This is a genomic window from Saccharopolyspora erythraea NRRL 2338 (genome assembly GCF_000062885.1).
GTDB lineage: Bacteria > Actinomycetota > Actinomycetes > Mycobacteriales > Pseudonocardiaceae > Saccharopolyspora_D > Saccharopolyspora_D erythraea.
The window spans coordinates 399,674-515,016 of sequence record NC_009142.1 but is presented as its reverse complement, the minus strand read 5'-3'; the positions used below and the strand labels follow the sequence as shown (position 1 = coordinate 515,016).

General features: G+C 71.9%; 98 protein-coding genes, 1 tRNA gene and 1 pseudogene (2 of these 100 running past the window's edge). 38 read left to right on the top strand and 62 right to left on the bottom strand.

The window, feature by feature from the left end; translation table 11 throughout:
• From otsB to SACE_RS02245, 6 genes are all read left to right on the top strand, one after another.
• Window positions 1–1,893, top strand: the 3' portion of a protein-coding gene (gene otsB / locus SACE_RS02270; RefSeq protein ID WP_009947417.1) for a trehalose-phosphatase. Its footprint begins 660 nt before the window's first position; the window shows 1,893 of its 2,553 coding nt (coding positions 661–2,553); the start codon falls outside the window, past its left edge; it ends in the stop codon at window positions 1,891–1,893.
• Window positions 1,894–2,072: 179 nt separating this feature from the next.
• Entirely contained in the window at window positions 2,073–2,702 is a 630-nt protein-coding gene (locus SACE_RS02265) for a DUF4178 domain-containing protein (RefSeq protein ID WP_011873062.1), read from the top strand.
• Entirely contained in the window at window positions 2,699–3,136 is a 438-nt protein-coding gene (locus tag SACE_RS02260) for a DUF4247 domain-containing protein (RefSeq protein WP_009947421.1), read from the top strand. The genes SACE_RS02265 and SACE_RS02260 overlap by 4 nt, the downstream gene beginning before the upstream one ends.
• The gene (locus SACE_RS02255; protein WP_009947422.1) at window positions 3,133–4,134 is read left to right on the top strand and encodes a hypothetical protein; all 1,002 of its coding nucleotides are present in this window, start codon (window positions 3,133–3,135) and stop codon (window positions 4,132–4,134) included. Before SACE_RS02260 ends, SACE_RS02255 begins: the two co-directional genes overlap by 4 nt.
• A 46-nt stretch (window positions 4,135–4,180) precedes the next feature.
• Entirely contained in the window at window positions 4,181–4,606 is a 426-nt protein-coding gene (locus tag SACE_RS02250) for a DUF350 domain-containing protein (RefSeq protein WP_009947423.1), read from the top strand.
• Between the two features lie 96 nt (window positions 4,607–4,702).
• The gene (locus tag SACE_RS02245) at window positions 4,703–6,295 is read left to right on the top strand and encodes a polyamine aminopropyltransferase (RefSeq protein WP_009947424.1); all 1,593 of its coding nucleotides are present in this window, start codon (window positions 4,703–4,705) and stop codon (window positions 6,293–6,295) included.
• Between the two features lie 84 nt (window positions 6,296–6,379).
• On the opposite strand, the gene SACE_RS02240 is transcribed toward SACE_RS02245, so the two are convergent.
• Window positions 6,380–7,480, bottom strand: a complete 1,101-nt coding sequence (locus tag SACE_RS02240; RefSeq protein WP_011873061.1) for a LacI family DNA-binding transcriptional regulator — start codon at window positions 7,478–7,480, stop codon at window positions 6,380–6,382.
• Window positions 7,481–7,666: 186 nt separating this feature from the next.
• Here SACE_RS02240 and SACE_RS02235 point away from each other — a divergent pair, with 186 nt between their 5' ends.
• The 4 genes from SACE_RS02235 (at window position 7,667) to SACE_RS02220 (ending at window position 11,860) form a co-directional block, all read left to right on the top strand.
• Entirely contained in the window at window positions 7,667–8,752 is a 1,086-nt protein-coding gene (locus tag SACE_RS02235) for an ABC transporter ATP-binding protein (RefSeq protein ID WP_009947427.1), read from the top strand.
• A gap of 177 nt (window positions 8,753–8,929) precedes the next feature.
• Window positions 8,930–10,087, top strand: coding sequence for a metal ABC transporter solute-binding protein, Zn/Mn family (locus tag SACE_RS02230; protein WP_011873060.1), 1,158 nt, complete (start codon window positions 8,930–8,932; stop codon window positions 10,085–10,087).
• A gap of 28 nt (window positions 10,088–10,115) precedes the next feature.
• A complete protein-coding gene (locus tag SACE_RS02225; protein ID WP_009947429.1) occupies window positions 10,116–10,985 on the top strand; it encodes a metal ABC transporter ATP-binding protein in 870 nt (289 codons plus the stop codon).
• A 17-nt stretch (window positions 10,986–11,002) separates the two neighbouring features.
• Window positions 11,003–11,860, top strand: coding sequence for a metal ABC transporter permease (locus SACE_RS02220; RefSeq protein ID WP_031334312.1), 858 nt, complete (start codon window positions 11,003–11,005; stop codon window positions 11,858–11,860).
• Here the strand turns inward: SACE_RS02220 and SACE_RS02215 are convergent, their stop codons facing one another.
• Both SACE_RS02215 and SACE_RS02210 read right to left on the bottom strand, forming a co-directional pair.
• Window positions 11,861–13,141, bottom strand: coding sequence for an alginate O-acetyltransferase AlgX-related protein (locus SACE_RS02215; RefSeq protein ID WP_009947431.1), 1,281 nt, complete (start codon window positions 13,139–13,141; stop codon window positions 11,861–11,863). It lies immediately after the preceding gene.
• A gap of 157 nt (window positions 13,142–13,298) precedes the next feature.
• Window positions 13,299–13,565 carry a hypothetical protein gene (locus tag SACE_RS02210; RefSeq protein ID WP_009947433.1) on the bottom strand — a complete coding sequence of 89 codons (267 nt, stop codon included), beginning with the start codon at window positions 13,563–13,565 and terminating at the stop codon, window positions 13,299–13,301.
• 289 nt (window positions 13,566–13,854) lie between these two features.
• On the opposite strand from SACE_RS02210, the gene SACE_RS02205 reads away from it, so the two are divergent.
• Complete coding sequence (locus SACE_RS02205; RefSeq protein ID WP_009947434.1) at window positions 13,855–14,148, top strand: hypothetical protein; 294 nt, start codon at window positions 13,855–13,857, stop codon at window positions 14,146–14,148.
• Between the two features lie 179 nt (window positions 14,149–14,327).
• Here the strand turns inward: SACE_RS02205 and SACE_RS02200 are convergent, their stop codons facing one another.
• Window positions 14,328–14,678, bottom strand: coding sequence for a lamin tail domain-containing protein (locus SACE_RS02200; RefSeq protein ID WP_331386503.1), 351 nt, complete (start codon window positions 14,676–14,678; stop codon window positions 14,328–14,330).
• Window positions 14,679–14,691: 13 nt separating this feature from the next.
• Entirely contained in the window at window positions 14,692–16,125 is a 1,434-nt protein-coding gene (locus tag SACE_RS02195; protein ID WP_009947436.1) for an MBOAT family O-acyltransferase, read from the bottom strand.
• Between the two features lie 181 nt (window positions 16,126–16,306).
• On the opposite strand from SACE_RS02195, the gene SACE_RS02190 reads away from it, so the two are divergent.
• Window positions 16,307–17,359, top strand: a complete 1,053-nt coding sequence (locus tag SACE_RS02190; RefSeq protein ID WP_011873059.1) for a phospholipid scramblase-related protein — start codon at window positions 16,307–16,309, stop codon at window positions 17,357–17,359.
• Window positions 17,360–17,380: 21 nt separating this feature from the next.
• Here the strand turns inward: SACE_RS02190 and rlmB are convergent, their stop codons facing one another.
• The 3 genes from rlmB to SACE_RS02175 all read right to left on the bottom strand — a co-directional run bounded on the left by rlmB (window position 17,381) and on the right by SACE_RS02175 (window position 20,562).
• Window positions 17,381–18,346 carry a 23S rRNA (guanosine(2251)-2'-O)-methyltransferase RlmB gene (gene rlmB, locus SACE_RS02185; RefSeq protein ID WP_009947438.1) on the bottom strand — a complete coding sequence of 322 codons (966 nt, stop codon included), beginning with the start codon at window positions 18,344–18,346 and terminating at the stop codon, window positions 17,381–17,383.
• Between the two features lie 5 nt (window positions 18,347–18,351).
• A complete protein-coding gene (gene cysS, locus SACE_RS02180; protein ID WP_011873058.1) occupies window positions 18,352–19,746 on the bottom strand; it encodes a cysteine--tRNA ligase in 1,395 nt (464 codons plus the stop codon).
• A gap of 132 nt (window positions 19,747–19,878) precedes the next feature.
• Window positions 19,879–20,562: an HAD family hydrolase gene (locus tag SACE_RS02175; protein WP_009947442.1), complete on the bottom strand. Its 684-nt coding sequence runs from the start codon at window positions 20,560–20,562 to the stop codon at window positions 19,879–19,881.
• Between the two features lie 18 nt (window positions 20,563–20,580).
• Here SACE_RS02175 and SACE_RS37330 point away from each other — a divergent pair, with 18 nt between their 5' ends.
• Entirely contained in the window at window positions 20,581–20,733 is a 153-nt protein-coding gene (locus SACE_RS37330; protein WP_157355942.1) for a hypothetical protein, read from the top strand.
• Between the two features lie 39 nt (window positions 20,734–20,772).
• On the opposite strand, the gene SACE_RS02170 is transcribed toward SACE_RS37330, so the two are convergent.
• The 4 genes from SACE_RS02170 to SACE_RS02155 all read right to left on the bottom strand — a co-directional run bounded on the left by SACE_RS02170 (window position 20,773) and on the right by SACE_RS02155 (window position 22,722).
• Complete coding sequence (locus tag SACE_RS02170; protein ID WP_009947443.1) at window positions 20,773–20,973, bottom strand: hypothetical protein; 201 nt, start codon at window positions 20,971–20,973, stop codon at window positions 20,773–20,775.
• Between the two features lie 85 nt (window positions 20,974–21,058).
• A complete protein-coding gene (gene ispF / locus SACE_RS02165) occupies window positions 21,059–21,535 on the bottom strand; it encodes a 2-C-methyl-D-erythritol 2,4-cyclodiphosphate synthase (protein WP_009947445.1) in 477 nt (158 codons plus the stop codon).
• The gene (gene ispD, locus SACE_RS02160) at window positions 21,532–22,206 is read right to left on the bottom strand and encodes a 2-C-methyl-D-erythritol 4-phosphate cytidylyltransferase (protein WP_009947447.1); all 675 of its coding nucleotides are present in this window, start codon (window positions 22,204–22,206) and stop codon (window positions 21,532–21,534) included. The genes ispF and ispD overlap by 4 nt, the downstream gene beginning before the upstream one ends.
• A gap of 27 nt (window positions 22,207–22,233) precedes the next feature.
• On the bottom strand, window positions 22,234–22,722 hold the full coding sequence (locus tag SACE_RS02155; RefSeq protein WP_009947449.1) for a CarD family transcriptional regulator: 489 nt from the start codon (window positions 22,720–22,722) through the stop codon (window positions 22,234–22,236).
• 300 nt (window positions 22,723–23,022) lie between these two features.
• On the opposite strand from SACE_RS02155, the gene SACE_RS02150 reads away from it, so the two are divergent.
• From SACE_RS02150 to disA, 3 genes are all read left to right on the top strand, one after another.
• The gene (locus SACE_RS02150) at window positions 23,023–23,676 is read left to right on the top strand and encodes a copper chaperone PCu(A)C domain-containing protein (protein ID WP_021341538.1); all 654 of its coding nucleotides are present in this window, start codon (window positions 23,023–23,025) and stop codon (window positions 23,674–23,676) included.
• Between the two features lie 224 nt (window positions 23,677–23,900).
• A complete protein-coding gene (radA, locus tag SACE_RS02145; protein ID WP_009947451.1) occupies window positions 23,901–25,283 on the top strand; it encodes a DNA repair protein RadA in 1,383 nt (460 codons plus the stop codon).
• Window positions 25,280–26,392, top strand: coding sequence for a DNA integrity scanning diadenylate cyclase DisA (gene disA, locus SACE_RS02140; protein ID WP_009947452.1), 1,113 nt, complete (start codon window positions 25,280–25,282; stop codon window positions 26,390–26,392). Before radA ends, disA begins: the two co-directional genes overlap by 4 nt.
• A gap of 52 nt (window positions 26,393–26,444) precedes the next feature.
• Here the strand turns inward: disA and SACE_RS02135 are convergent, their stop codons facing one another.
• Window positions 26,445–27,008: a hypothetical protein gene (locus SACE_RS02135; protein WP_231850027.1), complete on the bottom strand. Its 564-nt coding sequence runs from the start codon at window positions 27,006–27,008 to the stop codon at window positions 26,445–26,447.
• 189 nt (window positions 27,009–27,197) lie between these two features.
• Between SACE_RS02135 and SACE_RS02130 the strand changes: the two genes are divergently transcribed.
• The 6 genes from SACE_RS02130 to SACE_RS02105 all read left to right on the top strand — a co-directional run bounded on the left by SACE_RS02130 (window position 27,198) and on the right by SACE_RS02105 (window position 32,328).
• A complete protein-coding gene (locus SACE_RS02130; protein ID WP_009947454.1) occupies window positions 27,198–27,731 on the top strand; it encodes a beta-class carbonic anhydrase in 534 nt (177 codons plus the stop codon).
• 58 nt (window positions 27,732–27,789) lie between these two features.
• On the top strand, window positions 27,790–28,698 hold the full coding sequence (locus tag SACE_RS02125; protein ID WP_009947455.1) for an HhH-GPD family protein: 909 nt from the start codon (window positions 27,790–27,792) through the stop codon (window positions 28,696–28,698).
• Between the two features lie 3 nt (window positions 28,699–28,701).
• On the top strand, window positions 28,702–29,229 hold the full coding sequence (locus SACE_RS02120; RefSeq protein ID WP_009947456.1) for a 2'-5' RNA ligase family protein: 528 nt from the start codon (window positions 28,702–28,704) through the stop codon (window positions 29,227–29,229).
• A 158-nt stretch (window positions 29,230–29,387) separates the two neighbouring features.
• On the top strand, window positions 29,388–30,065 hold the full coding sequence (locus tag SACE_RS02115) for an ATP-binding cassette domain-containing protein (protein WP_009947457.1): 678 nt from the start codon (window positions 29,388–29,390) through the stop codon (window positions 30,063–30,065).
• Window positions 30,044–32,002, top strand: coding sequence for a YhgE/Pip domain-containing protein (locus SACE_RS02110; protein WP_143538049.1), 1,959 nt, complete (start codon window positions 30,044–30,046; stop codon window positions 32,000–32,002). Before SACE_RS02115 ends, SACE_RS02110 begins: the two co-directional genes overlap by 22 nt.
• Before the next feature lie 17 nt (window positions 32,003–32,019).
• Window positions 32,020–32,328 carry an antibiotic biosynthesis monooxygenase family protein gene (locus SACE_RS02105; protein ID WP_021341537.1) on the top strand — a complete coding sequence of 103 codons (309 nt, stop codon included), beginning with the start codon at window positions 32,020–32,022 and terminating at the stop codon, window positions 32,326–32,328.
• A 70-nt stretch (window positions 32,329–32,398) separates the two neighbouring features.
• Here SACE_RS02105 and SACE_RS02100 read toward each other — a convergent pair whose 3' ends face one another.
• The gene (locus SACE_RS02100; protein WP_011873054.1) at window positions 32,399–34,021 is read right to left on the bottom strand and encodes an FUSC family protein; all 1,623 of its coding nucleotides are present in this window, start codon (window positions 34,019–34,021) and stop codon (window positions 32,399–32,401) included.
• 47 nt (window positions 34,022–34,068) lie between these two features.
• On the opposite strand from SACE_RS02100, the gene SACE_RS02095 reads away from it, so the two are divergent.
• Entirely contained in the window at window positions 34,069–34,575 is a 507-nt protein-coding gene (locus SACE_RS02095; protein ID WP_009947463.1) for a MarR family winged helix-turn-helix transcriptional regulator, read from the top strand.
• 71 nt (window positions 34,576–34,646) lie between these two features.
• On the opposite strand, the gene SACE_RS02090 is transcribed toward SACE_RS02095, so the two are convergent.
• Entirely contained in the window at window positions 34,647–35,654 is a 1,008-nt protein-coding gene (locus SACE_RS02090) for an endonuclease/exonuclease/phosphatase family protein (protein WP_009947464.1), read from the bottom strand.
• Between the two features lie 129 nt (window positions 35,655–35,783).
• On the opposite strand from SACE_RS02090, the gene SACE_RS02085 reads away from it, so the two are divergent.
• A complete protein-coding gene (locus SACE_RS02085; protein WP_009947465.1) occupies window positions 35,784–36,752 on the top strand; it encodes a daunorubicin resistance protein DrrA family ABC transporter ATP-binding protein in 969 nt (322 codons plus the stop codon).
• Window positions 36,749–37,579 (top strand): ABC transporter permease, encoded by an 831-nt coding sequence (locus SACE_RS02080; RefSeq protein WP_009947466.1) that lies wholly within the window; start codon window positions 36,749–36,751, stop codon window positions 37,577–37,579. The genes SACE_RS02085 and SACE_RS02080 overlap by 4 nt, the downstream gene beginning before the upstream one ends.
• A 299-nt stretch (window positions 37,580–37,878) precedes the next feature.
• Here SACE_RS02080 and SACE_RS02075 read toward each other — a convergent pair whose 3' ends face one another.
• On the bottom strand, window positions 37,879–38,115 hold the full coding sequence (locus SACE_RS02075) for a hypothetical protein (RefSeq protein WP_011873053.1): 237 nt from the start codon (window positions 38,113–38,115) through the stop codon (window positions 37,879–37,881).
• Between the two features lie 359 nt (window positions 38,116–38,474).
• Complete coding sequence (locus SACE_RS02070) at window positions 38,475–41,600, bottom strand: AfsR/SARP family transcriptional regulator (RefSeq protein WP_011873052.1); 3,126 nt, start codon at window positions 41,598–41,600, stop codon at window positions 38,475–38,477.
• Window positions 41,601–41,774: 174 nt separating this feature from the next.
• Here SACE_RS02070 and SACE_RS02065 point away from each other — a divergent pair, with 174 nt between their 5' ends.
• Complete coding sequence (locus SACE_RS02065; protein ID WP_231849906.1) at window positions 41,775–42,548, top strand: DedA family protein; 774 nt, start codon at window positions 41,775–41,777, stop codon at window positions 42,546–42,548.
• 185 nt (window positions 42,549–42,733) lie between these two features.
• Here SACE_RS02065 and SACE_RS02060 read toward each other — a convergent pair whose 3' ends face one another.
• On the bottom strand, window positions 42,734–43,237 hold the full coding sequence (locus tag SACE_RS02060) for a MarR family winged helix-turn-helix transcriptional regulator (protein WP_009951580.1): 504 nt from the start codon (window positions 43,235–43,237) through the stop codon (window positions 42,734–42,736).
• 97 nt (window positions 43,238–43,334) lie between these two features.
• Here SACE_RS02060 and SACE_RS02055 point away from each other — a divergent pair, with 97 nt between their 5' ends.
• Window positions 43,335–44,411, top strand: a complete 1,077-nt coding sequence (locus SACE_RS02055; RefSeq protein ID WP_011873051.1) for an FAD-dependent oxidoreductase — start codon at window positions 43,335–43,337, stop codon at window positions 44,409–44,411.
• Window positions 44,412–44,743: 332 nt separating this feature from the next.
• Here the strand turns inward: SACE_RS02055 and istB are convergent, their stop codons facing one another.
• Together istB and istA are read right to left on the bottom strand one after the other, a co-directional pair.
• Complete coding sequence (gene istB / locus SACE_RS02050) at window positions 44,744–45,544, bottom strand: IS21-like element helper ATPase IstB (protein WP_044547099.1); 801 nt, start codon at window positions 45,542–45,544, stop codon at window positions 44,744–44,746.
• Window positions 45,544–46,791 (bottom strand): annotated as a pseudogene (gene istA, locus SACE_RS02045) (IS21 family transposase). The gene istB and the pseudogene istA overlap by 1 nt, the downstream one beginning before the upstream one ends.
• A 483-nt stretch (window positions 46,792–47,274) precedes the next feature.
• Between istA and SACE_RS02040 the strand changes: the two are divergent.
• Window positions 47,275–48,432, top strand: a complete 1,158-nt coding sequence (locus tag SACE_RS02040; protein ID WP_011873048.1) for an IS30 family transposase — start codon at window positions 47,275–47,277, stop codon at window positions 48,430–48,432.
• Window positions 48,433–48,496: 64 nt separating this feature from the next.
• Here the strand turns inward: SACE_RS02040 and SACE_RS02035 are convergent, their stop codons facing one another.
• From SACE_RS02035 to SACE_RS01975, 13 genes are all read right to left on the bottom strand, one after another.
• On the bottom strand, window positions 48,497–51,058 hold the full coding sequence (locus tag SACE_RS02035; protein ID WP_011873047.1) for an ATP-dependent Clp protease ATP-binding subunit: 2,562 nt from the start codon (window positions 51,056–51,058) through the stop codon (window positions 48,497–48,499).
• 278 nt (window positions 51,059–51,336) lie between these two features.
• Window positions 51,337–52,191: an ABC transporter ATP-binding protein gene (locus SACE_RS02030; protein ID WP_009946416.1), complete on the bottom strand. Its 855-nt coding sequence runs from the start codon at window positions 52,189–52,191 to the stop codon at window positions 51,337–51,339.
• Complete coding sequence (locus SACE_RS02025; RefSeq protein ID WP_011873046.1) at window positions 52,188–53,273, bottom strand: FecCD family ABC transporter permease; 1,086 nt, start codon at window positions 53,271–53,273, stop codon at window positions 52,188–52,190. The genes SACE_RS02030 and SACE_RS02025 overlap by 4 nt, the downstream gene beginning before the upstream one ends.
• Entirely contained in the window at window positions 53,270–54,340 is a 1,071-nt protein-coding gene (locus SACE_RS02020) for a FecCD family ABC transporter permease (RefSeq protein ID WP_011873045.1), read from the bottom strand. Before SACE_RS02020 ends, SACE_RS02025 begins: the two co-directional genes overlap by 4 nt.
• A gap of 481 nt (window positions 54,341–54,821) precedes the next feature.
• Window positions 54,822–55,172, bottom strand: a complete 351-nt coding sequence (locus tag SACE_RS02015) for a histone-like nucleoid-structuring protein Lsr2 (protein WP_009946420.1) — start codon at window positions 55,170–55,172, stop codon at window positions 54,822–54,824.
• 167 nt (window positions 55,173–55,339) lie between these two features.
• On the bottom strand, window positions 55,340–56,863 hold the full coding sequence (gene lysS / locus SACE_RS02010; RefSeq protein ID WP_009946421.1) for a lysine--tRNA ligase: 1,524 nt from the start codon (window positions 56,861–56,863) through the stop codon (window positions 55,340–55,342).
• Window positions 56,864–56,952: 89 nt separating this feature from the next.
• Window positions 56,953–57,750 carry a type III pantothenate kinase gene (locus tag SACE_RS02005; RefSeq protein WP_009946422.1) on the bottom strand — a complete coding sequence of 266 codons (798 nt, stop codon included), beginning with the start codon at window positions 57,748–57,750 and terminating at the stop codon, window positions 56,953–56,955.
• Window positions 57,751–57,806: 56 nt separating this feature from the next.
• Window positions 57,807–58,298 carry an aspartate 1-decarboxylase gene (gene panD, locus SACE_RS02000; RefSeq protein ID WP_009946423.1) on the bottom strand — a complete coding sequence of 164 codons (492 nt, stop codon included), beginning with the start codon at window positions 58,296–58,298 and terminating at the stop codon, window positions 57,807–57,809.
• 52 nt (window positions 58,299–58,350) lie between these two features.
• Window positions 58,351–59,259 (bottom strand): pantoate--beta-alanine ligase, encoded by a 909-nt coding sequence (gene panC / locus SACE_RS01995; RefSeq protein ID WP_009946424.1) that lies wholly within the window; start codon window positions 59,257–59,259, stop codon window positions 58,351–58,353.
• A gap of 70 nt (window positions 59,260–59,329) precedes the next feature.
• Window positions 59,330–60,241 carry a Rossmann-like and DUF2520 domain-containing protein gene (locus tag SACE_RS01990; RefSeq protein WP_044547098.1) on the bottom strand — a complete coding sequence of 304 codons (912 nt, stop codon included), beginning with the start codon at window positions 60,239–60,241 and terminating at the stop codon, window positions 59,330–59,332.
• 147 nt (window positions 60,242–60,388) lie between these two features.
• Window positions 60,389–62,095, bottom strand: coding sequence for a PrsW family intramembrane metalloprotease (locus SACE_RS01985; RefSeq protein ID WP_009946427.1), 1,707 nt, complete (start codon window positions 62,093–62,095; stop codon window positions 60,389–60,391).
• Between the two features lie 53 nt (window positions 62,096–62,148).
• A complete protein-coding gene (locus SACE_RS01980; protein ID WP_021341313.1) occupies window positions 62,149–63,384 on the bottom strand; it encodes a DUF6779 domain-containing protein in 1,236 nt (411 codons plus the stop codon).
• Window positions 63,385–63,575: 191 nt separating this feature from the next.
• The gene (locus SACE_RS01975; RefSeq protein WP_009946430.1) at window positions 63,576–64,040 is read right to left on the bottom strand and encodes a DUF3180 domain-containing protein; all 465 of its coding nucleotides are present in this window, start codon (window positions 64,038–64,040) and stop codon (window positions 63,576–63,578) included.
• A gap of 117 nt (window positions 64,041–64,157) precedes the next feature.
• Here SACE_RS01975 and SACE_RS01970 point away from each other — a divergent pair, with 117 nt between their 5' ends.
• Entirely contained in the window at window positions 64,158–65,102 is a 945-nt protein-coding gene (locus SACE_RS01970; protein ID WP_009946432.1) for a MerR family transcriptional regulator, read from the top strand.
• A 58-nt stretch (window positions 65,103–65,160) separates the two neighbouring features.
• Here the strand turns inward: SACE_RS01970 and folK are convergent, their stop codons facing one another.
• The 9 genes from folK to dacB all read right to left on the bottom strand — a co-directional run bounded on the left by folK (window position 65,161) and on the right by dacB (window position 77,145).
• Window positions 65,161–65,664 (bottom strand): 2-amino-4-hydroxy-6-hydroxymethyldihydropteridine diphosphokinase, encoded by a 504-nt coding sequence (gene folK, locus SACE_RS01965; protein ID WP_011873043.1) that lies wholly within the window; start codon window positions 65,662–65,664, stop codon window positions 65,161–65,163.
• A 21-nt stretch (window positions 65,665–65,685) separates the two neighbouring features.
• Window positions 65,686–66,075: a dihydroneopterin aldolase gene (folB, locus tag SACE_RS01960; protein ID WP_009946434.1), complete on the bottom strand. Its 390-nt coding sequence runs from the start codon at window positions 66,073–66,075 to the stop codon at window positions 65,686–65,688.
• Window positions 66,068–66,916: a dihydropteroate synthase gene (folP, locus tag SACE_RS01955; RefSeq protein ID WP_021341312.1), complete on the bottom strand. Its 849-nt coding sequence runs from the start codon at window positions 66,914–66,916 to the stop codon at window positions 66,068–66,070. The genes folB and folP overlap by 8 nt, the downstream gene beginning before the upstream one ends.
• The gene (gene folE / locus SACE_RS01950; protein ID WP_173401337.1) at window positions 66,916–67,482 is read right to left on the bottom strand and encodes a GTP cyclohydrolase I FolE; all 567 of its coding nucleotides are present in this window, start codon (window positions 67,480–67,482) and stop codon (window positions 66,916–66,918) included. The genes folP and folE overlap by 1 nt, the downstream gene beginning before the upstream one ends.
• Window positions 67,483–67,630: 148 nt before the next feature.
• Window positions 67,631–70,060: an ATP-dependent zinc metalloprotease FtsH gene (ftsH, locus tag SACE_RS01945; RefSeq protein ID WP_031334146.1), complete on the bottom strand. Its 2,430-nt coding sequence runs from the start codon at window positions 70,058–70,060 to the stop codon at window positions 67,631–67,633.
• A 207-nt stretch (window positions 70,061–70,267) separates the two neighbouring features.
• Window positions 70,268–70,825, bottom strand: coding sequence for a hypoxanthine phosphoribosyltransferase (gene hpt / locus SACE_RS01940; protein ID WP_009946440.1), 558 nt, complete (start codon window positions 70,823–70,825; stop codon window positions 70,268–70,270).
• Between the two features lie 83 nt (window positions 70,826–70,908).
• Window positions 70,909–71,901 carry a tRNA lysidine(34) synthetase TilS gene (tilS, locus tag SACE_RS01935; RefSeq protein ID WP_009946441.1) on the bottom strand — a complete coding sequence of 331 codons (993 nt, stop codon included), beginning with the start codon at window positions 71,899–71,901 and terminating at the stop codon, window positions 70,909–70,911.
• 292 nt (window positions 71,902–72,193) lie between these two features.
• Entirely contained in the window at window positions 72,194–73,306 is a 1,113-nt protein-coding gene (locus SACE_RS01930) for a zinc-dependent metalloprotease (RefSeq protein WP_009946443.1), read from the bottom strand.
• A gap of 44 nt (window positions 73,307–73,350) precedes the next feature.
• On the bottom strand, window positions 73,351–77,145 hold the full coding sequence (gene dacB, locus SACE_RS01925) for a D-alanyl-D-alanine carboxypeptidase/D-alanyl-D-alanine endopeptidase (protein WP_009946445.1): 3,795 nt from the start codon (window positions 77,143–77,145) through the stop codon (window positions 73,351–73,353).
• A gap of 237 nt (window positions 77,146–77,382) precedes the next feature.
• Here dacB and SACE_RS01920 point away from each other — a divergent pair, with 237 nt between their 5' ends.
• Window positions 77,383–77,871, top strand: coding sequence for an inorganic diphosphatase (locus SACE_RS01920; RefSeq protein WP_009946447.1), 489 nt, complete (start codon window positions 77,383–77,385; stop codon window positions 77,869–77,871).
• A gap of 158 nt (window positions 77,872–78,029) precedes the next feature.
• On the opposite strand, the gene SACE_RS01915 is transcribed toward SACE_RS01920, so the two are convergent.
• Both SACE_RS01915 and SACE_RS01910 read right to left on the bottom strand, forming a co-directional pair.
• Entirely contained in the window at window positions 78,030–79,646 is a 1,617-nt protein-coding gene (locus SACE_RS01915) for an MDR family MFS transporter (RefSeq protein WP_009946448.1), read from the bottom strand.
• Window positions 79,646–80,188: a MarR family winged helix-turn-helix transcriptional regulator gene (locus SACE_RS01910; protein ID WP_009946449.1), complete on the bottom strand. Its 543-nt coding sequence runs from the start codon at window positions 80,186–80,188 to the stop codon at window positions 79,646–79,648. Before SACE_RS01910 ends, SACE_RS01915 begins: the two co-directional genes overlap by 1 nt.
• 259 nt (window positions 80,189–80,447) lie before the next feature.
• Between SACE_RS01910 and SACE_RS01905 the strand changes: the two genes are divergently transcribed.
• Window positions 80,448–83,114 (top strand): PEP/pyruvate-binding domain-containing protein, encoded by a 2,667-nt coding sequence (locus tag SACE_RS01905; RefSeq protein WP_011873040.1) that lies wholly within the window; start codon window positions 80,448–80,450, stop codon window positions 83,112–83,114.
• Window positions 83,115–83,297: 183 nt separating this feature from the next.
• Here the strand turns inward: SACE_RS01905 and SACE_RS01900 are convergent, their stop codons facing one another.
• Together SACE_RS01900 and SACE_RS01895 are read right to left on the bottom strand one after the other, a co-directional pair.
• On the bottom strand, window positions 83,298–84,014 hold the full coding sequence (locus SACE_RS01900) for a hypothetical protein (protein WP_009946451.1): 717 nt from the start codon (window positions 84,012–84,014) through the stop codon (window positions 83,298–83,300).
• A 164-nt stretch (window positions 84,015–84,178) separates the two neighbouring features.
• Window positions 84,179–84,997, bottom strand: coding sequence for an SLATT domain-containing protein (locus SACE_RS01895; protein ID WP_009946453.1), 819 nt, complete (start codon window positions 84,995–84,997; stop codon window positions 84,179–84,181).
• Between the two features lie 238 nt (window positions 84,998–85,235).
• Between SACE_RS01895 and SACE_RS01890 the strand changes: the two genes are divergently transcribed.
• The gene (locus SACE_RS01890; protein WP_011873039.1) at window positions 85,236–87,239 is read left to right on the top strand and encodes a transglycosylase domain-containing protein; all 2,004 of its coding nucleotides are present in this window, start codon (window positions 85,236–85,238) and stop codon (window positions 87,237–87,239) included.
• 64 nt (window positions 87,240–87,303) lie between these two features.
• Here SACE_RS01890 and SACE_RS01885 read toward each other — a convergent pair whose 3' ends face one another.
• A complete protein-coding gene (locus SACE_RS01885) occupies window positions 87,304–87,915 on the bottom strand; it encodes a TetR/AcrR family transcriptional regulator (protein ID WP_009946456.1) in 612 nt (203 codons plus the stop codon).
• A 71-nt stretch (window positions 87,916–87,986) separates the two neighbouring features.
• On the opposite strand from SACE_RS01885, the gene SACE_RS01880 reads away from it, so the two are divergent.
• The gene (locus tag SACE_RS01880) at window positions 87,987–88,427 is read left to right on the top strand and encodes an SgcJ/EcaC family oxidoreductase (protein WP_011873038.1); all 441 of its coding nucleotides are present in this window, start codon (window positions 87,987–87,989) and stop codon (window positions 88,425–88,427) included.
• 5 nt (window positions 88,428–88,432) lie between these two features.
• Here SACE_RS01880 and SACE_RS01875 read toward each other — a convergent pair whose 3' ends face one another.
• Both SACE_RS01875 and SACE_RS01870 read right to left on the bottom strand, forming a co-directional pair.
• Entirely contained in the window at window positions 88,433–89,200 is a 768-nt protein-coding gene (locus SACE_RS01875; RefSeq protein ID WP_011873037.1) for a phosphodiesterase, read from the bottom strand.
• A gap of 151 nt (window positions 89,201–89,351) precedes the next feature.
• Window positions 89,352–89,425: transfer RNA gene (locus tag SACE_RS01870), tRNA-Thr, on the bottom strand.
• 177 nt (window positions 89,426–89,602) lie between these two features.
• On the opposite strand from SACE_RS01870, the gene SACE_RS01865 reads away from it, so the two are divergent.
• Together SACE_RS01865 and SACE_RS01860 are read left to right on the top strand one after the other, a co-directional pair.
• A complete protein-coding gene (locus SACE_RS01865) occupies window positions 89,603–91,021 on the top strand; it encodes a hypothetical protein (RefSeq protein WP_231849905.1) in 1,419 nt (472 codons plus the stop codon).
• Window positions 91,022–91,201: 180 nt separating this feature from the next.
• The gene (locus SACE_RS01860) at window positions 91,202–91,960 is read left to right on the top strand and encodes an SDR family oxidoreductase (RefSeq protein WP_009946463.1); all 759 of its coding nucleotides are present in this window, start codon (window positions 91,202–91,204) and stop codon (window positions 91,958–91,960) included.
• Between the two features lie 118 nt (window positions 91,961–92,078).
• Here the strand turns inward: SACE_RS01860 and SACE_RS01855 are convergent, their stop codons facing one another.
• The 5 genes from SACE_RS01855 to SACE_RS01835 all read right to left on the bottom strand — a co-directional run bounded on the left by SACE_RS01855 (window position 92,079) and on the right by SACE_RS01835 (window position 99,949).
• Window positions 92,079–93,290, bottom strand: a complete 1,212-nt coding sequence (locus SACE_RS01855) for a DNA polymerase III subunit delta' (RefSeq protein ID WP_009946464.1) — start codon at window positions 93,288–93,290, stop codon at window positions 92,079–92,081.
• A gap of 42 nt (window positions 93,291–93,332) precedes the next feature.
• The gene (locus SACE_RS01850; protein ID WP_009946466.1) at window positions 93,333–93,683 is read right to left on the bottom strand and encodes a hypothetical protein; all 351 of its coding nucleotides are present in this window, start codon (window positions 93,681–93,683) and stop codon (window positions 93,333–93,335) included.
• A gap of 69 nt (window positions 93,684–93,752) precedes the next feature.
• Window positions 93,753–96,608: a type I DNA topoisomerase gene (topA, locus tag SACE_RS01845; protein ID WP_173401299.1), complete on the bottom strand. Its 2,856-nt coding sequence runs from the start codon at window positions 96,606–96,608 to the stop codon at window positions 93,753–93,755.
• Window positions 96,609–96,888: 280 nt separating this feature from the next.
• On the bottom strand, window positions 96,889–97,473 hold the full coding sequence (locus SACE_RS01840) for a hypothetical protein (RefSeq protein ID WP_009946468.1): 585 nt from the start codon (window positions 97,471–97,473) through the stop codon (window positions 96,889–96,891).
• Window positions 97,474–97,642: 169 nt separating this feature from the next.
• The gene (locus tag SACE_RS01835; RefSeq protein WP_197537746.1) at window positions 97,643–99,949 is read right to left on the bottom strand and encodes a sodium-translocating pyrophosphatase; all 2,307 of its coding nucleotides are present in this window, start codon (window positions 99,947–99,949) and stop codon (window positions 97,643–97,645) included.
• Window positions 99,950–101,145: 1,196 nt separating this feature from the next.
• On the opposite strand from SACE_RS01835, the gene SACE_RS01830 reads away from it, so the two are divergent.
• Window positions 101,146–103,518 carry a DEAD/DEAH box helicase gene (locus tag SACE_RS01830; RefSeq protein WP_009946471.1) on the top strand — a complete coding sequence of 791 codons (2,373 nt, stop codon included), beginning with the start codon at window positions 101,146–101,148 and terminating at the stop codon, window positions 103,516–103,518.
• 116 nt (window positions 103,519–103,634) lie between these two features.
• Here the strand turns inward: SACE_RS01830 and SACE_RS01825 are convergent, their stop codons facing one another.
• From SACE_RS01825 to ssd, 8 genes are all read right to left on the bottom strand, one after another.
• Complete coding sequence (locus SACE_RS01825) at window positions 103,635–104,291, bottom strand: bifunctional DNA primase/polymerase (RefSeq protein WP_009946472.1); 657 nt, start codon at window positions 104,289–104,291, stop codon at window positions 103,635–103,637.
• Between the two features lie 997 nt (window positions 104,292–105,288).
• Window positions 105,289–105,651: an Rv3654c family TadE-like protein gene (locus SACE_RS01820; protein ID WP_011873034.1), complete on the bottom strand. Its 363-nt coding sequence runs from the start codon at window positions 105,649–105,651 to the stop codon at window positions 105,289–105,291.
• Window positions 105,648–106,343: a TadE family type IV pilus minor pilin gene (locus tag SACE_RS39885; RefSeq protein WP_231850128.1), complete on the bottom strand. Its 696-nt coding sequence runs from the start codon at window positions 106,341–106,343 to the stop codon at window positions 105,648–105,650. Before SACE_RS39885 ends, SACE_RS01820 begins: the two co-directional genes overlap by 4 nt.
• A 182-nt stretch (window positions 106,344–106,525) precedes the next feature.
• The gene (locus tag SACE_RS01810) at window positions 106,526–106,762 is read right to left on the bottom strand and encodes a DUF4244 domain-containing protein (protein WP_009946477.1); all 237 of its coding nucleotides are present in this window, start codon (window positions 106,760–106,762) and stop codon (window positions 106,526–106,528) included.
• 55 nt (window positions 106,763–106,817) lie between these two features.
• Complete coding sequence (locus tag SACE_RS01805; protein WP_231849904.1) at window positions 106,818–107,372, bottom strand: type II secretion system F family protein; 555 nt, start codon at window positions 107,370–107,372, stop codon at window positions 106,818–106,820.
• Between the two features lie 749 nt (window positions 107,373–108,121).
• On the bottom strand, window positions 108,122–108,925 hold the full coding sequence (locus SACE_RS01800; RefSeq protein WP_009946479.1) for a type II secretion system F family protein: 804 nt from the start codon (window positions 108,923–108,925) through the stop codon (window positions 108,122–108,124).
• Entirely contained in the window at window positions 108,919–110,076 is a 1,158-nt protein-coding gene (locus SACE_RS01795; RefSeq protein WP_009946481.1) for a TadA family conjugal transfer-associated ATPase, read from the bottom strand. The genes SACE_RS01800 and SACE_RS01795 overlap by 7 nt, the downstream gene beginning before the upstream one ends.
• On the bottom strand, window positions 110,073–111,233 hold the full coding sequence (gene ssd / locus SACE_RS01790) for a septum site-determining protein Ssd (RefSeq protein ID WP_009946482.1): 1,161 nt from the start codon (window positions 111,231–111,233) through the stop codon (window positions 110,073–110,075). The genes SACE_RS01795 and ssd overlap by 4 nt, the downstream gene beginning before the upstream one ends.
• Before the next feature lie 507 nt (window positions 111,234–111,740).
• Between ssd and SACE_RS01785 the strand changes: the two genes are divergently transcribed.
• Complete coding sequence (locus SACE_RS01785) at window positions 111,741–112,580, top strand: HAD-IB family hydrolase (RefSeq protein WP_009946483.1); 840 nt, start codon at window positions 111,741–111,743, stop codon at window positions 112,578–112,580.
• Between the two features lie 1,357 nt (window positions 112,581–113,937).
• A protein-coding gene (locus tag SACE_RS01780; protein ID WP_009946484.1) for a glycoside hydrolase family 3 protein crosses the window boundary here: on the top strand, window positions 113,938–115,343 show its 5' portion. The gene runs 328 nt beyond the window's last position; only the first 1,406 of its 1,734 coding nucleotides appear in the window; it begins with the start codon at window positions 113,938–113,940; its stop codon lies off the right edge, out of view.

Genomic DNA, 115,343 nt, shown 5'->3' with positions numbered 1-115,343 from the left:
CCCGACGTCGGCCTGAAGGTCGGTCCCGGCGAGAGCCTGGCCGACTACCGGGTCGAGGACACCACCGAGGTCGCCACGGTGCTGGCATTCCTGATGGAGGAGCGGCGCACCTGGCTCTACGGCGAGCAGGCCCCGCCGATCGAGCGGCTGACCATGCTGTCCAACGAGCGCACCGTCGCGCTGCTGACCCCGGACGCGCGGCTGACCTGGATGTGCCACCCCGGGCCGGACTCGGCCGCGGTGTTCGCCGACCTGCTCGGCGGGCCCGGCGCCGGGCACTTCTCGATCCGGCCGAGCACCGGCAACGGCGCCCCGCGCAACCCGCTGCCGCTGGGCCAGCGCTACGTGCCGGGCACCATGACCGTGGAGACCCGCTGGTCGCGGCTGCTGGTGACCGACTACCTCGAACACGGCGTGGACAGCCACCGCACCGACCTGATCCGGGTCATCAGCGGCAGCACCCAGGCCGCGATCGAGTTCGCGCCGCGCCCGGAGTTCGGCCAGGTCCCGGTGCGGCTGACCGCCGAGGCGGGCGGCCTGCGGGTGCAGGGCACCGCCGAGCCGATGGTGCTGCACTCGCCGGGCGTGCAGTGGGAGATCACCTCCGACGGCATGCACGAGTCGGCGCACGCGGTCGTCGAGCCCACCGACACCCGTCCGGTCGTGCTGGAGCTGCGCTGCGGCACCGAGGACCTCGCGCCCTCGCCGATGAGCGAGTCCCAGCGCAGGGCCGCCGCCGACGCCTACTGGGCGGAATGGGCGGGCAAGCTGCGGCTGCCCGAGCTGGAGCGCGACCTGGTGCAGCGCTCCGCGCTGACCCTGCGCGGGCTCTGCAACTCCGACACCGGCGGGATCATGGCCGCGGCCACCACGTCGCTGCCGGAGGAGATCGGCGGCGTGCGCAACTGGGACTACCGCTACTGCTGGCTGCGCGACGGCGCGATGACCGCCCAGGCGCTGGTCACCGTCGGCTCCACCAAGGAGGCCGAGGCCTTCCTGGACTGGCTGCACCGGGTGCTGGAGACCCTCCCCGGTCCCGAGCGGCTGCACCCGCTCTACACGCTGGCCGGCACCGGCCTCGGCCCGGAGGCCGTCATCGACAGCCTGCCCGGCTACGCCGGGTCCCGCCCGGTCCGCGTCGGCAACCTCGCCGACCAGCAGGTGCAGCTCGACGTGTTCGGGCCGGTGGTGGAGCTGGTGGCGCACCTGGCCGAGGCCACCGGCCGCATCCGCGACGCCGACTGGGACCTGGTCAAGGCGATGGCCGAGGCCGTCTCGCACCGCTGGTTCGAGCCCGACCACGGCATCTGGGAAGAGCGCGACGTCCCGCGCCACCACGTGTACTCCAAGGTCATGTGCTGGGTCACGCTGGACCGCGCGCTCAAGCTCGCCAAGACCTACGAGCGCGCCCCGGAGCCGTCCTGGGAGCCGCTGCGCGAGCAGATCGCCCAGGACGTCATCAAGAACGGCTGGCACCCCGACGTCCAGGCGTTCACCACCGCCTACGAGGGCTCCGACCTCGACGCGGCCTCGCTGCACGTGGGGCTGTCCGGGCTGATCGACCCGTCCGACGAGCGCTTCACCGCCACCGTCACCGCGATCGAGGCGGAGCTGCGCAGCGGGTCGACCGTCTACCGCTACCGGCGCGACGACGGCCTGCCCGGCGACGAGGGCGGCTTCCACCTCTGCGCCGCCTGGCTGATCGAGGCGTACCTGCTCATCGGCAAGCGCACCGAGGCGGAGGAGCTGTTCCAGCAGATCGTCGACACGGCGGGCCCGACCGGCCTGCTGGCCGAGGAGTACGACCCGATCGCCGAGCGCTCGCTCGGCAACCACCCGCAGGCGTACTCCCACCTCGGCCTGATCCGCTGCGCCCAGCTGCTGTCCGCCTGACGGCCTGATCGCATCGCGTCTCCTGGTCCCCCCGGGGCCAGGAGACGCTCTGCTTTCCGGATGGGGCTTCGGGACCCGGAACAGGACAAGGGTCACGATTTGCCGAACTCCGCCCGATGCGTCGAGATGGGCTAATACCCTCTGCGCAGATCGGCTCGACACGGGAAGGGCGGGGCGGGATGAAGGTTGTGCTGGCGATCGTCGTCGTGATCCTGGCGATCATGGCGGTGGCCGCCGTCGTCTACCTCGTCTACACGCGCCGAGGCGGTGGCGACCAGCGGGCGGCCGCCCCGCGGGACCCGTTCCACACCGGCGACGAGGACTCGCTGCGCGGTGACCCGCGGGCGCTGAAGGCCGGCGACATCGTCGAGATCCGCGGCCACTCCTATACCGTCCGCGGCAGCCTGCGGCTGTCCGAGGGCGGCTGGAAGTGGTCGGAGCACCTGCTCGACGACGCCAAGGGCGGCCAGGTCTGGCTGTCCGTCGAGGAGGACCCCGACCTGGTCCTCGCCCAGTGGCTGCCCGCCGCCGACGCGGGTGAGCCGGGCGCGAGCACGATCGAGTTCGGCGGGCGCACCTACCGCTCCGACGAGTCCGGGTCGGCGAGCTTCCGCAGCGAGGCCACCACCGGGCTGGACGAGCAGGGCACCGTCGGATACCACGACTACGAGGCGTCCGACGGCTCGCTGCTGAGCTTCGAGCGCTACGGCGACGCCGGCTGGGAGGCCAGCACCGGCGAGCAGCTGAGCCGCTACGACGTGCTGATCTACCCCACCGCTGGCGGAACCGGTCAGGAAGGCGGTCGATGAAACCCCGGTTATGGTTCCTGCTCGGCGGGATCTGCGCGGTGCTCGCCCTGGTCATCGCGCTGGTGATGATCTTCTCCACGGGCACCGGCCCGCGCGGCTACGTGGCCAACCACTACCAGCGCGCGGCGCACCTCGACCTCCGCGGTGACGACGACAACCGCGCCTACACCAGCCCGCTGACCCCGAGCGTGGTCTCGCGGGAAATCACCAGCCGCTGGCAGCCGGTCGCGCAGGCCGCCGACACCTCCGGCATCTACCTGCGCTACAAGGACGACGCGGTGATCGTCCAGCCGCGCGACCGCGGTTCGGTGATCCACGTGATGGACGTCGACCACGCCTACCACCGCTACCACAGCCACGTCGGCGGGACGTGGGGCTGGATCGGTACCCACGGCGAGTCGTTCCGCGGACGCGGTCCCGGGGCGGGCAAATGAGCGCGGGCCCGAACCAGAGCGCCGGGAAGAAGAAGACCAAGGCCGGGACCTGGATCCTGCTGGCAGCGCTGGCACTGCTGCTCGCGATCGGCGCGATCAGCTCGTGGGCCGGGGACGACGACTCCCCCGCGTTCACCGACGAGGACACAACCACCTACAGCCAGAGCACCAGCTATTCCGGCCCGCCGATCCGGCGGTTCACCCCGGCCGACTCGCAGCAGCTCGCGCAGCAGCTGGCCGTCGCGGAGAAGCAGCACGGCGTCTGCTTCGGCTGGAAGCTGACCGACGGCCGCGACGGCCGGTTCGACCAGGGTTCCAGCCGCGGACCGGGCGTCCCGGCCGACACCTGCCCCCGGTGGGCGGAGGTGCGGACGTTCGTGGCGAACCCCGCCGGAGACCTGGGCGCGGCCGGCGTGGAGGTGGCGGCGTCGCCGGACTTCGACCGCGGCGCGCTGCCCGGGACGTCGGAGTACCCGCTCGTCGGCGTCGACGCCGAGGCGCTGGTGGAGAACCCGGTGGCCACGACCGGACACGCGGCGCTGGTGCTGCCGCTGCTGCTGGCCGAACGCGGGGAGCTGCGCGCGCCACCGGTCGCCGACGGCGAACCCGGCGCGCGGCCGGCGAAACCGCTGCCCGCCGCGCGAAGCTCCGACGGCGCGTGGTCGATATGGCTGTGGATCGGAGGGCTCGGCCTCGTGGCGCTGGTGTGCGTGCTCGTGGGTGTGCGTGCCAGTGGGCGGAAGAAGGGCGAACAGGGCCCGCCGCCCGGTGGACCAGGCCCGCATCCGCCGGCACAAGGCTTCCCGCAGCAGCACGCCGGACCGCACCCGGGCGGGCAGCAGCCGCAGCAGCAACCGCCGGCGCAGGGATTCCCACCTCAGCAGCCAGGCCCCCGACCGCAGGCACCGCCCCCGCACGGCGCACCGCCCCCGCACGGCGGTCCGCAGCAGCCGCCGTGGCCGCCGCAGGCGCCACCGCCCGGCGGTCCGCGCCACTGACCCCTCCGCCCATCCCAAGCTGACGACACGAGAAGGGCCCGACACCTTGCTCCAGGAACTGCTCTCCGGCCTGCTCGCGGCGGTCGCCTACGGCGTGATCGGCGTGCTGATGATGGCGCTCGGCTACGTCCTGGTGGACCTGGCCACGCCGGGCAGGCTGCGCGACCTGATCTGGGTCCAGCGCAACCCCAACGCCGCGCTGCTGCTGGTCTCCGGCCTGACCGGCGTCGGGGTCATCCTGACCACCGCGATCGCCGCCAGCGCCGACGACCTGATCGCGGGCCTGGTCGGGACGCTGGCCTACGGCCTGCTCGGCCTGGTGCTGATGAGCCTGTCGTTCCTGCTCATCGACGCCCTGACGCCGGGCAAGCTGGGCGACGAGCTGGCGTCGCCGAACATGCACCCGGGAACCTGGGTGTCGGCGGTCGCGCACGTCGTGATCAGCGTGCTGATCGCCGCCGCGATCTGGTGAGGACGCCCGGTCCCCGCACCTGGGCCGAGCCCGGTCTCCGCAGGCGTTCCGCGCCCGGCTCCCGGCCCGGCGCCCCGGATGTGAAGACTGCTCGCCATGTCCGTCAGCACTGAACCCCGCGACGAGACCGAACCCGCCGCGGCCCCTCGCCCGCGCGGACGCCTCGCCCGCACCGCCGTGCTGGTGGCGGTGTTCGTCTGCGCGGCGTGCGGGCTCGTCTACGAGCTGGCGCTGGTCGCGCTCGGCAGCTACCTGATCGGCGACACGATCGGGCAAGCCTCCATCGTGCTGTCGCTCATGGTCTTCGCCATGGGCGTCGGCGCGCTGGCCGCCAAGCCGCTCCAGCGCTGGGCGGCGGCGGCGTTCGCGCTGGTGGAGCTGGTCCTGGCGCTGCTGGGCGGGCTGAGCGTGCTGCTGCTCTACGCGGCGTTCGCCTGGGTGGGCCTGTACCTGCCCGCGCTGATCGTGACGGCGCTGGTCCTCGGCGCGCTGATCGGCGCGGAGATCCCGCTGCTGATGGTGCTGCTCCAGCGGATCCGCAAGCAGGACGCGGGTTCGGCGGTGGCCGACCTGTTCGCCGCCGACTACGTCGGCGGGCTGGTCGGCGGCCTGGCCTTCCCGTTCCTGCTGCTGCCGCTGTTCGGCCAGATCCAGGGCGCGCTGCTGGTCGGGATGCTCAACGCCGCGGCCGGGCTCGGCCTGGTGCTGACGGTGTTCCGCCGGGAGCTGTCCAAGCGCGTGCGGTTGGTGCTGGTCGCGGCGTCGGCGCTGGTCGGGGGTGTGCTGCTGGTCGCCTACGTCTTCGCCGACGACTTCGAGGTCACCGCCCGGCAGGCGCTGTACGCCGACCCCGTCGTGCACGCCGAGCGCACGGACTACCAGGACGTCGTGCTGACCGAGCGGGTCTCGCTGTCCGGCCGCGGCGACACCCGGCTCTTCCTCAACGGCGACCTCCAGTTCAGCTCGGTCGACGAGTACCGCTACCACGAGGCGCTGGTGCACCCGGCGATGGCGGGGCCGCGCTCGCGGGTGCTGGTCCTCGGCGGCGGTGACGGGCTGGCGCTGCGCGAGGTGCTGCGCTACCCCGACGTCCAGCAGGTCACGCTGGTCGAGATGGACCCGGCGGTGCTGGACCTGGCGCGCGAGGACCCGCGGGTCGCCGGGCTCAACCGGCACGCGTTCGACGATCCGCGCGTTCGCACCGTGTCCGCCGACGCCTTCGCGTGGCTGCGCGACAACCGCGAGCGCTACGACGTCGTGCTGGTCGACATGCCCGACCCGGACTCGACGGCCACCGCGAAGCTGTACTCCACGGAGTTCTACGCGCTGGTCAGGCACGCCATGGCCGACGGGGCACGGGTCAACGTGCAGGCCGGGTCGCCGTACTTCGCGCCGCAGGCGTTCTGGTGCATCGAGGCGACCACGCGCGCGGCGGGGATCTCGACGGTTCCCTACGAGGTGTCGGTGCCGAGCTTCGGCGAGTGGGGCTTCCACCTCGGCACAGCCGGCGCCGCGCCGCCGCTGGAGCTACCCGCGGGCGCCCCGCCGCTGCGGTCGCTGGACGCCGGGACGCTGCGGGCGGCCGCGGAGTTCCCGCCCGACCGCAGGCGCATCCCAGGCATGGAACCGTCGACGCTGATGCACCCGACGATCCTCAGCTACGCCCAAGGCGAGTGGACGAACTACTGATCAGCGCTGACCGGGGCCTGTTTCTCGAGCGGCGTCAGCCGCTCGCGGTGTGGGACCCGGCTCGCAGCGCTGAGCCGCGGCGCCTTACGGGCCGAACCAGCGCTCCTCGCGCGAACGCGGCGGCGCGGCCGTCGTGCCGGTGATGAGCTGGGTCTCCAGCACCACCTCCCGCGGCCTGCCCGGTTCGCTGGTCTCCAGCAGCAGCCGTCCGGCGGCCCGGCCCTTCTCCAGCACCGGCTGGCGCACGGTGGTCAGGCCCGCGCGCTCGGCGTCGGCGATGCCGTCGAAACCGGTGACGGTGAGGTCCTCGGGCACCCGCAGCCCTCGGCTCCTGGCCTCGTTGAGCGCACCGAGCGCGAGGATGTCGGAGGTGCACACGATCGCGGTGATGTCCGGGTCGAGGTCCAGCAGCTGCCGGGCCGCCGAGGCACCGGAGGCCGCGGTGTGGTCGAAGCGCTCCACGACGGGGACCTTCGTCCAGTCCACGCCCGCCTCGCTGAAGCTCTCGGCGAGCGCGGTGAGCCGGGACTTCTGCACGTGGAAGCTGGCGTTGGCCTGCCGCTGCACCGAGGCCAGGCCGTCGTTGCGGCCCCGGGCCAGGCGCATGCAGGAGACGCCGATGCGGCGGTGGCCGAGCTTGATCAGGTGGTCGGCCATGCTCTTGATGGCACGGGCGTCGTCGGGTCCGACCCAGTCCAGGTTGTCGAGCCGAGGCTGGTCGCAGACCACCACCGGCACCGGGCGCTCCAGCACCGCGGCCAGGTGCGGGTCGTCCTCGGGCACCGAGTACACGACGAAGCCGTCCACGCCCGCGCGGTGCACGGAGGCGACGTCCTCGCGTTCCGGGCTCGCCGGGATCAGCAGCAGCCCGTGGCCTGCGTCCTCACACGCGAGTGACAGACCCTCGAGGAAGCTGATGGCGCCCGGGTCGCGGAAGGCGTAGGAGAGGTTCTCGGTCAGCAGCAGCCCGACCGCGCCCGCCTTGCGGGTCCGCAGCGACCGCGCGACCGGGTCCGGGCCCGGGTAGCCCAGCCTCCGGGCAGTGTCGAGCACCCGCTTGCGCAGCTCCGGGGAGAGCTGGTCGGGACGGTTGTACGCATTCGACACCGTAGTCCTGGAGACACCCAGCTCCGCCGCGAGCGAAGCGAGCGTCGCAGGCCGCCGGGCATTCGTTGACCGCGCCATGGAGGAACCGTAACGGTTCAGTACTGCCTGGAGAAGCACCGATCACGCATATTCCACGAAGGTCACATCCCATGTACGCAGAGAAACGTCAACGTCACTCTCCGGGGTTCTTTCCGCACGGGGGCTGACCTTTACCGATTTCGAAGCTACTTTGACCGGACCTGCGTTGTGAAAGGTGCGTCACACATGGCTGAGGTTGCATACGTCAACGCGTCGCGGGTGTACCCCGGTAGCCCGCCGGTCCGAGCAGTCGACGAGCTCGGCCTCGACGTCGCCGACGGCGAGTTCCTGGTCCTGGTAGGGCCGTCCGGTTCGGGCAAGTCGACCGCGTTGCGGATGCTGGCCGGGCTGGAGGACGTCGACGAGGGCGCGATCACCATCGGCGGCAACGACGTCACCCACACCCCGCCGAAGGCGCGCGACATCGCCATGGTGTTCCAGTCCTACGCGCTGTACCCGCACATGACGGTGGCCGAGAACATGGGCTTCGCGCTCAAGCTGCGCAAGACCCCCAAGCAGCAGATCCGCGAGAAGGTCACCGAGGCCGCCAAGATGCTCGACCTCGAGAAATACCTCGACCGCAAGCCCAAGGCGCTGTCGGGCGGGCAGCGCCAGCGGGTCGCGATGGGCCGGGCGATCGTGCGCGAGCCCAGCGTGTTCCTGATGGACGAGCCGCTGTCCAACCTCGACGCCAAGCTGCGGGTGGAGACCCGCGCCAACATCGCCGCGCTGCAGAAGCGGCTGGGCACCACGACCATCTACGTCACCCACGACCAGGTCGAGGCCATGACCATGGGCCACCGCGTGGCCGTGCTCAAGGACGGCCTGCTCCAGCAGTGCGCCTCGCCGCGCGAGCTGTACGAGAACCCGGCCAACGCCTTCGTCGCCGGCTTCATCGGCTCGCCCGCGATGAACCTCAAGACGGTGCCGCTCAGCGGCGGGGGAGCCGTTCTGGACGGGCACACCATCCCGGTCCCGCGCGGTGCGACCGACGGCCTGGACGAGGTGACCTTCGGTGTGCGCCCCGAGGCGCTGGAGCTGACCTCGTCGTCCGAGGACGGCCTGGACATGACCGTCGAGCTGGTCGAGGAACTCGGCGCGGACGCGCTGGTGCACGGCACGATCGACGTCGGCGGCAGCGCGGAGCGCTTCGTCGTGCGCACCGACGGCCGCACCCCGCCCGCGCTCGGCCAGCGGGTCCGGGTCGCGCTGCGCGACGCCGGCGAGGTCCACCTCTTCCACCCCGAGACGGGCGCCCGACTCGCCGCCTGACTCGATCGAGTTCCGCCGAACGCCCCTGTTGCGCTGCGACGGGGGCGTCGTCTTTCCCACAACACCACCCGGTCGGTGGAATCACGCGTGTCGCTGCGCGTAGGCTGCACATGACAACGGTTTCCGTTAGCGTTTCGAGCCTCACCGGGACGCGACGCCGCCTTGGAGGAGCAGCCGATGACCCCCAGCCGCCCCAAGACCAGACGCCTCCCCCGCACGTGCACCGCTCTGGTGGGCGTCACCGCGGCAGCGCTGGCGATGACCGGCTGCGGCGCGGGCCAGCAGGGATCTTCGGCCGCCGACGGCAAGGTCAAGGTGGTCGCGTCGACGAGCGTGTGGGCCAGCGTCGCGCAGGCGGTCGGCGGCGACCACGTCGAGGTCGAGCCGCTGATCAGCGACCCCAACGCCGACCCGCACTCGCACGAGAGCACCCCGCAGGACGCCGCCAAGGTCACCGATGCCGACCTGGTGATCCTCAACGGCGGCGGCTACGACGAGTTCGTCGAGCAGATCCTCGCCGGCCAGCCCAAGCCCACCGTCGAGGCGGTGTCGGTGCCGGAGGCACCGCACGGGGAACCCGGCGAGGGCGAGCAGCCGCCGGCTCCCGGTGAGCCGGCGCCCCCTGCCGACGAGCACGACCACGGCGCGCCCGGCGAGCAGCCCGCTCCGGCCGACGAGCACGGCCACGCGGCACCCGCACCGGCCGACGAGCACGAGCACGGCCACGACCAGCCCGCACCGGCACCCGCCGACGACCACGGCCACGCGGCGCCCGGCGAGGCCCACGAGCACGGCCACGACCACTCGGGCAACGAGCACGTCTGGTACGACCTGCACCTCGTGCACGGGGTCGCCGACCGCATCGCCCAGGAGCTTGGCAAGCTCCAGCCGGCCAACGCCCAGGCGTTCACCGGCTCCGCCGCCCGCTTCGCCCAGGACGTCCACGGCCTGGAGGGCCGCGTCGAGCAGATCGCCGCGGCGCACCAGGGCAAGAAGGTGATCGTCACCGAGCCCGTCGCGCACTACCTCATCGAGGACGCCAAGCTCACCGACATCACCCCGCCCGCCTTCGTCAACGCCATCGCGGCCGAGTCCGACCCGTCCGCGGCCGCCGTCGCCGAGGTCCAGAACGCGGTCCGCAGCGGCCAGGCGGGCGCCCTGGTCTACAACCCGCAGACCGAGTCGCCGGTCACCGAGTCGGTCCGCAAGGCCGCGGAGGAGAATCGGATCCCGGTCGTGGAGATGACCGAGGTGCTGCCCGAGGGCCAGACCTACGTGCAGTGGATGGACGCCCAGATCTCCGCGCTGGACGCCGCCCTGAACCGCAAACCCTGACCGCGCGAACTCCCGAGATGGCTGCGACATGACCGCCAAACCCGAAGCCGGGCACTCCGGCCACGACAGCACCGCGGTGGCCGACCGCGCACCGAGCCGCGCCCCCGCCGTCCAGTTGCGCGGTGCGCAGCTCTCCTACGGCACGCGCGTGCTCTGGGACGGCCTGGACCTCGACGTCGAGCCGGGCGAGTTCCTGGCGGTGCTGGGCCCCAACGGCTCCGGCAAGACGAGCCTGCTGCGGGTCCTGCTCGGCCTCCAGCCGCTGAGCTCCGGCTCCGTGAAGGTCGCCGGAGCGCCCGCGCACCGGGGCAGCGCCAGGATCGGCTACATCCCGCAGCAGCGGGCGGTGGACGCGACCCTCACGGTCCGCGGCCGGGACCTGGTGGGCTTCGGGCTCGACGGCCACCACTGGGGCATGGGCATCCGGCAGCGCCGCGAGCGTAGGCGGCGGGTCGACGACGCGCTGCGCGCGGTCGACGCCACCGCCTACGCCAAGATGCCGCTCGGCCTGCTCTCCGGCGGGGAGCAGCAGCGGCTGCGGGTGGCGCAGGCCCTGGTGAGCGACCCGGCGGTGCTGCTGTGCGACGAGCCGCTGCTCTCGCTCGACATCGCCCACCAGCGCAAGGTCAGCAGGCTCATCTCCCAGCAGGCCAGGGACGCCGGGGCGGCGGTCCTGTTCGTCACCCACGAGCTGAACCCGGTGCTGCCGCTGGTCGACCGGGTCCTCTACCTGGTCGGCGGGCGTTTCCGGATCGGCACCCCGGACGAGGTCATGAACTCCGAGACGCTCTCCGAGCTCTACGGAACCAGGATCGAGGTGGCCAGGGTCGGCGGCAGGCTGGTCGTCAGCGGCGTCGACGAGGAAGGCTGCCACGTGCACGAGGCGGAACAGGCGTGAACACTCTGATCGACGCGATGGGCAAGCTGTTCGACTTCGAGACCACGTCGAGCCTGCTCGGCTACCCGTTCGTGCAGCAGGCGCTGCTGGCCGCCGCCGCCCTCGGCCTGGTCTCGGGGGTTCTGGCGCCGCTGGTCGTGGCGCGCAAGATGTCGTTCGCCGTGCACGGCACCGCCGAGCTGGCGTTCACCGGTGCCGCGGCGGCGCTGCTGATCGGTGTCGGTGTCGGCGTCGGCGCGCTGGCCGGCGCGGTGGTGGCAGCGCTGCTGCTGGGCCTGCTCGGGCAGCGCGGGACCGAGCGCGACTCGGTGATCGGCGCGATCCTGTCGTTCGGGCTCGGTCTCGGCGTGCTGCTGCTGTGGATGAACCCGGAGCGCACCTCGAACAAGTTCAGCCTGCTGGTCGGCCAGATCGTGGGTGTGGACTCCTCCGACGTCGTGCTGCTGACCAGCTGCGCCGCCGCGGTGCTGCTGGTGCTCGCCTTCGTCTACCGGCCGCTGCTGTTCGCAAGCGTCGACCCCGACGTGGCGGCTGCGCGCGGTGTCCCGGCGCGGGTGCTCACCCCGCTGTTCGCCGTGCTGGTCGGTGTCGCGACCGCCCTCGGCGTCTACACCGTGGGTGCGCTGCTGGTGCTCGCGCTCATGGTGACGCCGGGCGCGGCGGCGGCCAGGGTGACCGCGAGCCCGGTCAAGGCGACGCTGCTGGCGGTCGTGTTCGCCGAGGTCGCCGTGCTCGGCGGCATCGTGCTGTCGCTGGCGCCCGGTGCCCCGGTCAGCGCGTTCGTCACGATCATCTCGTTCGTGATCTACCTGGTGTGCCGCGTGGTCGGCAACCTGCGGCTGCGCCGCCTCACCCGCACCCCCGTGCCCGCCTGATCAGCGGACGGGGTGCTGGGCGAGCACCGCTCCGACCTGGTCGGCGACCGCCGGGTCGAGCATCGGGTAGCGGCCGCCGACCACGAACCGCTCGGACAGCTCAAAGGTGACGATCTCGCCGTCGGCCAGCAGCGTGCCCATGGCCTGCGGGTTCTCCGCGACGCTGTCGGGATGGGCGATGGTGACGTCGGTGAAGGCCGCCGCGAGGTAGGGGCTGGCGAACTGGGTGAACGAGTCGCCGACCATGCGCATCGGCCGGTCGACCATCCCCGGCTTCGGCGGCGAGGACAGGTGCAGCGGCTGGTGGAAGTTGCTCGCCTGGAACCGGGTGTTGTCGGCGCCGCCGTCGGGTGCCAGCGAGTACGCCTGGATCGGCACGGTCCGGTCCTGGCCGAGCAGGTCGGGGATGTCGGCGCTGTGGTCGTACTGGCGGCTGGGCAGCACCTTCCAGGTCGCGGTCGTGCCCGGCCGGAGGCGCTCGGCGAGCTGGTAGGTCATCGCGACGCCGCCCTCGTGCGTCCAGTGCGTGTCGATGTCGTGGTAGATCGGGCGCCCGTTGCGCTCGGCGACCTGGCGCAGCTGACCGCGCATGTCGATGGCGCCGGTGGCCGCGGGCACCCGGCGCCAGAACTCCGCCTGCGCCTTCGCCGAGCAGTCCTGCCCGGGATAGGAGTCCGGCATGTTCTCGGGGTACACGGTGGACTTGTCCGGGGCGATGACGAGCTGGAACCTGCGCCCGGACGCCTCGACGACCGAGCGCCAACGCTTCAGCCCCGCGATCACCCGGTCCAGCTCCATCTTCGGCACGCATCGGTAGGACACGTCGTGGCCGAGGTAGAGCCAGCCGTGCTTGCCCTCGATGACGTTGGGGAAGACGGTCTCGTCCAGCGTCGGCTTGGCGTCGACCTGCCCGGTGCCGACCGGCGAGGTGTGCGAGCTGCCCTCCAGCCGCGCGGGCTCGCCGAACACGCCGCGGCTGAGCGCGTCGACCGACTGGACGGCGTTCTTGCGGAACGGCAGGTTCTCGGTCGCCCACGGGTTGAGCCCGGTGAGCATGCCCCAGCCGTCGGTGATGCTGGGGAAGGCGGCCAGCGGCCGGTTCTCCAGCGGCTCGGCGCGGGCGCCGAACAGCCAGGAGAGCACCGGCGCGGAGAAGAAGAGCACCGCGCACACCAGCGCCGTGAGCTGGCGGCGGCCGTGGCGCGGCCGGTGCAGCGGGTGCTCGCGCGGCAACCACGCTTCGTGGACCGCGGGCAGCTCCGTCGGGTGGTTCACCGGCACGGTTTCACGTTAGCGGGCCTGATCGGCGCCCAGCGGCGAAACCAGCCCAATTCACACCGGGCCCGCGAACACGGCGACGCCCCGGTCCGCGTGCGGCGCGGCCGGGGCGTGCGTGGGCCTGGGAGGGCGTGGGCTGAGCTCTGATCGGGGCCTGGGCTCAGATGGCGGATCCGGAGACGGTGCCGGGCTTGGTGGTGTTGCTCGTGGCGGTCGCGTTCGTGGCCTGCTTGGCCTGCGTGCTCTGCGGCGCGGGGTGGACGTGGTATTCGCGCCCCAGGTCGAGCAGGACGAGGAGGCTCCCCGGCTGGTTCGAGTTCGCCGGCCGGATCGTGAGCTCCTGGGCGAAGGCGGCGGTGCCACCACCGAGGGTCAGCGCGGCCGCGGCGGTGGCGGCGACTGTCCAGCGGAGTGCGGTTCGAGACACGGTTCCTCCTGCGGGAGTGGATTGCGAGGCTTGGCACGTGGAAGCCTCTGCCCCCGCCACGGGCCCCGCAATCCAAGATCGACGATCTCCGCCGACGGTGGTCACCGCATCCACCGAAGGGGAAACGCGGCCGCACCATCGCTGACGTCAAGTGACGACGAAGCTCTTTCGAGTTCCGCCACGGGGTTCAGGCTCACCGGATGCGAGTCATTGGGGGCAGGCGCAGCATCGGGGGCGTCCGTAGCCCGTCGGCCGCGGAGCAGCCGGCACCAACCGCAGGAGGCCAGCGATGGCAACGCACACCCAGCACACCGGCCACGACCACGTCCACGGTGAAGGCTGCGGGCACGTCGCGATACCGCACCAGGACCACATCGACTACGTGCACGACGGCCACCTGCACCGCGCGCACGGCGACCACTACGACGAGTGCGAGAACGGCGAGCACACCACGCACGAGCAGCACGACCACGTGCACGGCGAGGGCTGCGGCCACGTCTCCGTCCCCCACGGCGACCACGTGGACTACCTGCACGACGGTTGCCGCCACGCCCCCCACGGCGACCACTACGACGAGCACTGAGCGGCTAGCGGCGAGACCACGGCAGCTCGCCGCCCGGCGCCTCGAGCGAGCGTGCACGCCGGCGACCAGGTCCGGACGACATGGGCGGGCCGCGCTACGCGAGATGCGATAGCCCGGCCCGCTTGGTCGGCGTCTTCCCCGGCTGATCACGCCGAGGGAGAAGCGCACGTCAGGATCGATCAGGGCTTGCCCGCGCCAACCTTGGCCTTCTCGCCGTAGGGCAGCTTGGAGACCACGTGCCCGTTGGCGTCCTTCAGCCTGGCGGTGTCGCCCTTGTCGTTCCAGATCGGCCGCTTGATGCCGTAGGAGAAGCCGCCGTAGCCGGGGTGCATCTCATTGGTGTAGACCCGGATCCGCTGTCCCGGCTGCAACACCGTGCCGGGCGGGAAGGTGAAGTCCTGGCCGGAGTCGTCGGCGCCCAGCACCCAGCCCGACATCTCGGCGGCGACGGGGCCCCGGTTCTGGATCTCGACGTACTCGTCGGCCTGGGTCCCCTTGACCTGTCCCGAATCCACTTCGGCAGCGCGAATGTGCAGAGCAGCCTTAAAACTGGTAGTAGAGGAACGGGCTGAAGGATCCAGTGGCGACCAGCAGGCCGGAGTAGGCCAGGCCGGCCGTGAGGACGCTGACGCGCAGGACGTTGGCGGGGCGGGAGCGCACCGACTCCAGGAACGGCCCGGTACCCGAGTTCGCCGGCAGGAACACCACGACCAGGGCGACCAGCAGGAAGAACATCCGCTGGTTGGTCACCGACGCCGACACGATGTCGCCGAGCCCGCCCAGGTCCGGCACCAGCATGTGGCCCAGCATCGTGAACGCGGTGCCCAGGTCGGGCGCCCGGAAGAACACCCAGCCGACGACCACCAGCAGCATCGTCAGCGCACGCCTGCCGATGCGCGCGGCGGGCGCCGACGGTGCGCGGTCGAGGCCGGTGGCCCGCTCGACTACCAGCATCAGCCCGTGGAACAGCCCCCAGACCAGGTAGGTCCACGCCGCGCCGTGCCAGAAACCGGTCAGCACGAAGATGATCGCCAGGTTCCGGTACGTCTTCGCCACGCCGTGCCGGTTGCCGCCGAGCGGGATGTAGACGTAGTCGCGGAACCACCGCGACAGCGACATGTGCCAGCGCCGCCAGAACTCGGTCACGGTCACCGACGAGTACGGGCGCGCGAAGTTCTCCGGCAGCCGGAAACCGAGCATCCGCCCGAGCCCGATCGCCATGTCGGAGTAGCCGGAGAAGTCGAAGTAGAGCTGCATCGCGTAGCCGATGGCGCCGAGCCAGGCGATCGCGAAGGTCATGTCCTCGGCCGGGGTCGCGAACGCGGTGTCGACCATCGGGGCGAGGGTGTCGGCGATGACGACCTTCTTGGTAAGCCCCCACGCGAACCGCGGGAAGCCGGCGGCGATGTCGTCGAGCCGGTGCGTGCGCTGCTGCGGGAGCTGGTCGGCGATCTCCCGGTACCGCACGATCGGACCGGCCACCAGCTGCGGGAACATCGCGATGTAGGTGACGAAGGAAACCGGGTCGCGCAGCGCCGGGCGTTCGCCGCGGTAGATGTCCACCACGTAGGAGATGTGGTGGAACGTGTAGAAGGAGATCCCGATCGGCAGCGCCAGTTGCAGAACGGGGAACCCGCCGCCGAACCAGCTCGCCAGCACCGCGGCCTGCTCGGTGGCGAACCCGGCGTACTTCCACAGCGCGAGGATCAGCAGGTCGAAGGTGACGGTGCCGATCAGCAGCAGCTTGCGCCTGCCCTGCCCAGCACTCCACTGGTCCGGCTCCAGGAAGCGGCCCGCGACGAAGTTGACCACGATGCAGGCCAGCAGCAGCAACGTCGTCCCGCCCGCGCCGCTGGCGTAGAACAGCAGGCTCGCCGCGGCGACGACCGCGTTGCGCGCGCGGCGCGGCGCGACCAGCACGGCCACCAGCACCAACGGCAGGAAATACCAGAGGAACAGCGGACTTGCGAACGACATCGGTGGGCCTCGGGGTACGGGAAGCCCATGCCTCCCTCGTTGCACTGCGACTGAACTCTAGCCGCGCCAGACCCTATCCGAGTCCGATTCACGACAGCCGCGCGAACTCGGCTCGGCGGATCAGCGGCGAGGCGGTCGAATCCACGTACACGGGCGGCACCGATCGCTTAGCCTGACCGCCATGAGCGCTCCGCCACCGCCCGGCTGGTACCCGGACCAGGCAGATCCGCGATACGTGCGCTGGTGGGACGGCAGGCAGTGGACGCCGCACGCGCAGCCCGCCCAGCCGCAACCCGCCGCGCAGCAACAGCCGCAGCCCGCCGCACAGCCCCAGCCCATGGCCCAGCCGGGGCCCGCAGCCCAGCCGCAGCAGCCGGGCCCGCCACAGCCGATGCCGCCGCAGGCACCGGCCGCGCAGCCGCTCGCGCCCGGCCAGCCCATGCCGCCCGGCACCCCCGCGCCGGGCCAGCCGGTCCAGCAGCCGGGCCGGCCCTTCCAGCAGGGACCGCACCAGTCACCGATGCCGCAGGCCGAGGACTCCTCGTCGATCGAGCTGGCGCTCGGCGGCACCGGCGACTCGGCTTCCGTCCAGCAGCAGGTGCAGCAGCGCGCCGGCGTCGGCGGCCACGTCGGCGGTGGCGGCGGGACCCTGTTCACCGAGCCGGTCCTGGTGGTCAACCAGAAGGCCAAACTGATCGAGATGGCCAACGAGTACGCCGTCTACGACCAGACCGGCCGCCAGATCGGGTCGGTCGTGCAGACCGGGCAGAGCGGTGCGCAGAAGGCGTTGCGGCTGCTGACGAAGCTCGACTCGCTGATGACGGTCACGCTGGAGATCCGGGACGTCGCCGGACAGCCGGTGCTGCGGCTGACCCGCCCGGCCACGATGTGGAAGTCCACCGTGCACGTCCAGCGCCCGGACGGCTCCCCTGTAGGCGACATCCGGATGGAGAACGTCTGGGGCAAGGTCCGGTTCGCCTTCGAGGCCGGCGGGCAGCGCGTCGGCGGCATCCACGCCGAGAACCTGCGCGCCTGGGACCTGCGCGTGCTCGACCGCGACGAGCAGCAGGTCGGGCAGATCAGCAAGACCTGGCAGGGGCTGGCCAAGGCCGCGTTCACGACGGCCGACAACTACGTCCTGCAGATCTTCCGTCCGCTGCCCGAGCCGCTGAACAGCCTCGTCGTCGCCTCCGCGCTGACTGTCGACACCGTTCTCGGCCAGGCGCAGCGCTGACGCGCGCCGCGCCCGGACGGCTCAGCGGGCGCGGCGGCGCCTCGCGACCTCGGCGAGCACGATGCCGGCCGCGACGGAGGCGTTGAGCGACTCCACGCTGCCGGCCATCGGGATGGACACCGTCTGGTCGCAGGTCTCGCGGACCAGCCGCGACAGCCCGCGGCCCTCCGAACCGACCACGACGACCAGCGGACCGGTCGCGAGCTCCAGCTCGTCGGAGGTGATGTCGGAGTCGGCGTCCAGTCCGACGACCATCAGCCCCTCGGACTTCAGGTCCTTCAGGGTGCGGGTGAGGTTGACCGCCCTGGCGACCGGGAGCTTGGCCGCCGTGCCCGCGCTGGTGCGCCACGCGACCGCGGTCAGCCCCGCGCTGCGGCGCTGCGGCAGGATCACGCCGTGCGCGCCGAAGGCCGCCGCGGAGCGGATCACCGCGCCCAGGTTGCGCGGGTCGGTCACGCCGTCCAGCGCGACGATCAGCGGCGGCAGCCCGGAGTTGTGCGCCTCGGTCAGCACGTCCTCGGGGTGGGCGTACTCGTAGGCGGGCACCTGCAGCGCCAGGCCCTGGTGCATCGCGCCGCCGGTCATCCGGTCCAGCTCGGCGCGCTGGACCTCGACGACCGAGATGCCCCGCGAGCCCGCTCCGCGCACCGCCTCGGTGACGCGGTCGTCGGCGTCGATGCCCTGCGCGACGTAGAGACCCGACGCGGGCACTCCGGCGCGGATGCACTCGGCGACCGGGTTGCGGCCGGCGATCACCTCGGCGTTGTCGGACCTCTCCTTCTGCCGGTGCCGCGTCCGCTGCTGCTCGGCACGCGCCTTCGCCGCGTCGGCCTTGCGCTTGGCCGGGTGGCTGACCCGGTCCTTCGCCTTCGGCGTCGGACCCTTGCCCTCCAGTCCCCTGCGCCGCTGACCGCCGGAACCGACCACCATGCCCTTCTTGGAGCCCGGCTTGCGGATCGCGCCCCGGCGCCTGTCGTTGCCTGCCAACTCGCTTACCCGTCTTTCAATGTCCACAACGGACCGTCAGGGGTGTCCTCGACGGCGATTCCGCATGCCTGCAGCCGATCCCGCACCGCGTCGGCGGTGGCGAAGTCGCGCTCCGCGCGGGCCTGCTGGCGCTGCTGGAGCATGCTGCCCACCAGCTCGGACAACGCGTGGTGCGCGGCGTCGTCCGCGCCGCGGGTGTCGGCCCACTGCTCGGACAGCGGGTCCAGACCGAGGATGTCGGTCATCGTCCGGACCGAGGCCGCCGCTTCGTTGGCGGCCCGGTCGTCGCCGCGGTCGAGCGCGGCGTTGCTCTCGCGGATGGCGTTGTGCACCACGGCGATCGCCTGCGGCGTCGACAGGTCGTCGTCCATCGCCGCGGCGAACTCGGCGGGCACCGTCCCGTGGCCGACCTCGCCGGTGCGCTGCCGCACCCGGTTGACGAAGGAGTCGATGCGCCGGTAGGCCGAGATCGCCTCGGCCAGCGCGGGCTCGGAGTATTCGATCGTCGAGCGGTAGTGCGGGGCGACCAGGTAGTAGCGGATCTCCGGGGCGGCGGCCCGCTGCAGGATCGCCGGGATCGCCACGGTGTTGCCCAGCGACTTCGACATCTTCTCGCCGCTCATGGTGACCCACGCGTTGTGCATCCAGTAGCGGGCGAAGCCGTCACCGGCGGCGGTGGACTGCGCGAGCTCGTTCTCGTGGTGCGGGAACACCAGGTCCAGGCCGCCGCCGTGGATGTCGAACTCGCTGCCCAGGTAGTAGGTCGACATGGCCGAGCACTCCAGGTGCCAGCCGGGGCGGCCGTCGCCCCACGGCGTCGGCCAGCTCGGCTCGCCGGGCTTGGCGGCCTTCCACAGCGTGAAGTCGCGGGGGTCGCGCTTGCCGCTCGCGGTGCTCTCGCCCTGCTGGACCTCGTCGAGCCGCTGCCCGGAGAGCCTGCCGTAGTGCTCGGCGTAGGAGGCGACGGAGAAGTACACGTCGCCGCCCGCCGCGTAGGCGTGGCCCTTGTCGATCAGCCGCTGCATCAGCTCGATCATCTGCGTGATGTGGCCGGTGGCCCGGGGAAGCGCCGACGGCGGCAGGCAACCCAGCCGGTCGAAGGCGCTCTCGAAGGCCCGCTCGTGCGCGGTGGCCCACTCCCACCAGGGGCGGCCCGCGTCGGCGGCCTTGGTGAGGATCTTGTCGTCGATGTCGGTGACGTTGCGCACCAGGCGTACGTCGTAGCCGTTGTGCACCAGCCAGCGCCGCAGCACGTCGTAGTTCAGGCCGCCGCGGACGTGGCCGATGTGCGGAACGCCCTGCACCGTGGCACCGCAGACGTAGATCGACGCCACTCCGGCGAGGCGCGGGTGGAACTCGCGCATCGTGCGGGTCGCTGTGTCATGTAGGTGCAGGCTCACGCCCCTGATGGTACGGGCACGCCCAAAACGGGTTCCCTCCGCCGCACCGCCCGCCCGGGCACCCGTCCGGGTGCCTCCACCCGGTGCGCGCCGGACTCCGCCGAAGGGACGTCGGCGGCCTGGGACCAGCGGTCAGAAACCGTGCTCGGCGACCGCCGTGAGCAGCGCGTCCGGGCGTTCGGAGGTCGGTGCCGGATCCACGATGGCGACCCGGCATCCGACCGCCGCGGCCGCGCCGTCGACGTCCGCGTGGTCACCGATCATCAGCGCGTCACCGGGCTCGACACCGACCCGCTCGGCGGCGCGCAGGAAGATCTTCGGATCGGGCTTGATCACCCCTTCGAGGTAGGAGAGCACGAACTCGTCGACGAGTCCGGTCACGCCCAGCCTCTCGAAGGCCGGCCTGATGTCGAAGGCGATGTTGCTGATCACCGCGATCCGCACCCCGTCGGAGTGCAGCCTGCTCAGCACCTCGGCGGTGTCCGGGTAGGGCGTCCAGCTGCCGGGGTCGACCAGTCGCCGGTAGAGCGAGTCGACCTGCTCGGCGACGGCGACACCGCTGCGGCGCAGGAACTCCCGGTAGATCTTGCGGTGCAGCTCGGGATCGAGGTCGCGGTTCTCCCAAGCGTGCTGGTGCTCGGCGTCCACCCCCACCACCGGGCCGACAGGGGCCGTCATCCGCCGCATCAGCTCGGCCTGCGCCTCCGCGTCGAGCGGGGCGCCGCCGGAGTCGGTGACCCCGGCGAACCAGGACTCGTCCTGCTCCAGCCGGAACAGGGTGCCGGAGAAGTCGAAGAACACCGCGCGCGCACTCACCCCGGCAACGTTATGGGGATGATCTACCCACCGCACGCATCTGAGGGCTACACCACCTCGACGGCCCAGCGGCGGGCGCACGGCATCGCTGTCCCGGCCGGAGGTCGGCCTCCTCGGCGCACCCGCGCGCACGCCATCACCAGGACTGCTGCGACGATCGGCGACGTGTGATCGACGGGCCCGGCCCGGCGGGCCGCGAACCGCGCGCGATCAGCAGCGCCGCGCCTCCTGGCGCCGCATCGGAGCGACGATCGCCACCACGCTGCCGAGGGCACTCGCCCACAGCAGCACCACGGCGACGGCCAGGTTCACACCGCCACCGCTCGACCACAGGAACCAACTGCACGGCCACGCGACCACCGGCTGCCCTACGAGCAGTCGACGCACCCACCGATACCGCTCGATCACCATGAGTCGAGGATGACCCGGCGACATGCCGGACGCCTAGGGAGCAGACCCTGAACTTTCCCCGACTTCGCCCCAAGGTAGCAGCGCGTTAACTCTCCACGGGGAACACCAGAGCCGTCGCGACCGCCGCGATCCCCTCGCCGCGACCGGTCAGCCCGAGCCCGTCGGTGGTGGTGCCGGAGACCGACACCGGGGCGCCGACGACCTCCGAGAGCACCCGCTGCGCCTCCTCCCGGCGCTTGCCGATGCGCGGACGGTTGCCGACGACCTGGACGACGGCGTTGCCGATGCCGAACCCGGCCTCGGTGACCCGCCGCCGGGCCTCGGTGAGCAGCTCGGCGCCGTGCGCCCCGGCCCAGCGGTCGTCGCCGGTGCCGAAGACCGCGCCGAGATCGCCGAGCCCGGCCGCCGAGAGCAGCGCGTCGCACAGCGCGTGGGAGGCGACGTCGCCGTCGGAGTGCCCTGCGCAGCCGTCCTCGCCCGGCCACAGCAGCCCGGCGACCCAGCACTCGCGGCCCGCCTCGACCGGGTGCACGTCCACGCCCTGGCCGATCCTGGGGATCACGCGAGCACCGCCTCGGCGATGGCGAGGTCGAAGGCCGTGGTGATCTTGAGGGCGTGCGGGTGCCCGGGCACGGTGCTCACCTTCCCGCCGATGCGCTCGACCAGCCCGGCGTCGTCGGTGGCGATGTCACCGGCCGCCGCGTACGCCTGGCGGAGCACGTCGATGGCGAATCCCTGGGGGGTCTGGACTGTGCGCAGGCGCGAGCGGTCCACCGTCGTCTCGACGTCGCCAGCCTCATCGACCTGCTTGATGGTGTCGGCGACGGGCAGGACCGGCACGACCGCCGGCGCGCCCTCCTCGACGGCGCGCACGACGTCGCGCACCACGGACGGCGGGGTGAACGCCCGCGCGGCGTCGTGCACCAGCACCACGCGCGCGTCGGGCACGACCCGCTCGGCCTCGGCGAGCGCCAGCCGCACCGAGTCGGTTCGTTCCGCTCCTCCGGGCACCACATGCACGAAGGACCGCAACGACGCGAGCTCGGCCTCCACGGCGGGCACCTCGTCGGCCGGTGCCGCCACCACGACGTGCCTCACGCGGCCCGAGTCGTGCAGACCTCGGACCGCGCGCGACAACAACGACTCACCCGCGACCGGAACCAGCGCCTTGGGCACCCCGGCGCCCAGCCGCACCCCGCGACCAGCGGCGGGGACGAGCGCGACGACGCTCACGCCTGGTGGTTCCGGTTCCGGTGGTGGTCAGACCGCGGTGGCAAGGACTTCGTCCAGCAGGGTCTCCGCCTTGCCCTCGTCGGTACCTTCGGCCAGCGCCAGCTCGCTGACCAGTATCTGACGAGCCTTGGCCAGCATGCGCTTCTCGCCTGCGGACAGGCCACGATCCTTCTCGCGTCGCCAGAGGTCGCGCACCACTTCGGCCACCTTGTTCACATCGCCGGAGGCGAGCTTCTCGAGGTTGGCCTTGTACCGACGGGACCAGTTGGTCGGTTCCTCGGTGTGCGGCGCACGCAGCACGTCGAAGACCCGGTCGAGACCCTCCTGGCCGACGACGTCCCGGACGCCGACGATCTCGGCGTTGTCGGCGGGAACGCGTACGGTCAGGTCACCCTGCGCGACTTTCAGGACGAGGTACTGCTTCTCCTCGCCCTTGATCACACGAGTCTCGATTGCTTCGATGAGCGCGGCACCGTGATGCGGGTAGACGACGGTCTCTCCGACCTTGAAAACCATGTGTCCTCTGCCCCTTTCGCTATGCCCAGTTTAACACGGGCCACAACCGGGCCTCGACCGCCTCACCATCCGTAATCGCAGGTCAGGCCATGGACGGGGGTTGACAAACGACCGCCGGGCATGCAAGGCGCACCCCTTCGGGACCATGAAATGATCCATTGTGGACGGACGATGGAGATCATCGCGGCACCCCGGCGGCGGGTCGGCGCGGGGCCCGCGCAGGGGGCTCGGCCGACCCCGCGCACGCGGGGGATTAAGCTCCCTCCCGGTTGTCCGGCAATCAGGAAGGACGCTGCAACCGTGAGCCGCCCACAGCACCAGAAGGCCGTTCGCCTGCGGATGGCCTCGGCCGCACTCGGACTCGGCGCCGTCGTCGCACTCGGAGGATGCAGCGCCGGCCAGGTGACCGAGACCGACACCCAGGTCGCCGCCGTCAGCGGCGGCAACGGGACGGTCAAGGAGATCGCCGTCCGCGACGCGCAGATGACCTTCCCCGAGCACGGCAGCCTCTACCGGGCGGGCTCCTCCGCCCCGCTGAAGCTGGTCCTGTCCAACGACGGCGCCGTCGACGACCGCCTGGTCCAGGTCTCCAGCACCTACGCCGCCAACGCCGAGATCGCGGGCACCACCGACCTGCCCGCGGGCACCGCGCTGCACGCCGACGGCGCGCAGCAGGAGTCCGGGCACGCGACGACGCAGCACGAGCCGACGTCGAGCAACGCGCCGACCGCGAGCAACGCGCCCACCGCCCAGCCCAGCGCCCAGGGCGGCCCGTCCGACCAGCGCGAGATCCGCATCACCCTCAACGGCCTGACCCAGGACATCACCCCCGGGGTGACCATCCCGGTGACCTTCGTCTTCGAGAAGGCGGGCTCGGTGACGGTGCAGGTGCCGATCGGCCCCGACCACAAGCCGCGCCCCGAGCACGGCACCCCGCACGGCTCCGGGCACTGACCCCGGCGAGAGCCAACGGCAGGGCCGTCCGCGACGAGCGGGCGGCCCTTCGCCGTGTCCGGGGCCGGCTCCACGGCGTCCCGGGCCCGCTGCACGGCGTGCGGCCGGGCGCGGCCGCCCCACCCGACCAGGGACATGCCGACGGGTGGGTGAGCCCGGGCCGTCCGGCGCGCCGCCCGGGTGGTCGCCACGACGTGGTCGGATGCGGCAGATAGCCTCGCGCCGTGCCCGCGAAGAACGCCCGTACCGCCCGTCCCGGCTTCCGCTGCGCCGACTGCGGCCACGAGGTGGCCAAGTGGGTCGGTCGCTGCCCGAGCTGCCAGGCGTGGGGCACGATCGACGAGGCCGCCGCGGCCCGGCCCGCGCTGGCCAAGGTCGCCGCGGGCGCCCCGGCCACCCCGGCCCGCCCGATCGCCGAGGTCGACCTCGACTCCGCGCGGGCGGTCTCGACCGGCATCGGCGAGCTCGACCGCGTGCTCGGCGGCGGCATCGTGCCGGGCGCGGTGGTGCTGATGGCCGGCGAGCCCGGAGTCGGCAAGTCCACGCTGCTGCTGGAGGTCGCCCACCGCTGGGCCGCGACCGGCGGGGGCGGGCCCTCCCTCTACGTCACGGGTGAGGAATCCGCTGGTCAGGTGCGCCTCCGGGCGGAGCGGACCGACTCGGTCCACCCGCAGCTCTACCTCGGCGCCGAGAGCGACCTGGGCTCGGTGCTCGGGCACGTGGACTCGGTCAAGCCCGGCCTGCTGATCGTCGACTCCGTGCAGACCGTGCAGTCACCGGAGGCCGAGGGCAGCCCCGGCGGCGTGACCCAGGTGCGCGCGGTGACCTCCGCGCTGGTCGCGCTGGCCAAGGAGCGGGGGCTGCCGGTGCTGCTGGTCGGGCACGTGACCAAGGACGGCGCGGTCGCGGGTCCGCGCGTGCTGGAACACCTGGTCGACGTGGTGCTGCACTTCGAGGGCGACCGGCACTCCTCGCTGCGGATGCTGCGCGGGGTCAAGAACCGCTTCGGCCCCTCCGACGAGGTGGGCTGCTTCGAGCAGCGCGACGACGGCATCGCCGAGGTCGCCGACCCGTCGGGGCTGTTCGTCAACCGCCAGGAGACGCAGGTCGAGGGCACCGCGGTGACGGTCATGGTCGAGGGCAAGCGCCCGCTGCTGGCCGAGGTGCAGGCGCTGGTGACGCCCACCCAGATGACGATGCCGCGGCGCGCGGTCAGCGGACTGGACTCCGCGCGCGTGTCGATGATGCTCGCGGTGCTGGACAAGCACGGCGGGGTCAAGACCGGCGACCAGGAGGTGTTCGCGGCGACCGTGGGCGGCATGAAGGTCTCCGAGCCTGCGGCCGACCTCGCCGTGGCGCTGGCGGTCGCCTCGTCTCGCCGGGGCGTGCCGCTGCCGTCGAACGTGATCGCAGTGGGCGAGGTCGGGCTGGCGGGCGAGATCCGCCGGGTCAACGCCGTCGGCCGCAGGCTCGCCGAGGCGGCCCGGCTGGGCTTCGACCACGCGCTGGTGCCGCCGGACTCCGGTCCGCTGCCGCGCGGCGTGCGGACCACCGTCGTGCCCGACATCCGCGCCGCGCTGCGCGTCCTCAAGCGGGCCCGGACGTGAACGAGAAGCTGCGCGCCACGCTCGCCTGGCTCGCGCCCGGCACGGCGCTGCGCGACGGCCTGGAACGCATCCTGCGCGGCCGCACCGGCGGGCTGGTCGTGCTCGGCTACGACGAGGTGGTGGAGTCGCTGTGCGACGGCGGCTTCCACCTCGACGTCGAGTTCAGCGCGACCCGGCTGCGCGAGCTGTCCAAGATGGACGGTGCGGTGGTGCTCTCCTCCGACGCGACCCGGATCGTGCGCGCCAACGTGCAGCTCGTCCCCGACGCCAGCATCCGGACCGACGAGTCGGGAACGCGGCACCGCTCGGCCGAGCGCACCGCCATCCATACCGGCTACCCGGTGGTCTCGGTGAGCCAGTCGATGAGCATCATCAGCCTCTACTTCCAGGGCCACCGCCACCTGCTCATCGGTTCGCCGGACATCCTCTCCCGCGCCAACCAGGCGCTGGCCACGCTGGAGCGCTACACGGCGCGGCTGGCCGAGGTCGCCCAGACCCTGTCGGCGCTGGAGATCGAGGACTACGTGACGCTGCGGGACGCGATGACCGTCGTGCAGCGACTGGAGATGGTGCGCCGCATCGCCGACGAGATCGAGGTCGACGTGGTCGAGCTCGGCCAGGACGGCAGGCTGATCGAGCTCCAGCTCGACGAGCTGGTCGGCGCCGAGCGGGACACTCGCGGCACCGGGAAGCGCGGCCGGACGCTGGACCGGGTCGACGTCGACCGGGAGCTGATCGTGCAGGAGTACCTGCCGACCGGCGGTCCGATGCCGACGTCCGAGGAGGTCGCCGAGGCGCTGGCCAAGCTGGACGGGACCGAGCTGCTGGACCTCACCGCGATCGCGAAGGCGTTCGGCTACCCCGGTACGCCCGAGGTGCTGGACCAGCACCTCCAGCCGCGCGGCTACCGGCTGCTGGCCAGGGTGCCGAGGCTGCCCGCGGTGGCCCGCAAGCAGCTCGTCGAGCACTTCGGTTCGCTGCAGAACCTGCTGGCGGCGACCGCCGAGGACCTGAGCGTGGTGGAGTCGGTCGGCGAGTCGCGGGCGCGGCAGGTCCGCGAGGGCCTGTCCCGGCTGGCCGAAGCCTCGATCATGGACCGCTACGCCTGACCGTCGACGTCCTGGCACAGAACCGGATCCGCGGGAGCGAGTGTCCTGCGCGCTACGACTGACCGATCAGGCGGAACGGCACCGGCCGGCTGGTGAGCCCGCCGAGCCTGGCGACCAGCAGGTACTCCCCGGCGGGCGCCACCTCGGCGGTCGGCGGGCATTCCGGCGCGGAGCGCTCGCCGGTCCACAGGACGTCGTTGTGCACCGACTGGCCCGGCCGCAGCAGCGGGACCTCGTTGGTGGACTCGCGGTAGCAGTCGTTGCTGCCCCAGACGTGCTCGCCGTCGGGTGTGGTGACCCGCAGCTCGCGCAGCTCGCGGTTGGTGTCGCGCAGGCAGGCGCGGTCGCCGTCGTTGATCACCACGATGCGCAGGCCGACGCCGTCGCCGAGGCGGAACTCGGGTTTGAGGGGCTCGGCGACGATCCGCAGCGCGCGGTCCGGGCACGCCGTCGGGGGTGGTGGCGGAGGCGCCGACGCCGCCCGCGGTCGCGGCTCGCCGCCGGTGACGGCCACGACCGCCCATCCGGAGAGCACCACCGCCAGGGCGGCGGCGGACAGCGCGACCGCCCTGCGGCGCCAGTACACCGCGGACGGCAGCGGTCCCATGGGGTCCATCACGCGACTGAAGGTAGCCCCGGCGCTACCGAGCGTGCCCGAAGCCACGCTCACCTGTTCAGGCGTATCGGGAAATGTGGTGTGGATCAGGAAAGCCTTGTCAAAATGCCACGCCAGGGGTTCCCTCGAACGCAGTAGCCGCGCCGCGACGCGGACCCCGACGTTCGGACACCGCTGCCGGGAGGAACTGTGACCGCCTGCGACGAGATCGTGCACCGCAACGAGCTCCACGTCCGCGACGCCCGGGATCCCGGCCTGCCCGCGCAGCCCTCGCTGCGGGTCGCGGTCGTGACGTGCATGGACTGCCGGATCGACCTCGGTGCGAGCCTCGGGCTGAGCACCGGCGAGGCGCACGTCATCCGCAACGCGGGCGGGGCGGTGACCGACGACGTGATCCGGTCGCTGGCGGTCAGCCAGCGCAAGCTCGGCACCCGCGAGGTCATGCTCATCCACCACACCGGCTGCGGGATGGCGACCTTCACCGAAGGTGAGTTCAAGGGCGAGCTGGAGGCCGAGACCGGCCAGCGGCCGTCGTGGTCGGTGGAGACCTTCGCCGACGCCGAGCAGGACGTGCGCCAGTGCATGGCACGCGTGCGGCGCAGCCCGTTCCTGGGCCTGACGACGAGCCTGCGCGGCTTCGTGGCCGACATCGGCACGGGTGCCCTGACCGAGGTCTTCGAGACCGCTGCGGACGCCTCCGCCCCCACCGGGGCGCGCGGCTGAGAGCGGCCCGGACCACCCGGCCGGACCGGCCGGCGAGCCTGGCACTATCGGAAGCGACATGAAGATCGGTGCCGAACGAGATGCCGCAACCTCCCCGCTGAACCCCGTCGAGCTCATCGACTGGTTCGCGGCGACCGCGCGCCCGCTGCCGTGGCGCGCTCCCGGCACGACCGGATGGGGTGTGCTGGTCAGCGAGACGATGCTCCAGCAGACCCCGGTGGCCCGGGTGCAGCCCATCTGGGAGGAGTGGATGGCGCGCTGGCCGCGCCCCTCCGACCTGGCGGCGGCCGGCCAGGCCGAGGTGCTGCGCGCGTGGGGCAAACTGGGCTACCCGCGCCGGGCGCTGCGCCTGCACGAGGCCGCCGGCACCATCGCCGCCGAGCACGGCGACGTGGTCCCCTCCGACGTCGACACCCTGCTGGCGCTGCCCGGCATCGGCGCCTACACCGCCCGCGCGGTGGCCGCCTTCGCCTACGGCAGGCGCGCTCCCGTCGTGGACACCAACGTCCGCCGCGTCGTGGCCCGCGCGGTCCACGGCGCCGGTGACGCGGGCCCGCCGTCGACCAGGCGGGACCTCGCCGACGTCGAGGCGCTGCTGCCCGACACCGACGCCGAGGCCGCGCGGCTGTCGGCGGCGCTGATGGAGCTGGGGCAGGTCGTCTGCACCGTCCGCTCCCCCGCGTGCGAGACGTGCCCGATCGCCCACGACTGCGCCTGGCAGCACGCGGGCAGGCCCGCCTACGCCGGTCCGCCGAAGAAGGTCCAGAAGTTCGCGGGCACCGACCGCCAGGTGCGCGGCAAGCTCCTCGACGTGCTGCGCGGCACCGACGGCCCGGTCACCCGCGACCAGCTCGACGCGGTGTGGGCCGACGCGGGCCAGCGCGACCGCTGCCTGGACTCGCTGCTGGTCGACGGGCTGCTGGAGCAGACCGACGACGGCCGGTTCGCGCTCCCCGGCGAGCACTGAGCCATGGCGCACGCGCTCGGGCTGTTCTTCGACGACTCCGCCGAGGACGCGGTCCGGGCGCTGTGGAAACGACTGGAGGCGGCCGGGGTGCCGAGCCTGGCCTCCCGCGGTCACCGCAGGCATCGGCCGCACGTCACGCTCGCCGTCGCGGGCCGGATCCCCGAGGGCGCGCGCCACGACCTGCGCGCCGAGCTGAGCCTGCTCTCGGTGCCCGACCTGTGGCTCTACACGCTGGGCACCTTCCCCAGCGACGAGTCGGTGCTGCTGCTCGGCGCCGTCGTCGACACCGAGCTGATCGCGGTGCACTCCGCGGTCCACGACGTGCTGGCGGGCAAGGTCTCGGCCCCGTCGGCCTACTACTTCCCGGGCGCGTGGATCCCGCACTGCACGCTGGCCATCGGGATCACCGGCGCCGAGCTGGCCAAGGGCTTCACCGAGCTGTGCCCGCCGGAACCGATCCGGGCACCGGTCAGCGAGATCGGCGTCATCGACACTCGCACCGGAGACGTCGAGACCGTGCTGGCGCTCTGACGGCCCGCTCCGCCAAGTTCATTCCAACGGGGCATCCGGACGGCCACCCGGAACGGCCTGGTCCACAGTAGACATCGCGCGGGCGGCTGCTACGAGTTGCCCACGTCCTCGCTGGCAGCCACTTTGGATCAGCCAGCGTGCGACGTTAGGAGCCTGCTGTGGACATCGACGGCGCCGACTTCTTCGCCAGGGGAATCACCGCGCTCGGCCCCGAGGGAATCGTCTTCGAGAACGTGGACCTGCGGTTCCGGCCCGGCGATCTCGGCGTGGTCACCGGTCCCGGCGGCAGCGGCCGGACCGCACTGCTTTACGCGCTGGCGGGCAGGCTGCGGACGGTCGCCGGATATCTGGAGGTCTCCGGCTACGTGCTGCCCGCGCGGGCCAGGGCGGTGCGCAAGCTGGTGCTGCCCGCGCGGTTGCGCCCGGGTTTCGAGCTGGAGGACAAGTACCGCGTCCGCGAGGCCGTCACCGAGCAGCGGCTGATCTTCGGGGTGTCCGAGCTCGACGTCGAGAAGTCCCTCGCGGCCGTGGGGCTCGACCCCGACCCGTGGGCGCTGGTCTGCGAGCTGCACCCGGCCGAACGGCTGCTGCTGTCGATCGCGCTGGCCGTCGCCGCCGATCCCGCCGCGATCGTGGTCGACGACGTCGACGTGGGCCTGCCGCGGGGCAGCCGCGCGCGGGTGTGGTCCGCGCTGCGGGCGGTCGCCCAGACCGGCATGACGGTGGTCGCGGGCTCGACCGACGCGCCTCCCGGCGACGCGGTCGTGGTGCACCTGCCGCTGTTCCAGTTCGGCGAGCCGACCGAGGTCCTCTCGTGGAACGGGGGCCTGCGGTGAAGGCGATCAGGCTGGCACGGCTGGAGTTCCTGCGGTTCCGCGGTCCGGTGCGGCGCTGGGTGCCGCTGGTGCTGATCCTGGTGCCGCTGCTCTACGGCGGGCTCTACCTGTGGTCGAACTGGGACCCCTACGGCAGGCTCGGGGCGGTGCCGGTGGCCGTGGTCAACAACGACCGCCCGGTGCTGCACGACAGGGAGCTCATCGACGCCGGCGGCCAGTTCGTCGGACAGCTCAAGGCCGCCCGCACCTTCGACTGGCACTTCACCGACGGCGCCGACGCGCGGCGCGGCCTGGAGCAGGGGCGCTACTACTTCACGATCGAGGTTCCGCGCGACTTCAGCGCGAAGCTCGCCAGCGCCGCCGACGCCGAGCCGAAGCGGGCCGAGCTGCTGGTCACCAAGAACGACGCGAACGGCTTCATCGTCGGGATCATGGCCGACACCGTGAAGTCGCAGCTGCAGAACCAGATCAACGCCGCCGCCCACGCCAGCTACGCCCGCGCGCTCTACGGCGAGCTGGACCAGGCCCGCGAGAAGCTGCAGATGGCGTCGGAGGCGTCCAAGGAGCTGGTCAAGGGATCCGAGCTGGGCGAGCAGGGCACGGCCGCGCTGACCAAGGGCCTCAGCGGCGTGCGGGACGGCGCGGGCCGGATCTCGCGCGGGGTCTCCGACATCTCCTCCGCGACCGCGCAGCTCGACGCCCAGATCGGAGACCTCACCGACGTCGCCACCGAGAAGCTGCCCGACGCGGTCGGCTCGGTCGTCGGCGCCAGCGGCGTCGCGGTGCGCACCCTCGACGAGATCAGCACCGCGACCGCGGCCGTCCGCGACGGGTCCGCGACGGGCGTGACCGACCTGCAGGAGCTGGCCCGCAAGCACCCTGCGGTCGGGGACGACCCGGTCTACCGGCGGGCGCTGGACAACGCCCGCCGGCTCTCGGCCACCGCCACCGCCACCTCCGACGCCGCCGAACGAGCGCTCGGCACCGCGCAGGACGCCGACTCCCGGGCGCGGGCGTTGCAGAAGGAGGTCGAACCGCTGCGTGAGCAGGTGCGGGAGAGCACCGGGCCGATGGAGACCCTCACCAAGGGCACCGGGGAGCTGGAAGCCGGGTCCAGGGGAGTCACCAGCGGGCTCAGCACGCTGGTCGCCAACAGCGGCGTGCTGCAGACCGGCGCGGACCAGCTCAACACCGGGGCCAAGCGCATCGAGGGACTGATCGCGGGCGGCCTCGACCAGATCCCGCCGACCAACCCGGGGCGGGTCGCCCAGGCCGCCGACGTCCTCGCCTCGCCCGCGCGGATCGAGACCGCCAACCTCAACCCGGCCTCGGTCTACGGCCGCGGCCTGGCCCCGTTCTTCTTCTCGATCGCGCTGTGGGTGTTCGGCCTGTTCGCATACCTGCTGCTCAGGCCGCTCAACTCGCGCGCCGTGGCCGGACGGGTCGGCGCGACGACGATCACGCTCGCCGGCTACCTGCCCGCCGCGGCGCTCGGAGTGGTCGGCGGGCTCCTGCTGTACGGGGCGGTCGACCTCGGGCTCGGCCTCCAGCCAAGGCACATGTGGTGGACGATCGGGCTGGTCGCGCTCGCGGTGGCGGCGTTCGTGGCCATCGACCACCTGCTGCGCACGGCGTTCGGCGCGGTCGGCGGCCTGCTCTCGCTGGTGCTGCTGATGGTGCAGCTGACCGCCTGCGGCGGGCTCTACCCGGTGGAGACCACCCCGGGCCCGTTCCAGGTGATCCACCCGTACCTGCCGATGACCTACCTCGTCGACGGCCTGCGGGTGACGATCTCCGGTGGCCTGACCGACGTGCTGGTGCGGTCCGCGGTGATGTTGGCGGGCTTCCTGGTGGTGGCGCTGGCCATGACCACCGCGGTGGTGATGCGGCAGCGGATGTGGACCGTCGGCAGGCTTCACCCGCAGGTCGCGCTGTAGATGCGTAGGCTTGCTATATGGCGGTTGTGAAGATCAATGCGATCGAGGTCCCCGAAGGCAAGGGCCCCGAGCTCGAGAAGCGGTTCGCGAGCAGGCACGGCTCGGTGGACAGCGCACCGGGCTTCCTGGGCTTCGAGCTCCTGCGCCCGGTCAACGGCGAGAACCGGTACTTCGTCTACACCCGGTGGGAGACGGAGGAGGACTTCCAGAACTGGGCCCAGGGCCCGGCCAAGGAGGCCCACGCCGGTGAGCACAAGAACCCGGTGGCCACCGGATCCAGCCTGCTGGAGTTCGAGGTGGTCCAGGAGTCCAAGCCGCAGGGCTGAGACCGGCACGCCCCCGTGGGGCGTTCGGGGTGCCACAGCGACCCGAACGCCCCATGGGCCGGGCGCGCGGTCAGGTCGGTGGTGCCGCCGGCGTCGGCGTCGGATGCCCGGTCGCAGGCGGTGCGGAGTCCGCCAGCGCGTACGCCCGGTGCGAGACCTCGAGCAGCTCCTCCGTCGGCAGCTCCGCGTCGCGAACCTCGCCCTGCGCGACGTCGTAGGCGTCGTGCAGCTCGACCAGCGCAGCACGCAGCGCCTTCGGGCGCGGCGGGGTCTCCGCGCTGAGGTCGCGGACCCGCGCCAGCGCCCGGTGCACCCGCCCCAGCCAGGGTCCGCGGGGCGCCAGCCACGCCACCCCCACGGCGATCGCGCCGCCGAGCAGTGTCGCCCAGAAGCGGTTGGAGGCCAGCTCGGCCGGTTCCGCCGGCGTGGCCAGCCCGCTCACCAGCAGGGCGACCGGCGTCGCGAAGAACAGTCCCAGGGCGTAGTTGGCCATGACGGTCATCTCCGCACCCCACTGCAACACCGCCAGCACCGCGACCAGCACCCACGGGCCGGGCTGCGCCGCAAGCACCGCGACTCCGACGAAAACGCCGAAGACCGTGCCAAGGACGCGCTGGATCATCCGCGGCACCGAGGTCGACGTGCTGGTCGCCTGCAGCACCGACACCGCCGACACGGCGGCCCAGTACGCGTGGCCGATGCCTGCCAGGTCGGCCAGCGCCCCGGCCAGCAGCGCCGCGACGCCGACCCTGGCGGCGTAGGGCAGCAGCCACGAGCTCCCGTGGCGCTTCGGGCGCAGCGCGGCGCGCATGACGCCGCGGACCAGCACCCAGCGCGACTGCGGTGCGGGCGGCACGACCGTCGCGGCGGACCGTCCGGAGAGCGGGAGCGGCCTGCCTGCGCCGACTGCGGTAGCGGCGGCGCGCAACGCGTCCACATCCGCGTCGCCGGACTCCACGAGCAGGGCCTCGCAGGTCTCCACCGCGCGCACCAGGTCGAGGTGTGCCCGCGTCTCCCGATGCCGTCGGCCGACGAGCGCGACGCTGTTCCAGGCGGTCTCGACGGCGACCGCGGCGCGGTGGCGGGTCGCGAGGTCGCCGCCCGACTCCAGGTGCGCCGCGGTGGCCTCCAGGGCCGCCGCGACGGCCCGGCGCTGCGGTCCCAGCCCGCTGACCACGGCACCCGCGGTGCTCACCGCCCACGCGAACGCGGCGCTGGCGGCGGCGACCGCGAGGTGCGGGCCGAGGTCGGCAGGCTCCAGCGCGAGGTGCGCGCAGGCCCCGGTGGCGAAGGCGAAGATCAGCCCGCCGGGCGCGCCGACCTTCGCCGCGGTGGCGGCGGCGGTGGTCACGGCGCCGACCACCGCCGTGCCGAGCAGCGCCAGCGCCTCGTGCCAGGCGTGTCCGGCGCCGAAGACCGCGATGAGATCGCCGGCCGCGACCGCGAGGACCATCGTGACGGCCACCGCCGCGAGCGTCCGCGCCTGCTGCCGGTAGGGCTCGCTACGGCCGTAGACGCTGGTCAGCGCGCCGAAAACGGCACCGGCGGCCAGGTCGAGGCGGTGGAGCTGGAGCAGCACGGCCATCGGCGCGAGCACCGAGACGAAGGCGCGGGTCGCGGGCCAGACCACCGGCCCGCCCCTGCGCAGCCGGAAGGTGTCCCCGAGACGTCGAGTCAGCACAGTGGTCGGCACGTGCTGCTACGCTAGCCGAAATATTTCACGAGTGAAGCAACAGTGAGATGGAACGTACACCCGATCTGATCGACACCGCCCGGTCGCAGTGGCGGGAGGTCCACCCCGACCTCGACACCACCAGCATCGACGTGGTGGGACGCGTGTTGCGGGCCTCCGCCGTCCTGCGCCAGCGCCTCGACGCCGCCTTCGCCGAGGAGGGGCTCAACCGGGCGGAGTTCGACCTGCTTTGCGCCCTGCGGCGGTCCGATGCCCCGGTGACCCCGGGACGCCTCAACAGCCTGACGGTGTCCTCCGGTGCGGCCACCACGAAGCGGATCCAGCAGCTCGCCGAGCGCGGCCTGCTGGAGCGCGCCGTCGACGCGCGCGACCGGCGCAGCGCCCGCATCGCCCTGACCGAGCAGGGACGCGAGGTGATCGACCGCGCGTTCCGCCGGAACCTGGAGGCCGAGCGGCATCTGCTTTCGGGCTTGGACCCCGGTCGCCGCCAGGAGCTGGTCACCGGACTGGCCGACTTGCTGGGCGCGCTGGAAGGCCCGGGGCCGCTGGGCTGACGCCGCCAGGACACCCGGCACCACTGTCAGCGCGAACAGCCGCCCTCAGCGAGCAGCCGGGCGGCGGTCCGTCAGCCCGCGACGACGAGGTGCGCGACGACAGCGCGGTGGTCGGCGCCCGCGACCTCGAACGTGCGGTAGTCCTGCACCACGACACCCTCGCTGACCAGCACGTGGTCGATCGTCACCGGAGGCGGTAGCCAGGCGCCGGCGCGCGGCCAGGTGGGCGCCAGGCCGGCGCCCGCGACCTCGGCTGCGTCGGCGTAGCCGCGGCCGAGCAGACCGCGCAGCGGGCTGTGGTCGAGCGTGGCGTTGAAGTCCCCCGCCAGCACCCTCGGCGGCCGTCCCTCGGCGGGCGTGTGCGGCAGTACGGTGATCTCGCGCCGCCAGTCCCCCACCGTGTCGCTCCCCACCGGGATGACCGGGTGCACCGCGACGAACTCCACGTCCCGGCTGCCGGGCAGGTCCACCAGCGCGGACGGCTGGCGCATCGTCGTCGGCGGCACCAGGGCCAGGCTCCGCAACGGGTAGCGCGAGGCGATGCCGGTGCCCTCCGCCCCCGGGTGCGCCTCGAACACCCGGTGCGGCAACACCTGGGCCAGGCCGGCCCGGTCCAGCGCCGCCGCCAGCGCGGGGGTGAGCTCCTGGAGGCTCAGGACGTCGACGTCGTTGCTCCGCACCAGCTCGACGATCCGCGCGGCGTCGGCCTCGCCGAAGTAGAGGTTCGCCGACATCACATTCAGCGGGGTGCCCTGCACGGGGGTCGGCGGGTCCGGGATCGCGCGCGGCGCGACCGACGCCACCAGCGCCGCGGTCACCAGGCCGACGACCAGGGTGGTCAGCCACCGGCGCAGCACCAGCGCCAGGACCACCAGCAACAGGCCGACCGGCACCGCGTACTGCGTCAGCGCCACCAGGGCAGCCGCGTAGCGGTTCGAGTCGTAGCCGGTGAGCGGCAGCGCGGCCCAGCCGAGGAATCCAAGCGCCGCCAGCACGAGCAACGCCGTCACCGCCGGCGACTTGCGCCGCCCGGGCTCGCGGTCCTCGTCGGCTTCGACGTCGTCGAGCGTCCGCTCCACCTGCCACCCCCGCCTCGGTCCAGGGCCTGCACGGCCTGTTCCCCAGCTCACCCAGCCTGTCAGCGCGATGTGCGAAGTCTGTCAGCGGGTGCGCCGAAAGTGGGACGCGGAGCCCCAGAGGGAGGTTGCATGTCATTCGCGATCCAGGCCGAGGGTCTGGTCAAACGCTTCGGTTCCACCACGGCGCTGGCAGGCGTCGACCTGGAGGTGCCCGCCGGTTCGATCCGCGGGGTGCTCGGCCCCAACGGCGCGGGCAAGACGACCGCGGTCCGCATCCTGGCGACCCTGCTGCGCCCCGACGCCGGGCGCGCGGTCGTCGCGGGCCACGACGTGCTGCGCCACCCGGTGGCGGTGCGCAACCGCATCGGCCTCGCCGGGCAGTACGCGTCGGTCGACGAGGAGCTGACCGGTACCGAGAACCTCGTCCTGATCGGCCGCCTGCTGGAGATGACGCGCCGGGACGCGCGGGCGCGCGCGGCCGAGCTGCTCGACCGCTTCGGCCTCACCGACGCGGGCGGCAGGGCCATCAAGACCTACTCCGGCGGCATGCGGCGGCGGCTCGACCTGGCCGCGAGCCTCGTCGGCCGCCCGGAGGTGCTCTACCTCGACGAGCCGACCACCGGGCTGGACCCGCGCAGCCGCAACCAGGTCTGGGACATGGTCCGCGCCCTCTCCGGCGAGGGCGTGACGGTCCTGCTGACCACCCAGTACCTGGAGGAGGCCGACCAGCTCGCCGACCGCATCAGCGTGATCGACCGGGGCCGCGTGGTCGCCGACGGGCGCGCCGACGAGCTCAAGCGCCGCACCGGCGGGCAGACGTTGCAGGTCCGGCCGAGCGCGCTCGCCGACCTGGCGACGGTCCGCACGATCCTCGCCGAGCTGACCGGCGCGCAGCCCAAGGTCGACGACGACAGCGGGCTGCTGACCGCGCCGGTCGACGACCCGGTGCTGCTGTCGACGCTGGTGCGCAGGCTCGACGACGCGGGCATCACCGCCGACGAGCTCGCGCTGCGGCTGCCGAGCCTGGACGAGGTTTTCCTGGCCATCACCGGCGAGTCGTCCGACCGCGACGACGAGGAGGAGGGCACGGCGGCATGACGACGACCCTGGAACCCACCCCGGGCGCGACCAGCGCGGCGCCCGCGCCCGCCGCCGAGCGGGTCGGGCCGCTGCGGGCGGTCCGGCACGGCCTGACGCTGGCCGGGCGGAGCATCCTCAAGATCCGCAAGTCGCCCGCGGGCCTGCTCGACGTGACCCTGCAGCCGATCCTGTTCCTGGTCATGTTCGTCTACCTCTTCGGTGGCGCGATCTCCGGTGACACCGGCACCTACCTGCAGATCACGCTGCCCGGGGTGCTGGCGATGAACATGGTCTTCGCCAGCCTCGGCACCGGCATGCAGCTCAACACCGACATCACCAAGGGCGTGTTCGACCGGTTCCGCAGCCTGCCGGTCGCGCGGTCGGCGCCGCTGATCGGCGCGGTGCTGGGCGACATCGTCCGCTACGTGGTGTCGATCGCGGTGCTGCTGGTGTTCGGCACGATCATGGGCTTCCGCATCCAAACCGACGCGGTGTCGGCGCTGCTGGCGGTCGTGGTGGTGATCGCCTTCTCGCTGGCGATGTGCTGGATCTCGGTGTTCCTCGGGATGCTGATCCGCAGCCAGCAGGCGCTGCCGGGCGTGGCGATGTCGTTCATGTTCCCGCTGACGATGGGCAGCAACGTGTTCGTGCCGCTGGAGACGATGCCGGGCTGGTTGCAGGCGTGGAACGGGATCAACCCCGTGACCAAGCTCGCCGACACCGCGCGGGGGCTGATGATCGGCGGGCCGGTGGCCGGACCGCTGACCGCGACGCTGATCTGGATGGTCGTGCTGGTGGCCGTGTTCTTCCCACTGGCAATGTGGGCCTACCGCCGCCGGGTCTGACCCGGCCCGCTCGCCCGGGGGTTTCGGGGAACTTCCCGGACTCGAGCGCGCTCGTCCCCTTCCGCGATCTGGACGCGGGAGGGGACGAGTCGTTTTTCGGCGGCTTTCGCGGCGGCTTTCGGTGAATTCCCGCAAATGAACGAGACCGCTCAGGAGAATTTCCCCGAATTGGGAATCCGGTTCGCGAACCGACTCCGTGTTCGATGCAATGAGCGGCGCCCGGAACACGAAATGTGCCAACCCCGCGGAGGGGCCGGCACATTCGCACGAGAGGGCCCCGGCAACGCCGGGAGAGCGGCTCAGTCCTCCTGCTGGGCAGCGGTCGCCGCGCCGCCCGCACCACCGTTGGAGTTCGGGTTGCAGCCACCCGGGCTGTTCGGGTTCGCGACGCCGACCTCGACCAGGCAGCTCAGCGCGTTCGTGGAGTTGCCCGCGTTGCCACCGTCACCGCCGTTGCCGTTCTGGGCCGCGGCGGCCGCGGCGGCACCGGCGTCGGCGGCGAAGGCCGGGGCCCCCGCCACCACAGCGGCAGCCACGGCGGCAGCCACTCCCAGGATTCGAGCGTACTTGCGCATTCGTGTCCCATCCGTAGATATGAGATTCGTATTCCACGCCTGCCGACCGCGCACCCGGGCACCTCGAATTCCGGGCGCCCGCCTTGATCGACTTCGCACAACGCTAGGGATCACCGGCCCACTCGGCAAACCACGTAACGCCATCGAATTTCAAAAACACCCTTATCGGACTCGTGATCACGCACTGCTGATCTTCGAACCGGAAATCGAGTCGGCGACGTCAGCCGTACAGGGCATCGCCTTCGACTGACCGCGGCCCCCTTCCGGGTGTCGCTCGACGATCACGCCGCACGAGCAGTCGGCGCCCGTCCCCGGGCCTGCTAACCGCGCGGGCCGAGGACTTCGCGGAGCACGGCGAGTGCGGCCTCGTGGGTGAGCGCGGCACCGCGGTCGCGTTCGGACCGCAGGTCCGGCGCGTCCAGGGCGGGCAGCACCGCCCGGATGTCCGGGTCGCCCTCGTCGAGCATGCCGCGCAGCGCGACGGCGACCCCGAGCAGGTAGGACGCCTGGCGGTGATCTCCGGCGGCGAAGCGCAGCAGGGCCGTCTGCTCCGCGATCATCGCGATCGTCGGCATCATCGGGATCTCGCCGCTGCTGTCCAGCGACTCGCGCAGCCGGGCGCGAGCGTCGTCGAGGCGGAGTTCGTCGATGTCGACCCGCGCCTCGGTCGCGAGCGCCACCTGGTGCAGGGGCGGCGGGGCCATCGGCGTGCCTGCCAGCAACTCCCTGGCCTGCGCGAAGTAGGCGCGTGCCCGCTCCACATCCCCCGCGCGGCGGGCGGCCTCGCCCAGCGCGGTCAGCGACCCGAGCCGCGCGAACTCGGCGAAGGACGCCGCGGCCAGCTCGTCGGCCTGTTCCAGGCAGCGGCGGCCCTCGGCGATGTCGCCCGCCCGCACGTGCTCCATGCCGATGCGCACCATGGTCGGCGCGACCTCCTCGTCGGAGCGCAGCTCCCGCAGGGTCTCGGCGGACTCCTCCAGGGCCTCGATGGCCCCCGCGTGGTCACCGCGCAACGACCGGAACCCGGCCAGGCTGCCCATCGACTGGGCGATGCCCCAGCGGTCGCCCTGCTCGCGGAACGCCCGGGCCGCCGCTCGCATGTGCTCCTCGCCGCCTGCCGCGTCACCACCGTGCTCGGCGCCGAAAGCGCGGGAGAACAACGCCGCCGCCCGCCCCCACGGGTCGGGATGCTCGAGGTTGCGCCGGACCGCGGCGTCCATCTCGGCCCGGTCCCCGACGAACATCCACGCCATCGGCTCCATGATCGTCACGTACAGGTAGCGGCGGCCCGCTCCGGTGTCGCGCAGCCGGGCGGCGGCCGCCCCGATCCGTTCGGTCCACGACGTGGTCTGGCACAGCATCGCCTGGATGAACTCCAGCACCGCCCTGCCCTCGGACGGCGCGTCGCCCGGAATCGGGGTCAGCGCCTCCAGCCGGGAGGCCAGCTCGCCGTGCGCCGACATCGACCAGTACCACGCCAGCGCCGCGCCCATCCGGACGCCGAGGTCGGCGTTCTGGCTGCTGATCGCCCACCGCAGCGCGGTCATCAGGTTGTCGTGGTCGGCGTCGAGCCGCTCCAGCCACTCCACCTGCTCGACCCGGTGCAGCCGCGGCGAAGCGGTTTCGGCCAGCTCGACGAAGTGCTCCGCGTGCGCGGTGCGCACCCGGTCGCGCTCGCCGGACTCCGCGAGCCGGTCGTCGCAGTAGGCGCGCACCGTCTCCAGCATCCGGTAGCGGTCACCGTCGACGGCCTCCACGAACGACTTCTCCACCAGCGAGGACAGCACGTAGAAGACGTCCTCGGCGGGCAGCCGCGCGTCCGAGCACACCGCCGCCGCCGACTCCGCCCGCGCCGGTCCCGCGAAGACCGACAACCGCCTGGCCAGCAGGCGCTCCGGTTCGCCGAGAAGGTCCCAGCTCCACTCCACGACCGCGCGCAACGTCCGGTGCCGCGCGAGCGAGGCGCGGTTCCCGCTGGTCAGCAGCCGGAACCGGTCGTCGAGCCTGGCGGCGACCTGCCGCACGCTCATCGCCCGCAGCCGAGCGGCGGCCAGCTCGATGGCCAGCGGCATGCCGTCGAGCCGCCGGCAGACCTCGACCACGTCGCCGATCGTGGCGTCGTCGAGCACGAAGCCGGGCCGCGCCGACCGCGCCCGGTCGGCGAACAGCCGGACGGCGTCGGCCTCCAGCGGCGCCTCGCCGTCGGGCAGACCCAACGGGCCGACGGGCAGCAGCTCCTCCCCGGTCAGCGCCAGCGGCTCGCGGCTGGTGGCCAGCACCCCCAGCTGCGGGCACCAGGTCAGCAGGTCCTGGACGAACTGCGCGGCGGCGCCGATCACGTGCTCGCAGTTGTCCAGCACCAGCAGCGCGGGAGCACCCGAGAGGCCGTCGACGAGCCTGGTCATCGCATCCGCGGGCGCCGTGTCGAGCAGCCGGGTCTCGCGCACCCCGACCGAGGCCAGCACCGCCGAGGGCAGGTCCTCGCCCTGGCGCACCGAGGCCAGCTCGACGAACCACACCCGCCGGTCGTCGACCCCGGCCGCGGTCTCGGTCGCCAGCCTGGTCTTGCCCGCCCCGCCGGGCCCGAACAGCGTGACCAGCTTCGAGCGGGCCATCGCGGTCCGGACCTGCTCGATCTCGGCCTCCCGGCCGACGAAGCTGCTCAGCCTGCTCGGCAGCACCGGCGGCCGGTCGCGGTGCTCGCGCGGCTCGCCGCGCAGCACGGCGCCGTGCAGGTCGCGCAGCTCCTGCGACGGGTCGACGCCCAGCTCGTCGGCGAGCCTGCGGCGCAACGCCTCGTACGCCCCGAGCGCGTCGGCCTGCCGTCCGGCCGAGTACAGCGCCCGCATGCGCAACCCGGTGAACCGCTCCCGCAGCGGGTGGCGGGCGCAGAGCCCGTCCAGCTCGGCGACGAGCTCGACCAGTTCGACGGGCTCTCCGTCGCGCCCGGCGCGCAGGTCGGCATCGATGCGGTCCTCCAGGGCGCCCAGGCGCAACTCCTCCAGCCTGGCCGCCTGGGCCGCGGCGAAGGGCGCGTCGACGAAGTCGACGAGCGCCCCGCCGCGCCACAGGCGCAGCGCCTCGCGCAGCGTGCGCGCGGCGGCGGCGAAGCGGCCGTCGCGGAGCAGGCCGCGGCCGTCGGCCGCCAGGCGCGCGAAGCGGTGCGCGTCGACGTCGGCGGCGTCGGCCTTGAGGGCGTAGCCCGTGGCGGCCGACTGGAGCACGAGGTCGTCGGGGAGCGCGCGGCGCGCGCGGGAGACCAGCGACTGGAGCGCGTTGAGCGCGCCCGACGGCTGGTTGGCGCCCCACAGGTCGTCGATGAGGGTCTCGGTCGCCACCGTGCGGCCGGCGTCCAGAGCCAGCCGAGCGAGCAGCATGCGTACCCGTGCGCCGCCGACGTCGATCGGGTGACCGTCGGCCGCGCACAGCCGGAACGGACCCAGCACCGCCACTCGCACCCCGACAGCTTCGCAGAGAGCGGCGCGCCCGCGCTCCTTGATTGCCGAGGGCCCTGAGCATCCCTTCAGGAATGGCGTAGATCACACGGCGCGCGGCGGAAGTCCGCCGAACGGCTGGGATCATGGCGATTACGGACATACCGCCCCCGCTTGGAGACGTTCATGCCCCTGCCAGCCACCGCCACCGCCGAACCGACGGGCTTCACGGGGTGGGTGATCGGGGTCATGGAAGCGCTCGGCGGGCCCGGCGCGGGCCTGATCATCGCGCTGGAGAACCTGTTCCCACCGATCCCCAGCGAGCTGATCCTGCCGCTGGCCGGGTTCACCGCCAGCCGCGGCGGGATGACCGTCGGCGGCGCGATCTTCTGGACGACCCTCGGCTCCCTGCTCGGCGCGCTGGCCCTCTACGCCCTCGGCGCGAAGCTCGGCAGGCAGCGCACGCACGCCATCGCCGCGAAGATGCCGCTGGTCAAGCTGGAGGACGTCGACCGCACCGAGGCGTGGTTCGCCAAGCACGGCGTAAAGGCGGTGTTCTTCGGCCGGATGATCCCGTTGTTCCGCAGTTTCATCTCGCTGCCCGCGGGCGTCGACCGGATGCCGGTGAGCACGTTCGCGCTGTTCACCACCCTCGGCAGCCTGGTGTGGAACTCGATCTTCGTGCTCGCCGGTTTCTACCTGGGCGAGAACTGGCACCTGGTCGAGCAGTACGCGGGCGTGCTGTCGAAGGCCGTGCTGGTCGCGGTGGCGGCGGCCGTGGTGTGGTTCGTCGTCAAGCGCGTGCGGCAGGAGGGCCGGACGAAGCACGAGGCGGAGGCCCCGACGGAGGAGTTCGCGGCCGTGGGCGTCGGCGCCGACTACCTGGAAGGCGCCACGTCGCGGATCCCGGCCCTGGAGCCGAGCGAGGCCCCGACCGTGCAGTTCCGCCGCGTCCGCTGACACGTCAGCCGCGCTGTCGCGACTACGCATCCACAGCGCGACCTTCACCGACAGTCAGCCACGCACGTTCCTGACCGGCGCCTGACCCGGAACGCAGCCGCGACAGCCGTTTCCGCCGTGCCGCACTGACGTTCCTGACCGGCGCCTGACCATTTTCCTGCCGGAGCTGCCGTAGCGGTGGGGAACTACGCCCCCGGGACGCCGTTCCCGGCGAGGATGCGCCCGATGGCGTCGGCCAGCCGCTTGCGCTCGGCCGACGGCAACGCGCTGCCCATCTCCTCCAGCCGCGCGCCGACCGCCGAGTGCGACTCGTTGCCCAGCCGAACGCCTTCCGCCGTCAACGCGATCCGGCACGCCCGCCGGTCGCGGTCGTCGCGCACGCGCTCCACCAGGCTGCGTCGCTCGACCCGGTCGACCAGACCGGTGAGGCTGGACTTCTCCAGGTGCAGCAACCGGCTGAGCTCCCCCATGCCGATCGGTCCGTCGATGAGCATGCAGAGGAGCTGGGCCTGCTGCGGAGTCAGGTCGAAGTCGCGGTTGACTTCGGCGAACACGTGCTGCACCAGGTGCGTCAGCCGCACCAGCCCGGCTGCGAGCCCGGTCTCAATCTCGCACTCGGCACCGCGATCGGGCCCCCGGTCAGCAGCGCGATCGGGCCCCCTGTCGGGCTCCGCAAGCGTCTCGGTCATCACGTCCCTCCGCGATCAGTGTACTTGACGTTGGTTCGTACCACGAACTAATGTAGTTCGTACTACGTACTGTTGGTACTACGAACTAGGAGTCGACATGCCCGCAACGGTGGCCGTGCTGGGTGGGGGATACGGCGGGATGACCGTCGCCAAGGCGCTCGACGACGTCGCCGACGTCGTGCTCGTGGAACCGAGGGACGCTTTCGTCCACAACGTCGCCGCGCTGCGCGGTGTCGTCGACCGGGAATGGACCGACCGGCTCTTCTACCGCTACGACCGGCTGCTCGAACGCGGCCGGGTCGTCCACGACCGGGCGGTCCGCGTGTCCGGAACCGAGATCGCGCTCGGCTCCGGGCAGACGATCGAGGCCGACTACGTCGTTCTCGCGACCGGCTCGTCGTACCCGTTCCCGGCGAAGATCGACGTGCTGGACAGCGCCGCCGCGAAGGACAGGCTCCACGCCACGCGGGACTCGCTGGAGCGTGCGGACCGGGTCCTGCTGCTCGGCGCCGGACCGGTCGGGCTGGAGTTCGCCGGCGAGATCAGGGCGGCATGGCCGGAGAAGGCCGTGACGATCGTGGACCCGGCCGGTGACGTGCTGCCCGCCTTCCCCGTGGAGTTCCGCAGCGAGCTGCGCAGGCAGCTCGAAGTGCTGCGGATCGAACTCGTCATGGGCACTTCCCTGCGCGACCAGCCCCCGTCCGAGCCCGGGGAGCACAAGACCTTCACCGCCACGACCGGCACCGGCGCGGAGATCACCGCCGACATCTGGTTCCGCTGCTTCGGCGTCGAACCCGCGACCGGCTACCTCGCGGGCGACCTGGCGGCCGCCCGCACGGCGGGTGGCCACGTGGAGGTCACCGGCGACCTGCGGCTGCCCGGCCAGGAGCGGGTCTTCGCCATCGGAGACATCACCGCGCTCCCGGAAGCCAAGATGGCGAAGTCCGCCGGCGACCACGCCAACGTGGTCGCGGCCAACATCCGCACGCTGATCAACGGCGGCGGCGAAGCCCTGACCACCTACGAGCCTGCACCGCCCATGATCGCCCTGCCCCTCGGCCCGAAGGGCGGCGTCTCCTACACAGCCGACACGGGCGTGCTCGGCCCCGACGTCACGTCGGAGATCAAGGGCGCGGACCTGAGGGCGGGGTACTACGCCGAGATGCTGGGCTGACACCCACGCCCCGGTCACCCCTACGAGAGAGGAGCCTCAGTTCTCATCCCGTCGACCTGGCGCCAGCCCGATCAGGCCGGGTCAAGGGGGCGCCTCCGCTCCCGCCGCAGGATGCGTCGAAAGCCGCCCCCTTGACGCGGTCTGATAGCCCTCGTGGAGGTCGGCGGGATGAGAACCAGGCTCCGAACGGACCGCAGCCCACGAGCAATGTCCCCATCCCGGAGACCTGCCGGGGGCCTGGGGGCGGCGAGCGCCCCAGAAACCTGTCAACGGCGGCCGAATGTGGACCCGGCTGCGGCGGCTGAAAATGGACCCACCCTGGTTGTTGATGTTTAGTCGTTGGTGTTGGTGGCCGCGGGCACGCGGCCGAGGTCTTGGCGGTCTTTGAGGCGGTAGCTGTCTCCTTTCAGTGAGATGACTTCGGCGTGGTGCACGAGGCGGTCGATCATGGCGGCGGCGACGACGTCGTCGCCGAAGACCTCGCCCCAGCGGCCGAAGGGTTTGTTGCTGGTGACGATCAGGCTGGCTCTCTCGTAGCGGGCGGAGACCAGCTGGAAGAACAGGTTCGCGGCTTCGGCTTCGAACGGGATGTAGCCGACCTCGTCGATGATCAGTAGCGGGATCCGGCCGAGTTTGACCAGTTCCTGCTGGAGTCGTCCGGCGTGGCTGGCCTCGGCGAGCCGGGCTACCCACCCGGCGGCGGTGGCAAACGAGACGCGGTGTCCGGCCTGGCAGGCCCGGATCCCGAGTCCGATCGACAGGTGGGTCTTGCCGGTGCCGGGAGGCCCGAGGAAGACCACGTTTTCCTTGCCCGCGATGAAGTCCAGTGTTCCGAGATGTGTGATCGTGTCGCGTTTGAGGGAGCGTTGGTGATCGAAATCGAACTCCTCCAGCGACTTCCTGCTCGGGAACCGGGCGGTGCGGATGCGGCCCTCGCCGCCGTGGGACTCGCGGGCGGCGACCTCGCGTTGCAGGCAGGCGGCCAGGAACTCCTCGTGGGACCAGTCCTCGGCCCGGGCCCGTTCGGCCAGCCGCTCGACCGCCCCGGCCAGCGACGGTGCCTTCAACGCCCGGGCGAGGTAGGCGATCTCGGCAGCCACGTTGCGACTACTGGTGGTGGGTTTGCCGGGCATCACGCCACCCCCTGGTCATCGGTGGTGTCGGTGTCGAGGCCGAGTGCGCGGTCGTAGTCGGCGAGCTCGCGGTGCTCGACGGGTGTGTCGACCGGGCGCAGGCTGGCCCGGCGGGCTTGCTGGCGCAGCCTGGCTGCGGCGGTGGCGTGGTCGGGGTCGGGGTCGGTGATGCTCTGGTGCGCCGCCCAACACCGCTGATGCCGGGCGACCAGGCCGCCACCTTGGCAGGACCTTCCACGTGCTCTAGATCGCCGGTGATCTCGACGCGGTGACCGATCGCCGACGGGTGCACCGAGTAGTCGTTGGCGCCCAACCGCACGTAGTGATCACGCGGCAGCCGGATACTCGCGCGCCATCCGGTCACTGGGGCCACCGGCGGCAAGGCCAGCATGGCTTGCCGGTCGTCACCGGTCGGCCGGCCGACACCCGAGGATGCGGTGGTGACGTTGGTTGGCCCGAACCAGCCAGTCGGCCAGCTGGGTGTTGAAATCAGCCGGTGAGGTGAACCGGCGGCCGGGCAGAAACGAGGTCTCCAGATAGCCGTTGGCCCGTTCCACCAGCCCTTTGGCCTCCGGGTCACCGAGGCGGCATTGGATCACCGCGATCCCGAGCGTCCCGCGAAAAGCGTTCATCGCCTCGGTCAGCACCGGCCGACCGGCCTTGCGGAACCCGACCGCGGACTCGTTGTCCCACACCAGCGTCTTGGGCACCCGCCCCCACCCCGACAACAGCGCCCAGTGCCCGGCCAGCAGATCCGGGCCCTGCCGCGACGGGATCAACCTCGCGGCGATCACCCGCGAATAGCCCGACACCATCACCAGCACCGGCGGCCGCCCCACCTGCCCGAACCCCAGCGGGATATCGACCGGCGGGAACCACAGGTCGCATTGGGCCAGCTCACCGGGCTGATACACCGTCCGCGACACCGGATCCGGCGGCAGGAACAACGGGCGCAACTCCCGCACCCGGTCCTTGAGCACCGTCAGGCCCCGCTGCCAGCCGATCCTCTCGGCGATCACCGGCACCGGCATCGTCGGCCACTCCGCCAGCAACGCCCGGATCTGCGGCTCCACCGCATCCACGACCGAGCCCTTCGACGGCCGCTGATACCGCGGCGGCCCCTCCGAAGCCAACGCCCGCCGCACCGTGTTCCGCCCGACACCCAGCTTCCGGACGATCGCCCGAATCGGCATGCCCTCACACCGATGCAACCGACGGATCTCTGCCCAGTCCTCCACGCTGATCACTCCCTACTTGTCAGGGAGTGGGTCCGATTTCGCCCGCCCACACCGGGTCAGGATTCACCCGTCCGCGACAAAACCCACCACCCCCGCGACCCGCAAGGCCAGGGTGAGTTCCCCGAAAACCCAGGCGCCCCCACTCCCAAAGCCACCCGCCAGACCAAGGTGAGCCCCCCGAACGCGAAGCGGCCCCCGCACCGGTCGGGGGTTCCAGCGGTCCTCGCAACACCTGCGACCTGTGGGAGTTGCGAGGACCGTGGCATGTGAGGGTGACCGTGCCGAGCTGAAGCAACGTTTCCTGGACCGGCTTGATGCGGTTGGGAGCGTCACTGTGGCGGCCCGTGAGCTGGGCCTGAACCGGAACACGGCCTTTAGTTGGGCCCGGCAGGCTGGGCGGCGGTCGATTCGAGCGCGGCAGCGGCATCCCCGGCGCGACGAGTACGAGCAGCTGCGTGCAGAGGGTGTGCCCGACGTCGGGCGGCCGAGCGGGTGGGCATCAACGAGCGCACGGCGAAGGACTGGGACTACGGGGTCCGCAAGAGCCGGAACGCGCGGACCTACCCGAACGGGGTTCGTGTCGATTACGCGACGGGCACCAGCACGATCGTCGACGTGAACTCCCCAGCGCCCAAGCTGTCCGCACTGGACAAGCAGTTGCATCCCCGGCTGCTGACCTTGGCAGAGCGGGAACGGATCCGGGACCTGCGGGCCGAGGGCCACTCACTGCGGGACATCGGGAGCGCGTTGGGGCGCTCAGCCAGCACGATCTCCCGGGAGATCCGCGCGAACTCCACCCACGGCGCCTACCGGCCGTATGCGGCTCACCGAGCGGCGGCCGCCCGTCGGCCACGCCCGAAGCAACGCAAGCTGATCGCGCAGGGACCGTTACGCCAGTTCGTGGCCGACGGCCTGCGCGAGCGCTGGTCACCGGAGCAGATCTGCCACGCTCTAGGCAAGGAGCATCCCGGCGACCAGAGGATGCGAGTGAGCGTGGAGACGATCTACCAGGCGCTGTACTTCCAGGCCCGCGGTGGTCTCAAACGCGAAGTACAGGCCGCGATCCGCACCGGCCGGACCCGCCGCAAGCCACGCCGCAACCCGAACCAGCGCACCGCGCGGTTCATCGACCCGATGGTGATGATCAGCGACCGCCCCGCCGAGGCCGCCGACCGGGCCGTGCCCGGCCACTGGGAGGGTGATCTCATCATTGGCGCTGGTAACCAGTCCGCGATCGGCACCCTGGTAGAGCGCACCACGCGGTACACCATGCTGGTCCACCTGCCGAACGGGCACGACGCCGAAACGGTCCGGGACGGACTCGTAGCGACTATCACAACGCTGCCGACTCACCTCCGTGGCTCGCTGACCTGGGACCAGGGAGCCGAGATGGCCCGCCACAAGCAGTTCACCATGGCCACCGACATGCCGGTCTACTTCTGCGACCCGGCCAGTCCCTGGCAGCGCGGTACCAACGAAAACACCAACGGACTGCTGCGCCAGTACTTCCCCAAGGGCACCGACCTCAGCGTTTACGGACCCGAGGACCTCGAGCACGTCGCCCAACAGCTCAACGGGCGACCACGCAAAACGCTCGGCTGGGACTCCCCAGCCGAGCGCCTCGCTATGCTCCTGACCAAAGCCAGTTAATCACCTGTGTTGCGACGACCCCTTGAATCCGCCGTTCGGTGCGGGGGCCACTGCCGCTACTGCGTCACTCCTGGTCGGAGGTGCCTTCCGACTTGTCGTCGGTCGACGAGCCGGTGGAGCCGGCGAGGTCGACCGGTGGGGCGTCGGGCACCAGCGACGGCTTGGTCTCACCGCGGAAGGTGAAGTGGGCCTTGTCGTCGGAGCCCTCGCCGTCCCAGCCCTCGACGTCGACGATGACGATCTGGCCGGGCTCGATCTCGCCGAACAGGATCTTCTCCGAGAGCCTGTCCTCGATCTCGCGCTGGATGGTCCGGCGCAACGGCCGGGCCCCCAGCACCGGGTCGAACCCGCGCTTGGCCAGCAGCTTCTTGGCCAGCGTGGTCAGCTCCAGCGACATGTCCTTGCCCTTGAGGGCCTTTTCCACCCTCGCACCGAGCAGGTCGACCATCTGGATGATCTCGGCCTCGGTGAGCTGGTGGAACACGATCACGTCGTCGATGCGGTTGAGGAACTCCGGCCGGAAGTGCTTCTTCATCTCCTCGTTGACCTTGCTCTTCATCCGCTCGTAGTTGGACTCGGAGTCGGTCCCGGCCGAGAAGCCCAGCCCCACGGCCTTGGAGATGTCCTGGGTACCCAGGTTCGAGGTGAAGATCAGCACCGTGTTCTTGAAGTCCACCGTGCGCCCCTGACCATCGGTCAGACGCCCGTCCTCCAACACCTGCAACAGCGTGTTGTAGATCTCCTGGTGGGCCTTCTCGATCTCGTCGAACAGCACCACCGAGAACGGCTTGCGACGCACCTTCTCGGTGAGCTGGCCGCCCTCCTCGTAGCCGACGTAGCCGGGCGGGGCACCGAACAGCCGCGAGGCGGTGTAGCGGTCGTGGAACTCGCCCATGTCGATCTGCACCAGCGCGTCGTCGTCGCCGAACAGGAACTCCGCCAGCGCCTTGGACAGCTCGGTCTTACCGACACCGGACGGGCCGGCGAAGATGAACGACCCCGACGGGCGCTTGGGGTCCTTCAACCCCGCACGGGTACGCCGGATCGCCTGCGAGACCGCCTTGACCGCGTCGTCCTGGCCGATGATCCGCTTGTGCAGCTCGTCCTCCATGCGGAGCAGACGCGTGGTCTCCTCCTCGGTGAGCTTGAACACCGGAATCCCCGTCCAGTTCGCCAGCACCTCGGCGATCTGCTCGTCATCCACCTCGGCGACGACGTCGAGGTCGCCTGCCTTCCACTGCTTCTCGCGCTCGTCCTTCTGCCCGAGGAGCTGCTTCTCCTCGTCGCGCAGGCGGGCGGCCCGCTCGAAGTCCTGCGCGTCGATCGCGGACTCCTTGTCCCGGCGCACGTCGGCGATCTTCTCGTCGAACTCGCGCAGGTCCGGCGGAGCGGTCATGCGGCGGATGCGCATCCGGGCGCCGGCCTCGTCGATCAGGTCGATCGCCTTGTCCGGCAGGAAGCGGTCGTTGATGTAGCGGTCGGCCAGCGTCGCGGCCGAGACCAGCGCGCCGTCGGTGATGGACACCCGGTGGTGCGCCTCGTACCGGTCGCGCAGGCCCTTGAGGATCTCGATGGTGTGTTCCAGCGAGGGCTCGCCGACCTGGATCGGCTGGAAGCGGCGCTCCAGCGCCGGGTCCTTCTCGACGTACTTGCGGTACTCCTCCAGCGTGGTCGCACCGATCGTCTGGAGCTCGCCGCGGGCCAGCATCGGCTTGAGGATGCTCGCCGCGTCGATGGCGCCCTCGGCGGCACCCGCACCCACCAGGGTGTGGATCTCGTCGATGAACAGGATGATGTCGCCGCGGGTCTTGATCTCCTTGAGCACCTTCTTCAGGCGCTCCTCGAAGTCACCGCGGTAGCGCGAACCCGCGACCAGCGAACCCAGGTCGAGGGTGTAGAGCTGCTTGTCCTTCAGCGTCTCGGGCACCTCGCCCTTGACGACCTTCTGCGCCAGGCCCTCGACCACGGCGGTCTTGCCGACGCCCGCCTCGCCGATGAGCACCGGGTTGTTCTTGGTGCGCCGCGAGAGGACCTGCATGATCCGCTCGATCTCCTTCTCGCGACCGATGACCGGGTCGAGCTTGGACTCGCGGGCGCTCTGCGTCAGGTTGCGGCCGAACTGGTCCAGCACCAGCGACGACGACGGGGTTCCCTCGCCGCGGCCGCCGGCCTCCGCCGGCTCCTTGCCCTGGTAACCCGACAGCAGCTGCAGCACCTGCTGGCGAACCCGGTTGAGGTCCGCGCCGAGCTTGACCAGCACCTGCGCGGCCACGCCCTCGCCCTCGCGGATCAGGCCGAGCAGGATGTGCTCGGTCCCGATGTAGTTGTGCCCCAGCTGCAGCGCCTCGCGCAGCGACAGCTCCAGCACCTTCTTGGCCCGCGGGGTGAACGGGATGTGACCGCTCGGAGCCTGCTGACCCTGGCCGATGATCTCCTCGACCTGCTGGCGCACGCCCTCAAGCGCGATACCCAGCGACTCCAGCGCCTTGGCGGCGACACCCTCACCCTCGTGGATCAAGCCCAGGAGGATGTGCTCGGTGCCGATGTAGTTGTGGTTGAGCATCCGGGCCTCTTCCTGGGCCAGGACGACCACCCGCCTCGCGCGGTCGGTGAACCTCTCGAACATTCGCACTCCCTGACTGCTGCGCCGGCGGTCTGTTGCCGGGACACGGCTCCTGTTACGCCGAGGCCCGCGTTGGGTTCAGCACTCTTCCCGACCACTGTAGTAGTCCGACCCCATCGCGGTCCGTGCCCGCTGGCAGCCTGCTCTTCACATTCTCGTACGACACACTCCGCAACGACCCGCTGGCCTGCGGCATTCCGGCTTCGACCTGGTCAGGCGACGTTGTCCGCTGAGCGCGAACAGCACCGCGGACCCTCGGTCGCACCTTCACCCGAAAGTGGTCAGCGCCCGTTCGCCGTACGCCGTCCACCGACCGGGACGACCATCGGGGTGCCCACCACGGGGTCGTCGATGACCCGGGCCTTCAGGCCGAACACCGCGGCCAGCAGCTCCTCGGTGAGCACCTCGCCGGGGGCCCCCTCGGCGACGATCGCACCGTCCTTCATCGCCACCAACCGGTCCGCGTAGCGGGCGGCCAGGTTGAGGTCGTGCAGGACCATCACGACGGTACGCCCGCTGTCGTCGTGCAGCCGACCGATGAGGTCCAGCACGTCCACCTGGTGGGAGAGGTCGAGGTAGGTCGTGGGCTCGTCGAGCAGCAGCAGGTCGGTGCCCTGGGCCAGCGCCATCGACAGCCAGGCGCGCTGGCGCTGGCCGCCGGAGAGCTCGTCGACGGTGCGCTCGGCCAGGTCCTCGATGCCGGTCATGCCCAGCGCCTCGGCGACCGCGGCCTCGTCGTCGGAGGACCACTGCCGGTACCAGGACTGGTGCGGGTGCCGCCCGCGCGCGACCAGGTCGGCCACCGTCAGCCCCTCCGGCGCCTGCGGCGACTGCGGCAGCAGGCCCAGGACCTTCGCGACGTCCTTGGTCGCCATCTTGTGGATGCGCTTGCCGTCGAGCAGCACGCTGCCGCGCTGCGGTTGCAGCAGCCTGCCCAGCGCGCGCAGCAGGGTCGACTTGCCGCAGCCGTTCGGGCCGATCACGGCGGTGATGGTGCCGTCGACGACGTCGACGTCCAGGCCGTCCACGACCACCCGCTCCCCGTAGGCCAGCTTGAGGTCCCGGGCGTGCAGGCGCTGCCTGCCGTCCTCGGCGACGGCCGTGCCAGTGGTCTGGGTGGAGACTCCCGGTGTCATGCGCGGACCTCCCGGTACCGACGGACGAGCAGGTAGATCAGGTAGGGGGCGCCGAGCACCGAGGTGACGATGCCGACGGGCATCTCGATGCCGCCGAAGGCGGTGCGCGAGATTAGGTCCGATCCGACGACGAGCGCGGCGCCGAGCACCATCGACGTCAGCAGCGGCGGCATCGCGGTGCGGGCCAGCCGGAGCGCGATCTGCGGCACCGCCAGCGCGACGAACTGGATCGGGCCGGCCGCCGCGGTCGCCACCGCGGCCAGCAGGACGGCGGCGATCAGCAGCCCGCCGCGGGCGGCGTCCATCCGGATGCCCAGGCCGCGCACGGTGTCGTCGTCGAACTGCAGCGCGCCCAGCACGTGCGCCCCGACCAGCGTCAACGGCACCAGCAGGGCAAGCACGATGGCCACCGGGACGACGTGCTCCCAGCCGCGCGCGTTGAGGCTGCCGGTCAGCCACACCATCGCGCGGCCCGCGTCGTTGACGTCGCCGACCGACAGCAGCCAGTAGGTCGCGTTGCCCGCCAGGGCGCTCATGCCCACACCGACGAGCACGAGGCGGTAGGAGTCGACGCCGTTGCGGTAGGACAGCACGTACACCGCCAGGCCCACGAGGAGCCCGCCCGCCAGCGCCACCAGCGGCAGCCCGACCGACTCCAGCGCGCCGGTGACGGTGCCGACGCTGCCGCCGAGCACGATCACCGCGGTGGCCGCGGTACCCGCGCCCCAGGTGATGCCGAGCATGTCCGGGCTGGCCAGCGGGTTGCGGGCGATGGCCTGCATGATCGCGCCCGCGGCTCCGAGCGCGGCGCCCACCAGCAGTCCGGTCAGCGAGCGCGGCATCCGCAGCTCCCAGATGATCACCTGCTCCGCCCGGTCGCCGCCGCCGACCAGCGTGGTGAGCACCTCGGCCGGGCTGATCTGGTACTCCCCCAGCCCGACGTTGAGCACGAAGAGCAGCAGGAGCAGCACCAGCCCTGCCAGCAGGACCAGTGCCGGGCGCAACCGCAGCACACCGGAGACCGGGCCCACCCGCACGGACCTGCGGCCCGCGACCTTCGGCGCCTGCACAGTCCGGGTCACAACCGCACCAACTTCCTGCGCCGCACCAGTCCGATGAAGAAGGGGGCGCCGACGACCGCGAGCATCACGCCCACCTGAATCTCGGCGGGCCGGGCGACCAGCCGCCCGAGCACGTCGGCCAGCAGCACCACCGACGCGCCCATCAGCGCCGCGAAGGGCAGCAGCCAGCGGTAGTCGGCGCCGGTGAAGAAGCGGGCCACGTGCGGCACGATCAGGCCGACGAAGCCGATCGGCCCGCAGATGGCGACCGCGCCGCCGACCAGTACCGCGATGGCCGCGATGCCCAGCCGCCGGGACCACTGCACGCGGTGGCCGAGCGAGCGGGCGACGTCCTCGCCGAGCGAGAGCGCGTTGAGGCCGGAGGCGTTGGCCAGCGCGACCACCACCCCGACCGCCAGGAACGGCAGCACCTGCCAAATCACCGAGGTGTCGGTGACCGCGATCGAGCCGACCTTCCAGAACCGGTAGGTCTCCAGGCTCTGCTGGTCGACCAGCACCAGCGCCGAGGTGATGGCCTGCAGCAGGTAGCCGATGGCCATGCCGGCCAGCGCGAGCGTGACCGGTGTCGGTCCGCCGCGGCCGATGGAACCGATGGCGAACACCGCGAGCGCGCCCAGCAGCGCGCCGCCGAAGCCGAACCAGATGAAGCCGAACAGGCTGGTGATGCCGAAGACGTAGACCGAGAGCACGATGCCCAGCGCCGCGCCGTGGGTGATGCCGAGGATGCCGGGGTCGGCGATGGGGTTGCGGGTGTGGCCCTGCATGAGCGCGCCCGCGAGCCCGAGCGCGACCCCGGCCAGCACTCCGACGATCGTGCGCGGCACCCGCAACTCGCGGACGATCAGGTCGTTCTCGGTACCGGTGGGCGCGAACAGCGCGCTCCAGACCGCTTCGAGGGACATGGGCTTGGCACCGAGCAACACGCTGAGCAGGCAGCTCAGCAGCAGGAGCACGGCGAGCACTCCGATGCCGACCAGCCGCCTGCGGCGGCGGGCCGCCAGCCGCCCGCCCGCAGCGGGCTCGCGTGCGGCCTCGGGCGGGTCGCCCACGATCGCGCTGCGACTCACATCCCACTCCCTCTGCCGTCGGCCGGCGTACTTAGGTATGGCGCACCTAGGTTAGGTCGGCCTAAGACTAGCTGACGGCACGCGTGGCGACGTCCGGGTCCGGCCTCGCGCGCGCACGCCGGCGCACGACCGGCTCCATGCCTGGGATGACGGCGTCCGGCGGGGCCGGGCCGGCGGGAAGCTTCAGCGGGACGGGCTGTGCGCGGACGGCCGCCGTCGCGTCACGACGGAACCGGGCGCGGCCGTTGGGCCCCACGGCCGCCGGGGCTCATGGGCACGACGGCGTCGGGGCCGCGCCGCGGCAGGGCCCACCGCCGGGGCCGCCGTGGGCCGTCCGTGGGAAATCGACGGGAAAAGATCGGAAGCCGCCAGCGGTTGGCAATAACGTGCGATCAGGGCCCGCCAACGTGAAAGACGGTAAGAAACACCAGGGCGTTCCCGGCCGACGAAAGCCGAGAACGCCCCTATCGCGGTGCCGCGTTCAGTTCGCCTTGTGGTACTGCTCCACCACGTCCGCGGGGATACGCCCGCGGTCGGAGACCTTCAGACCCCGCTTCCTGGCCCATTCCCGAATGGCCTGGTTCTGCTCCCGGTCCGCGCTCGTGGAACCACCGGCCGACCGGCCGGCACCGGGACGCGGGCCCGGCTTCTTGCGACCGCCCGCACGACGCGCGCTGGAGACGTAGTTCGCCAGGGCGTCCCTCAACTCGGTCGCATTATCGTTGGAAAGGTCGATCTGGTAGGACACGCCGTCCAACGCGAACTCGACGGTTTCATCGGCCTGCCCGCCGTCCAGATCGTCGACAAGGGTGACCGTGACCTTCTGTGCCATCTCGGAAGTCCTCCCCGGAGTTATTAGCAATAACGGGACGTCGGTCAGCTCCGTTCGAGTGCACCAATATCCGTCGCCGAGTCATTCTGAGGGGTAGGTTAGCGCAGTAACTGCGCTAACGCACTCACCCCGGCGAGGAAAATTCTGCCGACCCCCGGCCGGACGGGTCATTCCGGACGGACCAGCGGGAACAGGATCGTCTCCCGGATACCGAGGCCGGTCAACGCCATCAACAAGCGGTCGATACCCATTCCGACGCCGCCGCTGGGTGGCATTCCGTACTCGAGCGCCCGCAGAAAGTCCTCGTCGACGTGCATGGCCTCCTCGTCGCCGGAAGCCGCCAGCCTGGCCTGTTCCTCCAACCGGGCGCGCTCGACGACCGGGTCCACCAGTTCGGAGTAGCCGGTCGCCAGCTCGAATCCCCGGGTGTAGAGGTCCCATTTCTCGGCCACACCGGGCTCGCTGCGGTGCTGGCGGGTCAGCGGCGCGGTCTCCAGCGGGAAGTCGCGCACGAAGGTCGGGGCGTACAAATGATCGCCCACCAGGTGTTCCCACAGCTCCTCGACGAGCTTTCCGTGCCCGTGGGCCGGGTCGGTCTGCAAACCGACCGAGTCGGCGTGCTTGCGCAGGACCTCCACCGGGGTTTCCGGGGTGATCTCCGAATCCAGGGCCTCGGACAACGAACCGTACATCGTGACCGACGACCACTCGCCGGACAAGTCGTACTCGGTGCCGTCGAACCAGGTCACCACCTGCGAACCGGTGAGCGCCTCGGCGGCCTCCTGCACCAGCTGCCTGGTCAGCCGGGCCATCCCGTCGTAATCGGAGTACGCCTGGTAGAACTCCAACATGGCGAACTCCGGCGAGTGGGAAGAATCACTTCCCTCGTTGCGGAAGTTCCGGTTGATCTCGAAAACCTTCTCGATGCCGCCCACCACGCAGCGCTTGAGATACAGCTCCGGCGCGATGCGCAGATACAGCTCCATGTCGAAGGCGTTGGAATGCGTCACGAACGGGCGAGCCGCGGCACCGCCGTGCAGGGTCTGCAACATCGGGGTCTCGACCTCGATGAAACCCCGGCGCTGGAAGGAATCCCGCAGCGACCGCTGCACGGTCGCCCTGGTTCGCACGGTGTCGGCGGCCTGCTTGCGCACGATCAGGTCGACGTAGCGCTGCCGGACCCGGGTCTCGTCGCCGAGCTCCTTGTGCGCCACCGGCAGCGGGCGCAGCGTCTTGGCCGCCAGCCGCCACTCGTCGGCCATCACCGACAGCTCGCCGCGGCGGGAGGTGATGACCTCGCCGTGCACGAAGACGTGGTCGCCGAGGTCGACGTCGCTCTTCCAGGAGGCCAGCGCGTCCTCGCCGACCTGCTTGAGGCTGAGCATCGCCTGCAGTTCGGTGCCGTCGCCGCCGCGGAGCGTGGCGAAGCAGAGTTTTCCGGTGTTGCGCAGGAACATCACCCGGCCCGCGACACCGACCTGGTCCCCGGTGTAGGTGTCCGGGGCGAGGTCGGGGTGGGCGGCGCGCACCTCGGCCAGGGTGTGCGTGATCGGCAGATTCACCGGATAGGGGTCGACACCCCCGGCCAGCATTCGCTCCCGCTTCTCCCGCCGGACCCGGAGCTGTTCGGGCAGGTCGTCGACGCCCTCGGCGTCCGCGGCGGTGGGGATGGAACGGTCCTGGTCAGTCACGGGCAACAAGGGTACGTACCTGCTCACGGCGACTTGACACCAGGCGTCCGACCGCGCTCGATGCCGCGGGCCGCCGCGCGGCGGCGGTGTCAGGAACCGAAGTTGCGGTCGTACACCAGGCGCAGGCCCAGCAGGGTCAGGTCAGGCACGTGGTGGGAGATGGTGTCGGACTCGGTCACCACCAGCGGCGCCAGCCCGCCGGTGCCGATCACCGTCGTCGGCCCGCCGTGGGTGGACTCCAGCTCCGCCACGATGCGGCGCACCAGGCCGTCCACCTGGCCGGCGAACCCGTAGAGGATGCCCGACTGGAGGCACTCCACGGTGTTCTTGCCGATCACCGAGCGCGGCCGCACCAGCTCGACCTTGCGCAGCTGCGCCGCGCGGGAGGCCAGCGCGTCCAGCGAGATCTCGATGCCGGGCGCGAACGCGCCGCCGAGGAACTCGCCCTTGGCCGAGATGGCGTCGATGTTGGTCGAGGTGCCGAAGTCCACGACCACGCAGTTCGTCGCGTGCAGGTGGTGGGCGGCCAGCGTGTTGATCACCCGGTCCGCCCCCACCTCCTTCGGGTTGTCCACCAGCAGCGGGACCCCGGTGCGCACGCCCGGCTCGACGACCACCCGCGGCACGTCGGTCCAGTAGCGGCCGAGCATCACCCGCAGCTCGCGCAGCAGCGACGGCACCGTGGACAGCGCCGAGATGCCGGTGATCCGGTCGGCGTAGGAGCCGAGGAGCCCGCGCACGGTCAGCGCGAGCTCGTCGGCGGTCATCCGCGGCTCGGTGCGCATCCGCCAGTCGCGGACCAGCACCGGGTCGGCGCCCTCCGCCGGTTCGTCGGCGTAGAGACCGAGCACGATGTTGGTGTTACCGACGTCGATGGCGAGCAGCACCGTCGTCCCTTCCCTCAGCGTGTCGTGCGGGGCGCCGGCCGCCCGCGTGGCGTCGATCAGTGCTCCGGCTGCTGGAGCAGGGCGTCGAGCTTGGCCGCGTCGTCGGTCTCGGCGGCGGCCTCGGTGATCGCCGAGGTGACCGAGGCGGCCGTGCCGGCCAGCCCGGAGCCCGCCGGGGCGTGGCCCGGGTCCTGGCCGCGCTCGACGATCCTGTTGTCGGCGTCGACGAAGATCACCTTCGGCCGCACCGACCGCGCCTCCAGCTCGTCCATCACCCCGTAGGAGATCAGGATCACCAGGTCGCCGGGCTCGATCAGGTGCGCGGCGGCGCCGTTGATGCCGATCACGCCCGAGCCGCGCTCGCCGGTGATCACGTAGGTCTCCAGCCGCGCGCCGTTGGTGACGTCGACGATCGCCACCTGCTCGCCTTCGAGCAGGTCGGCGGCGTCCATCAGGTCGGCGTCAACGGTGACCGACCCGACGTAGTGCAGGTCGGCCTGGGTGACCGTGGCTCGGTGGATCTTGGACTTCAGCATCGTGCGGAACATCGCAGACCTCCTTCGGGGGGAGCCGGACCGCTGGCCGGGTATCGGGGGTGGCTCAGGGCCGGCTGTCGCCCTGGTCGCCGAGCAGCACCAGGGCGTTGTCGATCAGTCTGGTCTCGCCGACCTTCGCCGCGACCAGCAACCGGGCCTCGCCCTCGGCGGGGGCGGCGCCGAGTTCGGTGTCCCGTAGTTCCAGGTAGTCCAGCCGCACCAGCGGCTCGGTGGCCAGCACCTCGCGGGCGGCCCGCAGCACCGCCTCCGCCCCCTCGCGGCCCGCGTGCGCGCCCGCGGCCAGCGCCGCCGACAGCGCGAGCGCGGCCCCGCGCTCCTCCTCGCTGAGGTAGACGTTGCGCGAGGAGAGGGCGAGCCCGTCGGGCGCCCGCACGATCGGGATGCCCTGGATCGCGGTGTCGATGTTCAGCTCGCGCGCCATCCGCCGGATGAGCACCAGCTGCTGGTAGTCCTTCTCGCCGAACAGCGCCAGGTCGGGGCGGACGATGCCGAGCAGCTTCGCCACGATGGTCAGCACCCCGGCGAAGTGCCCCGGCCTGCTGGCGCCCTCGAGCTCGTCGCCCAGCGGACCGGGGTGGACGGTGATCTGCGGGTCCGGGCCGTAGACGTCGTCGCGGTCCGGGGCGAAGACCAGCTCCACGCCCTCGGCGCGGCACGCCTCGACGTCGGTCTCGAAGGTGCGCGGGTAGCTGGTGAAGTCCTCGCCGGGCCCGAACTGCAGCGGGTTCACGAAGATCGACACGACCACGACGCTGTTGGAGTCGCGGCGCGCGCGGCGGATGAGCTCCAGGTGGCCCTCGTGCAGCGCGCCCATCGTGGGCACCAGCGTGATCCTGCGCCCGGTCGCCCGCAGCGCCCGGGTGACCTTGGCCAGCTCGTCGGGGTGGTGGTGCACGGTCAGCGCGCCCGGGGCGAAGCCCGGACCCGCGCCGACCCTCTCGGGTGCGGTCATCGCAGCTCCTCGGCGGCTCGGGGAACACCCGCGCGAGGGGTGTCGTTCAGCGGACGCCCGGACGGGTGGCTCACGGCTCCCCTTCCAGCGCGTCGCGCACGTCGGATGCCATGTCGGCGCGCAGCACGCCCGAACGCACGGCGCGCTCGGCGGTCCGCTTCGCCAGCGCCCGGTAGCCGGGCACCGCGTCGGGGTCGTCGTCGTTGAGCGCCGCCAGGTGCGCGCGCACCGTGCCCGCGTCGCCGCGCATCACCGGGCCGGTGATGGCGCGGTCGCCGAAGCGCAGCGCGTTGTCCAGCGACGCCGACAGGATCGGCGCCATCACCCGGTCGGGGATCTCGACCCCGGCGTCGCGCAGCAGGTCCGCGCAGTCGTTGACCAGGGTGATCAGGTGGTTGGCGCCGTGGGTCAGCGCGGCGTGGTAGAGCCCGCGCGCCTGCTCGGGAACCCGGACCGGCTCCATGCCCAGCTCCAGCGCCAGGGCCTCGGCGACGCTCCAGCCCGCCTCGTCCTCGCCCACCGCGGTCACCGCCATGCAGGCCGTCGCCAGGCGCTCGACGTCCTCGGCGCGACCGGTGAAGGTCATGGCCGGGTGCAGCGCCAGCGACAGCGCGCCGATCTCGGTGGCCGCCGAAAGCACGCCGGCACCGTGCGCGCCGCAGGTGTGGACCACGATCTGCCCCGCGCGCAGCGATCCGGTGGCGACCAGACCGCGCGTCAGACCGGCGATCGCGTCGTCGGGCACCGCCAGCAGCACCAGGTCGGCCTGCGCGGCGACGTCGTCGGGCGGCAGCACCGGCACGTCCGGCAGCAGTTCCTCGGCCCGCCGCAGCGACGCGGCCGAAACTCCGGACACCGCGACGACCTGGTGCCCCGCGCGGTGCAGAGCCGCGCCGAGCACGGCACCGACCCTCCCCGCGGAGATCACTCCGACGCGGAGCCGGGGGCCTTCTCCGCGCCGAGGCGGGCGACCAGCAGCCACGTTCGTCCTCCCAACCGTTCCAGTCCCGTCTGCCGGGTACCGGACAGCAGCGCGAGAGTAGCCCGAAAACATCCGCGCCGTGCCACCCGGGTGGCGCGACGCACAGCGGCGCCCCGGCGGATGCGGCTGACGTCGCGGGGCCGCCGGTCAGCCGCCCGGCGGCGGAACCGGCCCGTTCTCCGGCGGACGACGCGACCCGTGCTCGGGCGGCACCGCACCGCGCGGCGCCTGGCCGGGACCGCGCTCCTGCGGCGGCGGGACCTGGCGGTGGTCCCTGGCCCGGCCCTGGGCCTGGGGCTGGTGCGGGCCACGCTCCTGGGAGGGGAACGGCGGGACCTGGTCCTGGGACGGGAACCGGCCTTGGTCCTGCGACGGGAACGGGGCCTGGTCCTGAGACGGAAACGGCGGGACCTGGTCCTGAGACGGGAACGGCGGGACCTGGTCCTGGGACGGGAACCGGCCTTGGTCCTGCGACGGGAACGGGCCGTGGTCCGGGGAGGCGTGGTGCGGCCCGCGCTCCTGCGCGGGCACCGGCCCCTGGCCCTGCGCCGGAGGCGTTCCGTGGATCGGCGGGCCGACCGGAGTGCTCCGCTTCGGACGCACCGGCCCCTCCGACCGGCGCGGGCGCTTGAGGTTGAGCTGGGTCAGCTCGTGGATCTTGATCCGCGCGGTCTGGATCGCCTGCTGGCTGCCCGCGGCCGACCGCCGCGCGTGCTTGAGGTCCTCGATCAGCTTCTCCCGCCGCGCCCGGCGGACGGCGCTGGTGGTGCGCCCCTCGGACGCGCGGTGCTGGAGGAACGCCAGCTCGGTGACGGCGATCTGGTAGTCGCGGACCGCCTTGGCGGCATCGCCGCCCGCGCTGCGGCGGACCTTGCGCAGCCAGCCCCGGCGCCCGGCCAGGCTCGCCAGCATCTCGACCTCGCTGCGCACGATCAGCCCGGCGCGCTGCAGCACCGGGAGCTGCTCGGCGACGATCCGCTGCTCGCGCTTGCGCTGCCAGAGCACGATCCACCCGGTGCCGAAGAAGATCGGAACCATGAACAGGAAGTAGATGTTGAGGAACTCGACCCCGCCGAGCAGCGTCGACGCGTTCCAGACCGCGTGCAGCACCACGGCGGCGAGGAACCCGAACACCGGCCACAGCACCCGCATCCGGCCGTTGGTGGTCCGCGAGGCGAGACCGATCCCGATACCGACCATCGCGGTGAACAGCGGGTGCGAGAACGGCGCGAGCACCCCGCGCAGGATGAACACCGCGACCACGCCGCCGCTGACGCCGCCGAGGCCGCCCTCGGCGAAGGCCTTGCCGAAGTACAGGATGTTCTCGGTGAAGGCGAAGCCCGCCGCGGTCAGCGCCGCGTAGACGATGCCGTCGACCATCCCGTTGAACTCGGCCCGGCGGCGGAACCACAGGCCCACCACGAACAGCGCCTTGGCGGCCTCCTCCACCAGTGGCGCCATCACGGCCAGGCTGAAGAAGCGGTGGTCGTTGGCCCCCAGCAGCAGGTCACCCAGCCCGGTGACGGCGTCGTTGAGCATCAGCGCGCACGCGGTGGCTCCCCCTGCTCCCCACAGGAACGCGCCGAGCAGCAGGAGCGGCGGCTCCGGCTCCCAGCGGTCGATCCACACGATCGCGGCGAAGACCACCCCGACCGGCAGCAGCGCGGCGACCGCGCCTACGAGAGCGGGCAGCGATCCGACTCTGGAGGTCGTCACGCCGACCATCACCAGGCCGCAGATCCCGAGCACGATCAGGCCCGCGATCGGCCACCCGACGACGTGGTGCTTGCGGGTCTGGAGCCGGCGCGCCCCGGAGAGGTCGGGCGCCGGCTCCCGAAGATCAGGAGTGGACACGACAAAACCCTAAAACGCCGAGCCGTCCACCGGCATCGGACCGTCGGTTGCCGTCATTCCTTCCGGCGGCGCCTGCGCTTGGTCCCGCCGGAGCCCCCGTAGGCGGCCAGCAGCTCGTCCACCGACGTCCCCTCGGCGTGCGCACCCGCATCCACCTGCGGAGATGGCTCCTCGGCGGCCTTGGGTGCCTGCACCTTGCGGGTCGATTCGGCGGCCGGAGCCTCTCTACCCGATCGGGCCTGCTGGCCGGAACGCGCACCGGCGGGGTCCGGACGCTCGTACTGCGGCTTCTCCCGCCGGGCGGGCGCCGGGTGCGCGGCGTGAGTCTCGTTGCGCGCGGGCTGGGGCTTCGGGCGCGGGGGACGGCTGGGCCTGCGGCGCTGCTCGTCCCGCGGCGGCTCGCCGCCGAGGCGGCTGATCAGCTCGGTGTTCTGCGCGCCGCCCGACTGCCCGCTGGCGCCTCCCGCCGCGGGGATGGGGTCGGTGACCGGCGTGGAGCCGCCACCCGCGCCGCCCCGTTTCCCGCCGGCGGGCGTCGTCCCGGCCCCGTTGCCCGGAGCCGCGCCCTGGACCGGAGCCGCACCGCCGGCCGCAGCCGACCCCGCGCTGTTGGGTGTCCCCGGGCCGTTGGCCGACACCGTGCCGTTGACGGTCGTGGGCGGGACGCTCCCGGCGGGGGCCGCCGGCCCTGCCGTGCCGCCCGCCTGCGTGATGACGCCACCGGTGAGCCTGCCGTTGACGTGTCCGCCGGGCCCCGAGGTCAGCTCGCGGCCCCAGCTCTGCTGGATCGACGTGCTCTGCGCGCCGGTCGCGCCGTTCTCGGTCAGCGACCGCACCCTGGTCGACTCCGCCCGCAGCGCGACCCGCTCGAACAGGACGTCACCGCCGAGCATCTGCTCCAGGCTCTCCCGCAGGTTGCGCAGCTCGGTCTTGAGCGCCTGGATCTCGCTGTCGGACTCCTCGGCGACCCGGCGGCGCGCCTCGGCCTCGGCCTCCAGCTCGAACTCGCGGCGGGCCGCCACCTCGCGTTCCAGCTCCAGCTCGTAGATGCGTTGCTGCTCGGCGGCGCGTTCGGCGTCCTCGGCCGCGCGTCCCCGCAGGCGCGCCACCGCGAAGGCCGCGATCAGCGCCGCCCACAGCGCCGCGACCAGGCCGAGCTTGAGCAGCCGGGAGTCGTCGCTGAGCACGAGGACCGCGGTAGCGGCCGCGGCGAGGAAAACCGCACCGACCCACAGCGCCGTCGCACGCCCGTCTCGCGACGCGGATTCGGTACTGCCACGGTCGGACATGCGCACCACGGTACCGGGCGTTTATCTGTTCGAGACCTGGAGGCGAACAACGCGGCTCCACATTGGTCTGATCGGCCCACGCGAGAACACCCGATCAACGCATCCGAACGCGCCCGGTTTCCCGCGCATCGGCCGCCGATCCTCGTCCCCGCGCACCGGCCGTTCAGCCCTCGTCGGAGAGCACCTGCGGTTCAGTCCTCGTCGTCGAGCGGTTCCTCGGGCTCGTCCGGGTTGCGCAGGCAGTGCTCCAGCCACAACCCCGCCGCGACCAGCGCGGCCGCGCTGACCAGCCCGATCACCGCCGCGACGGTGTCGGCGCCGGCCGCCTGCACGGTCCCGCGCTCCGGCAGCAGGTAGGCCAGCAGGCCGACCCACACACCGCCCATGATCGCCCCGGCCAGCGACGACGCCTTCGCCAGCGCCACCGCGCGCGCCGCCGTCAGCGGGTCGACCGGCTCGGTACCCGGCTTGCGCTTGAGCCGCGGACGCATGGTCAGCGCGAACACGACGTCGATCAGCGCGATCAGCAGCAGGGTCGCCCCGGCGAACGTCGGCAGCTGCGGCAGCACCCCGTAGGCCATCCGGACGAGCAGGTAGACCAGGACCGCCGCGACCAGGGCAGCCGCCACCAGTTGCCGCGGTTTGGTGAAGGACATGTGTTCTCCGTGCTGCGGGTCCACGCCACAAGCATCCCACCCGCACCGCCGCTGACGGCAACGGCGGAGAATCAGCGCTTGAGTCTCCCCCTGCTGGAGGGTCGAAGGTGCTTTGACGTGGACGACACCAGGCTCTACACGATCGGCGAACTCGCCAGGCGCACCGGCCTGCCGGTGAAGACGATCCGGTTCTACGCCGACAGCGGCGTGGTGCCGCCCACCGACCGCACGCACTCGGGTTACCGCCTATACGACGTCTCGGCGATCTCGAAGCTGGAACTGGTCCGCACGCTGCGCGAGCTGGGGGCCGGTCTGGACGAGGTCCGCAGCGTCCTGGAGCGCGAGACCACGCTGCCGAAGCTGGCCGAAGCACATCTCGCACTGCTGGAACAGCAGATGCGCCTGCTGCGGACCCGCCGGGCGGTGCTGCGCGCGGTCGTGAAGCTACGCCGCACGACCGAAGAGGTGAGACTCATGCACAAGCTGGCCAAGATGTCGGACTCCGAGCGCAACCGGCTCATCGACGAGTTCTGGGACGAGATGACCGAGGGGCTCAACATCAACCCCGACTTCGCCGAGTGGATGCGTTCGGCCAAGCCCAACCTGCCCGAGGACCCGTCGACCGAGCAGGTCGAGGCGTGGATCGAGCTCGCGGAGCTGGTCGCCGACCCGGACTTCCGGCACCTGGTGCGCAGCGCCTCCCAGGAGCACTCCGACCGTAGGGACGCCGGGGAGACGATGAGCGGTCCGGCGCCGGAGGACGCCCACAAGTGGTGGGAGGTCACCGACCAGGCGCGACAGGCCGCCGAGGCGGGGACGTCGCCGGAGGGGCCGGAGGCCGCGGCGCTCGTGGCGCGGATCGTCGAGCTGTCGACGGAGGAGTACGGCAAGCCGGACTCGGCGGAGTTCCGCAACTGGCTGGCCGACTACTACCAGCAGCACGACGAGCGGCTCTCCCGCTACTGGGAGCTGATGGCCACGATCAACGGCTGGCCGCAGCACCCGAACACCGAGGCCAGCTCGAAGTGGCTCGCCGCCGCCCTGCGCGCGTCGGCCGAGTAGCGGGGAACAGGGCCGCCGCGCTCGGCGGCCCTGTTCCACTTCGGACAACCCGCTTCGTTCAGCCTGACGGCCGCAGATCCAGGTCGGCGCGCAGCCGGACCCCGGACACCTCGTCCTCCGGCAGCGCCGCGAGCAGCGCCGCGATCGGACCGCGACCAGGAAGCTGCGCCTCCGGGTCGATCGAGTGCCACGGGATCAGCACGGTCGCCCGGCTGGGCGTGCCGGGGTGCGGCAGCAGCAGCTCCGGGTCGTCGCTGCGGACGTCGTCGACCGACACCACGTCCACGTCCAGCGTCCGCGGGCCCCAGCGCCGCTCCCGCACGCGCTCGGCGGCGCGCTCCAACTCCTGCCCGCGCCGCAGCCAGCCCCACTCGTCGACGCCGGCCGACTCCACGACGATGACCGCGTTGAGGAAGTCCGGCTGGTCGGTCACACCCCAGGGCGCGGTCTCGTACACCGGCGACGCCGCGACCAGCACGTCGGAGAAGCCCTCGACGGCCAGCCGCAGGTGCGCCAGCCGGTCACCGAGGTTCGACCCCAACGACAGCACTGCCCTGCTCACCGCGACCTCCCCGCTACCGGCTCAGGCCGGGACGACGTTGCCGCGCCCGCCGCGGCGCGAACGCCGGATCGTCACCGCGACGTCGGCGAAGCTCAGCGGGATCGGCGCGGACGGCTTGTGGATGGTGACCTCGGCGGCGTGCGCGCGCCCGTCGGTCATGATGTCGTCGGCGATCTCGGCGGCCACCGTCTCGATCAGGTCGCGCGAGGGGCCCCCGACGATCGCCGCCGCGCGCTCGGCCATCTCCCCGTAGTGCAGCGTCTGCGCGAGGTCGTCGTCGGCGGCCGCGCCCGCCAGGTCGATCCACACCGTGATGTCGACGAGGAAGTCCTGCCCGTCGCGCTTCTCGTGGTCGAACACGCCGTGGTTGCCGCGGACCTTCAAGCCGGTCAGGGTGATCCGGTCAGCCACCGAGCTCTCCTCCGCTGTTCCACGCGGCGGTCACCGCGACCGCGTCCAACGAGGCGACGACGTCGTGCACCCGCACGCCCCAAGCCCCCCGGTCGGCTGCCAGCGCCGAGACCACGGCGGTGGCGGTCTCACGCCCTGCGGGCGGCCTCGGGTTGCCATCGGCGTCGGCGAGCAGTCTGCCGAGGAACCGCTTGCGCGAAGCTCCAACCAGCACCGGGAACCCGAGGTCGACCAGCACCTCCAGCCGCTGAAGCAGGAGCCAGTCGTCGGCGCCGGTCTTGGCGAAGCCCAGACCGGGGTCCAGCACGATGGCGTCTTCGGAGACCCCGGCCTCCAGTGCGACATCGACCTGCCGCCTCAGCTCGTCGCGCACCTCGGTGACGACGTCGGTGTAGACGGCCAGCGAGTTCATGTTCTTGCTGTGGCCGCGCCAGTGCATCAGCACCCACGGCACCCCGGTCTCGGCGGCGACCTTGGCCATGTCGGGGTCGGCGAGGCCGCCGGAGACGTCGTTGATCACCGTCGCCCCGGCCCGCACCGTCGCCGCCGCGACCCGCGCCCGCGTGGTGTCCACGCTGACCGGCACGCCCTGGGCGACCAGCTCGGTGACCACCGGCAGCACCCGGTCGATCTCGGTTTCGGCGTCGACCCGCTCCGAACCCGGCCGGGTCGACTCACCGCCCACGTCGACGATGTCGGCGCCCGCGCGGTGCATCTCCACGCCGTGCGCCACCGCGGCCGCGCGGTCGAGGTAGCGGCCGCCGTCGGAGAACGAGTCCGGTGTCACGTTCAGCACGCCCATGACCGCGCACCGGCGCGGGTTCGGCAGCTTGGGATGCATCACGTGCCCCTGATCAGCGAGAGCGCCTCGGACCGCGACGACGCGGAGCTGCGGAAGATCCCGCGCACCGCCGAGGTCGTGGTCATCGAACCCGCCTTGCGGATGCCGCGCATGCCCATGCACAGGTGCTCGGCCTCGATCACGACGATCACCCCGCGCGGCTCCAGCCTGCGCATCAGCGCGTCGGCGACCTGCGAGGTGAGCCGCTCCTGCACCTGCGGGCGCTTGGCGTAGAGATCCACCAGCCGGGCCAGCTTCGACAGCCCCGTGACCCGGCCCTTCTCGTTCGGGATGTACCCGACGTGGGCGACCCCGTGGAACGGCAGGAGGTGGTGCTCGCACTGGCTGTACATCGGGATCTCGCGGACCAGGACGAGTTCCTCGTGGGCCTCGTCGAAGGTGCGGTCCAGGACCTGGTCCGGATCGGTGTAGAGCCCCGCGAAGAGCTCCCGGTACGCGCGCGCGACGCGCGCCGGGGTTTCGCGCAGGCCCTCGCGGTCGGGGTCCTCCCCCGCCGCGAGCAGCAGCTCCCGGATCGCGGCCTCAGCGCGCTCCTGGTCGAACACCGGGTTGTGAAAAGCCGAACGGCCGGGCCCGGAGTCCTCCTCCGGCCCGACCGGTTCGCCGACCGTGCTGGTCAATTGTCGTTCCTCCACCGGAAACCGGCGGCCCGCGCGCAGCGGGCCGCCGTGTCCGGAGTCAAGCGGCTTTCCATCACCGGTTGGTGCTGGTGCCGTTCCCGTTCTCGTCGGTGGAGTCCGGGCTCTGCCCGGACTGCCCCTCGCCCTGCGCGGGCTGCGCGCCGGGCGTCCCGTTGGAGTCGCCGCCGCCGGGCTGCGACGGCCCGGTCTGCGGCTGCTGGCTCCGCTCCCAGGACGGCACCCAGTTGTACTGGTTGCCACCCTGCTCGGCACCCGAGGGCACGGGCGCACCCGAGGGGGCCGAGCCCGAAGGCGAGGTCGCCGGGGTCCACCCGGGCGGGGCACCATAGTTGGGCGGCACCGCCTGCGGGACCGGCTGGCCGTACTGACCCTGGCCGGGCTGCTGGTAGCCGCCCTGCTGGCCCTGCTGGTGCCCCGGGTTCGGGAACTGCACGGTGCCCGGGTGCTGGCCGTACTGGCCCACGCCGTTGCTCTGCGACGCGTCGCCCTGCTGCTGGCCCGCACCGACCGGAGTGGGCGCCGGGGCAGGCGGCTGCTCGGTGACCGGGGGCCACGGCTCGCCGCGCTCCCTGGCCAGCTCGCCCGGGGTCTTGATCGGGGGCTTCTCCGACGGGGTGCGACCGCCGAAGTCGTTGAACGCGGTGATCCGCGGCCGCTTCTCGACCTTGGTGAAGATGCGCTCCAGGTCCTTGCGGACCAGCGTCTCCTTCTCGATCAGCTCGAGGACGAGCTCGTCGAGCACGTCGCGGTAGGTGTTGAGGATCTCCCACGCCTCGGTGTGCGCCGCCTCGATGAGCTTGCGCACCTCCTCGTCGATCTCGTGGGCGACCTCGAGCGAGTAGTTCGGCTGCTGGCCGGCCGAGCGGCCCAGGAACGGGTCGCCCTCCTCCTTGCCGTACTTCACCGCGCCCAGCCGGGCGGTCATGCCGTACTCGGTGACCATGGCGCGCGCGATCTTGGTGGCCTGCTCGATGTCGCTGGAGGCACCGGTGGTGGGCTCGTGGAACACCAGCTCCTCCGCCGAGCGCCCGCCGAGGGCGAACACCAGCCGGGCGATCATCTCCGACCGGGTCATCATGTCCTTGTCGTCCTCGGGGACGACAAGGGCGTGACCGCCGGTGCGGCCGCGCGGCAGGATCGTGAGCTTGTAGACCGGCTCCAGGTCGGGCATGGCCCACGCGGCCAGCGCGTGCCCGCCCTCGTGGTAGGCGGTGATCTTCTTGTCCCGCTCCGAGATGATCTTGCTCTTGCGGCGGGGACCGCCGATCACCCGGTCGACCGACTCCTCCAGCGCGGCGGCCGTGATGAGCTGGCCGTTCTCCCGCGCGGTGAGCAGCGCGGCCTCGTTGACCACGTTCTCCAGGTCGGCGCCGGAGAAGCCGACGGTGCGCTTGGCCAGGCCGTCGAGGTCGGCGTCCTGCGCCAGCGGCTTGCCCTTGGAGTGCACGCCGAGGATCGCGCGGCGGCCGCGCAGGTCCGGCGCGGACACCGGGATCTGGCGGTCGAAGCGGCCCGGACGCAGCAGCGCGGGGTCGAGGATGTCCGGGCGGTTGGTCGCGGCGATGAGGATGATGCCCCCGCGCGAGTCGAAGCCGTCCATCTCGACCAGGAGCTGGTTCAGCGTCTGCTCGCGCTCGTCGTGACCGCCGCCGAGGCCGGCGCCGCGCTGGCGGCCGACCGCGTCGATCTCGTCGACGAAGACGATGCAGGGGGCGTTCTGCTTGGCCTGCTCGAACAGGTCGCGGACCCGGGAAGCACCGACACCGACGAACATCTCGACGAAGTCGGAACCCGAGATCGAGTAGAACGGCACCCCGGCCTCGCCGGCCACCGCGCGCGCGAGCAGCGTCTTGCCGGTGCCCGGTGGACCGTAGAGCAGCACGCCCTTGGGAATCTTGGCGCCGAGGGCCTGGTAGCGACCCGGGTTCTGCAGGAAGTCCTTGATCTCGTGGAGTTCCTCAACGGCCTCGTCGGCACCGGCGACGTCGCCGAACAACGTCTTGGGCATGTCCTTGGTGAGCTGCTTGGCCTTGGACTTGCCGAAGTTGAGCACGCGGTTGCCGCCGCCCTGGACGTTGTTCATCATCCACATCAGCAGCAGCACCAGCAGGCCGATGGGCACGAGGTAGAACAGCATCTGCACCCAGAACGAGTCCTGGGTGACCTTGGTGTTCCAGCTCGGCACCTGGCCGTTGCGGATCTCCTGCACCACCTGGTCGGTGGCACCGGCGGGGTACTGGGCGATCAGCTCGGAGCTGTTCTCGAAGGTCTGGCCGTCCTTGAGGGTCAGACGAACCCGCTGCTCCTTGTCCTCGATGGTCGCTTCCTTGACCTTGCCCTGAGCGATCTGCTCCAAAGCCTGCGAGGTTGAGACTTCGCGGTAGTTGCGAGTCTCGTCGAAGAGCACGCTGAAGGCATAGATCAGCAGAAACGCCGTCAAGATCCATAGCAGCGGGTTCCGGAGAAGGCGCTTTCGGTCCATTCACTTGCGGCCGTCGGGCGGCCTCGACCCTCCCTGACTGTCACTTCGGGCCACGGCACATTTCGTCACCGCCGTCAACCCCTTCAGACCAGCGTACCGGCCGACGCGACCGCACGACTACGCCGAGCATTACGCAGGACTGCCAGCGTACCCCGCACGATACCGCCGGTGGTGACGCGTGCGGGGTCCTCCAGGCACGAACGGCGATCACGCACCGGAGGTGTAGACCTTCGGATCGAGCGTGCCGATGTAGGGCAGGTCACGGTATCGCTCGGCGTAGTCCAGCCCGTAACCCACCACGAACTCGTTCGGGATGTCGAAACCGACGTAGCGCACCGGCACGTCGACCTGCACCGCGTCCGGCTTGCGCAGCAGCGTGCAGACCTCCAGGGAGGCCGGGTTGCGCGAGGCCAGGTTCTTGAGGAGCCACGACAGCGTGAGGCCGGAGTCGATGATGTCCTCGACGATCACCACGTTGCGGCCGGCGATGTCGCGGTCGAGGTCCTTGAGGATGCGCACCACGCCCGAGGAGGAGGTGGACGAGCCGTAGGAGCTGACGGCCATGAACTCCAGCTGCGCAGGCTGGGGCAGGGCCCTGGCGAAGTCGGTCATGAACATGACCGCGCCCTTGAGCACGCCGACCAGCAGCAGATCGCCCCCTCGACCACCCTGGTAGTCCTCGTCGACCTGCTTGGCCAGCTCGACGACCTTGTCGTTGATCTGCTGCTCGGTGATGAGCACGGAGGCAATGTCGCCCTCGTACACCCCGGATTCCCCTCTCCGCGATTCGGTGAGCGTGCGCGGCACCGGTGGTCGCCCGGCCCCGCCGCGCGGCCAATTCTCACCGATCAGTAATCCGGCGGTTGCTTGACCGCCACTTCCACCCGAAGCGTGCCATGGGTCCGGCGCAGCACAAAGCCGCCCGGCAACGCATGTGGTCCCTGTCCCTTCCAGTGGCCGACCAGCGCGTCGGCGGCCCGGAGGTGGGCGTCGGACACCTCCCGGACACCTTGGTCGAGCAGCCAGCCGCGCAGGACCCGGCGCCGCACCGCGGGCGGGCCGGCCGACAGGGCCGCGGCGTCGAGCGCGTCGCCGTCCTCGACCCGTTTCCGCACGTCGGCGGCCACCTCGTCGAGGGCGTCGGCGTCCTCCCGCAACTGCACCGCGGTGCGCGCCAGCGCGGAGGCCACACCGCCCTGGAGGACCTCCTCCAGCAGCGGGAGCACCTCCGCGCGCAGCCGGACGCGGGTGAACTTCGCGTCCGAGTTGTGCGGGTCCTGCCACGGCCGCAGCCCGAGCGCCTCGCACGCGGCCAGCGTCGTGTCCCTTGTCACGTCGAGGAAAGGCCGCAGCCACGGGAGGTCGACCGGGCGCATGCCCGCGATCGACCGCGCACCCGATCCCCTGCCGAGCCCGAGCAGAACCGTTTCGGCCTGGTCGTCGCGGGTGTGCCCGAGCAGGACCGGCGCGCCGGCGGGGCGGGCGGCATCGAGCGCCGCGTAGCGAGCCCGCCGCGCGGCGGCCTCCGGACCACCCTCGCGACCGATTTCGACCGGCAGCACGCGGACGACGTCGCACCCCAGCTCCTCCAACTGCTCCGCCGCCCGGCTCGCCACGTCGGCGGAGCCCTCCTGGAGCCCGTGGTCGACGACGAGACCGTGCACGGCGATGTCCCGCCGCCGGGCGACGTGCGTGGTGGCGGCCGCGAGCGCCAGCGAGTCGGCGCCGCCGGAGCACGCCACCGCGACCGCGCCGAGCGGCGCGGACGGCGACGCCTCGGCGGAGCCGAGGAGCCGCCGGACGGCGGCTCGCGTGGCGGTGACGGCGGCGGTGGGAGGCACGGCGTCATTGTCGCGCGGAGCGCGACGGCGCCGGATCGGCGCGGCGGCGGAGCGCGGCGGCGGAGCGGCGCGCCGACGGAGTCGGCGTGGCGGCGGCGGCAGGCGCGGAGCGGCGTGGCGGCGGAGCCGACGCGTGGCTGCCCCGGAGCGCGGGGGCGGAGCGGGCGGCGGCGTAGTCGACGCGCCGACTGAGTCGGCGACGGAGGCTGGCGGCGGCACGCGCGCAGCGGCGGAGCGGCGGCGCAGCCAGCGCGCCGGCGGAGTCGGCGGGCGTGGCTGGCGCGGAGCGGCGTCAGCCGTGGACGCGGCGGAGCCAGGTGGCGGGAGCGGTGATCTCCGCGCGGGTCGGCAGGTGGTCGGGCGCGGCCCACACGGCGTTGAAGCCCTCCATGCCGACCTGGTCGACGACGTGCCTGGTGAACGCGGCGCCCTGGGCGTACTGGTGGATCTTGGCGTCCACCCCGAGCAGGCTGCGCAGGATCCGGTCGAGCAGCCCGCCGCCCTTGCGGCGCTCGGTGAAGCGCTGCCGGATGGTGGCGACGCTGGGCACCACGCGCGGGCCGACGGCGTCCATCACGTGGTCGGCGTGGCCCTCCAGCAGCGTCGAGATCGCGATGATCCGGTCGAGCGCGGCGCGCTGCCGCGGGGTCTGCAGCAGCTCGATCACGCCCAGCACACCGGGACTGGAGTCACCACCGCGACCGGAGCGCACCTCGCGCACGACGGCGGGCAACCGGCCGAGCAGGTCGCTGGTGGTTCCCTCCATCTCGGAGAGCAGCGTGCCGAGCGAGGCGGCGAAGTGGTCGCGCAGCCACGGCACTGCGGTGAACTGCAACCGGTGGGTCGACTCGTGCAGGCAGACCCACATCCGGAAGTCCTCGCCCGGCACCTCCAGCGCCTGGTGCGCCGCGACGATGTTCGGCGCGACCAGCAGCAGCCTGCCGGGCTGCCCGCTCGCGGTCGGCCCGAAGGGGTCGTACTGCCCGAGCACCTTGCCGCCGAGGTAGGCCAGCACGATCCCGGCCTGCACGCCGGCTCCCCGGGTGCTGATGCCGCCCAGCAGGTCGAGTCCCTCGCGTTGCACGCCGTGCGCGTTGGACAGCGCGGCGTCGGTCAGCTCGGCGAGCCCGTGCGCCGCACCCCGAACCCAGTCCGGCCGGTCGACGACATCGCCCTCGAGCACCGGCAGGTGGGTGCCGAGCCCGGTCAGCTCGCGGACGTGCGTCTCGGCTTCCACGCTGTAGCGGCGCAGCGAGCGCACCGCCTCCTCCGCCTCCGAACGCGGTACCTCGGGGCCCGGCTTCATCAACCGGATGGCCGTGCTGATCGCGACGTTCCAGTCCAGCGCTCGGTGGTCCGCGGAGGCCCCGGGCCGCGGTGGCAGGGTCGACGAACGCGCATTCACACGCTCGACCGTACCCCGCCGCGACGCGGGGGCATACCGCACGATCAGTCGCAGCCGCAGTCGCGCAGGGCGATGGCGAGATCGTCGAGAGCGGGCCGGGCCTGCGCGGACATGGTGCCGTTGGACATCAGCGCGAACACCAGCAGCCTGCCGTTCTCGGTGACGACGGTGCCCGCGAGGCTGTTCGCGCCGTCCAGCGTCCCGGTCTTGGCCCGCACCCAGCCGCGTCCGGAGCTGTCGGTGTAGCGGTCGTGCAGGCTGCCGCTGCCCGCGGCCACCGGCAGCCCCGGCAGCAGCGCGCGCAGCTTCGCGCTCTTGGGCTCGAGCCCGCCCTCCGGCCCCGCGGGGGCGGTCGCCGCCGCCAGCAGCGAGCCGAGCAGCTGCGGGGTGACGCGGTCGTCCAGCGAGAGGCCGCTGCCGTCGACCATCGTGTTGCCCGAGAGGTCGAAGCCGTTGCGCTGGAGCACCTCGCGCACCGCCTTGGAAGCCCCCGCGAAGGACGGCTCGTTGCCGGTGGCGATCGCGACCTCCCTGGCCAGCGCCTCGGCCAGCACGTTGTCGGAGTGCTGGAGCACGATCTCGGCCATGTCCTGCACCGGCGGGGACTTCACCTCGCCGAGGACCTGCGCGTTCACCGGCGCGTTGCCCTCCTGGACGCTGCCGGTGCCGAGCTTCGATGCCAGCCGCTGCCCCGCCTGGAGCGCGGGCGTCTGGGTGCGCGGGCTGGTGTCCTTGGTCGGGTCGGCGCGACCGCCGTTGAGCATCAGCGGCTCCATCGGGGCGACGTAGCCCGCCTGGACGTCCTCGGGCAGCCAGCCCGGCGCCATCTTCGGCCCGGAGTAGCGGCCGACGTCGACGTAGATGCGCGAGACGGACCCGCCGGTGGCCTTGCGGACCTGCTCGGCCAGGTCGTCGATGCGCGCCGCCCCGGTGTAGACGGTGTCCTCGCCCGGCCCCAGGGTCGACAGCGTCGGGTCGCCGCCGCCGACGAGCACGACGCTGCCCGGCTCGGGACCGCGCACCACCTTGGTGCTGAAGCGCTGCTGGTGGTCGAGCGCGAGCAGGGCGGCGCTCATGGTCAGCAGCTTCCCGGTCGAGGCCGGGGTGAGGGCCTGGCCTGGGCTCTGCTGCCACACCGGCGCGCCGGTCTGCGCGTCGATGACCGTCCCGCCGAACGTGCCCAGCGCGGGGTTGGCCAGCGGACCGGCCAGCGCGGCCGACACGCGCTGCTGGCGGGGCAGCGGGGCGCCGTCGTCGAGCGGCTTGATCGACGGCTGGAGCCGGACCGGTGCAGGCGGCTCGGCGATCTGCGCCTCGGTCAGCGCGCGCACCAGCGCCGGGCCGAACGCGATGCCCGCGCCGAGGCCGACGACCAGCAGCAGGGCGACGGTGATCAGCGTCCCGCGGCGCTTCCGGCGCTTGGCGGGCGCGGCAGCGGACGGCTCGGCTGGTGGCTCGGCGGGGTGCGGCTCCGGGGAAGCCTCGGGCGCCGGCTTGGCGACGGGCTGCGTCGCGCCGGGAACGTACGACTGCTGGGCGGGCGCGGGCGGCGGCTGGTGGGTCGGTGCCGGGGCCTGCCGAGTGACGTCAGGCGGCTGCGGAACCTGCGGCGCTGCCGGCGCCGGGGCCGGCCCGGTCAGCCCGGCGAAGTCGTGGGGCTGCGCGGTGCGCGCCGACGACGTGTCGAAGTCCTGCGGCTGCGCGCTCCGCGGCGGACTGCTGAAGTCGGGTCGCGCGAACTGCTGCGTCTGCTCGGCGGAGCCGGGCGGCGGCACCAGCGGGATGCGCTGCGTCGGCGGACCGTCGACGCTCGGAGCCGCACCGACGGCGGGGATCCGCATCGTCGGCGGTCCCTGGTCGAGCTGCGGCGACGGCTTCGAGGGCCCGGGGTCGGTCGGCGGACCGGCGTCCTCGCCGCTGGTGGCCTCGGCGGGTTCCTCCCGCTCCGGCTCGATCCGCTGGATCTGCTGCGTCTGCTCGATCCGCGGGATCCACTGCGTCTGCTCGACCGGGCGGAACTGCTGGGTCTGCTCGACGCTGCGCTCCGGCGGGGCGGCGGGACGCTGCTGCTCGGGCTCGACGGCCGGAGCCTGCTGGTCGGCGGCCTGCTCGGACTCCTCGGGCGCCTGCTCGGACTGCTCGGGCTCGGCTGGCGCCGCCTGCTCGGCTTCCGGCGCTGTCGCCTGCTCGGGTTCGGCGGGGGCGGCCTCGGGCTCACCGGGGGCGGTGAGCCCGGGTTCCTCGACCGCGGCCTGCGCGGGCTCCTCGGCTGCGGGCTCCGCGGACTCTTCGGCTTCCTCAGCCTGCTCGACCGGCTCGCGGGTCTCCGGCTCCGCCTCGACGCGCTCGTGCTCGTCGGTCGGCCACTCGTCGGCGTCCCGCTCGGCAGCGGTCCCAGCCTCGGCGGCAGTCTCGGTCCCGGCGGCTTCGGTCTCGGCGTCCTCGTCGGCGACAGCCTCCGGCTCCTCCGGGGAGGGGGCTGCCTCGGCCTGAGCGGGCTCGTCCTCAGCGGCCTCCGAGTCGGGGGTCGGCTCGGCGGTCTCGGCCTCGTCGGACTCCGGCTCGGAGGACTCGGACTCCGGCTCGGGGGAGTCGGACTCGGTAGCACTGGTGGTTTCGGCTGCCGCGGAGTCGGCCGTCTCGGGCTCGGCCGCAGTGTCAGCGGCCTCTGCTTCCTCAGCGGCCTCTGCTTCGTCAGCGACCTCTGCTTCCGAGGACTCGTCTTCGGCTGGTCCGGTCTCCGAAGCTTCGGTTTCGCCTGCCTCGGATTCGGCTTCCCACTCAGCGGTTCCGGACTCGGATGTCTCGCCGTCCTCGTCCGATTCGGGCTGAACGGTCCCGAGTGCGACGGTGTCAGTCGAGGAGGTCTCGGACTCCCCGGCCTCGTCGTCCGCTGCCTCGGTCTCGTCAGCCGTCGAGTCGTCAGCGGTGACCGACTGATCCGCGGCGTCGGCGTCCTCACCGGCCGCGGTCTGGGCGTCCTCGCGCTCCCCGGCCGACGACTCGTCGGCTTCGCCGTCCTCCGCCGAGCCCGCATCCTCGGACGCCGCCGACTCCGTCGGCTGCTCCTCGGACGCGTCCGCCGACTCGCCGGCGTCCGCGGCGGACTCCGCCGCCTCCGCGGCCTCCGCCGGCTCGTCGGTCTCCGCGTCCTCTGCCGCCTCGGCGGAGTCCGCACCGGAGTCGTCGGCCTCGTCGCCGGAGTCCTCCGGCTCCGTGGTGGCCTCGTCGGACCCGCGCTCTGCTGCCTCGCCGGACTTCCCCGCCTGGTCGGACTCCACAGCGTCGTCCGACTCCCCGGACGCGTCGGCTTGTTCCGACTTCCCCGCTTCTTCCGACTTCTCGGTGTCGATCTGGCCGTCTATGCGGCCGCTCATCGGTCCGTCCATCCGGCCTGTGAGCTGACCGGTGAGCTGACCGTTCATCGGCCCGCCGGCCGTGAACTGGCCCTTGAACCGCCCACGCAGCTGACCGCCACCATTCGCGGAACCAGATTCGCCCGCCTCCGAGTCAGCCCCCTGGTCGCCGGCTCCGGCGGCCTCCCCTTCAGCCGCGTCATCGTCAGCGGCCGTCCGGTCGTCGTCTCCGCCGGTCGTACCGGAGGACTCGCCTTCGTCAGCGGACTTCTCCGCGTCGTCGCCGCCGTCCTCTTCCGCACCCGCCGCTTCGCCGCCCGCCGCATCCGCAGTCACGTCGTCCAGCGTCCCGGTCCGCGTCTGCGTCTTCGCGCTACTCGCGCCCGAAGCCGTGGCGTCACTCGCGCCCGCACCCGTGGCGTCCGCCTGCGGTTCGGCTTCGGGTTCGGACACCTCACCCCTGGTCGTCTGGGGGTCGGGCACGTGTTCCTCCTCGACGGATCGCTGCGGGCGCCCCGGGAGGGCCTGCCTCTTCGCCCGCACGCGTTACCACCTGGACGAGTGACCAGCGATCGGGGCACCGGTACAGGCGGGAAACAGCCTCTCAGATGCGATGTCTCGCACTGCGGTGGGGCTCGGCGACGCCGCGTGGTCCACACTAGACGTGGCCGCTCGCGCGAGCGGGTGGTCGCATCCGACGCAAGACGAGTGAGGAACCGCGTGGACTTCGACGTCACGATCGAGATCCCCAAGGGGAACCGGAACAAGTACGAGGTGGACCACGAGACGGGGCGCATCCGTCTCGACCGGACGCTGTTCACCGCCACCCAGTACCCGGCCGACTACGGGTTCATCGATGACACCCTCGGCGAGGACGGCGACCCGTTGGACGCCCTGGTGCTGGTCCAGGAGCCGACGTTCCCGGGCTGCCTGATCAAGTCGCGGGCCATCGGCATGTTCCGGATGCGCGATGAGAAGGGCGGCGACGACAAGGTCATCTGCGTTCCCTCGGACGACCCCCGCCAGGAGCACCTGCGCGACATCCACCACCTGGCCGAGTTCCACAAGCTGGAGATCCAGCACTTCTTCGAGGTGTACAAGGACCTGGAGCCGGGCAAGAGCGTGGAGGGCGCGACGTGGGTCGGCCGGACCGAGGCCGAGGCCGAGATCAAGCGCTCCTACGAGCGGGCGAAGACCCAGGGGCACTGAAGACGTCCCGGTTCGCCGCCGCATCCGAAAGAGCCCTCACCTGCGACAGGTGAGGGCTCTTCCGCTTTTCGGGGCCGCGGTCCCCAGGAGTTGTCCACAGAAAGGTGAGTTGTCCACAGGCCTGTGGACAACTCACCGCCGTGTGTCCGGTACCGCGCTCAGTCCAGCCGGGTGTCCCGCAGGAACCAGGTCAGCACGAAGGCGACGCCGACGACGCACGCACCGACGAAGAACACCGTGCCCATCGCGCTGGCGAAGCCTTCCAGGACCGGCCGGGCCAGGCGCGGGTCGAGGTGGTACAGGAACGACGTGTCGTTCAGGTCCGGCGGTGCCCCGCCGCGCATCCCGGCCAGGAAGTCGCGGTTCGCCGGGTCCGCCAGCACCGCCGGGTCGCGCAGCGCGGCGGTGAACTCCGGGCTCACCGCCGCGGCTCGCATCGCGTCCGCGATGCGCCCGCCGACCGTCGAGAACAGCACCGACAGGAACACCGCGGCGCCGACGGTGCCGCCGGTCTGGCGGAACAGGTTCACCGACGCGGTCGCGACGCCGAGGTCGGTTCGGGTCGCGTCGGCCTGCACCACCAGGGTCAGCGTCTGCATCAGCAGGCCCAGCCCCAGGCCCATCACGACCGCTATCAGGCCGACCTGCACCAGCGATGTGTCCGCGGTGAGGCGGCTGAACAGCAGCAGCGCGACGGTCATGATCCCCGAGCCGATGACCGGGAACGGCTTGAGCCTGCCGGTCTTCGAGATCGCCCTGCCCGCGATGGTCGTGGAGATCATGATGCCCGCGGTCATGGTCAGCATGAGCATGCCGGCCGCGGTCGGGTCGAGGCCCTTGACGATCTGCAGGTACAGCGGCATCGACATCAGGCCGCCGAACATGCCGACGCCGACGATGAAGTTCAGGACGTTGCCCATCCGGAACGACGGCAGCCGGAACATCCGCAGCGGCAGCAGCGCCTCGTCGCCCATCCGGCGTTCGGAGACGACGAACAGCACCAGGCCGACCGCGCCGATCGCGTACATCGCCAGCGAGGTCGCCGAGCCCCAGCCCCACTCGCGGCCCTGCTCGGCGACGGTCAGCAGCGGCACGAGCATCACGACCAGCGCGGCCGCGCCCCAGTAGTCGATGCGGTGGCGGACCCGCTCGGTCTCGACGTTGAGCACCTTGGCCACGACGACCAGCGCGATCAGGCCGACCGGCACGTTGACCAGGAACACCCAGCGCCAGCCCGCGAACCCGAGGAAGCTGTCCATCCCCGCGAACAGGCCGCCGATGACCGGGCCGACGACGCTGGACACGCCGAAGACCGCCATGAAGTAGCCCTGGTAGCGGCTGCGCTCCCGCGGCGGGAGCATGTCGGCGATGATCGTCAGCGCCAGCGACATCAGTCCGCCGCCGCCCAGGCCCTGGATGGCGCGGAACGCGGCCAGCTCGTAGATCGAGTTCGCCAGCCCGCACAGCACCGATCCGAGCAGGAACAGCGAGATCGCCGCGAGGTACAGCGGCTTGCGGCCGTAGATGTCGGAGAGCTTGCCGTACAGCGGCGTGGTGATGGTCGCGGTGATCAAGTAGGCCGTGGTGACCCATGCCTGCGCGGTCTGGCCGTGCAGCTGGTCGGCGATGACCCGGATCGCGCTGCTCACGATCGTCTGGTCGAGGGCACCCAGGAACATGCCCAGCATCAGTCCGGTGAGGACGGTCAGGATCTGCCGGTGCGTCAACCTCACGCCCGGTGGCGCGGGTGCGGCCCGTTCGGCCGTTTCCGACATCAGTTCTCCCCTCTCGGCGCCGTTTCCGGCGCATGGCCGACGAACGGCCGTTGCTCCAGCACCGCCGTCAGCAGTTGCGGCAGTGCGCGCTCGTACTCGTCGACGAAACGGCCGAGCAACCGGGCCAGCTCGGCGCGCTCGGCGCCCGGCCACGACTCCAGGAGCCGGGCGAGCGTCTCGTCTCGGCGTCGCCGCATGTCGGCGAGCCGTTCCCCGCCTTTCGCGGTGATCGCCAGCGGGCAGGCGCGCTTGTCGTCCGGGTCGACGGTCCGCTCCACAAGACCGTTCCTGACCAGCTGCGACACGTGCCTGCTGATCGTCGACGGGTCCGCGTGCAACGCCTCGGCCAGTGCGTTGGACCGCAGCGGCCCCTCCGTCGCCAGCAGCTTGAGCAGGATGTAGCCGACGCGGTCGGCCCCGTGCCTGCTCGCGTGCGCTTCGAGGTGCCCAGAAGCCCGGGCGAGCCTGCCCAGCGCGTCGGCCACTCCGCTCGCGTCGGCGAGCAGCCGCTCGCGCTCTTCCCCCGACCCCAGTGCATCCACCCCCGGCGAGCGCAACCGATTTGATTGCAGCAACCAACTAGTTGCTGGACGCAAGCATGCATCGCACGGACGGGCGCGGGCAACTCAGTTCTCTGTGCGCTTGACCACTCGGCCCGGATGCCGCCGAACGGCCCAATCTTCTTTGCTTGCAATGCATTTCCGCCCGAAGCGGTAAGTGTCCGCGCGATCGCGGAGCGCGTGCGCGACCGTAATTCAACAAGTGTTGATTTCCTGCCCGCCGCGGGGTTACCTTTCGGGCATGGCACCCACCGGAGGGCGCCGCAGGCACGAGGAGGCGGCCATGAGCACCGTCGAGACCACCACCGGCCAGGTGCTCGACCTGAGCCGGATCGACGCGGGCATGGGCGAGGTCGTCGGCGGCAAGGCCGCCAACCTCGGCGAGCTGCTGGCCGCCGGAGTGCGCGTACCGCCTGGCTTCTGCCTCACCACGCGCGCCTACGACGAGGTCTGCGCGGCAGCCGTCGGCGACGCCCTCGACGGCCTGCCCTCGACCGCCGCCGAGATCCGCGACCGGCTCACCGGCGTCGAGATGCCCGCCGCCCTGGCCGACACCGTGACCACCGCCTACGCCGCACTCGGCGACGACGTGCCGGTGGCGGTGCGCTCGTCGGCCACGGCCGAAGACCTGCCGCACGCCAGCTTCGCGGGCCAGCAGGACACCTACCTCAACGTCATCGGCGCGTCCGCGCTGCTCGACGCGGTGCGGCGCTGCTGGGCCTCGCTGTGGACCGACCGCGCGGTCGCCTACCGGGAGGCCAACGGCATCGACCACCGGGCGGTGAAGCTCGCGGTCGTGGTGCAGCGGATGGTCGACGCGCAGGTCTCCGGCGTGCTGTTCACCGCAAACCCCGTCACCGGAAACCGCGGGGAGACCGTCGTCGACGCCAACACCGGGCTCGGTGAGTCGGTCGTGTCGGGCGCGGTGAACCCGGACCACTTCGTCGTCGACACCGCGACCGGCGCGGTCCTGACCAGGCAGCTCGGCGACAAGGCCGTCAGCGTCCGGCCGAAACCGGGCGGCGGCACCGAGACCGTCGCGGGCAACGGCTCACCGACGCTCGACGACGACGCCCTGCGCGCGCTGACCGCAGCGGGTGCCGCCGTCCAGCGGCACTACGGCGCACCGCAGGACATCGAGTGGGCCGTCGACGCCGCGGGAACGCTCTGGGTGACCCAGGCCCGGCCGGTCACGACCCTCTTCCCGCTGCCCGCCGAACGGCGCGACGGCGTGCGCGCGTACTTCTCGGTCAACGTCGCCCAGGGCGTGTACCGGCCGCTCACGCCGATGGGCGCGGCCGTCCTGCGCGGCCTCGGGGTCGGGTTCATGCGCCGCGTCGGACTTCCCGTCGACCGCGACTCGCCGCCGGTCTGGCGGCAGGCGGGAGGATGGGTGTTCTTCGACATCACCGACGTGGTGCGCCACCCGGTCGGACGCCGCGTCCTGCCGAAGCTGCTGGCGATGATGGAGGTGCGGACCGGCAAGGTCGTCGACGGCATGCTCGACGATCCGCGCTTCGCGGTGCGGCGCGGGTCGTCGCTGCCGCTGTTGCGCCGGTTCGCGGGCATCGCGGCGCGACTGCGGGTGCCGGTCGCCGTCGCGCGCACCCTCGCGAGCCCGGCGAGCGCCCGCGCCCACGCTTCCCGTGTCGCGGACGAAATCCGCCGGGAACTGGCGCGCCCGCATCCGTCCGGCACCGCCGAGCGGCTGGCGCACGCGCGGCGCGTCGTGCCCGACGTGGTGGTGCCGCGCGTGGCCGGCCTGATCCCGAAGCTGTTCACCGGCATGAGCCTCAGCAAGCTGATGCCGTCGGTCCTGGGCCCGGACGTCACGGCCGAGGAGGCCCAGATCCTCCTGCGCGGCATCCCGCACAACGTCACCACCGAGATGGACCTCGAGCTGTGGCGGCTCGCGCAGTCGGTGGAACCGGGCACCACGGCGGAGGAACTGGCCGAACGCTACCGCGAGGGACGCCTCCCGGGTTCGGTGCAGGCGGCGCTGGAGTCGTTCTTCGACCGGCACGGGCACCGGGCGGTCGCCGAGATCGACGCCGGGATGCCGCGCTGGGCGGACGACCCGACGCAGGTCCTCGGCCTGGTCGCCAACTACGTCAGCTCCGCGGGCGGTGGCCACGCGGCCGACGAGCAGTACCGGCTCGGGGTCGCCGAGGCGGAGGCCAAGGCGGCCGAGGTCGTCGGCCGGCTGCGGCGCACCAGCCCGCTGCGCGCCCGAGCGGCGGCGTTCACCATCGACCGGATCCGCGGCATCGTCGGCATCCGCGAGATGCCGAAGTACTGCATGGTGCTGGGCGTCGCCCACGTCCGCCGGGCACTGCGGGCAGTGGGCGCCGACCTGGTGGCGTCCGGACGGCTCGACGCCGTGGACGACGTCTTCTTCCTCGACTTCGACGAGGTCGAGGAAGCCGTCACCGGTGCCGACCTCCGCGGACTGGTGACCACCCGGCGCGGGACCCACGAGCGGGAACTTCGCCGCAGGCACCTGCCGCGGCTGCTGCTGTCCGACGGCACCGAGCCGGAGGCCGCGATGCTCACCGAGACCGCCGACGGCGTCCTGACCGGCACTTCGGCGTCGGCGGGGACGATCACCGGCCCGGCCAAGGTGGTGCGGGATCCGGTCGGGGTCGAACTGGCGCCGGGCGAGATCCTGGTCGCGCCGTCCACCGATCCGGGCTGGACACCGCTGTTCCTCACCGCGGGCGGTCTGGTGATGGAGATGGGCGGACCGAACTCGCACGGCGCCACCGTCGCCCGGGAGTACGGGATTCCCGCCGTCGTCGGGGTGCCGGCCGCCACCGAGCGCATCCGCACCGGCGACCGGATCACCGTGGACGGCTCAGCCGGGACGGTCGAGTTGCCCGGCGCCGCCGAGGAGAGCGCCGCGACCTGACGAGCGGTTCCGGCCGACGGTCGTGGGGCATCGTCGGCATGGGATTGCGGTGTCACGCACCCGACTCGCGGAGACCTCCGCCGCATGTCCGCCGCCGGACAGGCCCCGGGCATGACGATGGCCCCCGCCTCCTGGGCGAGGGCCATCGATCGGCACGCGATACCGGCGCCACGGGTCCGGCGATCAGGCTCCGATGTTGCCGCTGAGCGGGCCGTTGGCCAGCACGTTGCCGGCGGCCTTGTGCACGCCCGTCGCGTCGGGGCTCTGCCCGGTGGCGTCCGCGAGCGTGTGGGCGACCGCGACCAGCGGGCCCGCGGTGCTCCGGCCCATCGGGTGCTGGACCGGGGTGGACTGGTTCAGCGCGTCGCCGACCACCGGGGTGCTGCCGTTGCTGGTGCCGAGGGCGTCCACGGCTCCGCCGACCGGGCCGCCGAGCGGGGAACCGCCGCCCTCGCCCATCAGCGGGTCGATCACGCCGTTGACCGGGTTGGGCGAGGTGCGGCCCGCCGGCATGTTCACCGGGAGCTGCTGCCCGTGCGGCAGGACGCCGCCGACGATGTCGAACGGGGAGGCGGTCTTCGGGGTGGCCACCTGGCCGACCAGCGGGTTGAGCACCCCGCCGACCGGGTCCGTGCTGTTCAGCTCACCGGCCGGGCCGAGCGGGTGCGGGGTGTCCGAGCGGCTCGCGGTCGGGCTCGCGGGCACCACGTCGCCGACCATCTTGTGCGCGCTCTGCAGCGCGCCCGTGAAGTTGGACGTGGCGAGGACGGTGTCCTTGCCCTGCACGGGCATGTCGATGCCGAACTCCGGCATCTCGGCTGCGGTGGCGGCGCCGGCGAGGCCGGCTACGCCGGCGCCTCCGGCCAGAACTGCGGCCGCGGCGCTCAGGCTGCGTTTCATCGCCTTGCTCCTTTCCTGCACAGGCTGATTCCTGTGCGCTCCGCGGGAGATTACGGACAGATCAACGACCACGATTCAGCGATCACACGAGCGTGAAAAATGAACGGTCCGTGATCGACATACCGGAACTGCGCCCCACCTTCGAGCGATAAATAAAAATGCGACTACTGTCCGAGCGCGCCCAGGACGTCGATCCGCGGCGGCGACGTCACGCCATGCTCGGCTCGCAACGCCTCCACGGTGTCGGCGAACTCGGCGTAGGCCAGCGCCTCGTCGTCGAACCGCCGGTAGCGGCCCACCCGCAGCTCGACCGACTCGTACTCGCGCTCCAGCGAGTCCGCGGTCTGCTGCAGCACCGCGCCCCGCTCCCGGAAACGTCCGTGGCCCGCCAGAGCCGCGGCGATCGCCACCACCAGGCTCAGCGCCACCGCACCCCACCTCATGTCCACGATGGACACCGACAGCGCGGTCGTGCACGCCGCGACCACCGAACCGGCGATGACGACGCCCTGGAACGCGCCGTCCCGGCGCCGGTGGCCGCGGGCCTCGGCCCGGTAGCGCTCGATGACCTCGGGCAGGTGCGCCCGGTAGTGCTTGCGGACGCCGAGCAGGTCCTCGGAGCCGAACTCGTCGAGGAGCTGCTCGCGGAAGGCCAGTTCCATGGCGCGGACCTCCTGCTCCATCCCGCGCACCCGCAGGTGCTGCGTGTAGAGCAGTCGCGCCGAGAGCACGACCGAGATCAGCGTCGCGACCGCCGCGGCGACGGGCAGCGGCCGGGGTCCGGATAAGGCGAACCACCAGACCGTCGACGCGATGAGGCACGGGTTGGCCGCGCAGGCCCACACCAGCAGGAACCGCTTCACCAGCCCCGACCGGTACAGCTGCTCCGACCGCTCGGCGATCCGGCGTTCCCAGTCCTGCGCCCGCGGATTCTCGGTTATCACGCCGCTGCCGATGATGCCCGCGGCGTCCACTTGGTCCATCACTTCGATCCTTCCGGCGCGTTGCGGTGATCGGACTAGACCCGCGCGCCGCCGGCGATCGGCCGCCAGGTGATTGGTCGCGGTGGCGCTGCGGGAGGAGTCGCTCCATTTCGGGGACTGCCTGACTAGTCACTGTGTCAGCGCCGCCGATCTCACGGAAATCAGATCGGGAAGCAACCGAATTCATCACCCGTCCGTATGAAAGATCGACGGCAATTCCCCACCGGGAGAGTGAATTGTGAGCGATGACGCGACGACCGTGCTCGTACCGGCGGCACGCCGGCGCAGACGCCTGCGCCGGGCGCTGCGCGCCTCCGTGTTCACCGCCACCGCGCTGCTGCTCGGCGCGGTCGGCGCGTTCGCCGTCGGCTACGCGGTGTGGGAGGTGCCGGACCCGAGGGCCGTCGCCACGGGCACCCAGCAGTCGATCGTGCTCCAGTACGCCGACGGCACCGAGATGACCCGGATAGTGCCCGGCACCGGCAACCGCACCATGATCGGCTCCCTCCACGAGGTCTCGCCCGCGATGCGGCAGGCGACGCTCGCCGCCGAGGACGCCTCCTTCTACAGCAACGGCGGCTTCGACGTGCTCGGCATCGTGCGCGCCGCCTACGCCCAGCTCACCGACAGCCCCGGCGGCGGATCGACGCTCACCCAGCAGTACATCAAGCTCGCGACCGGCGAGGACGAGCACACCTACACCAGGAAGTTCAAGGAGATCGTGCTCTCCGCCAAGATGACCAACGAGCAGCCGAAGGACGAGATCTTCAAGGCATACCTCAACACCGCCTACTACGGTCGCGGTGCGTGGGGCGTGCACGCCGCCTCCAACGCCTACTTCGGGAAGCTGCCGCGCGACCTCGACGCCTCGGAGGCCGCCGTGCTCGCGGGCGCGGTGCAGAAGCCGACCGAGAACGACCCGCGGGTCAACGCCGCGCAGGCCGCGAAGCGCTGGGAGTACGTCGCCGACCAGATGCTGGCCAACCACATGATCACCGGCGAGCAGCGGCGGCGGATGGCCGTGCCGCCGACGCGGGAGCGGTTCGCCTGGCGCGGTGAGGAGATGTCCGGGCCGCTGTTCCACATCCGGGAGCGGGTGCTGGAGGAGCTGGAACGCGACGGGCTCACGGCCCGGGACATGCACCGCGACGGCAACACCGTCGTCACCAACATCGACCGCGACGCCCAGCGCGCGGCGGAGGAGGCCGTCGCCGCGATGACCGAGGGCAGGAGCCAGAACCTGCGCTCGGCGCTGGTGTCGATCGAGCCGGGAACCGGCGCGATCCGCGCTTACCACAGCGGCGACCGGGAGATCGGCGGCTTCGACTGGGCCAGGGCCGCGCAGCCGCCGGGGGCGGCGATGCAGCCGTTCGTGGTCGCGGCCGGGCTGATGCGGGGGCACGGGCTCGCCGAAACCTACGACGGCACGTCACCGCACGAGATCATGGGCGCCACCTACCGCAACTCCGGCGTCGACTGCTCGCGCACGTGCACCGCGCGGATGGCGATGGCCGAGGCGTCGGAGACGGCCTTCGTCAACATGGCGGCGAAGTTCGGCCCGGCGGCCGTGCTGGACGCGGCGCAGCGCGCGGGGATGCGGGTGGACACCGGGGACGACGGGCGGCGGGTCGGCCTCGGCATCGCGACCGGCGACTACCCGGTGAGCACAGTGGACGTGGCGCGCGGTTACGCGACGCTGGCCGCCGGCGGTGCCGACCACGAGCCCCGCTTCGTGCGGCGGGTGCTGGACCGCACCGGCAACGAGGTCAGGTCCTTCGAGCCGGAGCCGCGGACCGCCTTCGGCGACGACCCGGAGATGAGCCGGGATGTCTCGGGCAACGTCACCGAGTCGCTGAGTTGGAGCGCGTGGGGGACGAACTGGGCGCTGGACGGCAAACGCCCGGTGGCGGTCAAGAGCGGGATCGCCCAGTTCGGTGGCTCCCCGGACGAGGCCGTGACGGCGTGGACGGCCGGCTACACGCCGCAGATCGCCACCGCGGTGTCGCTGAGCGCCAGCGACGAGCGCGGACGCCCGCAGCCGGTCGTCGACGCGACCTCGTCCCAGGCGGGGGACGTGCTGACCGGCCCGACCTGGCAGCGGTTCATGAACGCCTACCTCGCGGACGAACCGGTCGAGCCGTTCCCGGACTTCGGGCCCGTCGGCCGCTACGCGGAGCCCAGCGGTGTCCCGTTCCCGCCGGTCACGACGTCGGTTCCGCTGCCGCCCCTGGCGGACCGATAAGGGCGCGCTTCCGGGCCACGCTCCATTTCCTGGGTTCACGCCGCCATCAGTCCTCATAGGACGTTCAGTCTCGGCCCAGCAGTGCCGCGAGGAGCGTGTTCCGGAGCCAGGACTCGTAGTCGTCGTAGGACCAGCCGGCCTCGGTGACGAGACTGTCGTGGACCCCTGCGCTCATCAGGGCCACCGCGATGTCGGCGGCCCTGGGGTCGACGCGAAGGCCCGACTCGCGCACGCGGTCGACGATCATCTCCACGCCGAGGCGGTTGCGGCGCTGGGCCTCGGCCTGGGTGGCCGCGATGTCGGCATCGACGGCGGCACCGGAGCCCATGATCGCGACGATGTCGCCGCAACGCTCCCTGACCTGGCGGCTCACCCTGGCCAGCAGGCCGATCAGCGCCTCGGGGTCGGCCATCGCGTCCGCCTCGGCCATCAGGTCGGGGATGCCCGCCTCGTCGTCCAGCAGGTCGACGAGCCCGGTGAGCACGCCGGCCTTGGAGCCGTAGTGCGCGTAGATCGTCTGCGGAGCGACGCCCGCTTCCTTGGCGATCAGGCGGATCGGCGTGCGGGCGTAGCCGCGTTCGGCGAACAGCCCGCGCGCGGCGGTGAGGATCGTGCGCAGCGTCAGCGCCTCGCGCCGGTCCCGCAGCCGGACGATGCCGGGAAGGTCCGCGGGCATGTACCCTCCATAGTTAGAACGTCGTTCTAATAAGTAGACCGTTGCTCTAACCTAACAGGGAGCGCAGAACCGTGACAGCAGTGGACGAGGTGCTCACCGAGATGGCGCGCGCGTGGAACGCCGGCGACGGCACCGCATGGGCGGCGAACTTCGCCGAGGACGCCGACTTCGTCGACGTGGTCGGGCGCGTGCAGCGCGGCCGGGAGGTCATCGCCGCGGAGCACCAGAAGATCTTCGACACCATCTACCAGGGCAGCCACCTGGAGATTCGGCAGGTCGGCAGCCGTCCCCTCGACGACCGCACCCTGCTGGTGCACACCGCGTCGACGCTGCGCGTCCCCGCAGGCCCGCGCGCCGGCGAGTGGCACGCCATCCAGACGAAGGTCTTCCGCGACGGCCGGATCCTGGCCTTCCACAACACCGGCCGCGTGGACCTGGCCGACTTCGCGCACCACGACGAAGCCCTGGCCGACCGCGCGCCCCAGGAGTGGGGCCAGATCGCGTCGGGCTGATCCCCTCAGCCGGTCGCGGGCGGGATCGGCAGGGTGTGCGTGACCGCGGACGCCCCGTCGATCAGGTGAAGCAGGAACGAAGCCGGGTCCGCGTGCAGCGGGGGCACGTCTTCGCCGGTGGTGAAACCGATCTGGATGTGCGTGCTGGGCGCCGTCGTCAGCGTCGCCCCGGCGAAGTCCGCCACCACGGCGCGGTGCACGTGCCCGGCCAGCACGCGGGCGACGTTGCGGTGGCGGGCGATCACCCCGGCGAACTCGGCGGCATCCTCCATGCCCATACCGTCGAGGTACGGGATGCCGACCGCGACCGGCGGGTGGTGCACGCAGACGACCGCCGGAACATCAGGCCTGCGCGCCAGAACGTCGTCGAGCCAAGCAAGCTGGTCCGCACCCAGCCGGCCACCCGGCGACCCGGGCATGTGCGAATCGAGCGCCACGAGGGTGAAGCCGGGGTAGTCCACCGCATAACGCGCTTCCCGCGCACCGCCCAGGACGTCCGTGCCGCCGAACACCTCCGCCAGCCCTCGGGGGTCGTCGTGGTTGCCCGTCGTCAAGTGGACCGGAACCGGGAAGTCAGCGATCACCGCGCGCACGGCTTCGTACTCCTGCCGATGACCACCGTCCGCCACATCACCGGTGATCACGACGCAGTCGGGCAGCCTGTCCAGAGCTCGGACGCAGTCGAGCCCCCGGCGCAGCCGCTCCACGGACTCGTCACCCTGTGCACCGGTGGTGGTGTGCGGGTCGCTGAGATGCGCGATGGCCATGGTCATCCCCGCATGTTCCACGGCACCAGCCATACCCGGCAAGCGATCATGCCGCAGGCGAACGCGCGGACCGCGTTTCGGACCACAACGGCGTCACATTCGGCACCGAGATGCAAAAAACCGCAGGCCACAGCGGGTGGCCTGCGGTTTTCGAGCGAGCCGCCTTGGGGAGTCGAACCCCAGACCTACGCATTACGAGTGCGTCGCTCTAACCGACTGAGCTAAGGCGGCGTTGCGCGTCCGAGTGTAGCGGGCGGCGTCCGGCGGCCTCGCACGACCCCTCCTCGCAGGCCACCGCTGCACGGGTGCGCGCACGTCGGCGAACGGCGCGTTACCGGGCGCAGGCGTGGTCGTTAGCAGACGTAGTGACCCCGGTCACTGCGCACGCTGCGATCGGAAGGATGCCGGATGCGACCAAGCCGCCCGATGCGTCACCGCCCGATGCGCCGCTTGGCGGTCTGCACGACGGCGTCGCTGGCCGTCGCCGGGCTGAGCCTGCCCGCCGCGCTCGCACCGGAGGCGCTGCTGTCGGACGCGCTGGCCCAGGAGTCGACGTTGCCGACGACGCCGCGACCGTCGCCGCACGACCCGACGCAGCCCCCGGAGTCGGTGCCGGTGCCGCAGCCGGGTCCGATCGTGGCCGACGCGGGCACCGGCATCGGCATGATCCGCATCCTGCCCAAGACGGTTCCCACCGGCACGATCCTCGACAACCCGGCTTTCGAGGAGTCCCTGCCGAAGCAGGCCCTCGCCGAGCTGGGCATGGGTCTGGCCAGCGCGCAGGCGAACTCCGGCGCGTACCTGGCGCACGAGCGCGCGGTGGCCGACGCCCAGCCCTTCGGGTTCGCCGTCCAGGGCAAGGCGCCGCGCTCACCACTGTCGCTGAGCCAGACCGCGGTGCCCGACCACGCCGAGCCGACGGTGAACGAGCTCCAGCCGCCGGCCTCGCCGCTGGACGGGCTGGTCAAGCTCGGCGTGCTCGAAGGCAGCGCGCACGCCCGGTGGGACAAGGTGCTGGGGCCGTGCGTGGAGCCGATCGCCGATGCCAGGACCTCGCTGGCCGGCGTGTCGGCGGGTAACGCGCTGCCGTCGTTCCCGGCCGAGCTGACCGGCCTGACCGGTGCGGCGGGCGGCGCGTCGCTGCTGAACGTCCCGAACGCGATGCAGGCGCACTCGAACGTCCGGCTCGTCGACGTTCCCGGCCAACGGGGCAAGGCGGTCCGGGCCACCTCGCGGATGAGCGTCGCGAGCGTCCGGTTGTTCGCCGGAACCGACCGCGAGCTGCGCATCGACGTCATCAGCGAGCCGACGCTGACGGCGACCTCGACCGGCGATCCGATGACGTCCACTGTGGAGTACCAGGCGCCGGTTCTGCGGATCTCCCAGGGCGGCGAGGAGATCGGGACGATCGATGCCGCCAAGCCGCGGATGGACCTGCCGTTCGACCCGCGCAAGCTCGATCTCGGCGTCGTGCGGCTCAGCATCGGCGAGCTGCGCCAGGACGTCGTGGGTTCCGAGGTGCGGGCCGGGGCGCGGATGTTCGACCTGCACATCCTGCCCGCGGACCGGCTCGGCATCCCGACCTCGCTGGCGCAGATCTCCTTCGGCGAGCAGGTGGCCAGGGCAGGCGCGCCGGAAGGCGGAGTGGTCTGCGAAGCCGCCCCGGCGACCAACCCCGATCCCGCGCCGATCGCGGAGGGTCCGAAGGCGCCGCCGCTCGCGCTGACCAGCGGCGCCTACTCCGCGGTGCCGCTGTTCTGGACCGGGACGGCGATGCTGCTGCTGGGCACGATCCTGGTCGCCGCCATGCCGAGACGCCGGAACTGACGAAACGATGGCAACGGTCCGCCGGCTGCGCCGCACGGCGGAGAGTTCTAGGGCGATGACACCGCTGCACGGCGGGTTGTTGCCCGTCCCGGAACCGGGTTCCATGATCACGTCGGAAACTGGCCAGGTCCGCGACCGGACGAGACCGGCCGGGCCACCCGGACGCACGGAGGAAGCCCCATGAGCACCGAGCTGTTCCGCCTCGACGGCCGGACCGCGATGGTCACCGGCGCGCGCACCGGCATCGGCCGGGCCATCGCCGTCGGCCTCGCCGCGGCGGGAGCCGATCTGGTGCTCGTGGGCCACCGCGACGACCTCGGCGAAGTCGCGGAGGAAGCCGGCTCGCACGGCGCCGCGGTCGAGCAGGTGGCCGTCGACCTGCTCCAGCCGCGCACCGCGGCGGAGGCGCTGCATCCGGTGTTCGCCGCACGGGACATCGACGTGCTGGTCAACAACGCCGGGATCGTCCACCGCGGCCCGGTCGCCGAACTCGGTCTCGACGACTGGCAGCGGGTCCTCGACATCGACCTCAACTCGGTCTTCGCGCTCAGCGGCCTCGCCGGTCGGCAGATGCTGGCCCGTGGCAGCGGGAAGATCATCAACATCGCGTCCCTGCTGTCGTTCCAGGGCGGTGTCCTGGTGCCCGCCTACGCCGCGGCCAAGCACGCCGTGGCCGGGCTGACCAAGTCGATGGCCAACGAGTGGGCTCCGCACGGAGTGCAGGTCAACGCCATCGCCCCCGGCTACATCGCCACCGGTTTCACCGCGGCGCTGCGCGAGGACGCCGAGCGCGACGAGGAGATCACCCGGCGCATCCCGGCGGGCCGGTGGGGGCGTCCCGACGACCTCGTCGGCGCGGCCGTGTTCCTCGCGTCGGCGGCGTCGGACTACGTCAACGGCCACGTCCTGGTCGTCGACGGCGGATGGCTGGCGCGCTGACCTCGGAGGAATCCCAAAACGCCTGAGGCCCGCCGACCGCGTCGCCGGACTGCCATGTTCCACCGTGCACTGAGAACCCCGCTACGGCCATCGCCCACAACGCAGGCCGCGCGCCGCCTCAGCCTCTGTGCAGGGCGGCGGCCATCGCCTCCACCGCGATGATCGGCTTGACGTTCTGGGTGAGCGCGAGCCGGCACGCGAGCACCGCTTCGAGCCGGCGCAGCGTCGACTCCGACGTCCACTCCGCGGCCGCCTTCGAAACCGAGCGGGCGAAGTCGGGGTGGTTCAACGCCGCCGTCGAACCCGAGCGCACCACCAGCACGTCCCGGTAGAAGCCCGCGAGGTCGACCAGTGCCAGGTCCAGCGCGTCGCGCTGCGACCGGGTCGCGCGGGACTTCTGCCGCTTCTCCAGCTCCCGGATCGCCGCGTTCGCGCCTCGGGTGGCGGCGGCCGTGCCCTTGCCGGTGCCGCCGGCGCCCATGGCGGTGCGCAGCTCCTCCTTCTCGGCCTCGTTGCGGTCCTCGTTGGCCGCGACCGCATCCGTCTCGGACGCCTTGACCAGGCCTCCGGCGGCGGTGAACACGTCGGAGAACCGGCGCAGCCCCAGCGGGACGCTGAGCACCGCCTCCCGCCGCTCGCGCGCCTCGCCGTCGGTGGCCAGCCGCCGGGCGCGGCCGATGTGCCCGCCGCTGACCGAAGCGGCCCACTGCGCCATCCGCGGCTCGATGCCGTCTCGCTCGGCCAGCACTTCCGCGATCGCATCCGGCCGGGGGGTCTTGAGCTGCACGACCCGGCAGCGGGAGCGGATCGTCACCGACACGTCCTCGGGGTGGTCCGAAGGCGCGCAGAGCAGGAACACCGTCCGGTCCGGGGGCTCCTCGACCGCCTTGAGCAGCGCGTTCGACGCTCCCTCGGTGAGCCGGTCGGAGTCCTCGATCAGCACGACCCGCCACTGCCCGGTCGTCGGCCTGCGCGCCGACGCCTGCACCAGCGACCGCATCTCCGACACCGAGATCGACAACCCCTCCGGCACGACGACCCGCACGTCGGCGTGCGTGCCCGCCTGGACCGTCCGGCATGCCGAGCAGTGCCCGCAGCCCTCGCCGGAGGTGCACTGCAGCGCCGCGGCGAAGGACCGGGCGGCGACCGAGCGCCCGGAGCCCGGAGGGCCGGTGAACAGCCAGGCGTGGGTCATCGCGCCTGCCGGCGCGGGCTCGCCGCGGGCCAGCAGGTCGGCGGCGCGCACGGCCGCGCGCAGCGTTCGCACCGCTTCCGGCTGGCCGACGACGTCGGCCCACACGCCGGTGGTCAGCTCCGGGGTCACGTCCACACCAGGCACTGTACGGGTCGGCGCCGACGCCCTCGGCGTCCGTCACGGCCCGAGGATTCCGTACTCCACCAGCAGGCGGTGGACCACTCCCAGCGCGATCCCACCCAGCACGACCAGCATCGTCAGGCATCCGACGACCTTGCCCGCCACACCGCCCGCGCGCTGGTCGCTCGCGGGCTCGACGCGCACTTCCGTCTGCTTCGCCGGATGCCGGGCCGCACGCCGGGGCCGCACCGCGGCCGCACGCTCGTGCTCGGTCAGCCGTGGAGGCGCCACCGGCTGCGCCGGCCGGATGTGGCTGCGGACGATCTCACCGCCACCGAGCACGTCCGGATACGTCGGCGGTGGCGCCAACGGCTGCGTGCCGTCCGGGCCGGACAGGGCGTCTCGCATCGCCGCCTCCCCTGGTCGGCGGGGTGTGCGCCGAAGTCTGCGCCGCGCACCTCGCCGTCGCCAGGGGAATCAGGACTGCTTCGACGAGCTGGTCGTCCGCTTCCTGGTGGTGCCGCTCTTGGTCGTCTTCGAGCCGTTGGACGACGAGCTCTTCGAGCTGCTGCTCTTGGACGCCGTGGTCTTGCTCGACGTGCTCTTGGACGCCGTGCTCTTGGACTTCGACGCCGTCTTCTTCTTCGCCGGCGCCTTCGCCCGCCGCTCGGCGATCAGCTCGACCGCGCGGTCGATCGTCAACTCCTCCACCGAGTCGCCCTTGCGCAGCGAGGCGTTGGTCTCGCCGTCGGTGACGTAGGGGCCGAATCGACCGTCCTTGATCACCAGCGGCTTGCCCGAGTCGGGGTCGTCGCCGAGCTCGCGCAGCGGGGCCGCGGCGGCCCGCCTGCCGCGCTGCTTGGGCTGCGCGTAGAGCTTGAGCGCCTCCTCGAGGGTGACCGTGAAGATCTGCTCCTCGGTGTCCAGCGACCGCGAGTCGGAGCCCCGCTTCAGGTACGGCCCGAACCGGCCGTTCTGCGCGGTGATCTCAGTGCCGCTCTCCGGGTCGGTGCCGACCACGCGCGGCAGCGCCAGCAGCTTGAGCGCGTCGTCGATGGTCACGGTGTCCAGCGACATCGACTTCAGCAGGCTGCCGGTGCGCGGCTTGCCCTTGCTGCCCTCCGGCAGCACCTCGGTGACGTAGGGGCCGAAGCGGCCCTCCTTGGCCAGGACCTCGTGGCCGGTCTCCGGGTCGGTGCCCAGGCTGCGCCCCTCCATCGGGGTGGCGAACAGCTTCTCGGCGATCTGGATGTCCAGCTCGTCCGGCGGCAGGTCGTCGGGCAGGTTCGCGCGCTGCGACTCGCTGTCGCTCAGCGGCCGCTCCAGGTACGGGCCGTAGCGGCCGACCCGGACGTAGACCGTGCGGCCGTCGTCGTCGGTGAACATCGGGATCGAGTTCACCTCGCGGGCGTCGATCTCCTCGACGCTGGAGCCGACCAGCTTCTTGAGCCCGCCCGCGCGGCCGATCGAGTCGTCCGGCCCGACCTCGCCGCCGAAGTAGAAGCCCGACAGCCACTTCGTGCGCTGCTGCCTGCCCTCGGCGATGCGGTCGAGCTCGTCCTCCAGCGCCGCGGTGAAGTCGTAGTCCACCAGCCTGCCGAAGTGCTTCTCCATCAGGCCCACGACCGCGAACGCCACCCAGGAGGGCACCAGCGCGGAGCCCTTCTTCCACACGTAGCCGCGGTCCTGCACCGTGCTGATGATCGAGGCATAGGTCGACGGGCGGCCGATGCCCAGCTCCTCCAGGGCCTTGACCAGGCTCGCCTCGGTGTAGCGCGGCGGCGGGTTGGTGCTGTGGCCGTCCGGCGAGAGCTCCGGCGCGGTGACCGCCTGGTACTGCGCCAGCCGCGGCAGCCGGGACTCGGCGTCGTCGGCGACCCCGCCGGCCTCCGAGTCGACCGCCTCGACGTAGGCCTTGAGGAAACCGGCGAAGGTGATCGTGCGGCCGGAGGCGGCGAACGTGCACTCCTCGCCGTCGGCGGAGGTGCCGGTGATGCGCACCGACAGGGTCGTGCCCTTGGCGTCGGCCATCTGGGAGGCGATGGTGCGCTGCCAGATCAGCTCGTAGAGCTTGTAGCCGTCGGTGTCGAGCTCGGCGGCCACCTGGCCGGGCGTGCGGAAGCTCTCGCCCGCGGGCCGGATCGCCTCGTGCGCCTCCTGGGCGTTCTTGACCTTGCGGTTGTACTGGCGGGGCTGCGGCGACAGGTACTCGTCGCCGTAGAGGTCCCTGGCCTGGTTGCGAGCCGCCGTGATCGCCGTCTCCGACAGCGTCGTGGAGTCGGTTCGCATGTAGGTGATGTAGCCGTTCTCGTACAGCCGCTGCGCGGTGCGCATCGTGCGGTCGGCCGAGAAGCGGAGCTTGCGGCTGGCCTCCTGCTGCAGCGTGGAGGTCATGAACGGCGCGTACGGCTTCCGCGTGTAGGGCTTCTCCTCGACGCTGGAGACGCTCAGGCGCGCGTCGGTCAGCCCGGTCGCCAGCCTGCGGGCCTCCGCCTCGTTGAGCAGCCGGACGTCGTCGTTCTTGAGCCTGCCGTCGGGGCCGAAGTCCCGGCCGGTGGCCAGCTTGGCGCCGTCGACGCTGACCAGCCGCGCGCCGAAGCGGCGCGGTTCGGCGTCAGGGCCTGCGTCCATCGTCGCCGAGATGTCCCAGTACTCGGCGGGCACGAACTTGATCCGCTCGCGCTCCCGCTCGACCACGATCCGGGTCGCCACCGACTGCACGCGGCCCGCCGACAGCTTCGGCATGACCTTCTTCCACAGCACGGGGCTGACCTCGTAGCCGTAGAGCCGGTCCAGGATGCGCCGGGTCTCCTGGGCATCCACCAGGTCCCGGTCCAGCTCGCGGGGGTTGGCCGCGGCGGACTGGATGGCCGACTCGGTGATCTCGTGGAACACCATCCGCCGCACCGGCACCTTGGGCTTGAGCGTCTCCATCAGGTGCCAGGCGATCGCCTCGCCCTCGCGGTCACCGTCCGTGGCGAGGTAGAGCTCGTCGACTTCCTTCAGCGCGTCCTTGAGCTCGGTGACCGTCGCCTTCTTGTCCGGGGTGACCAGGTACAGCGGCTCGAAGTCGTTGTCGACGTCCACGCCCAGCCTGGCCCACGGCTGGCCCTTGTACTTGGCCGGCACGTCGGCCGCTCCGCTCGGCAGGTCCCGGATGTGGCCCCGCGAGGACTCCACGACGAAGTTGGAGCCGAGGTAGGAGGCGATCTTGCGGGCCTTGGCAGGCGACTCGACGATCACCAACCGCCGCCCCCCGGCGCCCGCCCCGTTGGCGGACCCCGAAGACCGGCCGGTACCGCCGTTCTTCTTCGTCCGTGTCGACCCAGCCACGCTTACCTGCTCTCTTCTCGCGGAGGCTTCCGTTCCCTCGTGTTGCCCGAGCTACTCCTGGCGAAGCCTTCGGCACCTCGGCTCGTCGGCACCTCGCAACCCTAGGCACCTCCGGCTCGTCCAAGTTCCTCAGTGTGCACCGTGCACGGGCCATTACGCCGTGCCGGGGACGAACAGCGTCGCACACAACACAACGCCCCTCGCGCTCGTCATCCTGAGAAACGTATCGGGCACAGGCCGTGTTCCGTTGCTTGACCTGGCGTGATGTGCGTCAAACGAGTCAGGACACCAGCGGCCACGTTCGCTCGATCGCACCATCGGGCACCGGTCCGACCAGCTCCGCCAGCCGGGCGATCCGGCGCTTGCCCGTCACCCGCAGTGCCGGTCCGCCGGCCCGGGCGCCGATGAACCTGGCGGGCAGACCGCTGCGGGCCAGCGCCGCGACCAGCGGTTCGTGCGTCTCGGGGGCGTGCGGGTCCAGGCCCAGCAGGTAGCCGCCGGGCTCCAGTCGGCCGGCGGTCAGCGCCCAGAGCCGCAGCGCGCAGCCGTCCGGCGCGAAGTCGGCGGGCACCGACTTCACCGCACCGCGCAGCCAGTGGCGGGCGAGCTCGGTGAGGTCGGCGCGGAAGGCGGTGCGCACGAGCGGACGGCCCTCGTCGGAGCGGCCCAGCTCGGCGTCCACGCCGCGGTCCGCGCACGCCAGGACCAGCGACCGGGCCCGCCACGCGTCGTCGACCACGACCGAGAGCCGCGCCGCGGTGCCGCGCCCGAACCCCACGGCCTGTCCCGGCCCGCACAGCAGCCCCGCCAGGTCGGCGATGCGGGGGTGCCGGGCCTCAGCCGAGAAGAAGGACAGCTGGTCCACGGCGTCCGATCGTAGAACTGCCGTTCGAGCATGGCCAGCGCCGTCACGCGGAAGCGGCCGAAATTCCCCGATCCGCAACCTCGACTCACACGTTCAGGTGAAGCTGATGACGGCGAACGGGGGCGCCCGGTGCTCCGGACGCCCCCGAACGGGTTCGGATCGGATCAGCTCAGGCGGTGGCTATTTTTCCCTCCTCGTCGTTGGCAGGAGCGTCGGCGATCGCCGTGCTGCGGCGCTTCGACACCACCACCGCGGCGACGATCACCACGACCGCGACGCCGGCGATGCTGAACCTGATCGCGGGCGAGTCGGTCGCGCCGACGCCGAAGGTGACCACGGCCGGGGCGATCAGCACCGACACCAGGTTCATCACCTTCAGCAGCGGGTTGATCGCCGGACCGGCGGTGTCCTTGAACGGGTCGCCGACGGTGTCACCGATGACGGTCGCGGCGTGGGCCTCGGAGCCCTTGCCGCCGTGGTGGCCGTCCTCGACCAGCTTCTTGGAGTTGTCCCAGGCACCACCGGAGTTGGCGAGGAAGATCGCCATCAGCGTCCCGGTGGCGATGGCACCGGCGAGGTAGCCCGCGAGCGGGCCCACGCCCAGCCCGAAGCCCACCGCGACCGGCGCCAGCACCGCCAGCAGACCCGGCGTGGCCAGCTCCCGCAGCGAGTCGCGGGTGCAGATGTCGACGACCTTGCCGTACTCCGGGCGCTGCGAGCCGTCCATGATCCCCGGCATGTCCTTGAACTGGCGCCGCACCTCGTAGACCACGGCACCCGCCGCCCTCGACACGGCGTTGATCGCAAGGCCCGAGAAGAAGAACACCACGGCCGCCCCGATGGCCACGCCGACCAGCACGTTCGGCGCGAACACGATGAACTCCATCTCGGCGAGCGCGCCACCGGCGCTGGCCAGCGCCTGGTTGATGGCGTCGCGGTAGGAGCCGAACAGCGCCGTCGCCGCCAGCACGGCGGTCGCGATCGCGATGCCCTTGGTGATCGCCTTGGTGGTGTTGCCGACCGCGTCGAGCTCGGTGAGGATCTGCGCGCCCTCTCCCTCGACGTCACCGGACATCTCGGCGATGCCCTGCGCGTTGTCGCTGACCGGGCCGAAGGTGTCCATCGCGACGATGACGCCGACGGTGGTCAGCAGACCGCAGCCGGCCAGCGCGATCGCGAACAGCGCCACCGCCAGCGAGCCCGACAGCAGGAACGCGCCGAACACCGCGGCGCCGACGACCAGCGCGGTGTAGACGGCGGACTCGAAGCCCACCGACATGCCGCTGAGGATGACGGTCGCGGCACCGGTCAGCGAGGACTTGCCGACATCGCGCACCGGGCGGTGCTCGGTGGCGGTGAAGTAGCCGGTCAGCTTGAGGATGACCGCGGCGAGCACGATGCCGATGATCACCGCGACCAGCGCGATGACGGCCGGGTTGCCGCCGGTCGCGCGGATCTCGTCGGACACGCCGGTGAGACCGGAGAACGAGCTGGGCAGGTACAGCAGGGCCGCACCGGCGCACAGCACGGCGGAGATCGCCGCCGAGATGAAGAAGGAGCGGTTGATCGCCGTCAGGGCGCTCTCACCGGCCCTGGCCTTGGTGATGTAGACGCCGATGACCGCGGTGACCACGCCGATGGCCGGGACGATCAGCGGGAACAGCAGGCCCTGCAGACCGAAGGCCGCGGTGCCCAGGATCAGCGAGGCCACGAGCGTGACCGCGTAGGACTCGAACAGGTCGGCCGCCATGCCCGCGCAGTCGCCGACGTTGTCGCCCACGTTGTCGGCGATGGTCGCGGCGTTGCGCGGGTCGTCCTCGGGGATGTTCTGCTCGACCTTGCCGACCAGGTCGGCGCCGACGTCGGCGGCCTTGGTGAAGATGCCGCCACCGACCCGCATGAACATCGCCAGCAGCGCCGCTCCGAAGCCGAAGCCCTCCAGGACCCGCGGCGCGCCGCCCGCGTAGACCATGACCACCAGCGCGGCACCGAACAGACCGAGACCGACGGTGATCATGCCGACCACGCCGCCGGTGCGGAAGGCGACCCGCATCGCCTTCTCGCGGCCCGCCTCCTTCTCCCGGGCCGCGGCCGCCACCCGGACGTTCGCCCTGGTCGAAAGCCACATGCCGAGGTAGCCGATGACCGCGGAGAACGCGGCGCCGAAGAGGAAGAAGATCGACCGGCCGACGGCCTCGCCGGTCGACTCCGCGGGAAGCGCGAACAGCAGCAGGAACACCACGACCGCGAAGATCGCCAGGGTGCGGAACTGCCGGTTGAGGTAGGCGGACGCACCTTCCTGGACCGCCTTGGCGATGTCCTGCATCTTGGCGGTGCCCTGTCCGGCGGCGAGCACTTCCCTGATCAGTACGTAGCCGAAGGCCAGCGCCGCCAGGGCGATCACCATGACCGCGCCGACGACGGCGTAGTCGGCGGTGGCGAGCTCGATGCCCGTGGCGTGCTGGGCGAGGTCCATCCGGTGCGACGAGCTCGGTGGTGCAGTGCCCTGGGCCCAGCCTTGCTGGACCGGGGTGAGCAGGGACATCCGTCCTCCTGGTTTGTGCTCGGTTCTGCGCCGGCGGTGCGCCGATCCGACGGCACTGCCCTCCGGCGCGCGGTAGGCGGCCCCGCCTCGCGCCGACCTTCGGTCGGCCGTGGCGACGTCGTGGCCGGGAAGTCTATTCAGGCCACGAGTGGCTTACCTCACGGTGTGATACGCGACTCGTCGCGACGTGCACATTCGTTACCGAAAAATCGATTCAGCCGCCTACTTGATCACCCGAAAGGTGCGATCTTGATTTGGACCGAACGGGTGACATGTAGTAAAGGGCAACTTTTTCAGTTAAATCCATCCTGCGGATCAAAACCACCCGATCGTCGGACGCGCCCACACGCAGGGGCTCGCGACGCCCTCCGGCTCGCAGCGCGGAGGCGACGGGCGAGCGGCAACTCGCTGTGGTGCTATGCGGGCTCCCGGTACGGATGGGGCGGGAGGGTCTGCCGAGGGCACCCGGCACCGAGGGCGCGGCGCATCGCGCCGCGATGTCGAATGGCGGCGGCGCAGGCCGATGCGATGGACGGCGACGCGGCGGCCCGACGGGCGGCGCTCCGGGCGCCGTCGTTGGCCAGCCGACGTCGATACGACGGACCCGAACGGCGTGGCGCCACGGGCGGCGCGCTTGCGCATCTGTTGTCGGTGCGGCGGCCCCGACGGTGCGGCGCTCCGGGCGCCGTCGTTGGCCAGCCGATGCCGATACGACGGACCCGGACGGCGTGGCGCCACGGGCAACCGCGTGTCCAGCCGATGCCGACGCGGCGACCTCGGGCGGTGTAGCGCTTCGGGCAAGGTCGCCAACACGGCGTCGAGAATCGAGGGCGCGAGCGACTGCGCGTCCGGGCGTCGCCTCCAGAGCCGCATCGGCCCGTCCAGCCGCCTCGCGACCCGGCGAAATGCCTGGTCAAATGCCCCCACCGGGAGATCCTCCGCTCCGCACTGCCGTGCTCGCGCCCCTCGGCACTGCCGTGCTCGCGCCGCTCCCCCGCTGTCCGCCCGCGCGGACGGCCTCGATACCCGGCGCGCGGACGGCCTCGATCCGCGTCTTGCGAGCAGCTTCGACGTCCGTCCCGCAGACAGCCCGGCTCGGCCGCATCGGCCTGTGCAAGGCTCGGAGGGTGACCGCAGAGAGCAAGGACAGGGGACGGCACCTGCTCGACCGCGTGCTCGCCGGGGTTCCCTCCGCCGAGTCGCCGCTGCGCCACGTCAAGCACCTGCCGGAACGCTCCGCCCGCACCGCGGAGTGGCCGTCGTGGGTGCCGGCCGAGGTCGTCGACGCCTACGCCGCGCGCGGGGTCCGCGAGCCGTGGGTGCACCAGGTCGAGGGCGCCGACGCCGTTCGGTCCGGGCAGCACGTCGTGGTCGCGACCGGCACCGCGTCGGGCAAGTCGATGGTGTACCAGCTCCCGGTGCTGTCGCGGCTGCTGGAGGACCGCACGGCGACCGCCCTCTACCTCTCCCCGACCAAGGCGCTCGGCGCCGACCAGCTACGCGCCGTCGAGGAGCTGGGGCTCGGAGGCATTCGCGCGGCCGGCTACGACGGCGACACTCCGAAGGTCGACCGCGACTGGGTGCGCGCCTACGGCCGCTGGGTCTTCACCAATCCGGACATGCTGCACCTCGGTGTGCTGCCCGCCCACAGCCGCTGGGCGCGGTTCTTCCGCAGCCTGCGCTACGTCGTCGTCGACGAGTGCCACACCTACCGGGGCGTGTTCGGCTCGCACGTCGCGCTGCTGCTGCGGCGGCTTCGGCGCATCGCACACCACTACGGCGCGGACCCGGTATTCGTGCTGGCTTCGGCGACCGTGTCCGACCCGGGCGACCTCGGCGAGCGGCTGACCGGTGCCCGGTGCCGGGCGATCACCGACGACGGTTCGCCGCGCGGCGCGCGCACCGTGGCGTTGTGGGAGCCTCCGCTGCTGGAGGAGGTGATCGGCGAGAACGGTGCTCCGGTCCGGCGGTCGGCTGGTTCGGAGACGGCGCGGATCATGACCGAGCTGGTGATCGAGGACGCCCGCACGCTCGCCTTCATCCGCTCGCGACGCGGGGTGGAGGTCGCGGCGCTGTCGGCCCAGCGCGCGCTCGCCGAGGTCGACTCGAGCCTGCCCGACCGGGTCAAGGCGTACCGGGGCGGCTACCTGCCGGAGGACCGCCGTGCGCTGGAACGCGCCCTGCTCGCCGGTGACCTGCGCGCGGTGGCGACGACGAACGCGCTGGAGCTCGGGGTCGACATCGCCGGCCTGGACGCGGTGATCGTCGCGGGTTACCCGGGCACGCTTGCCTCCTTCTGGCAGCAGGCGGGCCGGGCGGGCCGCGACGGCGAAGGCGCGCTGGTGGTCTTCGTCGCCAGGGACGACCCGCTGGACACCTATCTCGTGCACCACCCGCCCGCAGTGCTGGAACGCCCGGTCGAGGCCACCGTGCTCGACCCGGCGAACCCGTACGTGCTCGAACCGCACCTGGCGTGCGCCGCGTCCGAGCTTCCGCTGAAGGAGGAGTGCTTCGACGCCTTCGGCGGCGCACCCGCGGCGGAGGCGGTCCACGCGCTCACCGCCGACGGCGTGCTGCGGCGACGTCCGCACGGCTGGTACTGGACCGAGCGGGAGCGCCCGCACCGCAGCGTCGAACTGCGGGGTTCGGGCGGCTCGCAGGTAGCGGTGGTCGAGGGCGACTCCGGCCGGATGCTCGGCACCGTCGACCCCGACTCGGCGTGCGCCACGGTGCACCCGGGTGCCGTCTACCTGCATCAGGGCGAGTCGTTCGTGGTCGACGAGCTGGACCTAAACACCGACCTCGCGCTTGTGCACGCCGAGAGCCCGGACTGGACGACTTCGGCGCGGGAGTCGGTCGACATCTCGGTGCTGCGGACCGTCGAGCACCGGCAGGTGGGCCCCGACGTGGCGGTGTGCCTGGGTGACGTGGAGGTCACCTCGCAGGTCGTCGGCTACCTGCGCACGCTGCCGTCGGGCCGGGTGCTCGACCAGGTACCGCTGGACCTGCCCGCCAGGAAGCTGGTGACCAGGGCTGTCTGGTACACGATCAGCCCGGAGCTGCTGTGCGGCAGCGCACCGGGGGGCGCCGGGCTGGATCCGGCGCGCATCCCCGGTGCGCTGCATGCCGCCGAGCACGCGGCGATCGGCCTGCTACCGCTGTTCGCTACCTGCGATCGATGGGACATCGGCGGTGTCTCCACCGCCATGCACGCCGACACCGGGGAGGCGACGGTGTTCGTGCACGACGGTCATCCGGGAGGGGCCGGATTCGCCGATCGCGGCTTTGCCGCGCTGTTCCCATGGCTGGCCGCGACGCGGGAAGCGATCGCTTCCTGCGAGTGCCCGGCTGGGTGCCCGTCCTGCGTCCAGTCGCCGAAGTGCGGGAACGGCAACGAACCGCTGGACAAGGCGGGGGCGGTGGCTGTTCTCGACGCGGTGTCGACCGCGGGCCGGCTCGCCGGATCGGCTGGGCTGCACGAGCGGCGTCAGCGGGATTGAGTGCGATTCGCGCTCGTGCGCAGCGCGGTGGTCGCTCCTCATGCCGCCGGTCGTGTTCTCGGGGTGCCCAGGGCGCGGTGCCGATGCGTGCGGTGCGGTCCCGGTCGACATGGCGGTCATCCGCCTGCTGCGACGAGGTCAGCCACGTTGTGGTCCTGGTTGAGTCCTTGGACGAGGGCGTCCTGCACGAAGTCCAGCGACGGCAGGGTCCACCCGCAGACCTCGGGCTTGACCCGCCAGTGCGCCGCACCGTGCGGGTAGGTGGTCGGCGGCATGGGGACCCAGCTGCCGGCTCCGTGCAACCTGACCTCGGTGAGATCGGCCAGTTCGGGGGCCAGCCGATCTCCGCCGGAGGTCAGGAAATACCAGCGCCCGTTGGGAACGGCCACGATCGGGACCGGGAATCCCAGCGTGCGCAGGGCGACGGCGGCGCGGTAGCCGAGCGCCGCGTCGACCTCGACGGCGTTGACGGCCGTCCCGGTCGCGAGCAGCAGGCTGTGAGGACGACCGGACCACCAGGCGGCCACCTGGTCGGGGTTGGTCCCGAGCCGTTCCTCCCAGTCCTGGTGCACCGGCATCGGACCGTCGGCTTCGCCGCCGTCGCGTCCGATCCACCGAGTGCCCACCGGATAGGTCCCGGGCAGCACCGGCCAGCCGCGCGAAGCGAAGCCGATCGCCTCGACCCGCAGCTCGATCCGGTTGTTCAGCAGCCCGGCTTGGAGAGCCCGGACACCGCCGATGGCGTCCTGCCACTCATCCGCCGACCAATCCATCTCTACTCCGCCTCCCTGTTCAGCAGTGCGCGCGGTTCCCGGTGATTCGGGGGTGTCACCTGAGTCCCGACTCCGTTGTCGCGGACCGTTGGGTCCCGCGCTCACACCACTAATGAACGTCACGAAGGCACCCGCGGTACACCCCCGCATCGACGACCGGTCATTTGGCTTCGACGAACGCAGCGGGCGCGAGAGAGCGGCCGATAGATCATCCTGACGAACGGCGCGCGAACGAGCGCCGAAGTCGCGAACTTGTTGCAACAACGGCCATCCCGAACCGGTCGCCGACCTCTCGTCGAGTCGTGCTGACCGCTCGTCGTGGATCAGCGGCGGAACGGCGTCCGCCGACCTGACTCCACCGGCGGTCGGCCGGACGACGACCGGGCGGCCGGAAGACAGCGCGTCGACGGGCGGAAGCCGAGCGGAGATCCGGCGGTGGAGCGGACCGATGACGATCTCGTACCCGTGGATGTCGCCGTCCAAACCAACATGCCAGTGGACGACAACGTGCGCCACCACATTGACCAGTGCTGCCGAACACATCCGGCCATACGGAGCAGCGAAGCGGCCGCGCACAACTCGCAGCTCCCGGCACATGGAGCAGCTTGCGTCTCGGACACCGTGAACGGCCGAAAACCCGCCGCACGCAACAGCATCATGCGCGCTTGATCGGCCTGCGCAACGCGCTCACGCCCGCAGCTCCAAGATCACGGCGCTCTCACCTCTCGGCGTGTTGCGGCGTTTGCCGTTGCGCCACCGCCAGATTCGCGCGTGTGCGCACCCGTGTACGGGCGCACGCATATGCGCGTACGCGGGCGCGCACATGCGTACTGGCGCCTACTTGCACGTGGAGACAGGCCTGGTCGCAGCGGAATCCACGAGCCAGTGGCAACATTCGGCAACACCTGCGACTAATACCAACGACCTATGCTCAGCAATATCCCAATTGCCTCATCTTTTCCGAGATTTGGTCACCTATCCCGAAGTTCGGCGGCAGTCAACCTCCGGCTGATCCGGCATGGGCGCGTGCGGTGATGACCGCGAAGCTGCCCAGCACGGGCGAGTCCGCCCGCGCCTCGATGCGCGCGTTGGCTCCTTCCAGCCGGCAGGACGTGATCGCGATGTCCATACCCCGCGCCACCCAGTCCGCGCGCCCGCACGCGAACTCCGGACCCTGCACCACGTGCGCCGCTGCCGCCAAGGCGGCGAGGTCAGCAGCCCCCTCCGCTCTGTGTCGCGTGACAACACCGGAGGCCAACTGCAACGCCAACGCCAGCACGGCGACCAGTGCGATCGAGAGCAGTGCGGAGAACACCGTTGCCGCACCACGGTCACCGGCAAGCGAGGCACGTGTCGTCACGGCACACCTCCTTCCGGAGAAGCTGTTTCCGCGGCACTGGACGCTGGCCGCAGATCGCCACCCGAGAGTGGTCGGCCCAAAAGCGGGCCGGTGGTGGCCGGGATTTCACCCGCATCGTTGTCGTTCTCCTTGACATCGGACGTGGCGATTCCGGACGTCGAGCTTCCGGACTCCTTGGTGGGCGTATCGGACTCGTTCGGCGTTCGGGATGTGGTTGGCTCGTTCGAACCTTCGGACTGACTGGGGCCTGGGGTCGGGCCTACTGGCGGGACTTGCTCGGGCGGGACTTGCTCGACTGGCGGGACCTGCTCGGCCAGCGGGACGTCCCCGGCTGGCGCGGGCTCGACGGCCGCCGTGGCCGCGCCTGGTTCCATGACGGCCAATGCCGTGCTCTTCAGCCACTTGCCGGGCAGGAACCCGCCGGGCAGCGGCGACCGCACCTCGGCAGTGACCTGGTCACCGGTCACCGAGACGGTCAAGGTCGCTCCGGTCGGCGCCAACCGTCGCACCGCGCCTGCGGCCTCGGCCTGGCTGCCGCGCGCGGTCAGCCGCGCGGCCTCCACCGCGGCGTCCGTGCAGCGGAGCTGCCCGATCACCGCGCACAACCCACCGACCCCGAGCGCGAACACCAGCACGAGCGAACAAATGCCGAGTGCCGCCTCGACCGTCACGGCCCCGCGATCGCCAGCCAAGGTGCGGATGGTGATGAGTCGCCGGATTGACAGGACCGTGGCCGTGGGTGGTGGTTGTGCGGTTTCCCTTACGTACAAGGGAAATGTTTCAGCCCCGTTGACCCGTACAGAGGCCCGTGTTCGAACGCCGATGCCGGCGCCGCCCGGGGGCAGCGGCGCCGGCACGGCTCGCATGCGCGACATCAGATACCCGCGAATCCGCGTTCGAGCAAAGCGGTTACGGCCCCTTTGATCGTGTCGCTGTTCACCGCGGTGTAAAGGATCGCACCGAGTGCGGCCGCGGCCAGCGTGCCGATCGCGTACTCCGCGGTGCTCATCCCGTCGTCGCCCCGCAGCAGAAAGCGGAGTCGCCGCAACAACAATCGCGAACGCGAAGTGCGCGTCGAAACTTGGCTCCGGACGATGAGGTTGCTCTGCATGTTGATTCCTCTCTCTTCATCGGTGAGCGGACGACTGTCCGCCCTCATTGGACAATCACCAGGTTGCGACAATGCGGTTGAGCATTCCTGCGACCACCGGAAGGACACCGAGGCACAGGAACGCGGGCAGGAAGCACAGACCCAACGGCAGTGCGACCCACACCGTCGCCCGCTGGGCATGGGCTTGAGCCCGTGCACCGACGGACGCGCGCGCGTCCGCGGCGAGGTCGGCCGCCACGTCGGCCAGACCTGTCCCGGTCCGCGCCGTCCGACGGGCGGCGCGGGCGAGTTCCTCGGTATCGGGGTGTCGCAGCGCGGGTTCCCACGCGGCCACGGCATCCGCACCGAGGGCGAGCAGCCGAGCCACCTCGTCGAGCACACCCGCCGGGGCGCCGTCGAACTCCGCCGCAACGGCCCGCAAGATCACCGGCACCGGCAGCCCTGCCCGCATCCCGGCAGCGAGCAGGTCCCAGCCCGCGGCGAGCACGAGGGGGTCGGTCTTCGCAGATCTTCGGCGGAAGCGATCAGCCCACCTGCAACCGCCCATCGAGGCGGCGAACCGGGCCATCGCGATGCGGACAGCTCGCAACCGGGCCGGCAGCGACCCCACCTGCTCCCGCGCCGAGGGATGGGCGTGAAGACCGGCTGAGGACCTTGTTGGCGCGGAGTCGGTGACGAACCCGGGCGGGACGTCCATGGGGAGACCGGGTGGGAGGTCCATGGGGAAACCAGCTGGGAGGCCGCTCAGGGCATCGGTGGGCAGAGCTGTCGGCGATCGTCTCGACCATGGGCTGTCAGTGAGGTCAATCGCGGGTCCAGCCGACGGATTCCCGACGGGGAAACCGTCCGGCGGGAAGCCAGATGCGGTGCGCGGAGAAGAGCCGCCCGTGGAGACGTCAGAGGCGTTGCCGATGACTGGCCAACCCGGCACCAGATCTGTGCTTTGAGTCGCGGCGGAGAAGCCCGACAAGAGGTTGGCGGGGTCGCCCGGCACGGAGCTGGTTGTGGGGTCGGGTGTTGCTCGAGCTGGCAAAAGTCCATCGTTGGGATTGAGTGCTGTCTCCGAGAAGGTCGTTCCGAAGGTGGCCGTGCCCGAGGTGAACGCTCCTGAGGCGACCTTTCCTGGGGTGGCCGTTCTCGAGGTGGCCATGCCTGAGGTGGACGTTCCTGGGCTGGTCGCGCGTGGGATGGGTGTGCTCCGGATTGGCGTGTTCGGGGTGGGTGTGAGTCGGCGGCCGGTCGGTGTGGGGTTGGGTCGTGGCCGGGGCGTGGGGAGGTCGAGCAGGCGGGCGCGGGCGGTGTTCACGGGCGCCAGGAGGGCTGCGATGGCGAGCAAGGCCAGCGCGAGTGCGAGGGCGCTCATGGAGATATCGCTCCCTCCGTCAGGCGGAGGGTCCAGAACAGGCCGGCGCACAACAGGGCGACGCCCACGACCAGGACGGCCTGGCCGAATGCCTGCCCGGTAAGTACGGCCAGCGGTGCCGCACCGACCGCTTCGCCCAGGAGCAGGCCGAGCAGGGGCAGGCCGGCGAGCATGGCCGCGGTGGCACGCGGGCCCGCCATCTTCGACTCGAGATCGCGGATGAAGGCGACCCGGTGGTCGACGTCGCGCCGCACCGCGTCCAGCAGGTCCGCCAGCGCCACGCCGTGCCGCTCGGCGAGCCTCCACGCCCGGCCGAGCCGCGCCAGCGGTTGCCGGAGCTCGGCGGGGTGGCCGCCGTTGTCGAGCACCGTCGGGATGTCACCGCCGAGCTTCGCCGCGGACGCCAGGTCCCGGAAGACCCCGGATATCGCAGGTGCCGAGTCCGCTGCCGCGCCCTCCGCCGCCACAGCCGGATGTGCGCCGGCGCGGAGCCCGGCCACCAGCAACCGGATGCCACCGGAGAGTTCGGCAGACCGCTCCACCCCGACGCGGAAGCTCCGCCGGGACCGCACGTATCGACGTCCGAGAACGGCCAGCGCCACGGCCGCGAACAGGCCGCCGACACCTGCGAGGAGGGCTCCGAGCGCGGCGGCGACCGGTATCCAGCCGATCCGTGCCACTCGGACCACCATTGCTCCCGATGACCACGAGGTGGTCGAGGTCAACGCGCCAAGCCTTCGCTGCGCCCGCAGATCGGGCCAGCAGAGCAACGACAGCGCGAGCAGGAGGAACGTCAGCACGGCAACGCACCTCCCCGCGCGGAGAGCATCGCCGCGAGCGCTTCCGCGCCCGGTCCCCAACCGGAGTGCTGCTCCCACGCCGGGCGGACCTCGATGTGGTCGCCCACGCGGAACGGCACGCCCACCGCGGCCAGCCTGCGGCCCTGCCGCGTCCGCTGGACGTGGAGGACGACCTGGACCGCGGCGGCCAGCTGGCTGTGCAGCGCGGCACGGGAGAGACCGCCGAGCGCGGCCAGTGCCTCCATTCGCGCGGGCACCTCGCGGGGCGAGTTCGCGTGCAGGGTGCCGCCGCCCCCTTCGTGCCCGGTGTTGAGCGCGGCCAGCAGCTCGCAGATCTCGCCGCCGCGCACCTCGCCGACGACCAGGCGGTCCGGTCGCATCCGGAGGGCCTGGCGCACGAGATCGCGCACCTGGATCTCCCCCGCACCCTCGATGTTCGGTGGCCGGGTCAGCAGGCGAACCACGTGCGGGTGGTCGGGTTGCAGCTCGCTGGCCTCCTCGACGCAGATGATGCGCTCGGCGGGGCTGACCTCCCCGAGCATCGCCGCGAGCAGCGTGGTCTTGCCCGCTCCCGCACCTCCGACGACGAGGAAGGCCAGCCGGGTGGCGATGATCGAGCGCAGCAGTTCGGCGGTCGGCGCGTCGAACATGTCCTTGCCGTGCAGGGAGTCGAGGCCGTGCACCGCCGGACGCAGGACCCGCAGCGAGATGCAGGTGCTGTCGGCCACCGGCGGCAGCACCGCGTGCAGCCGGACGGCGCCGGTCGCGCGGGGCAGCCAGGCGTCGACCCACGGTTGCGCGTCGTCGAGCCTGCGGCCGCTGGCCAGTGCCAGTCGCTGCGCGAGGCGCCGCACGGCGTCCTCGTCGGCGAAGGTCTCCGTGCAGCGCCGCAGTCCATCGCCCTGGTCGACCCACACCGCGTCGGGCGCGGTGACCAGCACGTCGGTGACCGCCGGGTCGCGCAGCAGCGGTTCGAGCGCACCGGCCCCGAGGAACTCGCGCTGCACCTGGCGGAGCCGGTCGAGCACGTCGGCGTCGCCGACCAGCCCGCCTGCTTCCGCCCGCACCGCCGTGGCCACCGCGGACGACGTCAGCGGCACGCCGCTGCCCGCGAGCCGGTTGCGCACCCGCTCGATCAGTTCCCCGTTCATGCCGCACCGACCAGGGCGTGTTCCGGGGCGGTGCCGGTCCGCCCGAGCGCCCGCAACACCTCGGAAGCGGCTCGTTCCACCGTCCGGCGCAGACCGGCACGTGTCGCGCAGAAGCCGCCGCGGTCCAGCGCCGTGGACAGGCCGGTCTGCGGGCGCACGGCGGTGAGGACTTCGACCCCGACGGCGCGGCCGACGTCGGACACGCGCAGTCCGCTCGAAGCCGGTCCGCGCACCACGAGTCGCAGCCGTCCGGCCGTGCGGTCGCGGATCTCGGCGACCAGCCGAGCCGCCGCCGCGCAGGCGCGGACCTCGGCGGCAACGACGACGAGGGTGAGATCGGCCTTCCGCAGTCCGGCCAGCGCGGCCTCCGAGAGGTGCCTCGGCAGGTCGCACACCACGGTCTGCCCGGCACGCCGCCCTGCGTCGACCACCGCTCCGACCGCCTGCGGCGTCAGCCCGGAAGACGGGCCGTCGCGGTCGCAGGCCAGCACGGCGAGAGAGCCGGAACCGACTCGGCGCTGCGGCAGGGCGTCGTGCAACGCGCCCGCGGCCACCCGGCCTCCGCTGACGCTGAGCCCGGACCAGCGGACGCCGTCGGTGCTCTCCGCGCCGACCGCCAGGTCCAGGCCTCCGCCCAGCGGGTCGCAGTCCAGCAGCAACGAGCGCTGGCCGCGCCGCGCCGCCGTCACCGCCACACCGGTCGCCAGCACCGACGCGCCCGCGCCTCCGCTGCCGCCGATGACGGCGAGCACCCGCCCCGATCGCGGTGCGGAACGGTCGACCGCCTCTGCGAGCAGCTCGATCAGGTGCCCCTCGTGCGCGGGCAGGATGACCTCCTGCTCCGCGCCTATGTGGAAGGCGGCGCGGTACAGATCACCTCCCGGGGCGCGGGCGAGCACGAGCACACGTGGTCTTCGCGGCAGGCCGTTCGCCACGCCCGCTTCGGCCGCGGGACCGTCCAGCAGCACCAGTGGCGCCGTTCGCCAGCGGTCCCCGACCGACAGCGGGTCGGGCGCGCGGTCCAGGTCGCATCCCGCCGCCGCGGCCAGGCGCAGGACGTCCTCGGCCAGCTCGGCATCGCAGGTGATCAGCAGCGGACGTGGGCCTGCGGGGGCGGTGGGTGGAGTGGAAGACGGCAGGCTGGTAGCGGCGGACATGACGGGGCTCCGATTTCCGGGTGCGGGTGCGGACTGCGAGCCCGCCGGTTTCCGGTCCGGGAGCGCGGCGGTCTCGATATCCACAGTGGCCGGACGTCGTCGAGCCGCCCAGAGTCAATTCGGAAATCTGTGGACAACTACCCCGGCTGTGGATAACTCGGCACCGAACGAAAGTGAAAGGAAATCGGTTCTGCCGGAACCGACTCGAGAAACAAGACGACCCCCGCCAGGGGGGAGGGACGGGGGTCGTCGGCGGTTCAGCTCCGGGGGGTCGAGCTGAACCAGGTCCGGCGGACCGGACTCACACACTGTATCGCCCCGCTCCCCAGGCATGTCCCCCGTCCATTAGAGGGAACGTCCTTGCGTCGAGCCGCCATTCCGCTTCCCGTGAACCCCCATTCGGGTCAAGAAATGTTTCCCGCTCAATGGAACCCGGCCCGGGGACGGCACCCAACGTCAAAGGTGGTGCGCTATTGCGGGGACCCCGCCGCGCGGAGCGGGACTCGTATGCTGGGCGGCGTGACAGAGCCCGCGAACCACCCGGTCGCCCCGCAGCCACGTGTGGCAGCGTTCTTCGATCTGGACAAGACGGTCATCGCGAAGTCGAGCACGCTCGCCTTCAGCAGGCCGTTCTTCCAGGAAGGACTGATCAACCGGCGTGCGGTGCTCAAGAGCGCCTACGCCCAGTTCGTGTTCATGCTGGCCGGCGCCGACGCCGACCAGATGGACCGCATGCGCGCGCACATCACCTCGCTGTGCACCGGGTGGGACGTCGAGCAGGTCAACGCCATCGTCGAGGAGACGCTGCACGACATCGTCGACCCGCTGGTCTACAAGGAGGCGACCCAGCTCATCGCCGAGCACAAGGAGCAGGGCCACGACATCGTGGTGCTCTCGGCGTCGGGCCAGGAGGTCGTGGCGCCGATCGCCAAGCTGCTCGGAGCCACGCACTCCTCAGGGACCCGGATGGTGGTCTCCGACGGGCGCTACACCGGCGAGGTCGACTTCTACTGCTCGGCGGAGAACAAGGCCGCCGCCGCCCGCGAGCTGGCCGAGGAGTACGGCTACGACCTCTCGCAGTGCCACGCCTACTCCGACTCGGTGACCGACCTTCCGCTGCTGGAGAGCGTCGGCCACCCGACTGTGGTCAACCCCGACCGGGGCCTGCGCAAGGAGGCGGTACAGCGCGGCTGGCCGACGCTGGCGTTCGACCACCCCGTGTCGCTGCGCGCCCGCATCCCGACGCCGTCGCGCGCGGCCGTGACGGCCGCCGGGGTCGGCATGGGCGCCGTCGCGGCGGCCGGCGCGGCTTGGTGGGGCGTGCGGTACTGGCGTCGCCACCGGTGATCCGCCGACGGCGATCCGCTGATTCGGCCAATGCGCGCAATCTGCCTGCAAGCGCAGGTTCGCGGCGTGCGGTGCAGATCCGAAGGACCCTTGCAGTGACGCGCGTCACGGACTACAAAGGAAGTGCGGAACCTGGATTGGCCAGGGACGTTACGGAGGAGAAGTAGCGTCCACCCCATACCGGCTCCGTGCGCGGGACTCGGAACACCCACGCGCAGCCGCCGCGGGAGGCTGGTCGTCCACAGGGTCGCGTACCGGGACGCCGGACGCCGGGCCCACAAGTTACGACAAGAGTTGCACGCTTGGTAGTCCGAGAGCTCGCGCGAAGGGCGGCGCCCGCCAACGCAGTTGGCGGGCGCCGCCGCATGTCTGTGGGACGACAGGCCTGGGTCGGCCCGTCGGGGCGTGGACGGCTGGCGGGGTGGCGGCGCGGAAGCGGCTGGGGGCGGAAGCGGCTGGGGATGACGGCGGCGGGCGGCTGGGGATCACGGCGGCTGGGCTGACGGCGGCTGGGGATCACGGCGGCTGGGCTGACGGCGGCTGAGGTGGCGGGCGGAAGGCGGCCCGGTGGCGGAGACAGCGGCGGCGTTGACGACGGCAGGCGGTCGTGCGGCGGCAGGCGGCCGCGCGAATAGCAACCCGGCGGCAGGTGCCCGCGCGAATGGCAGCCCGGCGGCAGGCAGCGGCGTGGACAGCAGCTCATCAGCAGACGAGCGACCCGGCGCGCGGCGGCTGGCGGTGGCGTGTACGGCAGTTCGGTGGCTGGCAGCGGTGCCGATCGCTGCGTGCGGCAGGCGGCGGTGCGGACAACGGCACGGGGTCGCGTGGGGGCCAGCGGCGGCGTGGACAGCGACTCGGCGCCCCGCGTTCAGCAGCTCGGCGGCAGACAGCGACCGCGCGGTAGCGCGAGGGCAAGTGGCGGCGCGGACAGCAGGTCCGTGGCAGGCGGCCAGGCAGACGGGGACTCGGTGGAATGCAGCGATCCGGCGCTGGCGTGACGACAACCCTCGGCGTCTACAACGGGCCGGAGCGGAGAGCAGAGCTTCGAGCCCCTGCAACCAGCAGTGCAGTACGGGACCGAAAGGGCAGCGGATCAAGCCCTGTGACGGCGCCGCGGTGCGGGTGGTGGCCGCCGAACGCCGTCGGCGGTTCGGCGAAGCGGCCGAAGGCGGCCGCGGGCCGTGGACGCCGTCCGCAGCCACGCCGTTGCGCAGCGTTGACCGCCACCCCGCAGGTGGGTAGCTTCCCAATTCGACCGATTTCCCCGTGAACTTCCGACCGGGCGTTGCCGGACGGACCGCCGTCAGGAGGCACAGTGGGCAGGAGAAGCCGCCTCGCCGCGGCCACGATCAGCGCGGTGGCCGTCGTATCCGCCAGCCTGACCGCCATCGGCAACGCCGCCCCGGCCGGTGACGCCCACTCGTGGGCCACTCGCACCATGCGCGGCATGACGCTGGAGGAGAAGGTCGGCCAGCTCTTCGTCACCTACGCCTACGGCCGCACCGCCGACACCCCGCACCAGGCCAACCGGGACGAGTTCGGCGTCGCCACCCCCGCCGAGGTGGTGCAGAAGTACCACCTGGGCGGCATCATCCACTTCAACTGGACAGACAGCATCTACGAGCCGAAGCAGATCGCCGAGCTGTCCAACGGCCTGCAGCGGGCCGCGGTGACCTCGGGCGCGAAGATCCCGCTGCTGATCTCCACCGACCAGGAGCAGGGCCAGATCACCCGGATCAAGGAGCCCGCCACGCAGCTGCCCGGCAACATGGCGCTGGGCGCCGGGCGCTCGCCCGCCGACGCCGAGCGCGCGGCGGTGATCACGGGTCAGGAGCTGCGGGCGATGGGCCTGGCGCAGAACTTCGCGCCGAGCGGCGACGTCAACGTCAACCCCGCGAACCCGGTCATCGGTGTCCGCTCGTTCTCCTCCGACCCCGCGCTGGCCGCCGAGCTGACCGCGGCGCAGGTCCGCGGCTACCAGGGCTACGGCGCCGTCACCGCCTCGGTCAAGCACTTCCCCGGTCACGGCGACACCAACCAGGACAGCCACGAGGAGCTGCCGGTCATCGAGCACGACCGCCAGCAGTGGGAGGCCCTCGACGCGCCGCCGTTCCGCGCCGCGATCGACGCGGGCACCGACACCGTGATGAGCGCGCACATCGTCGTGCCGAAGCTCGACGACTCCGGTGAGCCGTCGACGCTCTCGCGCAACGTGCTCACCGGGATGCTTCGCGAGGAGCTGGGCTTCCGGGGCGTGGTCGTCACCGACTCGCTGCAGATGGAGGGCGTGCGGCACAAGCACCCCGACGCCGAGATCCCGGTGCTGGCGCTGGAGGCCGGTGCCGACCAGCTGCTGATGCCGCAGCACCTGCAGGTCGCCATCGACGGCGTGATCGGCGCGGTGCGCTCCGGCAGGCTCACCGAGAAGCGGATCGACCAGAGCGTGGAGCGCATCCTGCGGATGAAGGCGGGGCGCGGCGTGATCGACCGGCCCTTCGTCGACGTGTCCAAGGTGGACCGGATCGTCGGGTCGCCGCGCAACCTCGAAGCCGCGCAGAAGATCACCGACCGCACCACGACGCTGCTGCGCAACGACGCGGCTGTGCTGCCGTTGCGGCAGCCACCGGGCCGGGTGCTGGTGACCGGTGCGGGCGCGAGCCCGACCAAGGCGCTGGCGGGCAGCATCACCGCGCGCGGTTCGCAGGCGACCGCGCTGGAGACCGGTATGAAGCCGACACCGCAGCAGATCGACCAGGCTGTCCA

What these genes read in the sequence shown, in the direction of transcription:
- SACE_RS02265 (WP_011873062.1), top strand. Translation starts at nt 2,073, where the DNA reads ATGAAGGTTGTGCTGGCGATCGTCGTCGTGATCCTGGCGATCATGGCG.
- SACE_RS02260 (WP_009947421.1), top strand. Translation starts at nt 2,699, where the DNA reads ATGAAACCCCGGTTATGGTTCCTGCTCGGCGGGATCTGCGCGGTGCTC.
- SACE_RS02255 (WP_009947422.1), top strand. Translation starts at nt 3,133, where the DNA reads ATGAGCGCGGGCCCGAACCAGAGCGCCGGGAAGAAGAAGACCAAGGCC.
- SACE_RS02245 (WP_009947424.1), top strand. Translation starts at nt 4,703, where the DNA reads ATGTCCGTCAGCACTGAACCCCGCGACGAGACCGAACCCGCCGCGGCC.
- SACE_RS02240 (WP_011873061.1), bottom strand. Translation starts at nt 7,480, where the DNA reads ATGGCGCGGTCAACGAATGCCCGGCGGCCTGCGACGCTCGCTTCGCTC.
- SACE_RS02235 (WP_009947427.1), top strand. Translation starts at nt 7,667, where the DNA reads ATGGCTGAGGTTGCATACGTCAACGCGTCGCGGGTGTACCCCGGTAGC.
- SACE_RS02230 (WP_011873060.1), top strand. Translation starts at nt 8,930, where the DNA reads ATGACCCCCAGCCGCCCCAAGACCAGACGCCTCCCCCGCACGTGCACC.
- SACE_RS02225 (WP_009947429.1), top strand. Translation starts at nt 10,116, where the DNA reads ATGACCGCCAAACCCGAAGCCGGGCACTCCGGCCACGACAGCACCGCG.
- SACE_RS02220 (WP_031334312.1), top strand. Translation starts at nt 11,003, where the DNA reads ATGGGCAAGCTGTTCGACTTCGAGACCACGTCGAGCCTGCTCGGCTAC.
- SACE_RS02205 (WP_009947434.1), top strand. Translation starts at nt 13,855, where the DNA reads ATGGCAACGCACACCCAGCACACCGGCCACGACCACGTCCACGGTGAA.
- SACE_RS02195 (WP_009947436.1), bottom strand. Translation starts at nt 16,125, where the DNA reads ATGTCGTTCGCAAGTCCGCTGTTCCTCTGGTATTTCCTGCCGTTGGTG.
- SACE_RS02190 (WP_011873059.1), top strand. Translation starts at nt 16,307, where the DNA reads ATGAGCGCTCCGCCACCGCCCGGCTGGTACCCGGACCAGGCAGATCCG.
- SACE_RS37330 (WP_157355942.1), top strand. Translation starts at nt 20,581, where the DNA reads ATGATCTACCCACCGCACGCATCTGAGGGCTACACCACCTCGACGGCC.
- SACE_RS02170 (WP_009947443.1), bottom strand. Translation starts at nt 20,973, where the DNA reads ATGGTGATCGAGCGGTATCGGTGGGTGCGTCGACTGCTCGTAGGGCAG.
- SACE_RS02155 (WP_009947449.1), bottom strand. Translation starts at nt 22,722, where the DNA reads ATGGTTTTCAAGGTCGGAGAGACCGTCGTCTACCCGCATCACGGTGCC.
- SACE_RS02135 (WP_231850027.1), bottom strand. Translation starts at nt 27,008, where the DNA reads ATGGACCCCATGGGACCGCTGCCGTCCGCGGTGTACTGGCGCCGCAGG.
- SACE_RS02125 (WP_009947455.1), top strand. Translation starts at nt 27,790, where the DNA reads ATGAAGATCGGTGCCGAACGAGATGCCGCAACCTCCCCGCTGAACCCC.
- SACE_RS02120 (WP_009947456.1), top strand. Translation starts at nt 28,702, where the DNA reads ATGGCGCACGCGCTCGGGCTGTTCTTCGACGACTCCGCCGAGGACGCG.
- SACE_RS02105 (WP_021341537.1), top strand. Translation starts at nt 32,020, where the DNA reads ATGGCGGTTGTGAAGATCAATGCGATCGAGGTCCCCGAAGGCAAGGGC.
- SACE_RS02095 (WP_009947463.1), top strand. Translation starts at nt 34,069, where the DNA reads ATGGAACGTACACCCGATCTGATCGACACCGCCCGGTCGCAGTGGCGG.
- SACE_RS02085 (WP_009947465.1), top strand. Translation starts at nt 35,784, where the DNA reads ATGTCATTCGCGATCCAGGCCGAGGGTCTGGTCAAACGCTTCGGTTCC.
- SACE_RS02080 (WP_009947466.1), top strand. Translation starts at nt 36,749, where the DNA reads ATGACGACGACCCTGGAACCCACCCCGGGCGCGACCAGCGCGGCGCCC.
- SACE_RS02065 (WP_231849906.1), top strand. Translation starts at nt 41,775, where the DNA reads ATGCCCCTGCCAGCCACCGCCACCGCCGAACCGACGGGCTTCACGGGG.
- SACE_RS02060 (WP_009951580.1), bottom strand. Translation starts at nt 43,237, where the DNA reads ATGACCGAGACGCTTGCGGAGCCCGACAGGGGGCCCGATCGCGCTGCT.
- SACE_RS02055 (WP_011873051.1), top strand. Translation starts at nt 43,335, where the DNA reads ATGCCCGCAACGGTGGCCGTGCTGGGTGGGGGATACGGCGGGATGACC.
- istB (WP_044547099.1), bottom strand. Translation starts at nt 45,544, where the DNA reads ATGCCCGGCAAACCCACCACCAGTAGTCGCAACGTGGCTGCCGAGATC.
- SACE_RS02035 (WP_011873047.1), bottom strand. Translation starts at nt 51,058, where the DNA reads ATGTTCGAGAGGTTCACCGACCGCGCGAGGCGGGTGGTCGTCCTGGCC.
- SACE_RS02030 (WP_009946416.1), bottom strand. Translation starts at nt 52,191, where the DNA reads ATGACACCGGGAGTCTCCACCCAGACCACTGGCACGGCCGTCGCCGAG.
- SACE_RS02015 (WP_009946420.1), bottom strand. Translation starts at nt 55,172, where the DNA reads ATGGCACAGAAGGTCACGGTCACCCTTGTCGACGATCTGGACGGCGGG.
- panD (WP_009946423.1), bottom strand. Translation starts at nt 58,298, where the DNA reads ATGTTCCGCACGATGCTGAAGTCCAAGATCCACCGAGCCACGGTCACC.
- panC (WP_009946424.1), bottom strand. Translation starts at nt 59,259, where the DNA reads ATGACCGCACCCGAGAGGGTCGGCGCGGGTCCGGGCTTCGCCCCGGGC.
- SACE_RS01980 (WP_021341313.1), bottom strand. Translation starts at nt 63,384, where the DNA reads ATGTCCGACCGTGGCAGTACCGAATCCGCGTCGCGAGACGGGCGTGCG.
- SACE_RS01975 (WP_009946430.1), bottom strand. Translation starts at nt 64,040, where the DNA reads ATGTCCTTCACCAAACCGCGGCAACTGGTGGCGGCTGCCCTGGTCGCG.
- folP (WP_021341312.1), bottom strand. Translation starts at nt 66,916, where the DNA reads ATGCATCCCAAGCTGCCGAACCCGCGCCGGTGCGCGGTCATGGGCGTG.
- ftsH (WP_031334146.1), bottom strand. Translation starts at nt 70,060, where the DNA reads ATGGACCGAAAGCGCCTTCTCCGGAACCCGCTGCTATGGATCTTGACG.
- SACE_RS01915 (WP_009946448.1), bottom strand. Translation starts at nt 79,646, where the DNA reads ATGTCGGAAACGGCCGAACGGGCCGCACCCGCGCCACCGGGCGTGAGG.
- SACE_RS01905 (WP_011873040.1), top strand. Translation starts at nt 80,448, where the DNA reads ATGGCACCCACCGGAGGGCGCCGCAGGCACGAGGAGGCGGCCATGAGC.
- SACE_RS01900 (WP_009946451.1), bottom strand. Translation starts at nt 84,014, where the DNA reads ATGAAACGCAGCCTGAGCGCCGCGGCCGCAGTTCTGGCCGGAGGCGCC.
- SACE_RS01895 (WP_009946453.1), bottom strand. Translation starts at nt 84,997, where the DNA reads ATGGACCAAGTGGACGCCGCGGGCATCATCGGCAGCGGCGTGATAACC.
- SACE_RS01885 (WP_009946456.1), bottom strand. Translation starts at nt 87,915, where the DNA reads ATGCCCGCGGACCTTCCCGGCATCGTCCGGCTGCGGGACCGGCGCGAG.
- SACE_RS01875 (WP_011873037.1), bottom strand. Translation starts at nt 89,200, where the DNA reads ATGACCATGGCCATCGCGCATCTCAGCGACCCGCACACCACCACCGGT.
- SACE_RS01865 (WP_231849905.1), top strand. Translation starts at nt 89,603, where the DNA reads ATGCGACCAAGCCGCCCGATGCGTCACCGCCCGATGCGCCGCTTGGCG.
- SACE_RS01860 (WP_009946463.1), top strand. Translation starts at nt 91,202, where the DNA reads ATGAGCACCGAGCTGTTCCGCCTCGACGGCCGGACCGCGATGGTCACC.
- SACE_RS01850 (WP_009946466.1), bottom strand. Translation starts at nt 93,683, where the DNA reads ATGCGAGACGCCCTGTCCGGCCCGGACGGCACGCAGCCGTTGGCGCCA.
- SACE_RS01835 (WP_197537746.1), bottom strand. Translation starts at nt 99,949, where the DNA reads ATGGACCTCGCCCAGCACGCCACGGGCATCGAGCTCGCCACCGCCGAC.
- SACE_RS01825 (WP_009946472.1), bottom strand. Translation starts at nt 104,291, where the DNA reads ATGGATTGGTCGGCGGATGAGTGGCAGGACGCCATCGGCGGTGTCCGG.
- SACE_RS01810 (WP_009946477.1), bottom strand. Translation starts at nt 106,762, where the DNA reads ATGCAGAGCAACCTCATCGTCCGGAGCCAAGTTTCGACGCGCACTTCG.
- SACE_RS01795 (WP_009946481.1), bottom strand. Translation starts at nt 110,076, where the DNA reads ATGAACGGGGAACTGATCGAGCGGGTGCGCAACCGGCTCGCGGGCAGC.
- ssd (WP_009946482.1), bottom strand. Translation starts at nt 111,233, where the DNA reads ATGTCCGCCGCTACCAGCCTGCCGTCTTCCACTCCACCCACCGCCCCC.
- SACE_RS01785 (WP_009946483.1), top strand. Translation starts at nt 111,741, where the DNA reads ATGCTGGGCGGCGTGACAGAGCCCGCGAACCACCCGGTCGCCCCGCAG.